General features: G+C 67.8%; 72 protein-coding genes and 6 pseudogenes. 43 read left to right on the forward strand and 35 right to left on the reverse strand.

From position 1 onward, the window contains the following. Positions 1-355: 355 nt before the first annotated feature. From BUR28_RS20260 to BUR28_RS18445, 4 genes and pseudogenes are all read left to right on the forward strand, one after another. Positions 356-529: a hypothetical protein gene (locus BUR28_RS20260; RefSeq protein ID WP_175566989.1), complete on the forward strand. Its 174-nt coding sequence runs from the start codon at positions 356-358 to the stop codon at positions 527-529. Positions 530-1,068: 539 nt separating this feature from the next. Further along, positions 1,069-2,002, forward strand: a pseudogene (locus tag BUR28_RS18435) (IS5 family transposase). 285 nt (positions 2,003-2,287) lie between these two features. After that, positions 2,288-3,946 (forward strand): annotated as a pseudogene (locus BUR28_RS18440) (type I secretion system permease/ATPase); the annotation flags it as partial. 106 nt (positions 3,947-4,052) lie between these two features. Further along, positions 4,053-5,354, forward strand: coding sequence for an HlyD family type I secretion periplasmic adaptor subunit (locus BUR28_RS18445; protein WP_074221733.1), 1,302 nt, complete (start codon positions 4,053-4,055; stop codon positions 5,352-5,354). 244 nt (positions 5,355-5,598) lie between these two features. Here the strand turns inward: BUR28_RS18445 and BUR28_RS20725 are convergent, their stop codons facing one another. Beyond that, a complete protein-coding gene (locus tag BUR28_RS20725; RefSeq protein ID WP_074221734.1) occupies positions 5,599-5,721 on the reverse strand; it encodes an integrase in 123 nt (40 codons plus the stop codon). A gap of 182 nt (positions 5,722-5,903) precedes the next feature. Between BUR28_RS20725 and BUR28_RS18455 the strand changes: the two genes are divergently transcribed. Beyond that, a complete protein-coding gene (locus BUR28_RS18455) occupies positions 5,904-6,950 on the forward strand; it encodes an IS110 family RNA-guided transposase (RefSeq protein WP_074221735.1) in 1,047 nt (348 codons plus the stop codon). A 322-nt stretch (positions 6,951-7,272) separates the two neighbouring features. On the opposite strand, the pseudogene BUR28_RS18460 reads toward BUR28_RS18455, so the two are convergent. Continuing rightward, positions 7,273-7,497: pseudogene (locus BUR28_RS18460) on the reverse strand (IS5/IS1182 family transposase); the annotation flags it as partial. 719 nt (positions 7,498-8,216) lie between these two features. Here BUR28_RS18460 and BUR28_RS18465 point away from each other — a divergent pair. After that, positions 8,217-12,854 carry a hypothetical protein gene (locus BUR28_RS18465; RefSeq protein WP_074221736.1) on the forward strand — a complete coding sequence of 1,546 codons (4,638 nt, stop codon included), beginning with the start codon at positions 8,217-8,219 and terminating at the stop codon, positions 12,852-12,854. 60 nt (positions 12,855-12,914) lie between these two features. Here the strand turns inward: BUR28_RS18465 and xrtE (BUR28_RS18470) are convergent, their stop codons facing one another. Further along, the gene (xrtE, locus tag BUR28_RS18470; protein ID WP_083626854.1) at positions 12,915-13,706 is read right to left on the reverse strand and encodes an exosortase E/protease, VPEID-CTERM system; all 792 of its coding nucleotides are present in this window, start codon (positions 13,704-13,706) and stop codon (positions 12,915-12,917) included. 178 nt (positions 13,707-13,884) lie between these two features. Between xrtE (BUR28_RS18470) and BUR28_RS18475 the strand changes: the two genes are divergently transcribed. The 3 genes from BUR28_RS18475 to epsE all read left to right on the forward strand — a co-directional run bounded on the left by BUR28_RS18475 (position 13,885) and on the right by epsE (position 17,444). Then, entirely contained in the window at positions 13,885-15,303 is a 1,419-nt protein-coding gene (locus BUR28_RS18475; protein ID WP_074221738.1) for a mannose-1-phosphate guanylyltransferase/mannose-6-phosphate isomerase, read from the forward strand. A 130-nt stretch (positions 15,304-15,433) separates the two neighbouring features. Beyond that, positions 15,434-16,114 (forward strand): hypothetical protein, encoded by a 681-nt coding sequence (locus BUR28_RS18480; RefSeq protein ID WP_074221739.1) that lies wholly within the window; start codon positions 15,434-15,436, stop codon positions 16,112-16,114. A 97-nt stretch (positions 16,115-16,211) separates the two neighbouring features. Continuing rightward, positions 16,212-17,444 (forward strand): exopolysaccharide biosynthesis GT4 family glycosyltransferase EpsE, encoded by a 1,233-nt coding sequence (gene epsE / locus BUR28_RS18485; protein ID WP_074221740.1) that lies wholly within the window; start codon positions 16,212-16,214, stop codon positions 17,442-17,444. 23 nt (positions 17,445-17,467) lie between these two features. Here the strand turns inward: epsE and BUR28_RS18490 are convergent, their stop codons facing one another. Then, positions 17,468-18,406 carry a glycosyltransferase family 2 protein gene (locus tag BUR28_RS18490; RefSeq protein ID WP_074221741.1) on the reverse strand — a complete coding sequence of 313 codons (939 nt, stop codon included), beginning with the start codon at positions 18,404-18,406 and terminating at the stop codon, positions 17,468-17,470. A gap of 502 nt (positions 18,407-18,908) precedes the next feature. Between BUR28_RS18490 and BUR28_RS18495 the strand changes: the two genes are divergently transcribed. After that, the gene (locus BUR28_RS18495) at positions 18,909-19,532 is read left to right on the forward strand and encodes a VPLPA-CTERM sorting domain-containing protein (protein WP_083626856.1); all 624 of its coding nucleotides are present in this window, start codon (positions 18,909-18,911) and stop codon (positions 19,530-19,532) included. 69 nt (positions 19,533-19,601) lie between these two features. Here the strand turns inward: BUR28_RS18495 and BUR28_RS18500 are convergent, their stop codons facing one another. Then, on the reverse strand, positions 19,602-20,903 hold the full coding sequence (locus BUR28_RS18500) for a glycosyltransferase family 4 protein (protein WP_074221743.1): 1,302 nt from the start codon (positions 20,901-20,903) through the stop codon (positions 19,602-19,604). A 201-nt stretch (positions 20,904-21,104) separates the two neighbouring features. On the opposite strand from BUR28_RS18500, the gene BUR28_RS18505 reads away from it, so the two are divergent. Further along, positions 21,105-23,318 carry a formylglycine-generating enzyme family protein gene (locus tag BUR28_RS18505; protein ID WP_074221744.1) on the forward strand — a complete coding sequence of 738 codons (2,214 nt, stop codon included), beginning with the start codon at positions 21,105-21,107 and terminating at the stop codon, positions 23,316-23,318. A 96-nt stretch (positions 23,319-23,414) separates the two neighbouring features. Here BUR28_RS18505 and BUR28_RS18510 read toward each other — a convergent pair whose 3' ends face one another. The 5 genes from BUR28_RS18510 to BUR28_RS18530 all read right to left on the reverse strand — a co-directional run bounded on the left by BUR28_RS18510 (position 23,415) and on the right by BUR28_RS18530 (position 31,294). Further along, positions 23,415-23,600 carry a VPEID-CTERM sorting domain-containing protein gene (locus tag BUR28_RS18510; protein WP_074221745.1) on the reverse strand — a complete coding sequence of 62 codons (186 nt, stop codon included), beginning with the start codon at positions 23,598-23,600 and terminating at the stop codon, positions 23,415-23,417. Positions 23,601-23,755: 155 nt separating this feature from the next. Then, positions 23,756-27,418: an SdrD B-like domain-containing protein gene (locus BUR28_RS20760; protein ID WP_074221746.1), complete on the reverse strand. Its 3,663-nt coding sequence runs from the start codon at positions 27,416-27,418 to the stop codon at positions 23,756-23,758. 605 nt (positions 27,419-28,023) lie between these two features. After that, positions 28,024-28,839 carry a CpsD/CapB family tyrosine-protein kinase gene (locus BUR28_RS18520; protein WP_074221747.1) on the reverse strand — a complete coding sequence of 272 codons (816 nt, stop codon included), beginning with the start codon at positions 28,837-28,839 and terminating at the stop codon, positions 28,024-28,026. Positions 28,840-28,865: 26 nt separating this feature from the next. Further along, positions 28,866-30,416: a GumC family protein gene (locus BUR28_RS18525; protein WP_074221748.1), complete on the reverse strand. Its 1,551-nt coding sequence runs from the start codon at positions 30,414-30,416 to the stop codon at positions 28,866-28,868. Continuing rightward, positions 30,413-31,294, reverse strand: a complete 882-nt coding sequence (locus BUR28_RS18530) for an ExeA family protein (protein ID WP_074221749.1) — start codon at positions 31,292-31,294, stop codon at positions 30,413-30,415. The genes BUR28_RS18525 and BUR28_RS18530 overlap by 4 nt, the downstream gene beginning before the upstream one ends. A gap of 779 nt (positions 31,295-32,073) precedes the next feature. Here BUR28_RS18530 and BUR28_RS20860 point away from each other — a divergent pair. From BUR28_RS20860 to BUR28_RS18555, 5 genes are all read left to right on the forward strand, one after another. Continuing rightward, positions 32,074-32,493 (forward strand): sugar transferase, encoded by a 420-nt coding sequence (locus tag BUR28_RS20860; protein WP_371441623.1) that lies wholly within the window; start codon positions 32,074-32,076, stop codon positions 32,491-32,493. 115 nt (positions 32,494-32,608) lie between these two features. Continuing rightward, positions 32,609-35,062, forward strand: a complete 2,454-nt coding sequence (locus tag BUR28_RS18540) for a tetratricopeptide repeat protein (RefSeq protein WP_254813819.1) — start codon at positions 32,609-32,611, stop codon at positions 35,060-35,062. 137 nt (positions 35,063-35,199) lie between these two features. Next, positions 35,200-35,814 carry a polysaccharide biosynthesis/export family protein gene (locus BUR28_RS18545; RefSeq protein WP_074221750.1) on the forward strand — a complete coding sequence of 205 codons (615 nt, stop codon included), beginning with the start codon at positions 35,200-35,202 and terminating at the stop codon, positions 35,812-35,814. 3 nt (positions 35,815-35,817) lie between these two features. After that, complete coding sequence (locus BUR28_RS18550; RefSeq protein WP_074221751.1) at positions 35,818-37,167, forward strand: hypothetical protein; 1,350 nt, start codon at positions 35,818-35,820, stop codon at positions 37,165-37,167. A gap of 140 nt (positions 37,168-37,307) precedes the next feature. Then, positions 37,308-37,796 (forward strand): rhomboid family intramembrane serine protease, encoded by a 489-nt coding sequence (locus BUR28_RS18555; protein ID WP_254813820.1) that lies wholly within the window; start codon positions 37,308-37,310, stop codon positions 37,794-37,796. Positions 37,797-37,805: 9 nt separating this feature from the next. Here the strand turns inward: BUR28_RS18555 and rfbA are convergent, their stop codons facing one another. The 4 genes from rfbA to rfbC are packed head-to-tail and all read right to left on the reverse strand — an operon-like array spanning position 37,806 to position 41,123. Beyond that, complete coding sequence (gene rfbA, locus BUR28_RS18560; protein ID WP_074221753.1) at positions 37,806-38,687, reverse strand: glucose-1-phosphate thymidylyltransferase RfbA; 882 nt, start codon at positions 38,685-38,687, stop codon at positions 37,806-37,808. After that, a complete protein-coding gene (gene rfbD, locus BUR28_RS18565; RefSeq protein WP_074221754.1) occupies positions 38,684-39,532 on the reverse strand; it encodes a dTDP-4-dehydrorhamnose reductase in 849 nt (282 codons plus the stop codon). Before rfbD ends, rfbA begins: the two co-directional genes overlap by 4 nt. Next, positions 39,529-40,569 (reverse strand): dTDP-glucose 4,6-dehydratase, encoded by a 1,041-nt coding sequence (rfbB, locus tag BUR28_RS18570; RefSeq protein WP_074221755.1) that lies wholly within the window; start codon positions 40,567-40,569, stop codon positions 39,529-39,531. Before rfbB ends, rfbD begins: the two co-directional genes overlap by 4 nt. After that, positions 40,566-41,123, reverse strand: a complete 558-nt coding sequence (rfbC, locus tag BUR28_RS18575) for a dTDP-4-dehydrorhamnose 3,5-epimerase (RefSeq protein WP_074221756.1) — start codon at positions 41,121-41,123, stop codon at positions 40,566-40,568. The genes rfbB and rfbC overlap by 4 nt, the downstream gene beginning before the upstream one ends. 189 nt (positions 41,124-41,312) lie before the next feature. Here rfbC and BUR28_RS18580 point away from each other — a divergent pair, with 189 nt between their 5' ends. The 8 genes from BUR28_RS18580 (at position 41,313) to BUR28_RS18615 (ending at position 52,537) form a co-directional block, all read left to right on the forward strand. Further along, on the forward strand, positions 41,313-42,257 hold the full coding sequence (locus tag BUR28_RS18580; protein ID WP_074221757.1) for a sulfotransferase family protein: 945 nt from the start codon (positions 41,313-41,315) through the stop codon (positions 42,255-42,257). Positions 42,258-42,456: 199 nt separating this feature from the next. Continuing rightward, positions 42,457-44,061: a VPLPA-CTERM-specific exosortase XrtD gene (gene xrtD, locus BUR28_RS18585; protein WP_074221758.1), complete on the forward strand. Its 1,605-nt coding sequence runs from the start codon at positions 42,457-42,459 to the stop codon at positions 44,059-44,061. Positions 44,062-44,065: 4 nt separating this feature from the next. After that, positions 44,066-45,202: a glycosyltransferase family 2 protein gene (locus BUR28_RS18590; protein ID WP_083626862.1), complete on the forward strand. Its 1,137-nt coding sequence runs from the start codon at positions 44,066-44,068 to the stop codon at positions 45,200-45,202. Between the two features lie 81 nt (positions 45,203-45,283). Beyond that, entirely contained in the window at positions 45,284-46,081 is a 798-nt protein-coding gene (locus tag BUR28_RS18595; RefSeq protein WP_254813821.1) for a WecB/TagA/CpsF family glycosyltransferase, read from the forward strand. Then, positions 46,078-47,604, forward strand: a complete 1,527-nt coding sequence (locus BUR28_RS18600; RefSeq protein WP_074221759.1) for an O-antigen ligase family protein — start codon at positions 46,078-46,080, stop codon at positions 47,602-47,604. The genes BUR28_RS18595 and BUR28_RS18600 overlap by 4 nt, the downstream gene beginning before the upstream one ends. Continuing rightward, positions 47,594-48,601, forward strand: coding sequence for a glycosyltransferase (locus BUR28_RS20680; RefSeq protein ID WP_074221760.1), 1,008 nt, complete (start codon positions 47,594-47,596; stop codon positions 48,599-48,601). The genes BUR28_RS18600 and BUR28_RS20680 overlap by 11 nt, the downstream gene beginning before the upstream one ends. Then, positions 48,598-49,584 carry a glycosyltransferase gene (locus tag BUR28_RS18610; RefSeq protein ID WP_074221761.1) on the forward strand — a complete coding sequence of 329 codons (987 nt, stop codon included), beginning with the start codon at positions 48,598-48,600 and terminating at the stop codon, positions 49,582-49,584. Before BUR28_RS20680 ends, BUR28_RS18610 begins: the two co-directional genes overlap by 4 nt. Before the next feature lie 187 nt (positions 49,585-49,771). Then, complete coding sequence (locus tag BUR28_RS18615) at positions 49,772-52,537, forward strand: hypothetical protein (RefSeq protein ID WP_074221762.1); 2,766 nt, start codon at positions 49,772-49,774, stop codon at positions 52,535-52,537. A gap of 40 nt (positions 52,538-52,577) precedes the next feature. Here the strand turns inward: BUR28_RS18615 and BUR28_RS18620 are convergent, their stop codons facing one another. After that, a complete protein-coding gene (locus BUR28_RS18620; protein ID WP_074221763.1) occupies positions 52,578-53,582 on the reverse strand; it encodes a replication initiator protein A in 1,005 nt (334 codons plus the stop codon). A gap of 337 nt (positions 53,583-53,919) precedes the next feature. On the opposite strand from BUR28_RS18620, the gene BUR28_RS18625 reads away from it, so the two are divergent. The 3 genes from BUR28_RS18625 (at position 53,920) to xrtE (BUR28_RS18635) (ending at position 58,144) form a co-directional block, all read left to right on the forward strand. Then, on the forward strand, positions 53,920-55,335 hold the full coding sequence (locus BUR28_RS18625) for an AAA family ATPase (RefSeq protein WP_074221764.1): 1,416 nt from the start codon (positions 53,920-53,922) through the stop codon (positions 55,333-55,335). Positions 55,336-55,381: 46 nt separating this feature from the next. After that, positions 55,382-56,365 carry a ParB/RepB/Spo0J family partition protein gene (locus BUR28_RS18630; protein WP_074221765.1) on the forward strand — a complete coding sequence of 328 codons (984 nt, stop codon included), beginning with the start codon at positions 55,382-55,384 and terminating at the stop codon, positions 56,363-56,365. Positions 56,366-56,533: 168 nt separating this feature from the next. After that, complete coding sequence (gene xrtE / locus BUR28_RS18635; protein ID WP_074221766.1) at positions 56,534-58,144, forward strand: exosortase E/protease, VPEID-CTERM system; 1,611 nt, start codon at positions 56,534-56,536, stop codon at positions 58,142-58,144. A 60-nt stretch (positions 58,145-58,204) separates the two neighbouring features. Here the strand turns inward: xrtE (BUR28_RS18635) and BUR28_RS18640 are convergent, their stop codons facing one another. The 6 genes from BUR28_RS18640 to BUR28_RS18665 form a co-directional block, all read right to left on the reverse strand. Then, positions 58,205-62,608 (reverse strand): right-handed parallel beta-helix repeat-containing protein, encoded by a 4,404-nt coding sequence (locus BUR28_RS18640; protein ID WP_074221767.1) that lies wholly within the window; start codon positions 62,606-62,608, stop codon positions 58,205-58,207. A 400-nt stretch (positions 62,609-63,008) separates the two neighbouring features. Continuing rightward, positions 63,009-64,370, reverse strand: coding sequence for an oligosaccharide flippase family protein (locus BUR28_RS19715; RefSeq protein ID WP_074221768.1), 1,362 nt, complete (start codon positions 64,368-64,370; stop codon positions 63,009-63,011). Further along, positions 64,367-65,218: a sulfotransferase family 2 domain-containing protein gene (locus tag BUR28_RS18650; RefSeq protein ID WP_074221769.1), complete on the reverse strand. Its 852-nt coding sequence runs from the start codon at positions 65,216-65,218 to the stop codon at positions 64,367-64,369. The genes BUR28_RS19715 and BUR28_RS18650 overlap by 4 nt, the downstream gene beginning before the upstream one ends. Next, positions 65,215-66,462 carry a glycosyltransferase gene (locus BUR28_RS18655; RefSeq protein WP_074221770.1) on the reverse strand — a complete coding sequence of 416 codons (1,248 nt, stop codon included), beginning with the start codon at positions 66,460-66,462 and terminating at the stop codon, positions 65,215-65,217. Before BUR28_RS18655 ends, BUR28_RS18650 begins: the two co-directional genes overlap by 4 nt. Position 66,463: 1 nt before the next feature. Further along, positions 66,464-67,594, reverse strand: coding sequence for a polysaccharide pyruvyl transferase family protein (locus tag BUR28_RS18660; protein ID WP_074221771.1), 1,131 nt, complete (start codon positions 67,592-67,594; stop codon positions 66,464-66,466). A gap of 30 nt (positions 67,595-67,624) precedes the next feature. Further along, positions 67,625-68,203 (reverse strand): SIS domain-containing protein, encoded by a 579-nt coding sequence (locus BUR28_RS18665; RefSeq protein WP_074221772.1) that lies wholly within the window; start codon positions 68,201-68,203, stop codon positions 67,625-67,627. 234 nt (positions 68,204-68,437) lie between these two features. On the opposite strand from BUR28_RS18665, the gene BUR28_RS18670 reads away from it, so the two are divergent. From BUR28_RS18670 to BUR28_RS18705, 8 genes and pseudogenes are all read left to right on the forward strand, one after another. Continuing rightward, positions 68,438-69,646 (forward strand): glycosyltransferase family 4 protein, encoded by a 1,209-nt coding sequence (locus BUR28_RS18670; protein ID WP_254813822.1) that lies wholly within the window; start codon positions 68,438-68,440, stop codon positions 69,644-69,646. Then, a complete protein-coding gene (locus BUR28_RS18675) occupies positions 69,643-70,629 on the forward strand; it encodes a GHMP family kinase ATP-binding protein (protein ID WP_074221774.1) in 987 nt (328 codons plus the stop codon). The genes BUR28_RS18670 and BUR28_RS18675 overlap by 4 nt, the downstream gene beginning before the upstream one ends. Continuing rightward, positions 70,629-71,342 (forward strand): nucleotidyltransferase family protein, encoded by a 714-nt coding sequence (locus tag BUR28_RS18680; RefSeq protein WP_074221775.1) that lies wholly within the window; start codon positions 70,629-70,631, stop codon positions 71,340-71,342. The genes BUR28_RS18675 and BUR28_RS18680 overlap by 1 nt, the downstream gene beginning before the upstream one ends. Further along, positions 71,339-71,905 carry a D-glycero-alpha-D-manno-heptose-1,7-bisphosphate 7-phosphatase gene (locus BUR28_RS18685; RefSeq protein ID WP_074221776.1) on the forward strand — a complete coding sequence of 189 codons (567 nt, stop codon included), beginning with the start codon at positions 71,339-71,341 and terminating at the stop codon, positions 71,903-71,905. The genes BUR28_RS18680 and BUR28_RS18685 overlap by 4 nt, the downstream gene beginning before the upstream one ends. Beyond that, positions 71,893-72,879 (forward strand): UDP-glucose 4-epimerase GalE, encoded by a 987-nt coding sequence (gene galE / locus BUR28_RS18690; protein ID WP_074221777.1) that lies wholly within the window; start codon positions 71,893-71,895, stop codon positions 72,877-72,879. Before BUR28_RS18685 ends, galE begins: the two co-directional genes overlap by 13 nt. 189 nt (positions 72,880-73,068) lie before the next feature. Continuing rightward, positions 73,069-73,269, forward strand: a pseudogene (locus BUR28_RS19145) (IS5/IS1182 family transposase); the annotation flags it as partial. Positions 73,270-73,941: 672 nt separating this feature from the next. After that, the gene (locus tag BUR28_RS19720; protein ID WP_139307658.1) at positions 73,942-74,205 is read left to right on the forward strand and encodes a hypothetical protein; all 264 of its coding nucleotides are present in this window, start codon (positions 73,942-73,944) and stop codon (positions 74,203-74,205) included. Then, entirely contained in the window at positions 74,192-74,491 is a 300-nt protein-coding gene (locus BUR28_RS18705) for a CcdB family protein (RefSeq protein ID WP_074221778.1), read from the forward strand. The genes BUR28_RS19720 and BUR28_RS18705 overlap by 14 nt, the downstream gene beginning before the upstream one ends. A gap of 133 nt (positions 74,492-74,624) precedes the next feature. Here the strand turns inward: BUR28_RS18705 and BUR28_RS18710 are convergent, their stop codons facing one another. From BUR28_RS18710 to BUR28_RS18745, 8 genes are all read right to left on the reverse strand, one after another. Then, entirely contained in the window at positions 74,625-75,062 is a 438-nt protein-coding gene (locus tag BUR28_RS18710; RefSeq protein ID WP_074221779.1) for a hypothetical protein, read from the reverse strand. Between the two features lie 83 nt (positions 75,063-75,145). After that, complete coding sequence (locus BUR28_RS18715; RefSeq protein ID WP_074221780.1) at positions 75,146-75,505, reverse strand: hypothetical protein; 360 nt, start codon at positions 75,503-75,505, stop codon at positions 75,146-75,148. A 280-nt stretch (positions 75,506-75,785) separates the two neighbouring features. Then, entirely contained in the window at positions 75,786-77,135 is a 1,350-nt protein-coding gene (locus BUR28_RS18720) for a hypothetical protein (RefSeq protein WP_074221781.1), read from the reverse strand. Continuing rightward, positions 77,132-79,090 (reverse strand): site-specific integrase, encoded by a 1,959-nt coding sequence (locus BUR28_RS18725; protein WP_074221782.1) that lies wholly within the window; start codon positions 79,088-79,090, stop codon positions 77,132-77,134. The genes BUR28_RS18720 and BUR28_RS18725 overlap by 4 nt, the downstream gene beginning before the upstream one ends. Positions 79,091-79,331: 241 nt before the next feature. After that, positions 79,332-79,775, reverse strand: a complete 444-nt coding sequence (locus BUR28_RS18730) for a helix-turn-helix domain-containing protein (protein ID WP_074221783.1) — start codon at positions 79,773-79,775, stop codon at positions 79,332-79,334. A gap of 225 nt (positions 79,776-80,000) precedes the next feature. Beyond that, positions 80,001-81,190, reverse strand: a protein-coding gene (locus tag BUR28_RS18735) for an IS3 family transposase (RefSeq protein WP_139307446.1) whose coding sequence is annotated in 2 segments (ribosomal slippage) — positions 80,001-80,938 and positions 80,938-81,190 — 1,191 coding nt in all. Because the reading frame shifts where the segments join, the coding sequence is not laid out codon by codon here. Between the two features lie 203 nt (positions 81,191-81,393). Beyond that, positions 81,394-81,597: a hypothetical protein gene (locus BUR28_RS19725; RefSeq protein WP_139307659.1), complete on the reverse strand. Its 204-nt coding sequence runs from the start codon at positions 81,595-81,597 to the stop codon at positions 81,394-81,396. Positions 81,598-81,820: 223 nt separating this feature from the next. After that, positions 81,821-82,465 (reverse strand): acyl-homoserine-lactone synthase, encoded by a 645-nt coding sequence (locus BUR28_RS18745; RefSeq protein WP_074221784.1) that lies wholly within the window; start codon positions 82,463-82,465, stop codon positions 81,821-81,823. Between the two features lie 280 nt (positions 82,466-82,745). Between BUR28_RS18745 and BUR28_RS20265 the strand changes: the two genes are divergently transcribed. The 4 genes from BUR28_RS20265 (at position 82,746) to BUR28_RS18760 (ending at position 87,744) form a co-directional block, all read left to right on the forward strand. Continuing rightward, entirely contained in the window at positions 82,746-82,919 is a 174-nt protein-coding gene (locus BUR28_RS20265) for a hypothetical protein (protein WP_175566989.1), read from the forward strand. A 539-nt stretch (positions 82,920-83,458) separates the two neighbouring features. Then, positions 83,459-84,391, forward strand: coding sequence for an IS5 family transposase (locus tag BUR28_RS18750; RefSeq protein WP_074221785.1), 933 nt, complete (start codon positions 83,459-83,461; stop codon positions 84,389-84,391). A gap of 285 nt (positions 84,392-84,676) precedes the next feature. After that, on the forward strand, positions 84,677-86,446 hold the full coding sequence (locus BUR28_RS18755; RefSeq protein ID WP_074221786.1) for a type I secretion system permease/ATPase: 1,770 nt from the start codon (positions 84,677-84,679) through the stop codon (positions 86,444-86,446). After that, on the forward strand, positions 86,443-87,744 hold the full coding sequence (locus BUR28_RS18760) for an HlyD family type I secretion periplasmic adaptor subunit (protein ID WP_074221733.1): 1,302 nt from the start codon (positions 86,443-86,445) through the stop codon (positions 87,742-87,744). The genes BUR28_RS18755 and BUR28_RS18760 overlap by 4 nt, the downstream gene beginning before the upstream one ends. Positions 87,745-87,988: 244 nt before the next feature. Here the strand turns inward: BUR28_RS18760 and BUR28_RS20730 are convergent, their stop codons facing one another. Next, entirely contained in the window at positions 87,989-88,111 is a 123-nt protein-coding gene (locus BUR28_RS20730; RefSeq protein ID WP_074221734.1) for an integrase, read from the reverse strand. Positions 88,112-88,293: 182 nt separating this feature from the next. Between BUR28_RS20730 and BUR28_RS18770 the strand changes: the two genes are divergently transcribed. Continuing rightward, positions 88,294-89,340, forward strand: coding sequence for an IS110 family RNA-guided transposase (locus BUR28_RS18770; protein WP_074221735.1), 1,047 nt, complete (start codon positions 88,294-88,296; stop codon positions 89,338-89,340). A 322-nt stretch (positions 89,341-89,662) separates the two neighbouring features. Here the strand turns inward: BUR28_RS18770 and BUR28_RS18775 are convergent. Beyond that, positions 89,663-89,887: pseudogene (locus BUR28_RS18775) on the reverse strand (IS5/IS1182 family transposase); the annotation flags it as partial. Between the two features lie 719 nt (positions 89,888-90,606). Between BUR28_RS18775 and BUR28_RS18780 the strand changes: the two are divergent. The 3 genes from BUR28_RS18780 (at position 90,607) to BUR28_RS20275 (ending at position 95,236) form a co-directional block, all read left to right on the forward strand. Beyond that, positions 90,607-92,634 carry a hypothetical protein gene (locus BUR28_RS18780; RefSeq protein ID WP_074221787.1) on the forward strand — a complete coding sequence of 676 codons (2,028 nt, stop codon included), beginning with the start codon at positions 90,607-90,609 and terminating at the stop codon, positions 92,632-92,634. A gap of 29 nt (positions 92,635-92,663) precedes the next feature. Then, the gene (locus tag BUR28_RS20270) at positions 92,664-93,995 is read left to right on the forward strand and encodes a hypothetical protein (RefSeq protein ID WP_175566991.1); all 1,332 of its coding nucleotides are present in this window, start codon (positions 92,664-92,666) and stop codon (positions 93,993-93,995) included. A 758-nt stretch (positions 93,996-94,753) separates the two neighbouring features. Further along, complete coding sequence (locus BUR28_RS20275; protein ID WP_074221789.1) at positions 94,754-95,236, forward strand: hypothetical protein; 483 nt, start codon at positions 94,754-94,756, stop codon at positions 95,234-95,236. Positions 95,237-95,296: 60 nt separating this feature from the next. Here the strand turns inward: BUR28_RS20275 and BUR28_RS20280 are convergent, their stop codons facing one another. The 4 genes and pseudogenes from BUR28_RS20280 to BUR28_RS18810 all read right to left on the reverse strand — a co-directional run. Beyond that, the gene (locus BUR28_RS20280) at positions 95,297-95,614 is read right to left on the reverse strand and encodes a CPBP family glutamic-type intramembrane protease (RefSeq protein WP_074221790.1); all 318 of its coding nucleotides are present in this window, start codon (positions 95,612-95,614) and stop codon (positions 95,297-95,299) included. A 238-nt stretch (positions 95,615-95,852) separates the two neighbouring features. Next, on the reverse strand, positions 95,853-96,902 hold the full coding sequence (locus BUR28_RS18800; protein WP_074221791.1) for an archaeosortase/exosortase family protein: 1,050 nt from the start codon (positions 96,900-96,902) through the stop codon (positions 95,853-95,855). A gap of 317 nt (positions 96,903-97,219) precedes the next feature. Next, entirely contained in the window at positions 97,220-97,723 is a 504-nt protein-coding gene (locus tag BUR28_RS19740) for a hypothetical protein (RefSeq protein WP_074221792.1), read from the reverse strand. A 377-nt stretch (positions 97,724-98,100) separates the two neighbouring features. After that, positions 98,101-99,435: pseudogene (locus BUR28_RS18810) on the reverse strand (AAA family ATPase); the annotation flags it as partial.

The raw sequence follows: 99,435 nt of genomic DNA on the forward strand, positions 1-99,435 counted from the left end.
TCGCGCGGTCACGAAACATCGTGTCGCGCAGGAGCGGAAATTTGTGCAGGCTGTCGGCATAGATGTAACGCAGCATATCGGGGTATCCCTCTCACGTTCTGTGCTGAGGGAAAGCTACCTTACTCTGGTTACCAGCCTGCTAACCGACCGTGCGATACGCCGGTTAACGCCTTGGAAAGATGTTTTTATAACAATACGTTAATTTCTGGGAAGCTATCGGATCCGTTCTCAGAGTCTATGGCTAGGGCACACAATTTCGCGACACGACCCTCCCCATATCTGGTGAATTCTGAAAAGACTGTACTTCTTTTAGTATGTCTTGGTTCTTCAATTGTCACAGAAAACTCTGTACCTCATGAAGAAGCTAGGTCAAGGCCACGAACTCGACGCTTCCGCGCTTCTGTTAGAGGTCTGCGAGGAGGTATTGGCCAATGTCGACATGATCGGCGACGATCGACTGCGGCTTGCCTGTCTTGGCTTGATTGGTGCCTTACAGAAGGACTCAGAACAACCCGGTCATGATACTTGACCTGGTCGTGTCGCGAGTGTTGTGGAAATTCCCGAGCGGCGTCTCCGGTATGTCGCGGATCAGGCGGCTGCGTCAAGGACGGCAGGTTCGAGCGGTTGGTGATGCGCGTGTACATTATGTGGCGACGCTACCAGGTGAAACACCATCGCTTCAATGCGCCATTCGCCGGCCGCGTGTGATGACAGAGGCCGCAGAATTCACTAACCTGCAGGCATCTAACCCATTGAAATCACGAAAATCGCCAGATGCAATCGCCGAAAATCAGGGCCCGAACTGTCGAGCTTGGGGGTCGCGGCTGGGTGAAAGATCAGTGGCAGTCACCGAGCTATGCCGAGAAATGGGTGATGGAGCCTGAGAAGGCGGCGTATCGTGGCGGGTGCTGAAGCCTGCCAGAACCTCCCGAAGGAGCGATACGCCATGAACGACGATACCACGATCAGCCCGCTTCACCAGCCCGAATCCGTCGAGGATCCGCTGGCGTTGTTGCACAAAGAAGCTCCGGGATTCACTTCGTGAATCCAATGTAGTAGCGGGCTTGCATGAGCAGACCGCCGAAGCCGACCTACAAGACCACCAACTGGCCCGCATATAACCAGGCGCTGAAGCAGCGTGGATCGCTGACGGTCTGGTTCGACCCCTCGATGCAATGGGACGCGTTGCCGTCCGGGGCGTCGCGGCCGGCAACGGGCCTATAGCGACGCAGCGATCCAGGCTTGCCTGACCCTCAAGGTCCTGCTCGGGCTACCGCTCCGCCAGGCCACCGGCTTCATGGCGAGCCTGCTGGAACTGTCCGGGCTGGGGTGGTCCGTGCCGGACTTCAGCACGCTGTCACGCCGCCAGAAGACATTGGACGTGACCATTCCGTTTCGCGGTTCGAAAGGTGCCTTGCACCTGCTCATCGACAGCACCGGCATCAAGGTGGAAGGCGAAGGCGAGTGGCACACGCGCAAGCATGGCGGGTCGAAACGGCGCGTGTGGCGCAAGATACACCTCGGGATCGACGAGCAAACATTGGAGATCCGGGCTGTCGAGGTCACGTCCAGCAATGTCGGCGATGCGCCGATGCTGCCGGACCTGCTCGCCCAGATCCCGACGGACGAGGAGATCGCCACCGTCACGGCCGACGGCGCCTACGACACGCGCGCCTGCCATGATGCCATCGCGGCCCGCGGAGCAGCAGCGATCATTCCGCCCCGCCGAAATGCCCGGCCCTGGAAGCCGGACACGACAGGAGCTCGCGCACGCAACGAGATTCTGCGGGCATCGAAGCACCTGGGCCGAGCGCTCTGGCGGAACTGGAGCGGGTATCACCGCCGCAGCAGGGTGGAAACGAAAGTGAACTGCGTGAAGTTGCTCGGCCAGCGGCTGATGTCGCGGGATTTCGACCGCCAGGTGGCCGAGGTCCAGATCCGCGTGGCGGTCCTGAACCGCTTCACTGCCCTCGGCATCCCGACGACCGTGGCAATAGGATAAGTGTGTCCGGGGAAAGCGGAACTGCGGTCATCAGTTGATTTGTGCAACAGCGCCGCTCCAGGTCGCTCCAAATAAACTCCAGTTTTGAGGTTGGCGGTTACGCGACATTAACCAAAAGACTGTATCCTTTCATCCGCCGCCGACTAGGTGCACAGACCCTACGCAAATGACTTCTCTCTGAAGTCCTTTGAGATGAAGCGAAGCGACCTACTATGCTACCAGCGCTACACATGTCCCTTCTTCCTGCGAATAGCAGGAGCTTTTCGAGTCAAATTATCTGAATTGATGGATATTTTTTCTTCTGGAGCAAACCTGAGCCTGGCCCGCGCCCGAAGCCGCGGCCTTTTCCTTGCGGTGCTGGTGTTCAGCGTGTTCACCAACCTGCTGATGCTGACCGGCCCGCTTTTCATGCTGCAAGTCTACGATCGGGTTCTGGGATCGCGGTCCGAGGAGACGCTGGTCGCGCTCTTCATCCTGGTCGCGGCGCTCTACTTCTTTTACTGGCTGCTCGATTTCGCGCGCGGCCGGGTGATGGCGCGGATCGGTGCGCGGCTTCAGGCGGTATTCGGGCGGCGCGTGTTCGCGGCGGTGATCGAGCGGGCGGCGATCCGCGGCGGGCAGGGGCCAGGCGCGACAGCCCTTTACGACCTCGACGCGGTGCGTAACATCTTCGGCTCGCCCGTGCTTATGGCGCTGTTCGACCTGCCTTGGACGCCGATCTTCCTGGCCGCGATCTTCATCTTTCATCCGTTGCTCGGCTGGCTCGCCATTGCCGGTGGGGGGTTACTGATCGCCGTGACGCTGATCAACCGCCTGGTCACCCGCAAGGCGCTTGAGAAGTCGCAGGGCATATCCCACCAGGCACAGCGGATCGCCCGCCAGTCGGAAGAGGGCGGCGCGCTGGTCTGGTCGCAGGGAATGGCGCCGGTGATGGCGGAACGCTGGGCGCGGCTGCAGGACGAGGCCGGTACCAAGGGGCTGGGTGCCAACGACCTCACCGGCACGTTCTCGTCCTTTTCGCGCGCTTTCCGCTTCTTCCTGCAGTCGGCAATGCTGGCGCTTGGCGCGTGGCTCGTGCTGGAGCAGCAGTTGACGCCGGGTGCGATGATCGCGGCCTCGATCCTCCTGGGGCGCGCGCTGGCGCCAGTCGACCAGGTGCTCGGCCAGTGGCCGGCGATCCAGCGGGCGCGCAGCGGCTGGACCAGCCTCGCGGACTTCCTGAAGGGCATTCCCGCGCGCCGCGCCCCGACCGAGCTGCCCGCGCCGGAGGCGCGCCTGTCGCTGAGCAATGTGGCGCTGAGAAGCTCCGCCAGCACGCCGCCGATCCTCTACGGCATCAGTTTCGAACTCGAGCCGGGCGAGGCGCTTGGCGTGATCGGCAAGAGCGGGGCGGGCAAGACCAGTCTTGCGCGCGTTATACAGGGGCTGGTAACGCCCACCGCGGGCGAGGTCCGGCTCGCGGGCGCCACGCTCGACCAGTACGGGCCCGAGCGGCTGGGCCGTCATATTGGCTGCCTGCCGCAGGACGTGCGCTTTTTCGATGGCACGGTCGCCGAGAACATCGCCCACATGGCGCTGGAGCCCGATGCCGGGCGCGTTGTTGAAGCCGCCAAGCTGGCCCGAGTGCACGAGATCGTGCTGCGCCTTCCCAATGGGTACGATACGCCCCTTGTGGAGGGCAGTGTGCTGTTGTCGGGCGGCCAACGCCAGCGCCTGGCCCTTGCGCGTGCGCTCTATCACGACCCCGTGCTTCTGGTGCTGGACGAGCCGAACTCGGCCCTCGACGCCGAAGGCTCCGAGGCCCTCAATGCCGTGGTCAGCGACATGAAGAAGGCCGGGAAATCGGTGCTCATCATGACCCATCGGCCCTCGGCCATCGCGGTCTGCGACCGGCTGCTCGTGATCGATGGCGGCATGCAGAAGGCCCTTGGCCCGCGCGACGAGATCGTGCGCTCGCTGATGAAGAACGCCGGCAACGTGCAGCGCGCGATGGACGGCGCTCGGGGGCTGGGGCCGCGGCTCCGGCCGCAGCGCGACAGGAGGTTGGCGAATGAGCCGTCCGACGCTTCCTTCAGCGCGCCTGCCGCTCGTTGTCGGCGCGGTCGCGATCCTGCTGCTGGTCGGCGGGCTCGGCGTCTGGAGCATCGCGACCAACATCGCCGGCGCCGTCGTCGCAACCGGGACTGTCAAGGTCGAGAGCGAGCGTCAGGTGGTCCAGCATCCCGACGGCGGCGTGGTGGGCGAGATCCTGGCCAAGGATGGCGACGAGGTGAAGGCGGGCGACGTGCTGCTGCGCCTCGACGGTACCTTTCTGCGCTCGGAATTGGCCATCGTCGAGAGACAGCTTTTCGAGATTGAGGTGCGCAAGGCGCGGCTGATGGCCGAGCGCGACGGGGTCGAGACGCTGGATATCGGCGAGGTGTCGGGCTTCGACAATCTCGACCCGGACTGGATACGCGGCCAGATCGAGGGGCAGAAAAGCCTGTTCGTGGCGCGCCGCGCCGCGCTTGCCCAGGAACTGGAGCAAATCGACGAGCAGAAGACCCAGATCGAGAACCAGATCGAGGGGTCCAAGGCCCAGATCGCGGCGCTGGAAAGACAGCTCGGCCTTGTGGAACGCGAACTGACCGACAAGGAGACGCTCTTCGCCCAGAACCTCGTACCCGTGGGCCAGGTTCTGGCGCTGCAGCGCGACGAGGCGGGGCTCGAGGGCGATATCGGGCGGCTGACCTCGCAGGTGGCCGAGAGCCGGGCGCGCATTTCGGAACTGTCCGTGCAGGCGCTGCGCCTGGCGGAAAGCCGGCGCGAAGAGGCGATCACCCAGTTGCGCGACCTGCAATACAGCGAGATCGAATTGGAGGAGCGCCGCCTCAGCCTGATCGAGCAGCTGTCGCGGCTGGACGTGCGCAGCCCTACCGATGGCGTGGTGTTCGGCTCGTCGATTTTCGCGGTGCGCGCGGTGGTCCAACCGGCCGAGCCGATGATGTACGTGGTCCCCGGCGGGCAGGCGCTGCTGGTCTCGGCGCGCATTGAGACGACCGATATCGACCAGGTCTTCCCGGGGCAGCCGGTCTTCCTGCGGCTGACAACGTTCGACGCGCGCACGACCCCGGAAGTGCCGGGCGAGGTGCTGCGCATCTCGGCCGACGCGCTCACCGACGAGGCGACCAAGCAGACCTATTACGAGGCCGTGATCCTGCCCGACACCTCGGTGCTGGAGGACATGCCCGGAGTTGAACTGTTGCCCGGCATGCCGGCGGAGGCGTTCCTGCGCACCCGCGACCGCACCCCGCTCTCTTACCTCCTTCGCCCCATCGCGGTATATTTCGAACGCGCCTTCCGCGAGGAGTAGTTCACAATAGCGTATCCGCGCGAGACCCAGGAGATGGTGTTCGACGCGCATGACAGGGCCTTCGCGTTCTTCGGCGGCGCCTGTGCTCGCGGAATCTATGATGTCAATCGGCATCCATGTTTGGATGCCCCCTTCGACGCAAGGATTTTCTGACCTTCTGAGCATGTGATCGGGTGGCCGCTCCCCCACAAGACACGTCGCTAACGACGTCGTTATGCACGTGTCTTAGCTCGCGACCCCGCCGTCAGGCAGGCGGCTTCAATCGGGCGGATACCGACAACCGCAGCTTACGGCAGATCTGCTTGATCGACTTGCCGTCGACGAAATGCGCACGCCTGATCTTCGCGATCGTCTCCACAACCAACATCCCCTGACTGCTCCCTCATGCCTTTGAGAAAGCTTCTGATCAGAAGTATCAGGGGGGTCACTTTGGGACGCCGATCACCCCAAGATGGGGGTCAATTTTGATGGGGTGGATGCCCCCGCCCGACGGCATCGCGATTTGCCAGGATGGTGATGCTGAAGTCACCATAGAAAGAGGAGGCATCCATGAATGAGGTTAGCATCGTCGGCGTCGACCTGGCAAAGCAGGTCTTTCAGGTTCACGGCGCTGCGGCGGACGGGCGGGTGCTGTTCCGCAAGAAATTGTCACGCCCGCAGTTCGCGAAGTTCATGGCGGCCCTGCCTCGGTGCGTCGTGGCGATGGAGGCCTGCGGCACCGCGCATTACTGGGGCCGGGAGTTGGCCGGGCACGGGCATGACGTCCGGCTCATCCCGCCGGTCTATGTGAAGCCGTTCGTGAAGCGGCAGAAGAACGATGCGGCCGATGCGGAAGCCGTCGCCGAGGCGGCCCTGCGCCCGACGATGCGCAGCGTGGCTGTGAAGACGGCCGGACAACAGGCGCGGGCGATGCTTTTCCGGACCCGCGATCTGCTCGTCGGACAGCGCACCCAGTTGATCAATGCACTCCGCGGCCATCTTGCCGAGCATGGCATCGTTCTGGCCAGGGGCATCGGCAATATCGACCGTCTCGCCACGCGCCTCGAAGAAGAAGGCCTTCCCGATCTGGTCCGGGACCTGGGGCGGCTCTACCTCCACCGGATCGCCGGTCTCAGCGACGAAATCGACAAGCTGGACGGGCGCATCGCGGCCGCCGCGAAGGAAAGCGATGTCGCGCGCAGACTTCAGACGATGCCGGGGATCGGTCCGGTCTGTGCCATGGCGATCGCCACCTTCGCGCCCGACATGCGGGAATTCCGCCGGGCGCGCGATTTCTCGGCCTGGCTCGGGCTCGTTCCCCGGCAACATTCCAGCGGCGGCAAGCAGAAGCTCGGCCGCACCTCCAAGATGGGCCAACGCGACATCCGGCGCCTGCTGATCGTGGGGGCGATGTCCGTCGTGCATTGGCGAGGGCGCGATGGCGGCAGGCCCGGGTCGTGGCTCTCCCGCATGCTGGCCCGGAAACCGCGCATGCTGGTCGCGATCGCCCTGGCCAACAAGATGGCCCGGATGGTCTGGGCCATGCTCTCGCGCAACGAGGACTACCGGGGTCCGGTCGGCGATGTGAGGAGGACGACGACCAGCATGGGCAAATGATCGACAAGATCCGGAACGGGAAACCCAGTGGCGTCCAACGAGCCCGAACTCGCAATTTTGATCTGGACCCCGGTCCGCGCATCACCATACCGGCCCGCGGCATGTCACGGCCGCACCTCAGAGGCCTGAAACATGACCGCATCCGATCACATGCTCAGAAGGTCAGAAAGTCCTTGCATCGAAGGGGGCATCCAAACATGCATGCCGCTCCACACGCTGTTCCGATGGGGAGAAACCCTCCCTTACGGTTCTTCGTGCCGCGGCCGAAGTTCAGATCCTATGCCGAACTGAACGCCTGGCTCGAGGACCGATGCATCGCCTACGCCAAAGCGTACCAGTTCTGAAGGAAGTAGACCCTCAGCATCGTCTCCAGCGGCATCGGCGGGCTCCCGCCCTTCGGCTCCGCCTTCGGATAGTGCGGCGCGATCAACGCCAGGACTCGGTCCCACGGAGCCACCGCATCCATCTCCGCTAAGAACTGCCCGCGCCGCGTCACCTTCTTCTTCATCGCATCACGCAGACCGGGAATGGCGGGCTGTTTCGGCATCAGGAGGCTCCTCGTTACATTGCCGGAGTCTACCAGATCAGGCGGCCACAGCGAGATTCTTCAGACGTTCCTCGACTTGCGCTTGGTGATCATCGCCTTCTCCTCTCGCCGGACGGTCGCGAATATTGGCCGATCGAGGCCGGCAAGAAGCGAGATCACGGGAAGGGGCGTAAAATCAGGCAGAATCGAGGAAATTCCGCGGGTCCTCAGGAGGTTGCGGCACTGCCTGATTTTTATCGTGTATAAGCGGGTAAAATTTTTTAGAGAAATTTTCTGATTCATGGCGCATGCGCTACGAATGGCGCTAAAGTTTGGCGTTTCGAAAAGATATTAAAATTCCCTCTGGAGCGGCATCATAATCATGTGATATTTGGATTTGGGTAGTTATATCAATATGTTAAAATATATAAATTGCTTTATGGATTTGTGCTGAGGTGAAAATATGTGAAATTTTATATTTTGCTTTGTGGCAAAAGATATGACGGCAAGAGCTGATTAATCTCTCGGGGTGAAAAGAGCGGAAGATTTGCCGCGCAAGGTCACCCACTGAGAGAGAGAGAACGATGCTTCCGCTCAAGCCAAAGACGGGCCTCCCCATATCCGAATATGACTCTTTGACAAGTGGAGAAACCACACTCCAGTCGAGCGAGGTATCTTATTTAGGCTCTCTTGATTTCGGGGCACTGGATATCGCGGGATTCCAGCCCGGCTCCCAGGACATGGGCGCCCACGCGGCCTCGGCCGATGGCCTGACGCTGACGCAGTCGAGCCAGAGCTGGGAACAGATCACCGGCGCGTTCACCGTCACCGAGGACACCCGCCTGTCCTTCGACTTCGCCGCCTCCAAGGCCGGCGAAATCCACGCCATCATGTTCGCCAACGGCGAAACCCTGTCGGAAGCGACCACGATCCAGCTGCTCGGCTCCCAGGCCTTCGGCATGCAGGACTACGCCGATTACGAGGCCGGGTCGGGGCTGCGCCATTACGACATCGCCCTGGGCGACCACTTCACCGGCAGCTTCGACCGCATCGTCTTCCTCACCGACGACGATGCCGGCCTGGGCGCCGACAGCACCTGGGCAAACGTCACCCTGCAGACCGGGACGGACGGCGCCGAGGCGGGCTCGGCCCTCGATTTCGGGGCACTGGATATCGCGGGATTCCAGCCCGGCTCCCAGGACATGGGCGCCCACGCGGCCTCGGCCGATGGCCTGACGCTGACGCAGTCGAGCCAGAGCTGGGAACAGATCACCGGCGCGTTCACCGTCACCGAGGACACCCGCCTGTCCTTCGACTTCGCCGCCTCCAAGGCCGGCGAAATCCACGCCATCATGTTCGCCAACGGCGAAACCCTGTCGGAAGCGACCACGATCCAGCTGCTCGGCTCCCAGGCCTTCGGCATGCAGGACTACGCCGATTACGAGGCCGGGTCGGGGCTGCGCCATTACGACATCGCCCTGGGCGACCACTTCACCGGCAGCTTCGACCGCATCGTCTTCCTCACCGACGACGATGCCGGCCTGGGCGCCGACAGCACCTGGGCAAACGTCACCCTGCAGACCGGGACGGACGGCGCCGAGGCGGGCTCGGCCCTCGATTTCGGGGCACTGGATATCGCGGGATTCCAGCCCGGCTCCCAGGACATGGGCGCCCACGCGGCCTCGGCCGATGGCCTGACGCTGACGCAGTCGAGCCAGAGCTGGGAACAGATCACCGGCGCGTTCACCGTCACCGAGGACACCCGCCTGTCCTTCGACTTCGCCGCCTCCAAGGCCGGCGAAATCCACGCCATCATGTTCGCCAACGGCGAAACCCTGTCGGAAGCGACCACGATCCAGCTGCTCGGCTCCCAGGCCTTCGGCATGCAGGACTACGCCGATTACGAGGCCGGGTCGGGGCTGCGCCATTACGACATCGCCCTGGGCGACCACTTCACCGGCAGCTTCGACCGCATCGTCTTCCTCACCGACGACGATGCCGGCCTGGGCGCCGACAGCACCTGGGCAAACGTCACCCTGCAGACCGGGACGGACGGCGCCGAGGCGGGCTCGGCCCTCGATTTCGGGGCACTGGATATCGCGGGATTCCAGCCCGGCTCCCAGGACATGGGCGCCCACGCGGCCTCGGCCGATGGCCTGACGCTGACGCAGTCGAGCCAGAGCTGGGAACAGATCACCGGCGCGTTCACCGTCACCGAGGACACCCGCCTGTCCTTCGACTTCGCCGCCTCCAAGGCCGGCGAAATCCACGCCATCATGTTCGCCAACGGCGAAACCCTGTCGGAAGCGACCACGATCCAGCTGCTCGGCTCCCAGGCCTTCGGCATGCAGGACTACGCCGATTACGAGGCCGGGTCGGGGCTGCGCCATTACGACATCGCCCTGGGCGACCACTTCACCGGCAGCTTCGACCGCATCGTCTTCCTCACCGACGACGATGCCGGCCTGGGCGCCGACAGCACCTGGGCAAACGTCACCCTGCAGACCGGGACGGACGGCGGCACACCCCAGCAGCCGGGCGGCCAGGAGCCCGACCCGGACCCGGTCGAACCGCCCGAGGACCCGGCTTCCCCGGTCGAGGACCCCGTCCAGCCCGGGACGCCCTCGGGCGACGGTGCCGGGACGGACGGCGGCATCCAGATCGACGGCACCGCGGTGGAGGTGATTTCCGGGCGGGTGACGACGCTGCGGCCCGAGGGCGACGCCATCGCCGGGATCCGCATCCTGGACGGTCCGGCGCATGGCAACCTGACCGTCAATCCCGACAACAGCCTGGCACTGGTGCTGACCGAGACCGACTATACCGGCCGGCTCGACATCCGCTACGAGGTGACCCACGCCGACCGGTCGACCGAGGTCGTGGAAACCCGGCTGGAGGCGGTCGCCGGCCCGGTCGAGGGCGGCTGGGGGCTCGGCGATCACTACATGCTGGCGACCGACGCGAACGACGAGGTGATCGTCGAATGGGGCGACAACCACCGCGACGTCTACGTCTCGGGCAGCGACGCCGCGCTGAGCCTGGAGGAGATCGCCGAGATCGAGGGGCTGAAGCCCGGCCAGATCAATGGCCGCTGGCTGGCGGACCACCCCGAATACGGGTCGTCCGAGGACACCGCCCTCGATTCCGGGGCGGGCTACATGCTGTGGCGGACCTTGGTGAGCGACTCCTACGAGGCGCCGGCCTCGCACTGGCTGCGCCTGGAGGCGGGCTACGAATACGACATGCGCATCCCCCTGATCGGAATGCGCGGCGAATCCGAGCTGCACCCGTTCCACATCACCTCCTATGGCGCGGGCGAGAAACCGGTCCTCTCGAACATGCTGCAGACCTTCGGCGAGGGCTCCCGCAACCTGGTCATCAGCGACGTGGAACTGGGCGACGGCCTGCGCTTCATCGCCAGCGGCGAGAACTACATTCTCGAGAACATCACCTCGCGCGGCGACATCATGACGATCCAGAAAGTCGGCGATTTCACGCTGCGCAATTCCGAGGTGTTCGACGTGGCACTCGAAACCTCGCTGACGGAGGGCCGCTGGGAGCCGGCGCCGAACCGGATCTCGGGGATCTACACCAGCGCCGTCGACGGGCTGCTGATGGAGAACACCTTCTTCGACCACAACGGCTGGGCCGACGGCTACGACCCGGATCTTTCGCTGGACGGCAACCAGCCGCCCAGCATCTACAACCACAACGTCTACATCGCCGTCGACAACCTGGACCTGACCTTCCGCGACAACATCTCGATGCGCGCCGCCTCCTTCGGGGCGCAGATCCGCTCGGGCGGGTATGTCGAGGACAATGTTTTTCTCCACAACAACGGCGCGGTCTATGTGGCCGGCGGCCCCACCAAGGGATCGAGTTCCGTCTACGCGGGCAACTACTCGCTCTATGCCGACAACGTGATCACCTCGGGCCAGAACCTGATCTACGGCGACATCAACGGCCAGGTCACCGGCGGCATGGGCGACTACGCGCCGCTGACCTCCCACGTGGACAACATCGTCGCCCATCTCGCCAATCCCGACGACCCCGAGGAACTGGCCAGCAAGACCATAACCCAGCCCGCCATCTACGGCGCTACCAAGGCCTATTACAACGACACGATCGTCTATAACTGGGCCGGGGCCGGCAAGGACAAGCACTTCCAGGACGTCAACACCGAGGGGCTGGACCGGGACGTGCTCGATGCCACCACGATCCAGAATTTCGCCGCCACGCTTCTGGGCAAGGCCGACGCTACGATCGCCGACCTGGCCGCGCACCTGCGCGCCTCGGCGATCGAGGACGCGTTCGCGGGCAAGACCGACGCCGTGCTGATCACCGAGTTCTTCCAGGCCGGCTTCGGGCTCACCCCCGAAGGCCGGCTCGCGGCGGAAGACCTGCGCTTCGTGCCCAGCGATCTTTCCGGCGGGGTCCGCTGGGACAACCGGCTGAACTGGTCGACCGAGGATCTGCCCGGCACCGTCGCCGGCGACAGCGTCGACCTGGCCGGCAACTGGGTGCGCTATGCCGGCACGACCGCGATCGAGGATCTCGATTTCGGCGCGGGGGGCCGGCTGACCGTGACCCAGGGCAAGCTGGAGATCGCCGGCGACGTCGAGACCGAGGCCGCGGGCGGCACGCTCGCGATCGCCGAGGCCGGCCAGGTCTGGATGAACGGCTATGGCGACAGCGACCGGCTGGAGATCGCGGTGGAGGGCGGCCGCTTCGCCAATACCGGGGCCGTGGACGGGCGGATCGACCTGTCGATCTCCGGCGGCCAGGCGCTGCTGGCCACCGAGGGCGCCCGGCTCGACCTCTCCGGCGACAGCGCGATCGAGATCCGGGGCGACGCGGCGCAGGTCGGGTTCGAGGGCACCGCCGGCGGCCCCGGCGTGCTGCGGCTCGAGGCGGGCAGCACGCTGCGCTTCGAAGCCGCCGATGGCGGAATCGGCAGCATCGGCGAATTCCGTTCCGGCGCCCAGGGCGAGGCGCCGGTCGACGTCGCCTCGGGCGTGAATTTCGGCGAGGCGCAGCTTCAGATCGACCTCTCGGGGCTCGACGCCGGGGCCGGCCGCCACGCGCTGATCTCGGTCGACGAGATGGTCGGCGCCTTCGACAGCATCGATGTCACCGGCCTGTCGGATGCGCGCGACGCCAAGATCGTCGTCGACTACACCAACGACGTGTTGATGCTCGAGGTCTCGGACGAGGGCGCGGGCGCGGGCCGGCTGGACCTCTCGGTGCGCGGCGATGCCGAGGACGCCCGGGCCGATGCCCGTCTCTGGGAGGCGCTGACCGCGGACTTCGCCCCGCTCGGCGACGACCAGATGCCCGACGAGGTGGCGCTCAACGACGTGCTGCTGATGGAGTTCTGAGCACCGGCCGGGCGGGGAGCCCCCTGCCCGGCCGCGGCCGCGCGGCCGCGCGGCCGCGGCCTAGATGATCTGCAGGTTGCCCGTGGTCACCGCCACCCCGTAGACCACCGCGTTGGCCACGGCATGGGCGAGCACCGCATCGCCGATCCGCCCGCGCCGGCGGCAGACCCAGGAAAACACCAGCCCGGCCACCAGCGCCTCGGCCCAGCGGTCGTGCAGCGCGGCGAAGGCCGAGGCCGAGACCAGCGCCGCGGCGACGGCCCAGGCCCGCCCCTGCCCCAGCCTGAGCTTGCCCTCCAGGTAGTCGCGGAAGAACAGCTCCTCGACGAGCGGCACCAGAAGCACCGTGCCGAGGCCGCGGGCCAGGTACCACCCCACCAGCGCCGCCCCGGCGAGCGTGCCATAGGGCGGCGCGGCATCGCCCGCCGGCACCGGGATCACGCACCACATCGCGCCGATCGCCGCCCCCGCCCCGAGGGCCACCGGGTCGAGCCGCCAGTCCAGCGCGCGGTAGATCGGCCAGAACAGCGCCACCACCGCCCCCAGGAGCGCGGTGCGCAGCGGGTAGAGCGCCCCCGGCGCGGTCGACAGCGTCGAGACCACCAGCGCCGAGAGCATCAACACCGCGAAGGGCAGGATCCGGGCGGCCATCGGATCGCGCCACAGCGGGGGCAGGGGCGTGGGGGTATACACTTGCTGCTGCAGCGAGAGGGCTCGGAGGGGGACTGGAAAAAGCTCTACTAGTTCTATCGTGAAGAGCGGTTGATAGTTTGCAAGCGTCGTAGCCGACCCTGATGATGTGACCGCCCACCGATGGCAACGATGTGCCAAGGTTTCTCTAAGATCATCCATAATGGAGAACGGATATGTCGTTGATTTCCAAGGTCGGTCTCGATCTTTTTTGAAAGACCTTTTCTAGATGCCTCCACGGCGCCAGAGACACCGGAGCGCCTGGGAAATCCTATAGATTTGTATTGCCCCCGCCATGCTCGGCGTGTTCATTGAATTCCAACAGCAGTCAGGGCTATCGATGACGCGCATTCACCCAGTCATTCTGTGCGGCGGGTCCGGGACGCGGCTCTGGCCCGCCTCCCGCAAGAGCTACCCCAAGCAGTTCGCCCCGCTGATCGGGCGCGAAAGTCTTTACCAGACCACGCTGCGCCGCTTCGCCGGGGGGGAATTCGCCGCGCCGCTGGTGATGACGGGCGACGAGTTCCGCTTCATGGCGACCGAGCAGGCGGCGGCGATCGGGCTGAGCGATGCCCGCGTGGTGGTCGAGCCCTGCCCGCGGGATTCCGCCCCCGCGATCCTGGCCGCGGCCCTGATGCTGGCGGAGCGGGGGGAGGATCTCATGCTGATCGCGCCCTCCGATCACGTGATCGCCGATCCCGCGGCCTTCCTCGCGGCGGTGCGGGCGGGCGCCGCCCCGGCCACGGACGGGGCGCTGGTCACCTTCGGCGTGACCCCCGACCGGCCCGAGACGGGCTATGGCTATCTCGAACTCGCCGAAAGACCGGCCGGCGGCGCGCCGGTCGCCGTCTCGCGCTTCTGCGAAAAGCCGGATGCCGCCACCGCCGAGGGGTTCCTCGCCGCGGGCACCTACCTGTGGAACGGCGGCATCTTCCTCGGCCGGGTGCGCGACGTGATCGCCGCCTTCGAGACCCACGCGCCCGACATGATCGCCCCGGTCCGCGCGGCGCTCCGCGAGGGCGCCGAGGACCTGGGATTCTTCCGCCTCGCCGAGGCGCCTTTCGCCGGGATAGAGCCGATTTCGTTCGATTACGCGGTCATGGAGAAGGCCGCGAAGGTCGCCGCGGTGCCGATCGATTGCGGCTGGTCGGATCTCGGCAGCTGGGAGGCGCTTTGGCAAGCTGCCGGCCCCGACGCGGACGGCGTCGCGCTGTCGGGCGAGGTGACCGCGATCGACTGCGCCGACAGTTATCTCCGGTCGGAGGAGGAATCGGTCGCACTGGTGGGGTTGGGGCTGCGCGACATCGTGGCGGTGGCGATGCGCGATGCGGTGCTCGTCGCCGACAAGTCCCGCGCGCAGGAGGTCAAGACCGTGGTCGAGACCCTGCGCCGGGCCGGGCGCGCGCAGGCCGACGCCTACCCGCGCCATCACCGCCCCTGGGGCTGGTACGAAACACTCTGCCTCGACGCGCGCTTCCAGGTGAAGCGGATCATGGTAAAGCCGGGCGGGGTGCTCAGTCTGCAATCGCATCACCACCGCTCGGAACACTGGATCGTGGTCGCCGGCACCGCCGAGGTCACCATCGGCGAGGAGGTGCGGCTGGTGACCGAGAACCAGAGCGTCTACATCCCGCTCGGCACGGTGCACCGCATGGCCAATCCGGGCAAGCTGCCGATGTATCTCATCGAGGTGCAGACCGGGGCCTATCTGGGCGAGGACGACATCGTCCGTTACGAGGACCTGTACAACCGCGGTTGACGTCGCCCCCGCCGTTCGGCGGCACGTTGTCTTTGCATTACCCTTTTGTTAGCGTTGGTTTTGTGGGTGCGTGGCGCCCGATGTATATTTTCAGGTGAGCCGGCGTGTCTGACGCCGGAGAGGAAAAGACATGTTTCATGCATTTTTTCGCGCCCTGCGCGCGATCGGGCTCCCGGCCCTCCTGGCGCTGCCCGCAAGTCCGGCCGCCGCCACTGTTTTACATTTCGAGGTCGAGGCGGTGCTCGACCGGATCGAGTACAGTTTCGGTGGCTTCTACGACGACACCTACGACCCGGAGACCGGCGCCGAGGTCGGCTGGATCGGGCCCGGGACCCTCACGCCGGAGAACGACACATGGGGGCTGTTGCCCGAGATCGCGTCCGGCACGACGCGGGTGTTCTCCTTCAGCCTTCACCTGGACCAGACCAGCCCTGCGCATCACCCCTTCGGCAGCGGGTACCTGCTCTCCGATTGCGCGCCGCACTGTCGATACCAGTTCCTGGACTGGTATGCCCCGAACCCGCTCGTGAATGGCGGGGATTTCAGTTGGTATTCCGGTCCTGATCCGGACATCATAAGAGGCAATATAAACCCCGGCGAGACGCTCACGGTTTTCGATCTGTATTCGCACAACAGCGGCTACGTCCCCGGCTCGCATCTCTGGTACGATTTCACCGATACCGATTACTACTACACCGTCACGGATACCCGGGTTTCGGAGATCGTGCCGGCGCCGCTGCCCCTGGGCGCGGCGCTGCTGCCCGGGGCGTTCGGCGTTCTCGCGCTGCTGGGGCGCCGGCGGGCCGCCTGAGGCCCGCGCCGCCGCGTCCGGCATCGGGGAAATCGGGCTTGGGAAACGGCCGGCGCGGCGTATGCCTGCGCCCAGGTCGAGGCGAGGCAGGACGGCGATGGGCGAGACAGCGCGGATCGGGGTGATCGTGCCGGAATTTCCGGGCCAGACCCATACCTTCTTCTGGCGCGAGATGCAGGCGATGGACCGGTTGGGGGTGGACCTGTCCCTGATCAGCACGCGCCGCCCCGCGGCCCGGCTGGTCTCGCATGACTGGGCCGGGGAGGCCATCGCGCGGACGACCTACCTGGCGCCGCTCGGCCCCGGGCCGCTGGCCGCAAGCCTGCCGGCCGCCGCACTTGCGCTGCGCGACGGGATCGGGGCGCGCGCCATCGCCGCGGAGCGGGCCTGGTTCCTCAGGTCCGCGGCGCTGCACGTCCCCTTCGCCCGTCATCTCAACCGCCTCGCCCGGGCGCGCGGCTTCGGCCATGTCCACGTCCATTCCTGCGGCCGGTCGGCGCTGATCGCGATGCTGGCCCGCCGGATGGGCGGCCCGTCCTACAGCCTCACCCTGCACGGGCCGCTGTGCGACTACGGGCCGGGGCAGCGCTACAAGTGGCGCGACGCCGCTTTCGCGACCGTGGTCACCGAAACGCTGAAACGCGAGGTGGAGCGGACGGTCGCCGGGATCGGCCTGCCGCCGATCCTGGTCCAGCCGATGGGGGTCGATACCGACCGGTTCCGCCGCGACGCGCCCTATGTCCCGGCGGACCCGAAGGCGCCGGTGCGCATCTTTTCCTGCGGCCGGCTCAACCGCGTGAAAGGGCACGATCACCTGATCCGCGCCGTCGGGCGCCTGGCGCAGCAGGGGGTGGATGCGCGGCTCGAGATCGCCGGGGAGGACGACGCGGGCGGGACCGGCTACCGCAAGACGCTCGAGACGCAGATCGCCGAGGAGGGGCTGGGGGATCGCGTGACCCTGCTCGGCGCGATCGGCCAGGGCGCCCTGCGCGACCGGCTCCTCGCGGCGCATCTCTTCGTCCTCGCGAGCCGCAGAGAGGCGCTTGGCGTCGCCTACATGGAGGCGATGGCCTGCGAATTGCCGGTGGTCGGCACGAATGCGGGCGGGGTGCCCGAGCTGATCGACCACGGGCGCAACGGGGTGCTGGTGCCCCCCGAGGACGTCGACGCCTTGGTGGCCGCGATCTCCGGGCTGCTCGCCGATCCCGACCGGGCGCGGGCGATGGGGCGGGCGGGCCGCCGGACCGTCGTCGACCGGTTCGCCGCGGCCCGCAGCGCGCAGACCCTGGTCGACGCCATCGCCGCCCATGGCGCCCCCCCGCCCCGCTAGCCCGGGGGCGCGGGCCGGGCCGCTCAGGCGGCCGGCGCCGCGCGGTCGCGCTCGACCGCGGCGGTGGCCCGGGCCTTGCCGCGGATCAGGGCCCGGCGCTGCCAGGCGCGGATGAAGCGGATCAGTTCGGCATCCTGCTGGCGGGGGGCGCCGCGCAGCCAGGCCCCCAGGTAGCCCTGCAGCATCGCCAGCCCGCCGAGGATGTAGGGCGGTTCGGTCATGCGAAAGACGCAGGTCGCCGCGAAGAACAGCGGGTCGGACCCCATGTAATACTGTCCGTAGCCGTGGCGGCGCTTCCCGGTCCAGATCGAGGTCTGGCTCGACCCCATCGGGCGCAGATGCTCGAAATTGAGATCCGGGTGATCCCAGCTGACCGCGCGCCAGCCCAGTTGCCGCGCCTTGTGGCAGTCGATCGCGTCCCACATCACCTCGCGGACGAAGCCGCCGATCGCCTCGAAACAGGCGCGCCGGTAGAACTTGGTCATCCCCACCGACATCTCGTCGCCGCGCCGCTCCGAGACCAGCGCGCGGCCGCGCCGGATATAGGGCTTGCCCGAGCAGGTGCCGATGCGGGGGTCGGCCTCCATCCGCTCGACCAGCGTCTCGAAATAGCGCGGCGGCAGGTCCAGGTCGAGATCGAGCTTGCAGAGATAGGGAAAGGCGGCGGCCTCCACGCTGTCATGGCCGGCATAGAACGCCTCGATCACGCCGGGGCCCACCGCGCGATGGCCGCGGTCGGGTTTCGGCACCACCCGGATCCAGTCGTGCCGGGCGGCGTACTCGGCCAGGATCGCCGGCGTCCCGTCGGTGGAGCCGTCGTCGACGATCACCCAGAGCGCCGGGCGCAGCGTCTGGGCCACCACGCTGTCCAGCGTGCGCCGCATATGGGCCGCCTCGTTCCGGCAGGGGGAGATCAGGAGACAGGCCCGCTCGGGCGGCGGGGGGGCGGAGGGCTCGGCCATGGGGTATCTTCCGGTCGCTGCTGTGCGGAGGCGATTCGCCTACACCGGATTCATGGCCGAAATCGGCCGGCCGCGGAAAGAAAAGCATCGCCGCGGTGCCCGCGGTCCGGGGCACGGGCGACCCGAAACGCGAAACGGTCCGGCGCCTGTATGTGCATCGTTTCGTTCCGGGCAACAGTCGGGGCGACCGGTTCCGCCGCGCGGGGCTGCGGATCGCCCCCCGGCCGGTCCTTAACCCCTTGCGGTGCGTGCGTTTCGACGGGACCGCCGCGGGTATGGTGCCGCGGCCTGCATCTGCGCAATGCCCAAGAATCGCTCAAACCGGCGCTGCCTGCGTGCAACGCGGCCCCAGGCCGCGGCAAAGGTTACGATAAGGTTGTTTGAAGAGCCAAAATCTAATATAAATTGGAGTGTGCGATAGTGCAAAAGGGGGTCCGCCCCCAATTTGAACTTCATATTCACATCGGGGGGGGGCCCCCGACTGGAAGGGTGGGAGAGAGTAATGACGTCTCTTAAATATCTTGTCGCAGGTGCGGTTTTCGCCGCCTCTGCCGGTGTCGCATCTGCGGCGCCCGTCCTGTACGCGGACGCGGTACTCGACGTGAACAAGGGCACCTGTGTGGCTCAAGCTGGTATTGGGCCGCTCGATGGCGACAACTGTGCGGTGAACCGTGATGATCCGCTTGCGGCGCTTGGTGCACCCGATGGCGACTTCTACGCGCTCGGGTTCGGCGGCGATATCACGCTGGGCTTCTCGGGGTCCCCGTTCCCCGGCGGCGAAACGACCGTTTACGAGGTAACCTTCGATCGGACCGTCGACCATGACGAAGCGGTTGATTTGTACTCGGTTCTAGGCGGTGTCGCAACCTACGTGGCTACGATATTCAACTCGCCAACCGGAACCGGCACGGCGCTTATCTCGGGCGACTTTGACTCGATCAAGCTGGTCGATGTGACCGCGGACTATTTCGCAATCGAGAATGATGGTGATCCGGCCACCAATCTCAGCTTCGATGGATTCGATGTCGCCGCGGTCGGCCTAGCGCCGATCCCGCTGCCGGCCGCCGGCCTGATGCTGCTGGCCGGTCTGGGTGGCTTGGGTGCCCTGCGCCGCAAGTCGTCCTGATCCCAGGATCGTTCGTAACACCCGGGGAACCCGCCGCGAGGCGGGTTTTCCTTTTTTGCCGGCGGCCTTTCAGGGCAGGCCGAACGGGGCGGGCCTGGCGCCGCGGCCGAGCACCCAGTCATAGACCTGCGCGATCTGCCGCGCCTTGGCTTCCCAAGTGAACAGCGTCAGCGCCCGGTCCCGCGCGGCCCCGGCCAGGACGGGCAGCGCCGAAGGATCGTCAGCCAGCGCGGCCAGGTCCGCCGCCAGCCGCGCCACGATCTCCGCCCGGGTCCCGATCGGCACGGCGCGCCCGGTGTCGGGCGTCACCAGCTCGCCCGGTCCCGCGTAATCGACGATCACCGGCACCACCCCCAGCGACATCGCCTCGAGCACGACGCCGCCGCCGAATTCCCGGATCGAGGGGAAAAGCAGGATGTTGGCCGCGGCGAGCACGTCCTGCACCGCCGCGTGCGGCAGATGCCCGTGGAAGGTCACCGCCGCCCCGACCCCCAGCCGCGCCACCAGCGCCTCCAGTTCGGTGCGCATCGGCCCGTCGCCCACGATGTCGTAGCGCATCCGGCCCGCCCGCAGCAGCGGAGCGGCGGCCTCGAGCGCCATGTCGGCCCCCTTGTAGGGCACCAGCCGGCCGACGAAGGCCGCCCGCAACGGCCCCGACACGTCCTGCGCGGCAACCCGGTTAAAGCGCGCGGGATCGATGGCGTTCTCGGGGATGTAGACCCGCTTGCCGGCGCAGCGCGCGGGGATCTCGCCGGCGGTATGGCGCGAGCCCACCACGATCGCGGCGGCGGCGTCCAGCATCGCGCCGCGCCCGGGCAACGCCTTGTAGGCGCCGCGCACATAGGACAGCCATTCCCGTTCGCGCCGGCGTTCGGCGTCGAATCCCGCGGGCCAGGGCACGCCCCCGTTGAGCGGCCCCAGGACGAAGGGCACGCCGGCGCGGGCGCATTTCCGGGCGATCGGCGAGACCGTGGTGGGCGTCAGCGGGGTGATCCGGTGGACGATGTCGTAGCGGCCGGCGCGGATGTCGTCGCCGAAGCGGCGCCAGACCAGGTGTTCGAACCAGGGATAGGACAGCGCGTTGATCGCGGTGGTCATGGTCCAGCCGCGGCCCTGTCCCATGCGCAGGAGGCTGGCCACCCGCCAGAGCGGGCGCGCCACCGCCTCGGACTCGATCGCGGTGAACGCCCTGCCCTCCTCCAGCCCGCGGGCCAGGATCGCGTCGCGGTTGCGGACCTGGGTGACCAGGTGGGTGTCGGCGACCGCGCCAAGGGCCTGCGACAGCGACCAGCCGATCAGCGGCACGCTGACCCAGTCGGGATTGGCGGCCTCGGCGATCACTAGAACGGAAGGGGTCGACGATGGACGCATCGGCGGTTCCTACATCTGGTTCGGGGCGGCCGGCCCAGGCGCCACTGCTCTTCTCTATTCCACGAAGGACTCAAACGGTAAGGCGATCCACCTTCCCGACGGAGATGGCCACGGAACTCTTGCGCGTGTACAAACCACTCAATATCAAATCTGCAGATTTTTGGTATGTTCGGGCACGCATTCTCGGGAGGTCATATTCGGATGCGGTTTCTTTTGGGCTTCTACCTGCTCCGTGCCTTGATTCAAAACTTTTCGCGTACGATTATGGTTCTTGTGCTTGTCGGTGGGGGGGTCGCTTGGGCGGAGAACGCGTCCCTGCAGATGGAAGGGCTGGATTTCGTCACGGTTGGCTCGCCCAACAACCCCGTGGATCCAGCTACCGGCACCGGGTCCGTCTCCTACCCCTACATGATCGGCCGGTTCGAAATCACCAACTCCGATTACGCCGCCTTTCTCAATGCGGTCGAGGACCCTAGCAACCAGATAGGACTCTTCAACCCGCTGATGCAGAGCCATTTCTGGGGCGGCATTGCGCGCGGGGAAAATCCCGAAGCGCCCTTCCGTCCGAAGCCAGGCTATTCCAATTTACCGGTTACCTTCGTGTCTTGGTTCGACGCAGTGCGTTTTGTCAACTGGCTGCATTACGGTCGTCCGGAGGGCCGCGCCGGCACGCTCGGTGTTACGGAGGGCACGCTATCGGAGGGTGCATATGACACGACCTTTTCGGCCTTTGAGGGGATCAGCCGCAATGACGGGGCACGGTTCTGGCTGCCCTCGCTAGACGAATGGCGCAAAGCGGCATTCTACGATGGCTCCCGACATGTCTGGAACAGGTTCGCGACTGGTGCGGCCCCCTCCAACATCCCCGGGCCGGATCGGAAGAGTGCCACATTCTTCTCCGCCGGACGGTGGACGGCCCCGTTCCCGCATCTGACGCCAGCGGGATTTCACGCCAATTCGAAGAGCCCTTGGGGCACCTTTGACCAAGCGGGCAACGTGGCGGAATGGATCGAACATGCCCGCCGTTCGCAAGGAACCGCCCTCGGTGGGTCGCTCTTCATGGACAGCACGGCACTGGAATCCGATTATATCGACGGAGAGAACCCGATGAAGGAACTTTCCACCTTCGGGTTCCGCGTGGCGACCGCACGCCGCCCGTGGAGCGTGCCGGACAAGCCGGTCGTGCCACCCTCCGCCGACAGGGAGGCTCCGGTGAACCGTGCCGCCTTCTTGGGGGCCGATTACCTGCCCGTCCCGGCGAACCGGACGACCTACGATCCCGTGACGGGCCGTGGTCTGGTCTTCGACGATTTTCTAATTTCGCGTACCGAACTAACCAATACGCAATGGATAACCTTCCTGAACGAAATGGGCCCCAAGGTAGCGGAGCGGTTCTGCCTGTTCGCACCCGCCATGGAAGGCGGGCTGGTTTCTGGCTTGGAGCGGCGCCCCGAAGGAAGCAAGCCCGCCTTTCGCGTCAAGCCCGGCTGGGAGGACCGCCCAGTTACCTATGTCTCCTGGTATGCGGCAGCCCGGTTTGCCAACTGGGCGCATTACCGGCTGACGCCCGATCCGGCCGATGATGGCCAGATCGAGGGAACCGATAAAACCGGCGCCTACGACACGCGCAACTTCCCTAAGCAATGCGGACAGGCCGGACGTCCGGAGCAGCAACCTGAATCTCGGAATCCAGGTGCTCTAGCCTTCCTTCCTACCGTGGACGAATGGTATCTTGCAGCATTTGCCGACCGCTCGGGTGGGAGCGTGACGCGGTTCTGGACCTATCCGACCCGGTCGGATCAGCCGCCCGACAACCTCGACAAGGAGATCGGCGCCAATTACCAGATCGGCCAAACCTTGGGCGAGGGTCCCCCCTACTACGTGGCTCGCGTGGATTCCTATGCCGGCTCGCCCTCGCCCTCGGGCACGTTGCAGCAGGGTGGAAATGTGTGGGAATGGGCCGAGGACTGGAAGAACCGCGGCAATGGCAGGGGCTGGCGAGGCGACGAATGGACCCGGGGCATCTTGGGCGGTAGCTTCAACTATATCGACCTCGGTCTCAATCGGCGGAACGTCGATCCCGGCGCTCCCTATCAGATCTACCCGTTCTACGGGGTCAGGCTGGCCATGTCGCCCGATGCCCCGCCCGCGAGGAGCCTCACCTTTCCCGAGGCGCAGCCGGACGGATGGATTGCTCTGCCCCGCTACGTCTATGCCGGTTTGGAAGGGCGGCTGGCCATCCTGTTCCGCAAGGTTGCGGTCACCATGCCCTACCAAGTGCTGGCCATCCGCGCGCTTCTGATCGCGTTCGGCGTTGTAGCGACCGTTCTTGTTCTGGGCATTTTTTGGTTTGTCGGGACGCGGCTAGTGTCGCGAAGACGCAAGTCTGCAACGGGGTGCACCGACCGGCCCTGAAGCGATACCCCTCTGGTGCATGTGCACATAGTCCACACAAAATAATACCCGCCCCGGCAAGCCGGGACGGGATACATGTTCCGGACCCTACCGGCCTCAGGCGGCGCGGCGGCGGCGTTCCCAGGCCAGCAGGACGATGGCGGCCACGGCGGCAACCGCCGCGGTGCCTTCCAGCGCGCTGATTTCCGGCACCGAGCAGGGCTTGGACGGGTCGCAGGCCTGCGCGAGGCTCGCGCCGGCCATGGCCAGCCAGGTGCCGCCGGCGATGACGAGAGTACGCATGAACTGTGTCTCCTTGGTTGCAAAGTTGCGGGTGTCCCCCCGCCCGGTCTGTCCGAACGCAAGGCCCCCATGGGGTGCCGGCCGGTTCGCGGGGAACCGCCCGGCGCGACCGGGACGGGCCGAAGCCCGCCCCGGAAGCGGTGTCCGCCCGCCGATCACAGGCAGAAGCAATCCTCGGCAAGAAGGTCGAACCCGATGCCGATGATGAAGGGCTGCACATGCCCGGTATCCGACGGGATGACCGGATCGAGCACGAGGCCGACGATATCGCCCTCGCCCGCGGTGAAGCCCTCGCCGTTGGCCTCTGCCAGGGCGATGATTTCCTGGGCGTTGGCCTGGGTGCCGGTGCCCGCGGGGATGAAGGTGGTCTGGTCGGTGAAGTGCCAGATCGCGGCCTGGATCTCGGTCTCGGTATAGGTTTCGCCGGTGCCGTCGCCATTGTCCTGCGCGCCGAAATCCTGGTTCAGGATCCAGGTGATCAGGTCCAGATCCTCGAGCGCGTCGGTATCGAGGCTCGATCCGGCTGCCAGCGCCTCGGTCGCGACATAGACATTCGCCGCGACATCCACGTCGCGCACGATCGCATCGTCGCTGGCCAGGCAGTAGGCCTCGGCGAAGGTGTTGCCGTCGAGGCGGGCATCGCCCGAGCCCGAGAGGGTCACGGTGTAGCCCTCGATCAGCGGGGTTTCCGCCAGCGTGTCGATGCGGAAGTCGATCGCGCCCGGCAGGCTGGCCGAGATCGTCTCGAGGGTGTTCTTCGCCCCGCAGATCGTCACGTCGACCGTGGCCGTGGCGGTGCCGTCCAGCCCGTCGCCGATCGAGTAGGTGAAGCTGTCGGATGCTGTCGTGCGGATCAGCAGGTCCGCCGCCGCGATGCCGCCATAGGTGGCGCCGGCGCTGTCATAGCTCAGCGTGCCGTCGGCGTTCAGCGTCACCGTGGCGCCCGAGGCCAGCGTCACGCTGTCGCCCGCGGCGACCTCGACCCCCGCGACATGGGCCACCGAGAGCGTTGCCCCCGGGGTGGGCGAACTGTCGCCGTCGAGCACGTCGATCACGGTCGCCTCGGTCGCGCAGACCTTGCCCGCATCGTCGTCGGCGATCGGGTTCTCGCTGATCACGCCGGCATCGACGGTGAGGTTCTCCTCGCCGATCCCGAGCACGATCGGCCCGGTGAGGCCGGTCGCGTCGACATCGCTGTCCAGCGCGTCGTCGCCCGAGTCCTGCGCGGTGAAGTCGAACCCGTCGGCCGCGGCGAAGTCCACGAGGTAGGTTCCGGCCGCGAGCCCGGCGAACAGGTACTTGCCCGCCCCGTCGGTGACCGCGGTGCGGCCCGTCGCCGTGCCGTCGCCGTTCAGCAGCGTCACGGCGACCCCCGCAAGCCCTGCCTCGCCGGCATCCTGCAGGCCGTTGCGGTTGGCGTCGATCCACACCGTGTCGCCGAGGCTCGCGGTTTCCGGATCGGTCACGCCGGCGTCGTTGTCGGGCGTGTCGGCGCCCGCGGTCACCACGATGCCGGTGATCTGGCTCATGCCCGCGCCCAGGTCGGTGGCATCGGAGTCGATCGTGTCGTCCTCGCCCACGTTCGGCGCGGTCAGCGCAAGGCCGGTGACGGTGTCGGTGAACTTGACGCCGTAGGTCCCCGGGGCGAGGCCGGTGAAGCTGTAGCCACCGGTCGCGCCGGTGGTGGTGGTGATGCCGGTCGGCCCCCCGGCGGCGTCCAGCAGCTCGACGGTGACGCCCTCAACGCCGTTCACGCCGTCATCGTCCAGCCCGTTGCCGTCCGCGTCGATGAAGTAGCGCCCCGAGAGAGAGCCGGGCAGGTCCACGATCCCGGCATCGACGGTGAGGTTCACCTCGCCCTCGGCCAGGGAGAACACGCCGGTCGCACCGGAGGCGTCGGCGTCGGAATCGCCGGCATCCCCGTCCGGCCCGGTCTCGTTGTCAGGCGCGGTGAAGGCGAAGCCGCCCGCGGGCAGCTCGAACACCACCTGGTAGTCGCCGGCCGCGAGATCCTCGAACAGGTAATTGCCGTTGCCGTCGGTGGTCTGGGTGGCGACCACCGTGCCGGAACCGTCGAGCAGGCTGACGGTGACGTTCGCCACGCCGGCCTCGCCCGCGTCCTGGAGGCCGTCGCCATCGGCGTCGAACCAGACGGTGTCGCCGATCGCGCCGAGCTTGGGCTCTTCGTCGCGGCACAGCTCGATCTTGTCGATCCGGACATATTCGCCGCCGTCGCTGTGGGCATAGAGCGCGATCTCGTCGCCGGCGTTGATCTCGACATTTTCCAGCGTGAACTCGGAGAAGCCGCCATTGTCGTTGCCCGAGCCGTCGTCGTCCTCGTTCAGCAGGATCGTGCCGACCTCGACGCCGTTCACCTTGACCACGACGGTCGACTGGCCGTCATCCTCGTCCTGGGCGAAGATCTTCAGGTCGTAGGTGCCGTCGCAGCCCTTGAAGACGGTCTTGAGCTTGCCGTCCTCGATGCCGCACCAGCCGCTCTTCAGCCGGACCAGCTCGTTGCCCGAGGCCTGCACGCCGCACACCGTCTTGTAGTTGTAGGCGTACATGTCCTCGGCCTCGATCGTGACGCAGGGCGCGCAGGCCGGTTCGCAGATCTCGATCTTGTCGATGCGGGCGTATTCGGCGCAGTCGCCGTAGCCCTTGAGCGTGATCCTGTCCCCATGCGCGAGGGAGACGTCCTCGAGGCTGACGGTGGTCCAGGTCGAACTGCCGTCGAGCCCGTTGCCGCCATCGTCCCTGTTCAGCCAGATCGTCTCGATCTTGCAGCCGTTCACGTAGACCTGGATCGCGCCCTTGCCGTCGCTCTCGTCGATGAGACGCAGGTTGAGATCATAGGTCCCGCTCTCGCCCGTGAAGCTGGTCGAGGCGTAGCCCTTGGACGTGCACAGCGCGATCCCCGCCCCGTCGGAGGCGTCGCCGCGATGCTCGACCTCGTAGCCCCACAGACGCATGTCCTCGGCTTCGATCACCGTGCAGGTGCCACCCGGGCCGCCTTCGTCGACATCGTCGACGCAGACCTTCAAGAGCTTGACCTCCTCGCCGCCCCTGCCGTCGGAGACCTTGACCTTGACCTCGTAGACGTTGTCGGCGCCGTGGTCGGCCGGGGCCTCGTAATCCGGGGCGGCCTTGAAGCGCAGCTCGCCGCTATGGGCGTCGATCTCGAACAGCCCGCCATCGGCGCCGCCGGCGATCGAATAGGTCAGACTGTCGCCGTCGGAATCGCTCGCGTCGAGATCGATCACGGCGGCGGTGTTCTCGTCGATGCAGATCTCGCCGCTGTCGGGGACGTTGTCGAAGCCGGGCGCGGTGTTCGGATCTTCCTTCGGACCGGCGTCGAGGCAGGCGTAGTCCACCCAGTTGCCGCTGACGTCGCATTCGCTGCGGATGGTCAGCTCGGCGCCCGCCGGGGGCATGCCGTAGCCGGAATGGAAGGTGAAGTAGTCGCCCGAGGTGCCTTCCTGCTCGATCTCGATCATCAGGTACCAGTTGCCGTGCTGGTCCGTCACCCAGTAATAGCTCTCGGCGTAGATCTGGCCGCCGCTGCCCGCCGCGGCGCCGCCCTTGGTGATCGTGGCGGTCTGGCCGTAACGGTCGGTGGCATGGTCGCACCAGTCGCCCGAAAGATACCGGTCGTTGTCGGTGACCTCGATGCAGGTATCGGCATGGGCCGGCATCGTGAAGCTGTCACCGCAGCCCACATCGGAGCCGAGCCCGCCCTGCGACAGCAGCTGGTGCTCGCTGAACGCGGTGAATTCGTAAGTCTTGTCGTAACTGTACCCACCGTAATAATAGGTCATCCCGTCTGTCCCTTTCAACCTGCACAGGCCGATTTCCGGCTCTGTCATCGCGATGGACCGCCGTCATAGCGGACCAACCAGCACATGCGTGTCGTGGTCGTGACTGCAGGTCGTCCGGCACGGTCGCGAAGAAGACTGGAAAGGAACGCCGTCACCCGGATCGCCCCGTTCGCACGAGTGACGTTCCGGTCCGGCCCCGGCCATATGAAATTCCCCCCGGCCGGCCTTGCGCAAAAAACTCCCGAAGGCTTTCTGTGAAAAACCCATCTTCCCCCGGCCACAATGCCGAGCCAACCACCCCCGTCATCACTCACGGCATGATAATATCCCGAAATGCCAAGTTTTTGACAAGCTAATTGTCGAAATCCGCCGCATTTTCCGGATGCCGCCGCCTGGCCGCGCCCCGCGTTCTCTATGGGATGACAATAGCTTGTTCCGGTCGGGGCGGGATATCCCGGATGGCGCACCGCGGCGGCCGGGACAACGGGAGCGCAACCGAGGCGAGACGGGTGTTCCCGCGGCTGCCGCGGCGGTGGTGCCCGTGATTCCGTCTGCGTCTGCGGCGACACTTGCCGCAGGGGGGCGCGCCCGGCGCCGGGGCCGCCTCAGGGCTTGCCGTGATCCGAATACCGGTAGGCATTGAGCAGGACCCCGAGCACGTTGGTATGCTCGGCGATCTCGCGCTCGCAGGTGTCGAACTGGCTGTGGCGCGTGGTCTCGGCGCGGATCACGATCAGCGCGCAATCGACATTCTTGAGGAAGGCGCGGGTGTCGTCGTTGACCAGGACCGAGGGCAGATCGAAGATCATGAGGTCGGGCTTGTAGGCGGCCTCGATCTCGTCGAGCATGTCGGCGGTTTCCTCGGCGAGCAGGAGCCGGGTGGGGTCGGTCTCGGAGCGGTTCGCCGCCGAGAAGGCGACGTTGTCGCCGAAGCGCAGCGCCTGCTCGGCGAAGCTGACCTTGCCGGTGAGCACGTCCCCGATGCTGTGACGCGGTGCGATCTGCAGGAACTCGTGCACGGAGGGGTCGCGCAAATCGAGATCGAACAGCATCGAGCGCAGGTCGCGCTGGCGCCCCAGGCCGAGGGCGAGGTTGCAGGCCACCGTCGTCTTGCCCGAGCCCGGCATGGGCGAGGTGATGGCCAGCCGCTTCCAGCCGTGGTGCCGCATCTGCAGCACCGCCTTGGTGCGCAGGATGTCGAACGGGGTGGCGGCCTCGCTGACCTCGCGCGCGACCACGAGATGGTCGACGAGTTGCCGGTCGTCGAGATCGAAGGGCGCGAGCGCCTCCCACATCTCGTCGAGCGCGGAGGCCGCATCGGCGGCGAGCCGCGGCTTGGGGGGACGCCGCGCCGGGGGCGCGGAGGGCTGGCCGGTCCGTGTCTTGCGGGCCTTGTCGAGGGCGGCCTGTAGCTTTTCCATGGCGGGTTTCCGTTCCGGCGCAGGGATCAGTGCATGGCCCGCGCGGCGACCGTCCCGGGGGGCGGGTCGGCCGGGCGGGCCTCCGGTGCGCCGGCCATCCACAGCCCCGGCACCAGCGCGATCATGAGGGTGAAGCTCGCCCCGAGGAAGCGGCGCCGGCGCAGCAGCCTGCCGTTCCGGCTCTTCATGTAGGGGATCGTCGCGAGCGGCGTGATGTCGAACCGGGCGGTCAGCTCGGCGGGGGAGCGGATCGTGCGGTTGAGAAGTTCGAGGACGGCGAAATAGGCCGCGGCCAGGGCGAGGCCCGCGGCCATCCCCATCGCCGCCACCTTCGGACGGTCGGGCCCGGTCGGGACCTGGGGCACGCTGGCGCTTTCGAGGACGTTGATGCGCTGGCCCTGGGCGGTGCTTTCGACCCGCTCGCTCATCCGCGCCTCGTTGAGATTGGCGACCGCGCCGTTGTAGCGGGTCTGGATGATCTCGTAGTCGCGTTCCAGCGCCGCGAGCTGGATGCCGTTCACCGCGCTTTTCGAGATCGTCTGCTGCAGCTCGTCAAGCTCTTCGTGCGTGTCGTCGATATCGGTCTGGAGCGTCGCGAGCTGGTTGTCGATCTGCGCGAGGGTGGCGTCGAGGAGCGCCTGCTCGGGCGAGGACTCGCCGGTCCCGCCGGTGGAGGTGCCCGCCTCGGTCTGGGCCGCGACCACCGCTTCCAGCCGGTCGATGATCGCCTGCAGGCGGATCACCCGGGGGCTTTCCTCGGTATAGATGGCCTTGGCGTTCTCCAGCTCGGCCCGGGCCACGATCAGCCGTTCCTCCTCGGGGGTGCGGCGGCGGCTCTGGCCGGCGCTGACCCGCCCGGTGGTCTCGAAGATGCGGATGATCTCCCCGCGCTGCGCCTGGCCGGCCTTGAGGTCGCGCTCCAGCCGGGCGAGGCGTTCCTGCAGCAGCGTCTGGCGCCCGAGCCGGTAACCCTGGTCCTCGGGCAGCGCCTCGGCGTTCTCGGACTTGAAGGTCGCGATCGCGGCGCTCTGGCGGTCGAGCTCCTGGCCCAGCCGGTCGACCTCCTGCTCGAAGAAGCTCAGCGTGTTCTCGGCGCGCGAGGTCCGGAACTCGGCATTCTCCTCAAGCACCAGGGTGACGTATTCATTGACGACATTGGCCGCGATCCGCGGGGAATGGGAGGTGAACCCGATCGTCATCAGCGTCGCCTGCTCGCGCCCGGCGGTGCGCCGGATCGACGTGGCCGCCCGCATCCTGGCCACGACGCGGTCCGGCTCCATCCGGCGGATCTCGGGGAACACGTCGAAGCGGTTGGCGATGTCGATCAGGTTCGCCCGGGTCAGCAGCTTCTGCTCGATGATGTCGAGCTGTTCGACCGCGCCGGTCTGCACCGTCGAGGCGACCATGCTGTCGGGGATCTGCGGCGCCTCGACCAGCAGGCGGGCCGAGGTCGAGAAGGTCTCGGGCAGTTTCAGGGCCGCCACCACCCCGCCGGCGGTGGCGACGATCACGAACAGCGCCATCACCGGCAGGCGGCGCAGGAACAGCGCCCAGTAGAGTTGCAGGTCGAAATTCATTCGGCGGCCTTCCCGAAGCTGTCGAGCGGATCAGTAAGAAAGAGCGCTTCGCTCATCGGCTTGAGGATCAGCCCGTCGCGCACCAGTTCGCGGATCGCGGCGATGCCCACCTTGTCGTGGCCCGCGCTCGCCGCGTAGACCAGCGCCAGGTCGCAGAGCTTGTTGACCATCCGCGGGATGCCGCCCGACTCCCCGAAGATCGCGCGGGTCGCCTCGGCGGTGATTTCCTTGCCCGAGCCGCCCGCATGCCGCAACCGGTGGGCGATGTAGTCCCGCGTGGTGGCGAGATCCATCGGCTCGAGGTGGTAGACCGCCGTCACCCGTTGCGCGAACTGCCGCAATTCGGGACGGCGCACGAGGTCGCGCAGTTCCGGCTGGCCGACCAGGATGATCTGCAAGAGTTCATCCTTGCCCGAGTTGATGTTGGTGAGCATCCGAAGCTCTTCCAGCGTCTCGGCGCCCAGGTTCTGCGCCTCGTCCACGATCAGCGCGACATGGCGCCCGGCGGCGTATTCGTCGAGCACGAAGAGCTGGAACCGCTGGAACAGGGCCACGTAGTCGGCCCCGGCCGGCACCTCGACATCGAGCGCGTTCAGCACCCAGCGCAAGAGGTCGCCGCGGCCGCCCTGCGCGTTCGAGATCAGGCCCACCGTCACCTCGTCCTCGACCCCGGCGAGCAGCGCCTGGATCAGGGTGGTCTTGCCGGTGCCCACCTCGCCGGTCACGACCGTCAGCGGGGCGCAGGTCACCAGCCCGTATTCGAGCACCGCGAAGGCCCGGGTATGTGCCTGCGACCAGAACAGGAAGTCGGGGTCGGGCGACAGCGAGAAGGGCCGCTCGCGAAAGCCGAAATGATCGTTGTAAAGGGCGGCGCTCATGACCTGCTCTTATACTCGTTCGGCCCCGGCTGCGACAGCGCGGACCACAACAGACAAAACAAAGGACTTGTATGTCAGGCCGTAGTCTGAAGCCGTGTCTTTTTCAAGGCATTCCCGGGGCCGCCGCGGCGGCCGGCCGGGTCCCCCCTGCAGTCTACCCCAAGGGCGGGTGATTCGCCGCTGCGGTGCGAAAAATGCCCGCAGTGCCGCAATTTCGTTTCCCGGTGCGTCACAATTGCCGCCATGTCGGGGCAGTGTCGCCGCGCTGCCGCCCGCTCCGGTAGAGTGCCGCCGGGCCGATTGCCCGAATTCGCGGCCCTCGGGGCGAATTTGACCGGAAAATCAAGGGCGGTCCATTCAGACCTTTGATTAAATTCGGCCACAATGTTACCACATTGTCGTGTGGGCCGGTCATCATCCGGTCTGGGGGATAACGCGGCGGCCCCGCGTCGCCGTGGTCAGGGTGACATATTCTTGAAGGGTCGGCATCCGCCGGCAGCTGCTTATGACATTGTATTTGACGGACTTGAACGGGAACGTGCAAGCCGAGCCGGCTGTCGGCCCGGTCGTTCCTCCCCGCCGGGGCCGGAGCGGCGTCTACCGCGCCATACTCAAGCGCACGCTCGACCTCGCGCTCGTGCTGGTCACGGCGCCGATCACCGTGCCGCTCATCTTGCTTCTCGCGCTTCTCGTGGCGACCGACGGCCACCGGCCGTTCTACACCCAGATGCGCGTGGGCCGGAACGGCCCACGCCTTCCGCCTGTGGAAGCTGCGCACCATGGTGCCGGACGCCGAGCGCATCCTCGAGGATTACCTCGCGCGCAACCCGGCCGCGCGGCTGGAATGGAACGCCACGCAGAAGCTCAAGCACGACCCGCGCATCACCCGGGTCGGCCGCTTCCTGCGCAAGACCTCGCTCGACGAGTTGCCGCAGCTGATCAACGTGCTGAACGGGACGATGTCGCTCGTCGGTCCGCGTCCGATGCTGATCGAGCAGCAGGCCTTCTACCCGGGCCGCGCCTATTACAACCTGCGCCCCGGGATCACCGGCCTGTGGCAAATCTCGGACCGCAACGCCTGCGACTTCGTCGGCCGCGCGCCCTATGACGAACAATACGACCGGATCCTGTCCTTCTGGATCGATCTCGGCGTGCTTTTCCGCACCGTGTTCGTCGTGCTGCGCGGAACCGGCTACTGAAACCGGATTACCGGTTGCGCGCGTCTCGGGCCGTCCCGTAAGAGGTTAAAGACAGGCCTTTCATGGCCTGCCGCCTGGCCGTTCCGTCGGCGGTCCGACGAAAGGAGTGCATCCTGTGCGTGTCCTCAGAGGCCTTCTGCCCGCCGCCCTGCTGGGCTTCGTCATGACCCTGTCGGCCTGCCAGTCCAAGGAGGAGAAGGCGGAAGGCCACTACCAGGCGGCGCTGGCCCTGATCGAGCAGGGCGATGTCGACCGGGCCATCGTCGAGTTGCGCAACGTGTTCCAGAACGATGGCCGGCATCGCGAGGCGCGGCTTGCCATGGCCCGGATCCTGCGCGCGGAAAAGAACAACCCGCAGGGCGCCTATGCCCAGTACCTGCGCCTCGCCGAACAGTATCCCGACGACCTGGAGGCCCGGATCGCGCTGGCCGAGATCGCCTTTTCGGGGGGGAACTGGGAGGAGTTCGAGCGCCACGGCCGACGCGCCGGGGAACTTGCCCCGGAGGCGCCGCGCGTCGAGGCGATCGCCATCGCCCGCGCCTATCGCGAGGCCGCGATGGAGGAGGACGCGGCGGCGCGCCGGGAGGTGGCGCGGCAGGCCGATACGCTGATGGCGGACCTGCCCGACAACCCGCTGCTCCACACCATCGCGATCGACGACGCCCTGCGCGACCAGGATTTCCAGAAGGCGCTGGCGGGGCTCGACTGGATGATCGAGCGCGAGCCCACCAACCTGCGCCACTACCGGCAGCGGCTGCAGGTGCTCGCCCGGCTGGGCGACATGGAGGCCGTCGAGGCGCAGCTGCGCACCATGGTCGAACGCTTTCCGGAGGACGACACCCACAAGGCGACGCTGGTCCGTTTCTTGCTGTCGCAACAGGATATCGACGCGGCCGAGGCGTTCCTGCGCGAACTCGCCGCCGCTTCGGCCCCGGACGAGCCCGGCCCGACCGTCGACCTGATCCGGTTCCTCGCCGAGACCCGCGGCGCCGAGGCGGCGCGCGCCGAGATCGAGACGGCGATCGCCGAACGCCCCGACCCGGTGCCCTTCCAGGTTCTGGGGGCAGGGCTCGACTTCGCCGCCGGGCGGCGCGACGCGGCGATCGCGACGATGGAATCGGTGCTTGCGGAGGCCGAGCCCTCGGGCCAGACCCGCTCGATCAAGGTCTCGCTCGCGCGGATGCTGCTGGCGACCGGCAACGAGGTCGGCGCGCGCACGCAGATCGAGGAGGTGCTGGCCGAGGACCCGGCCCAGCCCGAGGCGCTCAAGATGCAGGCGGCCTGGCTGATCGAGGCCGACGACACCGACGCGGCGCTCGCCGCGCTGCGCACCGCGCTCGACGCCGCCTCGGACGACCCCCGGACGATGACGCTGATGGCCGAGGCCTATGCCCGTTCGGGGCGGCGGCAACTGGCCAACGAATACCTGGCGCTCGCCGTCGAGGCCTCGGGGAACGCGCCCGAGGAAACCGTGCGCTACGCCCGCGTCCTGATCGCGGAGGAACGCCACCGCCCCGCCGAGGACATCCTCCTTGCGGCGTTGCGGCTGGCCCCGGAGAACCCGGAGCTTCTGGAACTGCTGGGCCGTCTCTACCTCCGGATGGACGATTACGGCCGCGCGCAGCACGTCGCCGATACCCTGCGCCGGGTCGGCGGCGAGGCCGGGGCCCAGGTGGCGAACGCGCTCGAGGCGGAACGGCTCAACCGCCAGAACGGCTCCGACGAGGCCATGGCCTTTCTCGAGAACCTGGCCTCCGGCGCCGAGGCGAGCCTCGCCTCGAAGATCTCGCTGATCCGGGCCCGGATGAGCACCGGCGACACCGAGGGCGCGCTGGCACAGGCGCAGGCGCTGAAGGCGGAGACCCCCGACAACGACCTGGTCGATGTCGTGCTGGCCACGGCGCGGGCGCTGAACGGCGACCTGGCCGGTGCCGAGACGATCTACCGGGACCTGCTCGAGGCCGACCCGGCCCGGCCCGGGATCTGGCTGGAGCTGGTCACGCTCGCCCAGAGACAGGGCGAGCGCGAGGCGGCCAAGGCGGCCTTGTCCGAGGCGTTGACCCATGCGCCGGAGAACCCGCGCCTGCTCTGGGCGATGGCGTCCTTCATGGAACAGGACGGCGATATCGACGGGGCGCTGGAGATCTACGAGGGGCTCTATGCGCGCGACTCCGGCTCGGCCATCGTGGCCAACAACCTCGCGAGCCTGCTGGCCACCTATCGCGACGACGCGCAAAGCCTCGACCGGGCCTGGACCATCGCCCGGCGCCTGCGCGACACCGAGGTGCCGGCGATGCAGGACACCTATGGCTGGATCGCCCACCGCCGCGGCGACAGCGCGGAGGCCCTGCCCTACCTCGAGGCCGCGGTGCAGGGGCTGCCGAACGACCCGCTGGTCAGGTATCACCTCGGCCAGGTCTATCTCGCGCTGGACCGCCCGCAGGACGCGCTGGAACAGTTCCGCGGCGCGATCGCGATCGCCGGGGCCGGCGACCGGCGGCCCCAGATCGAGACCGCCCGGCGCCTGGCGCAGGAGTTGCAGGCCGCGCCGGATCCGGCCGAAAACTGACCGCGCCGCTCCCGGCCAGACCGTGACAGGGCTACTACAGGTCGGGTCCAGATCGCCGCGATGGTGCACTGGGCTCTATCTTTCGGGCGTCCGCCGCGCCAAGAATGACGCGGTTTCTGGCAGGAAGGCGACACATCATGACGCACTTGAAACGTATCCTGGCCGGGCTGCTTCTCGCCCTGGTGGCCACGGTGGCCGCGGCGCAGCAGGAATACACGGTCCGGCCCGGCGATACCCTGACCATCGAGGTGCTCGAGGATACCGCCCTCAACCGCTCGGTGGTCGTTCTGCCCGACGGCCGGTTCAGCTTCCCCTTCGCCGGGTCGCTGCGGGCCGCGGGGCTCACCGTCGGCCAGATCGAGGACAACATCACCGCGGCGATCCAGCCGAACTTCGCCGTCGCGCCCAATGTCTTCGTCACGGCCCGGCCCGGAGCGAGCGAGGCCTTCGCGGCGGAGCAGAGCACGGGGCCGACCATCGAGATCTATTTCCTGGGCGAGGTGGCCGCGCCCGGCCTGGTCGAGGTGCCCCCGGGCACGACCTTCCTCCAGGCGCTGGCGCAAAGCGGCGGGCCCACCGCCTTCGCCGCGACCAAGCGCATCCAGCTGCGCCGCACCGATCCGGGCACGAATGTACAGAGGGTCTACAGCATCAACTACAGGGCGCTCAGCCAGGGCGCGGCGCTGAAGAACGACATCCGGCTGCGGGACGGCGATGTCATCCTGGTCCCGGAACGCCGCCTGTTCGAGTGATCCATGACCGGGCGCGGGGCATATAAACGGGCAGGAGGGCTCGCCGCGGCGGGCCTTCTGTGTGCCTGGCCGCTCGCCGGCCCGGCGCAGGAGGCCGGCGCGGGCAGGCCCTCGCTCGCCTTCACGCTCTCCGAACGGATCCAGTGGGAAGACGGGGACGAGGAGGACGAGGGGTGGACGGCCACCACCGGCCTGGCGCTTTCGATCAACAGCGCAACCCCGGTCTCGGCGCTGCGCTTCGACGCCTCCGCCGGGCTGGAGAAGCGCCTCGAAGGCGACTCCGATCTCGACCTCAGCGATCCGCGCCTGCGCCTGACCTACGAGCGCGAGAACCGCTCGAGCGCGTTCGATCTCGACCTGCGCTACCGCCAGACCGATGTCGACGCGCTGGACCCGGACGACACTCTCGAAGAGGTCGTGCGGTTCGGCCGCGGGACGCGGGAGAACGCGTCGGTCGATATCGGCTTCGTCTTCGGGCGCACCGCCCCTGTCGGCGGCAGCCTCGACCTGGGCTACGCGGTGACCGAGTATTCCGACACCGACGATCCCAGCCTGGTGGACGGCGAGACGGTCGACGTGACGGGGACCCTCGACTTCGTGCTCGATCCCCGGATCACCGCCCTGCTCCGGGCCACCTATTCCGACACGGACGAGGATGACGGCGGGCGCGACGTCCTTTACGAGAACCTGTCGGTGGGCGCGAATGCCGAGGTGACCCCGACCCTGACGGCCGGCCTCTTCGTCGGCTACACACGCACCACCGAAACCGTGGGCGGGGTCGAGGACCGGCAGGACGGCGCGAGCCTGGAGCTGTCCTTCACCGAGGACCGTCCCAACGGCGCCTGGACCGGCAGCTTCGTCTCCGATCTCAGCGACGACGGCAACCGCCGCACCACCGCCCGGATCAACCGCAGCCTGGACCTGCCCCGCGGCGCGATCAGCGCGGGCGTCGGCCTCAGCCAGGGCGATGACGGCGACCTGCGGCCGCTCTACAGCCTCGCCTATCTCCACGAACGCCCGCGAAGCCGGCTGAACCTGTCGCTCGACCAGGAATTCACCACCGACGACGGCGACGAGGCGCTGAACAGCCGCCTGAACGTGTCCTACAGTCAGGAGTTGACCGCCCTGTCCAGCCTGGAGGCCGGGATGTTCCTGCGGTCGACCGACTATCTGGGCGGGCCAGAGGATGCGGACCGCCAGATCGACCTCAACCTCACCTACCGCCGCAGCCTGGCCGAGGACTGGAGCCTGGTGACCGGTTATACCCACCGGATCGACCGGGAGAACGACGCGACCGAGCGGAGCAACGAGATCTTCCTGTCCGTGGAAAAGAGTTTCTGGAGGCGGTTCTGAGGCAGGGTCGTCTGCTTCTTTACGGGCTCATCCTCGTTTGCGGCGCGATCGAACTGACGCTTTCGCTGGCCGATGCCGGCGCCGTCCTGCCGCCGCGCCTGCGCACCGTCGCCTACGATTACGGCGGGTTCTGGCCCGGCTTGCTGGACGACTGGAAGCCGAACTACTCGGCCCAACCCTACGCGATGTTCTTCACCTACGGCTTCCTCCATGGCGGGCTCGCGCATCTGGGGGTGAACATGGTCACGCTGTGGTCGCTCGGCCGCGCGGTGCTGGACCGGGTCGGTGCGGGGGGGTTCGCGTTGCTCTATGGCGGGTCGATCCTCGGCGGCGCGGCGGGCTTCGCCCTGCTCGCCCCGGACCTGCGGCCGATGGTGGGGGCCTCCGGGGCGCTGTTCGGGCTGGCCGGGGGGATCCTGGCCTGGCTCTACGTGGACCGCTACACCTATCGCGAGGGGCTGTGGCCGGTCATCCGCGCGGTGCTGCTGCTGGCGGCGCTGAACGTGGTGCTCTGGTGGGCGATGGACGGCCAGCTCGCCTGGCAGACCCATCTCGGCGGCTTCGTCGCCGGATGGGTGCTGGCGCTTCTGATCGACCCGAGGCCGGAGCCGCCGGCCGCGCCGGGGTGACGGCGCGGCTCAGGGCGTGTCGGCGAGCCGGGCGAGGAACCCGCCATAGCGGCTCTTGCCGAAGGTCCGCGCATGTTCGAGCAGCGCCGCGCGGTCGATCCAGCCCTGGCGGAAGGCGATCTCTTCGGGCGCGCCGATCTGCAGCCCCTGCCGGTCCTGCAGGGTGCGCACGAAATTGCCCGCATCCAGAAGGCTCGCATGGGTGCCGGTGTCGAGCCAGGCATAACCGCGGCCCATCTTCTCCACCGTCAGGCGGCCCTCGGAGAGATAGCTTTCCAGAAGCGAAGTGATCTCCAGCTCGCCCCGCGCCGAGGGCCTGATGTCCTTCGCCCGCGCCGGCGCCGTGCCGTCCAGGAAATAGAGCCCGGTCACCGCATAGTCCGAGGCCGGGCGTTCGGGCTTTTCCACGATCTCCAGCGCGCGGGTCCCGGTCGCGTCGAAACTGACGACGCCATAACGCTCGGGGTCGGCCACCTGGTAGCCGAAGACCGTGCCCCCCTGCCCTTGCGCGTCGGCGCGGGCCAGGATCTCGGGCAGGCCGTGGCCGAAGAAGATGTTGTCGCCCAGCACCATCGCCGAGGGAGCGCCGGCCAGGAAGTCCTCGGCCAGCAGGTAGGCCTGGGCCAGCCCGTCGGGCGAGGGCTGCTCGATCCAGGTGAAGGACAGCCCCCATTTCGCGCCGTCCCCCATCAACCGCCGGAACTGGGCCTGGTCCTCGGGGGTGGTGATCACCGCGATCTCGCGGATGCCGCCCAGCATCAGCACGCTGAGCGGGTAGTAGATCATCGGCTTGTCGTAGAGCGGCAACAGCTGCTTCGAGACGCCCATGGTGATCGGGTAGAGCCGGGTTCCCGAGCCCCCGGCCAGGATGATGCCCTTGCGTGCGGTCATGGTGCCAGCTCCTTCAGGACGTCGCGCAGCGCCGCCCGCCAGTCGGGGCGGGCGATGCCGAACCGCGCCTCGAGCGCGGTGCAGTCGAGACGGGAATCGAGCGGCCGGCGCGCGGGCGTCGGGTAGTCCGCCGTGGCGATATCCTCGACCGCCACCGCCAGCCCCGCCTGCGCGAAAATTTCGCGTGCGAAATCCGCCCAGCTGGTGTCCGGCGCGCCGGAATAATGGTAAGTGCCTGAAAAATTTTTATTTTCTTCAATGCCTTCAAGAATCCGAAGGCAGGTTGCCGCGATCGCCGCGGCCGGGGTGGGCCCGCCGGTCTGGTCGGCGACGATGCGCAGGCTGTCGCGTTCCGCCCCGAGCCGCAGCATGGTCTTCACGAAATTCGACCCGTGCGCGGAGAACACCCAGGAGGTGCGCAGGATCGCGTGCCCCCCGCCGGCCGCACGCACCGCCTGCTCGCCGGCCAGCTTGCTGCGGCCATAGGCGCCGAGCGGCGCGGCGGGGTCGTCCGGCCGCCGGGGCGTTTGCCCCGCGCCGTCGAAGACGTAATCGGTGGAGATGTGCACGAAGGGGATGCCGCGCGCCGCGCAGGCCCGCGCCATCGCGCCGGGCGCCGCGCCGTTGACCGCGGTGGCCAGCGCCTCTTCCTGTTCGGCGCGGTCCACGGCGGTATAGGCGGCGGCGTTGATGACGCCGGTCGGCGCCTGTTCGGCGATCGCCGCGGCGCAGGTCTCGGGCGCGGCCAGATCGACCCTGTCCCGGCCCAGGAAGGTCGCCCCGGGCGCGGCCCTCGCCAGTTCGCGCGCCACCTGCCCGGTGCGGCCGAAGACGAGAAGGGTCATGCCTTGACCCCCAGCCGCCGCCCCACGCCCTCGCGCGATTGCAGCGGGCGCCACCAGGCCTCGTTGTCGAGATACCACCGCACGGTGCGCCGAAGCCCCTCCTCCAGCGTCACCGAGGGCCGCCAGCCCAGTTCCGCGCGGATGCGCGCGGGATCGATGGCATAGCGCAGGTCGTGGCCGGGCCGGTCGGCGACGAAGTCGATCAGCCGGTCATGCGGCGCCCCCTCGGGGCGCATCTCGTCGAGGATCGCGCAGATCATCCGCACAAGGTCGATGTTGCGGGCCTCGTTCTCGCCCCCGATATTGTAGGACCGCCCCACCCTGCCCTTTTCCAGCACCAGCAGCAGCGCCTCGGCATGATCCTCCACGTACAGCCAGTCGCGCACGTTCTCGCCCGCGCCGTAGACCGGGATCGGCTGGCCGGCCAACGCGTTCAGGATCACCACCGGCACCAGCTTCTCGGGGAAGTGGTAGGGGCCGTAATTGTTGGAACAATTGGTCAGCACCACCGGCAGCCCGTAGGTCTCGTGCCAGGCCCGCACCAGGTGGTCGGAGGCGGCTTTCGAGGCGGAATAGGGACTGTTGGGCGCGTAGGGCGTGGTCTCGGTGAACGTGCCGGTCGCGCCCAGCGAGCCGAACACCTCGTCGGTGGAAATGTGGTGGAAGCGGAATGTTTCAGGCCGCCCCCGGCCCTCCCAGTCGCCGCGCGCCGCCTGCAAGAGCGTGTAGGTGCCCATCACGTTCGTCTCGATGAACGCCCCGGGCCCATCGATCGAGCGGTCGACATGGGATTCGGCGGCCAGATGCATCACCGCGTCCGGTTGATGCGCGGCGAAGACCCGCGCCAGCAGGTCGGGGTCGCGGATGTCGCCCTCGACGAAGGCATAGGCGGGGTGGTCGGCGACGGGGGCCACGTTTTCCAGGCAGGCGGCATAGGTCAGCGCGTCGAGATTCACCACCGAATGACCGTCGGCAATGGCGCGCCGCACCACGGCCGAGCCGATGAAGCCCGCCCCCCCGGTCACCAGCAGCTTCATGGCCCCTCCCAGTCGAACGGGCTGTCGAACCCGGACAGCGGCCCCGCGGCGGCGTCCCTGGCCGACAGCACCGGCGCACCCTCCAGCGGCCAGTCGATGCCGCAGCTCGACCACAGCACCGCGCCGTCGCAATCGGGCGCGTAGTAGTCCGAGCATTTGTAGAGGATCTCGGTGTCCTCGGTGAGCGTGACGAATCCGTGCAGGAAGCCCTCGGGCACCAGAAGCTGCCGGCCGTTCTCGAAGCTCAGCTCCACCCCGACCCACTGCCCGTAGGTCGGCGCGCCCTTGCGCACATCCACCGCCACATCATAGAGCGCGCCGCGCCCGCAGCGCACCAGCTTGGCCTGGGCATGCGGCGGGGCCTGGTAATGCAGCCCCCTCAGCGTGCCTTTCGCATGCGAAAACGAATGGTTGTCCTGCACGAAATCGATGTCGATCCCGTGGCTTTCCAGCCGCGCCCGGTTCCAGCTTTCCGAAAAGAACCCGCGTGCATCGCCGTGGCGGACGGGCGTCAGGATCAGGACGCCGGGCAGCGCGGTTCGCTCTATCTCCATCGGCCGACATCCGTCGTGAAAGCCCGGTTCCGGTATCGGCCAGCCCCGGCCGGATTGCAACCGGCTTGCCGGAGGGGCGGCCGGGCTGGGAGCGGTCGGGGCTTCGTGCTACCGTTCGCCCTGCTCGCCCGGATGCCGTGACCAGGCCGAACGGGGTCCGGCGGCAAGAGACCGTTCGAAAGGCTCGCCATGACCCGTTCCGACCTGTCCGACACCGTCTTCGTCTACGGCGCGCTCCGGTCGGGAACCACGCTGCTGAACCTGATGCTGAATGGCCACCCGGCGATCCACAATCCCGGCGAGGTCGACCCGCTGCTCGATTTCATCGCCCCCGACCCGGACCATCCGACCGGATGGCGCTACGATCGGGCACGGATGGAAGGGCACCGGCTGTTCCGGGCCCTCGGCATCGCGCTGCCCGACGGGGCCGACGGGCTGGACCTGTTCGAGGCGATGATCGGGGCGCTGCGGGCGAAGAGCGACAAGCCGGTGCTGTCGCTGACGGTCCACCGCAATGCCGGCCGGCTGAAGCGGATCCTGCCCGAGGCGCGGATCCTGCACCTGCTGCGCGATCCGCGCGATGTCGCCCGCTCGGCCGTGGGCATGGGCTGGGCCGGCAACAGTTATGTCGCCGTGGGCGGCTGGATCGAAACCGAAACGGAGTGGGACCGCGCCGGGTTCGACGCGGACCGCGTCATGACCCTGAAATTCGAGGACCTGCTGGCCGATCCCGAAGCATCGCTCGACCGGGTCGCCCGGTTTCACGGCATGGCCTACGATCCGGCGATGCTGGACTATCCCCGGACCAGCACCTACGGCCCGCCCGACCCGAAGACCGCGCAACAGTGGCGCCGCAAGGCGCGCCCGCGCGAGATCGGCCTGATCGAGGCGCGGATCGGTCCGATGATGACGGCCCGCGGCTATCCGCCCGAGCACCCGCGCCCATTGCCCGGGCCAGCCGAGGAGACGCTGCTCCGGGCCCAGCACCGGATCGCGCGCTGGGGCTACAATATCCGCCGCTTCGGCCTGCCGCTGTTCCTGGGCCGCCACCTCGCCCGGCGGACGGGGCTGGGTGCGCTGGAGCGGCGCCTGGCGGCCCGGCAGGACGAGATCATCATCCGGAACCAGAAATAGACCGCACCGCGGCGGCGCGTTCCCGGCCCGATCGTTTCGCGATACGGCAACAATCCGGCCCCAGGCGCCGATCTGACGCAGCCTCGCAACAAAGCGGAATGTGAACACCCCGGGACTGGCCGTGCCGGGCGAAAACGGCCATAGTCGGGTCGCGAAATTCACGTAATGCATTTGGTGAGCGGTTTTCGGGATCCGGGGGATGTCTTTGACGGGTGAGACAAGAGCGGGGACTCGGTGGCCGGGCACGCTGGTCGGCGGCGGCGTCTTCTGGTTCGTCGTCGCGCTGCTGGGCGCGGCGGTCTTCTTCTCCGACGGGCTGGATGCACTCCTGGGGGCCTGGCAACTGCCCGAATACAGCCATGGGCCGCTGATCCCGATCCTGTCGGGGCTGCTGTTCCTGCGCCAGCTGAAGGAGGTGCCGGTAGAGCCCGGCCCCAAGCGCGACCGCTGGATCGGGGTGACGGTGGTGCTGGCCGCGATCGCCATCGGCGCGCTGGGAAAGCTCGCCAACATCGCCGACATCGTCGCCTATGCGACGATCGTCTGGGTCTACGGCATCCTGCTGACCAGCTTCGGCTGGAAGACGGGCTGGCATTTCTGGCCGCCGGTGCTGCACCTGGTCTACATGCTGCCGCTGCCCGACACGCTGTACTACAAGCTGTCGACCTGGCTGCAGTTCATTTCGTCCGAGCTCGGCGTGTGGTTCCTCAGGCTGCTGTCGGTGCCGGTCTTCCTGGAAGGCAACATCATCGATCTCGGGGTCTACAAGCTGCACGTCGCCGAGGCCTGCTCGGGGCTGCGCTACCTGTTCCCGATCCTGTCGTTCAGCTACATCTTCGCGGTGCTCTACCGCGGACCGATATGGCACAAGGCGGTGCTGCTGCTCTCGGCGGCTCCGATCACGGTGCTGATGAACGCGGTGCGGATCGGGGTCGCGGGCTGGGTGGTCAACCAGTACGGCGTCGACTGGGTCGAGGGGTTCACCCATTTCTTCGAGGGATGGGTGATCTTCATCATCTGCGTGCTGATCCTGTTCGCGCTGGCCCGGGTCATGCTGATCTTCCAGCCGGTGAAGATGAGCCTGCCCGAGGCGCTCGATCTGGACACCACCGGCCTGGGCGCGCAGGCCGCGCGGCTCCGGTTCCTTTACCCGTCGGCCGCGATGATCACCGTGGCGGCGCTGATGGCGGGCGCGGCGCTGGCCTGGCAGGCGGTTCCCGAGCGCGGAACCGCCGAGATCGGCCGCGAGAGCTTCGTGGTGTTCCCGCGCGAACTGGGAACCTGGCGCCAGGCCGGGCCGGCACGCACCCTCGAGGCCAGCGTCGCCCGCGCGCTCAAGGCCGACGATTACCGCTCGGTCAGCCTGACTGCCCCGGACCAGGCCGCGCCGGTCGACCTGTTCATGGCCTGGTATGCCGACCAGAGCCAGGGCGGCGTGCATTCGCCGGAGGTCTGCCTGCCCGGCTCGGGCTGGGAGATCGCCTGGCTCGAACGCGCCGACATGTCCGGCACGCTCGGCACCGACCAGCCGTTCATGGCCAACCGGGCGATCATCCAGAAGGGCCAGTCGCGGATGGTGGTCCTGTACTGGTTCCAGCAGCGCGAGCGGCGCCTCGCCTGGGACCTGGCGGCCAAGTTCTGGCTGATGGTCGACGGCATCACCACCGGGCGCACCGACGGGGCGATCGTGCGCCTGACCACGCCGGTGCGGCCGAACGAGACCGATGCCGAGGCCGAGGCCCGGCTGATCGACGCCACGCGCGCGCTTCTGCCGCCGCTGCCCCGCTTCATCCCAGAGGGCTGAGCCGATGGTGCCATCCGAGCCGCCCGCCACGGGCGCCGCGCCCGGTGGCACGGACGGGCCGCGGCTGAACTGGAGCGCCTGCATCGCCACGCTGAACCGGCACGACGTGCTGATGGTGGCGCTCGCCCATCTGCTGCGCCAGTCCCGGCCGCCGGCCGAGATCGTCGTCGTCGATGCCTCCGACGACTGGGAGGCGGGCCGCGCGCGGGCCGAGGCGCTGATGCGGGACCGGCCCGGGATCCGGCTCGACTACATCACCAGCCCGGTCCGGTCCTCGGCGACTCAGCGCAACCTGGCGATCGGCCGGGCGGCGTCGGACGTGGTGCTGATGATGGACGACGATTCCTTCCTGCATGACGATTGCGCCGAGCGGCTGATGGAGATCTACGAGGCCGACGCCGCGGGCGAGGTCGCGGGCATCGGGGCGACGCTGGTGGAAGACAACCCTGCCGCCGCCGCGTCCGGCGAGGCCCCGGCGCTGGGGCGCAAGGACACCGGCCGGGTCGCGCTCGACAGGCTGGCGCGGCGGGCGCTGGAGACGCGGCTCGGCCGCTGGGCCAATCGCGAACTGCTCTACCAGCGCGCCGACAAGCTGTTCATGTGCTACGACGAACCCCGAACGCGCCGCGTGCCCGCCGCCGTCGCGCATCTGGACGTGGCCCCGGCCGCGTTCATGCCCGGCTCGGGGATGAGCATGCGGCGCGCGATCGCCCTGAAGGAGCCGTTCGATTCGGCGTTGCGCTACTACGCCGCCTTCGAGGACCTGGACGTGGCCTACCGGGTTGCGAAACACGGCAGCGTGCTGTCCGCCCGCGCCGCACGGCTGCACCATTTCGAGGCCGCCTCGGGCCGGATCAAGCGCCAGAAGGTGATCACCTTCCAGCTTCTGAACATGGCGGTGTTCCTCAAGCGCAACGCCGCCACGCCCGATGCATTCCTGTCCGCCTACCGGGTGATGCTCTGGCGGCGCCTGCTCGCGGAGGTCCTCAAGGACGGGCTGTCGCGGCGCTGGCGGTTCCCGCAGGTCGCGGGCGTGCTGACCGCGATGCGCCACTGGCGCGAGGTCTGGGCCCGGGATGCCGCCCAGATCGACGCCTGGTATCCGGACTTCCAGAAACGCATTCTCGACGACATAAGGTAGAGACCCGAATATCGACCCGGATATCTCATTCGTTCGACACGATTACGGGGCAAAAGGGCCCCGATCCGGAAGGAGTCCACGGTGACGATCGACTGGCAGAGCCTGACCTGGAGCGAGACGGATACCGACGCGACGATCCGCGTGAACGTCGCGTCGCCAGAGGCGCTGCTCGCCGATCTCGGCGCGCGGATCGCGGCCGGCCGGGGGTTCTCGGTGGCCACGCTGAACCTCGACCACGTCGTCAAGCTGCGCCGGCTGCCAAGGTTCCGGGCCGCCTATGCCGCCCACAGCCACGTGACGGCCGACGGCAACCCGATCGTCTGGATCCTGCGGCTGGCCGGTGACCGGGTGCGGCTGACGCCGGGATCGGAACTGGTCGGGCCGGTGGCCGCCCTGGCCGCCCGGGCCGGCGTACCGGTGGGCCTGTTCGGCGCGACCGGCGAGTCGCTCCGGGGCGCGGCCGCGGCGCTGGAGGCACGCCATCCGGGGCTGAGGGTCGCCGCGCGGATCGCCCCGCCGATGGGGTTCGATCCCGAGGAGGCCGAGGCCGACCGGCTGATCGCCGAACTCGCCGCCAGCGGCGCCCGGGTCGTGTTCCTCGCGCTCGGCGCGCCCAAGCAGGAGATCCTGGCGGCCCGGATCGCGCGCGCCCATCCCGGCATGGGGATCTTGTCGATCGGGGCCGGGCTCGATTTCCTGTCCGGCGCGCAGAACCGGGCCCCGGCCCCGGTTCGGGCGCTGGCGCTGGAATGGGTCTGGCGGCTGGCGCAGGACCCCGGGCGGCTTTGGCGCCGGTACAGGGACTGTTTCGCGATCCTGCCGGGGCTGACCGTGGCGGCGCTCCGGCTGCGCGGCGCAGGCCGGGCGGGGCCGCGATGATCCCGCCGCTTTTCGTCCTGGCCCTGTGGCCGCCGGTGGTGGCCGTGCTGTTCGCCCGGCTGAAACCGGCGCAGGCGGTCGTCTGGTCGATCCTGGCGGGTTACCTGCTCCTGCCCGAGAAGGAAGGCTTCAACTTTCCGCTGTTTCCGCTGATCGACAAGCATGTCATCCCCTCGCTCGCGGCCCTGACCTGCGCGGCGGCGGTGGCCGGGACCGCGATGCGCGACCCCCGGCAGGGCGTGCGGCCGGGCTGGCTGCCCCGGTCGCCCCTGGCGCTGTTGTGCATCACCGGCCTGGTGGCGGGCACCCTGGCCACGGTGCTCACGAATGGCGATGCGCTCGTCTACGGCGGAAGGGTCGTCGTGGGGCTGCACCCCACGAAGGCGCCCTCCATGCTCGTGGAAGCGATGCTGGCGCTGATCCCCTTCTTCCTGGCCCGGCGGTTCCTGGGCCGGCCCGAGGCGCATCGCTTCCTGCTGGTGGCGCTGGCGACGGCTGCGCTCGGCTATTCGCTGCTCGCGCTCTACGAGGTGCGGATGTCGCCGCAGCTCAATGTCAAGATCTACGGCTATTTCCAGCACATATGGAACCAGCATGTGCGCGGCGACGGGTTCCGGCCGCTCGTTTTCCTGGAACACGGGCTCTGGCTGTCGCTGTTCTTCTCGGGCGCGGTGCTGGCCGCCCTGGGGCTCTACCGCGCCGGCAGCGGCCGCGGGCGGTTCCTCTGGCTCGCCGCGGCGGGCTGGCTGTTCATGACCCTGGTGCTGAGCAAGTCGCTGGGCGCCCTGGCGGTGACGGTGGTCCTTGCCCCGGTGATCCTGTTCCTGGGCATGCGCACGCAGTTGCTGGCGGCCTCGGTCATCGCCGCAATCGTGATCACCTATCCGATGCTTCGCGGGGCGGGGCTGGTCCCGATCGGCCCGGTGGTGAGCCTGGCCGAACAGATCGATCCCGGCCGGGCGGCGTCGCTGGAGACCCGGCTGCAGAACGAGGAGGCGCTGCTTGCGAAGGCGAACCAGCGGCCGGTCTTCGGCTGGGGCAGATGGGGGGGGCGCAACCGGGTCTACGACGAGTCCGGGCACGATATCACCGTCACCGACGGGCACTGGGTCATCACCATCGGCGCTTCGGGCTGGATCGGCTATCTGTGCAAGTTCGGATTGCTGGCCGGGGCGATCATCGTGCTGTGGCTCCGGTCGCGCCGCTACGAGATCGATCCCGTCACCGCGGCGCTGGCGGTGGTGCTGGCGGGCAACCTGATCGACCTGCTTCCCAATGCCGGCCTGACCCCGCTGACCTGGCTGATGGCCGGCGCCCTTTACGGCAGGGTCGAATACGGCCGTATCGGCAAGACGGCGGAGGCCCCCGCCGAGGCCGGCCGCCAGGGCCCGCGGCTCAGCCGGTTCGGCCCCGGAACGCAGCCCGACGCGGCGCCCCCGGCCCTGCCGCAGCGCGCCCCGGGGCCGGTCTATGCGCGCCACCGGCACGGGCCGCGGCAACGGAGGGTCTCTCATGTCAAGTGACACGGCGTTCGCGGCGCCGCCCGCCGAGGTCGCGGTGATCGTGGTGAACCACGGCACCGCCGAGCTGGCCATCGCCGCGGTGGAAAGCGTGCTGGCGCGCGACCATGGCGGGCGCGCGGTCGAGCTGCACCTGGTCGACAACGCCTCGCCGGACGACGATGCGGACAGGCTGGCCGCCGCCCATGCGGAACGCGGCTGGGGCGCGCGGGTCGTGCTGCATCTCGAATCCGAGAATCACGGCTTCGGCCGGGGCAACAACCTGGTGCTGGAGCAGCTCGCGGCCCGCCGGACCCCGCCCGACAAGGTGTTTCTGCTGAACCCCGATGCGCGGCTCGAGAACGAGGCGCTGGACCTTCTCGCCGGGGTGCTCGACGCCCGTCCAAAGGCCGCCTTCGCCGGGTCCGCGATCGTGACCCCGGGGGGCGACCGGGTCGCCGCGGCGTTCCGGTTTCCAAGCCCCCTGGGCGAATTCGTCCGCCAGGTCAATTTCGGCCCGGTCGCCCGGCTGATGGCGAACCGCGTCGCCTCGCTGCCGCCCGACCTGCCCGAAAGCCGGGTCGACTGGGTGTCGGGCGCGGCGGTGATGGCGCGGTTCGAGGCGCTCCGCGCGCTGGATTTCTTCGAGCCGGCCTATTTCCTGTATTACGAAGAGGTCGACCTGATGCACCGCGCCGCCCGCGCGGGCTGGGAAAGTTGGTATGTGCCCGAAGCGCTGGTGGTCCATGCCGAGGGCGTGTCGACGGGGATGAAGCGGGGGCTATGCAACCGGCCGCGCCGGCCGGCCTACTGGTATCGGTCCTGGCGCACCTATTTCCGGGGCAATTACGGCGCGGCCGGTGTGCGACTGGCGGCTCTTGCCTGGCTTTCGGGAGCGCTGGCCGATCACGGCCTGTCGCGCTTGCGGGGGCGCCAGCCCTCGGTGCCGCGCCACTTCTTCGGCGATTTCTGGGCGCTGATCGGCCGGCCGCTCCTGGGGCTGAGAGAGGGACGGACGTGACCGGCGCCCCGGCGGACGCGACCCTGGCCCGAGATGACACCGCGGCGGTGATCATCGGGCGGAACGAGGGAGCGCGGCTGATCGCCTGTCTCGCCTCGGTCGCCGGCCGGGCGCGCCGGCTGGTCTATGTCGATTCCGGCTCGACCGATGGCAGCGTCGCCGCCGCCCGTGCGGCGGGCGCAGAGGTGGTCGAACTGGACATGTCGGTGCCGTTCACGGCGGCGCGGGCGCGCAATGCCGGCGTCGCCGCCCTCGGCGCGGCACCGGCGCTGGCCTATGTGCAATTCGTCGACGGCGACTGCGAGGTGACAGCCGGCTGGATCGCGGCCGCGCAACGGTTTCTCGACAGCCACCCGGAGGTCGCCGCGGTGACGGGCCAGATACGCGAGCGCCACCCCGAGGCGACCTTCTGGAACCGGCTGATCGTCGAGGAATGGAAGGGCGAGCCGGGCCCGGTGAAGGCCTGCGGCGGCAACGCGATGATGCGCCTGGCCGCCTTCCGCGCGGCGGGCGGGTTCGATCCCGGCATCATCGCCGGCGAAGAGCCCGAGCTGTGCGTGCGGCTGCGCATGGCGGGCTGGAAGATCTGGCGGCTCGCCGACGAGATGGTGCTGCACGACGTGGCGATGACCCGGTTCGGGCAATGGTGGCAGCGCTGCCGGCGGGCGGGCTATACCTATGCGGAAGGGGTCGCCATGCACGGGCGCCCGCCGGAACGGCTGCACGTGGCACGGCTGCGCCGCACGCTGCTCTGGGGCCTGGCGCTGCCGCTGGCGGCGCTCGCCGGGCTGGCGGTCACGCCCTGGGCGGCGCTGCTGCTCGCCGCCTGGCCGCTGCAGATCGCGCGGCTGGCGGCGCGCGGCATGTGGCCTCCGGCGGCGGCCTTCCTGATGCTGGCCAAGTTCGCCGAACTGCACGGCGCCGCGACCTGGGCCTGGCGGCGGCTGCGCCGCGGCCCGGCCCGCCTGCTCGAGTACAAGTGAGCGCGGCGCGGGGGCGGACCGGCCCCTGCGCGGCCCGCACCGGCGGGCGTCGCCCCCCACCGCACGGTGGGGTCAGCCATCCTACATCAATTCCGGCAATGCTCGGCTCCCGTGTCGTTCCGGACCCCGGCCAGGGGCCGGAAGGATGCCGACAGCCCATTCCGAGCAATGCAGGACACCGCGCCCCATGTCTGACCGTTTCAAAGAATTCCAGCCCGGGCTCGAAAGCCCCGCCGGGGACGAGGCGACGCTGCGGATCGAGTCGAACGGATCTGACGTCGTCGTGACACTGAACGGCACCGAAATCTTCAACCTGGCCGATACCGGCCTGACCGGTGGCAAGCCCGGATTCCGCGCCTATGGTGATGATTCCGGCAGCCAGTTCATGCAAATCATCACGTTCACAGGGGGGGAGCATCTGATGGCCATTCGTTCAATCATTCCAAGCGACACGCAGGCAAGCCTGGGGGTACAGATGGGCAGCGCCTCCGCGATCACCATTTCCGTGGCGGCCTGGGGCCGCGGCGCCCCGCGGCACATGGGCCACGGGCTGCTGGGCGGCGATGCGTCCCTGCCCCTGCCCGCCGGCTTCGGGCCCGGCAACCACCACATGCTGGCCACGGATGCGAACGGGCGCGTGGACATCCGCCCCGGCCCGAACCACCGCTCGATCTATTTCGGGAAGGCCGGGGGCGCGACCACCCATACCCGCGCGCAGATCGCGGCGGCCACGGGCATTGCCGACTCCCAGGTGCCCGCCCAGATCAGGATCGGGCTGCCGGTTTCGGGGACCAAGCATTTCTGGGGCCAGCACCCGGATTACGCGCTGGAACCCGGCCTGGTCTGGAACGTGACGGAACAGTTCTTTGCGCTGGAGACCACCCAGCCGATCTCGATCTGGTTCCATTTCGAGCGCGGCGGCACCTTTGCCAGCCTCGGGAAATGGGCGGGCAAATCGGGCTATCTGCGCCACCCCATCGTCTACAAGGCCTATGGCAGCGGCCCCCTGCCGGTCATTTCCCGGCCGCTGGCTTTCATCGGGGCCCCGGAAAACAACATCGTCCTCGAGGAACTGGACAACGGGCAGATCGCCGAACCCCCGATCAACCCGGACGATGAGAACGGCGGCCGGATCAAGGAAGGTTTCCTCTTCAACCAGCCCAGCCGGAACTGGCTCATCAACCTGTGCGACCTGTCGGGCAAGGAACGCGCGTTCCAGGGCGTGTCCCGGTTCACGCTGACCCGGAACCGGATCAACGATTCCCGCTATCTCCGCCCGAGGGACGGGATCACATGGGCCACGGCGGCCCTGTCCCGCGACGACCGGATCATGGGCTTCTACGCCTACGATGCCGACGGCTTCGCGCTGTTTCGGAACACGGTGGTCGAGGCCGGGTTCCACCGGGATTTCGACCCCGACGCCAACCCGCCGACCGCCGAGGACCCGCTGTCCCCGTCGCAATTCAACCACGGCGGCTACATCAAGGAGGTGGGGAGCGACCATACCGCCATCGAGAACGTCTTCGCCTTCAACTCGTCGCACGGCGTCAAGTGGGGGTCGGGCGTCTTCCAGGTTCACAACCTCTATTTCGAGAACCCGGCCCACTACCTGATCCTGGGGCCCTACACCTACAACCAGGACCCCGCCAAGAACGCCGGGATGAACATCTCGGTCTGCTACCAGAACGTGATGCTCGGCACGCGCTGGCCGCCCGCTTTCGGCGGCATAGACAGCATCGCCTATTTCCGCGGCCAGATCGGCACCGGCGGCGCCGCCTACCCCTGGCAATGGGAGCAGGTGCTGCTGCACGCGGCCAACCCCAACGACCCCGCCGAGGTCGAGGCGAAACCCGACAGCTTCGCGGAATATTCCGAGGCCGTCTCGACGACGCATGGCGAAAACGCGGACACGCCCTGGCCGATCCGGAACTTCGTGGGCAACTGGCTGGAATACGAGGACGTGAACATCACGCTCGATCAGGCCGGGCTCAACGACCTGACGCTGCATCACTGGGTCGACGACGAACTGGGCCAGCCGCGGGGAAGTTCGGACACGCTGAACGTGGTGGACTATCTCAAGGCGGTCGATTTCGATACGATCCCGCAGATCGTCGCGCACTTCCTGACCACGCTGGGCGCGGATTACGGCGTCTATTCGGGCGCTGATACCCTGACCTTCACCCCCGAGCCCCGTTCCGAGGGCTGGCGCTGGGACGGGCCCTACAACTGGTCGCTTGGCCGCGTGCCGCAGGGCGGCGACAGCGTGGCGCTGAACGGCGCGGACCCGGTGGCGGGCTGGCAGAACATCCATCTCGCCGCGCTCGACTTGGGGGCGAACGCCAACCTGATCCGCTTCGGCGGGCGGATGGTGCTGGACGCGCTCAGCGGGTCGGGCACGATTACGGTCAGGGACAGCGCGGAAATCTACCTCGGCGCGGTTTCAAGCAGCGGGATCGCGATGACGCTGGAGGATGGCGGCCTGCTGCTGACCGGCAGCGTCGCCGACAACCTGTCGCTGACCTGCGAGGGGCTATGCGAGGCGATCATCCAGCCCGGCGCGGCCCTGACCATCGCCCCCGGCCAGACGCTCACCATCGACGGCGACGCCGGCAAGGTCGGCTTCGACGGCGCGGGCGGCGGCACGGCGACCCTGACGCTGGCCGGCAGCTTGCAGTTCGTGGCCGGCCCGACGGCGTTTTCCGTGATCCGGGAATGGGACACCGGGCTGCCCGGGCTCGACGCCTACAACCGGCCGGTCCCCCGCTCGGTGGCCTCGACTGTCGTTCTCGGCGGCGACCTGATCGTGGACGTGACGGGGCTGGCCCCGAACGTCTACACCCTGATTGCCGCGGACAGCCTGTCGGGCGACTTCGCCAGCACGCAAGTCACCGGCGGGACCGGCACCGTGAGCATCGATCGGGCGGCGGGCGCGGTCACGATCAAGGTCGACTGACCGCCCTGCCCCGCCGGGCAGCCGGTCCGCGGACCTGCGATCAGGTCTCCCGGCGCTTGGCGAGCCAGCCCAGAAAGGCCCGGTCGGGCGCCCGCAGCGGCGTCCGACCGGTCCGCGCCCAGAAAGCCCGCCATTCCGCCTCCAGCGCGTAGACATCGGCACCGGGGGCAAGGCGCCGGGCCTCCTCGAGCACCTCGGGCGACAGCACGGGCGCCTGTCCGGGCTCGACCACCGCATCGCGCAGGGAGACGCGGATCAGGTCGCCCGGCTCCTCGACCAGGTGGTACTCGGGCAGCGGATCGCGGCCGATGATCTCGCGCAGCATCGCGCGGAACACGCGTTTCGGGCTTGCCGAGCCGGTCTTGAGCGCCAGCGTGGTCACCGACACACGCCATTCGGGCTGGCGCCCGCAATGCTTGCGGCACAGTTCGTAAAGGCGCCGCTCCAGCGGTTTTCTCAGGCGGAAATATCCCCTGTCGAGGGTCAGCACGCTGCGCGACAGCACCGCGCGGTACAGCCATTCCGACAGCGTAACCCGTACGCTGACCATGCGTCCGGCGCGGGTCCGGCGCACGATCTGCCAGCTCTCGATCAGCCCGAAGCCCGTCGTGGTCTCGACATCGCCGGTCACGATATTGGTGGTGATCCGGGTGCCGGCCAGCCGCTCGAAGGCATCGCGCAACCGCCGGTAGCCGTCGCCGCTGGTTTCGCGGTTGGTCGCGGTCAGGAGGTCGTAGGCGGTCAGCGTCAGGTGGCGCGAAGTCTCGCGCCCGGCGTTCAGCGCCGCCATAAGCTGGCTGATGCAGAAGATCAGGATATCGGCGTCGAAGGTCGTCGCTCGGCCCTTGACGCTGGGCGTGACGGTGACGCGGATGCCGTTGTGGTCGTAATCCAGAACGCGGCGGTCCGGCCGGGTCGAGAGCGAGAACAGCGGATGTTCCATCGCCGCGATGTCATGCTTGGGACTGGGCGCAAGAAAGTCGCAGACGAAGAAGTCGCCCAACGCGGCGGGTGTCCCGCCCGATCGTACCTGCCCGTCCCGCATCGCCTCACCGATCCCCGTATTCCGGGATTCGTCGTTTCATTGACGGGTACAGTAGTTATCCACATCCCGGCCGTAAAGCGGCGGATCGGGGGATCGGAGTCGGTTCCTCGTGGCTTCGGAATCGCCCGATCGTGGGATCGGAATCGCCTTGGCTCGCAGAACGGCGAAAAAATCCTTTCAGAAAAAATGCTTAGAAAAAGCGCGGACTCTCCGTAACGATACATATAACATCAAGATAACTGGGCTGCCCGGCCTATGCCTTGCGCAAAGGTCCGGCATCACCGCCAAAAGCTCCCAAGAAGAGACGTGTCCCTTGGCATGTGACACGTTTTGCGGCATGCTTAAAAAAAAGCGTGACATGGAGGATCGAGCGGTGACACAGGACCTGCCTCCCTATTTCAACATTGCTCCGGACGGGGCCATGACGACGCTCGGGGCCCCCGTGGGCACGGCACAATTCGCCAGCGTGGCGGAATCCTGTCGCCGGGGGCGGGCGGATCTCGCGGCGCGGGGGCTGGACGCAACCGGGGAACGGCGGTTGCGCCTGTTCTCCACCTGGGAGATCACCCGCTACCTGATCCCGGTGGCGCCGGCCCATTTCCGCCGGGTGCTGCGGCAGAACCCGGACCTGCCCCAGGGACGCTCCGAAACAGAGGGCGGCGCGAAGTGGTTCTCGCTGGACGAAGTGCTGCGGCTGCGGGCGCATTTCGGGGCGGAAGGTTCCAAGGCCAAGGGCTACCTGCCCTACCGGCCCGAGGGCCTGCCTGCCAAGATCGTCGCGGTGGCGAATTTCAAGGGCGGGGTCGGCAAGACCTCGACGGCGGCGCACCTGGCGATGTCCGCCGCGCTCGACGGCTACCGGGTGCTGGTGATCGACCTCGACAGCCAAGGGTCGATGACCTCGATCTTCGGCGGGCAGATCGCCGACGAATGGGACACCGCCTTCCCGCTGCTTGCGCGCCACTACGCCACCACGCTCCGGGCCGACAACCAGCGGCGCCTCGACCGGGGCGAGGCGCCGCTGCCGCTGGACGACACCCTGGGCGAGGCACTGAAGGTCACGGCACAGGACGTGATCGGCCGCACCCATTGGCCGAATATCGACCTGATCGGGGCGCAGCTGAACCTCTACTGGGCGGAATTCCAGATTCCGGTCTGGCGGATGCAGTCGCGCGGCTGGCGGCTGTGGGACGCGCTGACCGACATCCTGGCCGAGGACGGGGTGCTGGACGCCTACGACCTCGTCTTCCTCGATACCCCCCCGGCGCTCGGCTATCTCACGATCAACGGGCTGGCGGCGGCCGACATCCTGCTGGTGCCCTTCGGCGCGTCGTTCCTGGAATTCGACTCCACGGGGCGGTTCTTCGACATGCTGCACGCCACCTTCGCCTCGATCGAGGAGGGCGAGAACGTCGCCGCCCGCGCGCTGGGGCGCGAGGAGCTGCAGTTCGAATGGGACGCAGTGCGCGCGGTGATGACCCGCTACGACGCCGCCCAGCAGGCCGAGATGGCGGGGCTGATCCAGGCCTATATGGGCCCGGTGCTCTCGCCCCACAGGCAGGATTTCACCGCGCTGATCGGCCAGGCGGGGGAGCAGGTGAACGGCATCTACGAGGCCGATTACCGCGATTTCAACCGCGAGACCTATGCCCGCGGCCGCGCCGCCTTCGACGCGACCTACGCCGCGTTCAAGACCCTGCTCTACGGCATCTGGCGGCGCGAGGAACTGGCCCGGGCGGAAGCCGCCGAATGACCTGCGCCCGGTCGTTTCACCCCATCTTAGCCAAGGAGCCCGTCTGATGGCGCGCAGAAAACGCCTCTCCCCGATGCCGGACCTGCCCGATGCCGAGGACCCCATGACCCAGCGTTACCCCCAGGGTGTCGCGCCGACCGCGACCCGCCGGCCGCCGGTGGCCGAGGTCGCCGCCGATGCCGCCACCCGCGCCGCGCTGGACCGGCTGTCCGGCGAGATCGCCGCGGCCCGGGAGAGCGGGCGGATGGTGGTTTCGGTGCCGCTCGCGGCGGTCGAGGCGGGCCACCTGATGCGCGACCGGCTGCACCACGACGCCGAGGAGATGGCGGCGCTGAAGGCGAGCCTGGCCGCGCGCGGCCAGCAGACCCCGGTCGAGGTGGTCGACCTGGGCGGCGGGCGTTACGGGCTGATCTCGGGGGCACGGCGCCTGGCGGCGCTGTCGGACTTGCATGCCGAGACGGGCGAGTCCCGCTTTGCCGAGATCCAGTGCCTGATCCGCAGCCCCGAAGGCGCGGCCGGGGCCTATCTGGCGATGGTCGAGGAAAACGAGATCCGTGCCGACCTGTCGTTCTACGAGCGCGGGCGGCTGGTCGCCGAGGCGGCCCGGATGGGGCTGTTCGAGGACCCGGCCGCCGCGGCGCGCGGGCTGTTCGCCAACGCCCCGGCCGCGCGGCGCTCGAAGATCCTGACCTTCGCCGGGCTGCACGAGACGCTGGGCGCGGTGCTGCGGTTTCCCGCCGCGATCCCGGAACGGCTGGGGCTGGCGCTGGCCGCGGCGCTCAAATCCGATCCCGGCCTGGCCGGCCGGCTGGCCGAGGCGCTGCGCAAAAGCCCCCCCGCCGATGCCGCGGCCGAACGCCGGACCCTGGAACGGGCGCTGAAGAAGGCCGCGCCCGCCCGGGCGGAGACCGCGCGCGAGGTCGCGCCGGGGATCCGGCTTGCGGCGAAGAAGGGCCGCATCGTGCTGTCGGGGGGCGCCGTCGACGACGGCCTGGCCGAGGCGATCGCCGGCTTTCTCGCCCGCCGGTGACGGCCGGGGCACGAGATTTCCGGCGCTTGCCAGAAAAAATCCCGCGTTTCCAAGGTTCTGGCGTTTCGGTTTTCGCATGCGAAACCGCGCCTTTCGCGCAACGTCCTTGAGCGGTGTCCCGGGCTGGGCTATCCCGCAAGGACGGGGTGGGGAATTCGGAGCGCGAGAATGGAACGCATGCCTGCAGCACGGGCCGGTGCGGCCGGGGGAGGGCTGTGGATCGTCCTGGGGCTGCTGGCGGCCGAATTTGCCGCGATCAGCCTGATCTACAAGCACGGGATCGATTTCGACTGCCAGGCGAACTGGGGCTGGCGCATCTGCGGCGCGGCCAGCGGCGTGATGGTCAGCGCGCTGACCTTGGCCGGCGCGCTCGCGCTGTTCGCGATGCTCGCGCGCGGGGCGATGGCGCGGTTCCTGGCCGAGGCCGGGCCGCGCCCCCTGCCCCTCGGCCTCAACCTCGCCGGGGTGGCGGTGATGTTCCTGCCGCTGCTGTTTCTCGAGAACGGCACCGGGCGCATGTTCGTGGCGCCGGCCGCGGCGGTCTGGGGGCTGGGCATGCTGCTGGGCGGGGCCGGCGCGGCGCTGATGCTGGCGCCGCCGGCGCGCTGGCGGACCCTGCTGGCCGAGGCCGGCCGGCCGCTGGCGCTGAGCGCCGTGGCGGGGCTGGCCGCGCCCTATCTCGCGATCAAGATCCGCCCGCTCTGGCAGGTCGACACGATCACCGAGGCCACCTTCGCCGCGGTGGTCTGGGGGACGCGGGTCTTGGGCTACAGCATCGAGACCGACCCTGCGCGCAAGATCATCGGCGCCGAGGGGTTCCGGATCGACATCGCCCCGGTCTGCTCGGGGGTCGAGGGGATGGCCCTGGTCACGATCTTCGTGACGGTGTTCCTGATCCTGTTCCGCCACGAGCTTCGCTTTCCCCTGGCGCTGGTGCTGCTGCCGCTCGGCATCGCCGTCAGCGCGTTGTTGAACGTGGTGCGGATCGTGGCCCTGCTGGCGCTGGGGCTGAGCGGCCATCCCGAACTGGCCGTGGGCGGCTTTCACAGCCATGCGGGCTGGCTGATGTTCACCCTGATCGCCTTGGGGGTGGTGGCGCTCGCGCGGGGCGTCCCCGCGCTCTATCGCGGGGCGGCGGGCGCGGGGCCGGCCGCGGCGGCGCCCCTGCCCCCGCTGTGGCGCGATCCGATGGCCGCCCGGATCCTGCCCTTCGCGGTGTTGATGCTCTCGGCGCTGGTGGTCTCGACGCTGTCGACCGCGCCGGGGGCGCTCTACCCGCTGCGCACCGCGCTCCTGGGGGCGGTGGTGGCGCTGTTCTGGCCGATCTACCGCGCGCTGGACTGGCGGCTCGACCCGGTGGCCCTCGGGGCGGGGGCGGCGATCGGCGCGATGTGGTGCGTGATCCCGGTGCCGGCGGGCGATGCCGCGCCGCCCTATGGCACGCTCGCCGGGGCGGCGCTGGTGGGGTGGTACCTGGCCCGCGGCCTCGGCACGGTGCTTCTGGTGCCGCTCGTCGAGGAGCTGTTCTTCCGCGACTACCTGGAGGGCAAGCTCAGGCTGGGGCAGGGGCGGGCCTGGGCCGTCGCCGCGGCGCTGGTCTCGGCCTCGGCCTTCGCCGCGCTGCACGACCGCTGGGCCGAGGCGCTGGTGGCCGGGCTGGTGTTTTCCTGGGTCTGCCGCCGGCGCGGGCGGATCGGCGATGCGGTGCTCGCCCATGCCGTGGCCAACGCGGTGGTCTACGGGGTGGCGGTGACCACGGGCAACCTGCAGATCATCTAGGCCGCGGCCGCGCGGCCGCGCGGCCGCGGCCGGGCAGGGGGCTCCCCGCCCGGCCGGTGCTCAGAACTCCATCAGCAGCACGTCGTTGAGCGCCACCTCGTCGGGCATCTGGTCGTCGCCGAGCGGGGCGAAGTCCGCGGTCAGCGCCTCCCAGAGACGGGCATCGGCCCGGGCGTCCTCGGCATCGCCGCGCACCGAGAGGTCCAGCCGGCCCGCGCCCGCGCCCTCGTCCGAGACCTCGAGCATCAACACGTCGTTGGTGTAGTCGACGACGATCTTGGCGTCGCGCGCATCCGACAGGCCGGTGACATCGATGCTGTCGAAGGCGCCGACCATCTCGTCGACCGAGATCAGCGCGTGGCGGCCGGCCCCGGCGTCGAGCCCCGAGAGGTCGATCTGAAGCTGCGCCTCGCCGAAATTCACGCCCGAGGCGACGTCGACCGGCGCCTCGCCCTGGGCGCCGGAACGGAATTCGCCGATGCTGCCGATTCCGCCATCGGCGGCTTCGAAGCGCAGCGTGCTGCCCGCCTCGAGCCGCAGCACGCCGGGGCCGCCGGCGGTGCCCTCGAACCCGACCTGCGCCGCGTCGCCCCGGATCTCGATCGCGCTGTCGCCGGAGAGGTCGAGCCGGGCGCCCTCGGTGGCCAGCAGCGCCTGGCCGCCGGAGATCGACAGGTCGATCCGCCCGTCCACGGCCCCGGTATTGGCGAAGCGGCCGCCCTCCACCGCGATCTCCAGCCGGTCGCTGTCGCCATAGCCGTTCATCCAGACCTGGCCGGCCTCGGCGATCGCGAGCGTGCCGCCCGCGGCCTCGGTCTCGACGTCGCCGGCGATCTCCAGCTTGCCCTGGGTCACGGTCAGCCGGCCCCCCGCGCCGAAATCGAGATCCTCGATCGCGGTCGTGCCGGCATAGCGCACCCAGTTGCCGGCCAGGTCGACGCTGTCGCCGGCGACGGTGCCGGGCAGATCCTCGGTCGACCAGTTCAGCCGGTTGTCCCAGCGGACCCCGCCGGAAAGATCGCTGGGCACGAAGCGCAGGTCTTCCGCCGCGAGCCGGCCTTCGGGGGTGAGCCCGAAGCCGGCCTGGAAGAACTCGGTGATCAGCACGGCGTCGGTCTTGCCCGCGAACGCGTCCTCGATCGCCGAGGCGCGCAGGTGCGCGGCCAGGTCGGCGATCGTAGCGTCGGCCTTGCCCAGAAGCGTGGCGGCGAAATTCTGGATCGTGGTGGCATCGAGCACGTCCCGGTCCAGCCCCTCGGTGTTGACGTCCTGGAAGTGCTTGTCCTTGCCGGCCCCGGCCCAGTTATAGACGATCGTGTCGTTGTAATAGGCCTTGGTAGCGCCGTAGATGGCGGGCTGGGTTATGGTCTTGCTGGCCAGTTCCTCGGGGTCGTCGGGATTGGCGAGATGGGCGACGATGTTGTCCACGTGGGAGGTCAGCGGCGCGTAGTCGCCCATGCCGCCGGTGACCTGGCCGTTGATGTCGCCGTAGATCAGGTTCTGGCCCGAGGTGATCACGTTGTCGGCATAGAGCGAGTAGTTGCCCGCGTAGACGGAACTCGATCCCTTGGTGGGGCCGCCGGCCACATAGACCGCGCCGTTGTTGTGGAGAAAAACATTGTCCTCGACATACCCGCCCGAGCGGATCTGCGCCCCGAAGGAGGCGGCGCGCATCGAGATGTTGTCGCGGAAGGTCAGGTCCAGGTTGTCGACGGCGATGTAGACGTTGTGGTTGTAGATGCTGGGCGGCTGGTTGCCGTCCAGCGAAAGATCCGGGTCGTAGCCGTCGGCCCAGCCGTTGTGGTCGAAGAAGGTGTTCTCCATCAGCAGCCCGTCGACGGCGCTGGTGTAGATCCCCGAGATCCGGTTCGGCGCCGGCTCCCAGCGGCCCTCCGTCAGCGAGGTTTCGAGTGCCACGTCGAACACCTCGGAATTGCGCAGCGTGAAATCGCCGACTTTCTGGATCGTCATGATGTCGCCGCGCGAGGTGATGTTCTCGAGAATGTAGTTCTCGCCGCTGGCGATGAAGCGCAGGCCGTCGCCCAGTTCCACGTCGCTGATGACCAGGTTGCGGGAGCCCTCGCCGAAGGTCTGCAGCATGTTCGAGAGGACCGGTTTCTCGCCCGCGCCATAGGAGGTGATGTGGAACGGGTGCAGCTCGGATTCGCCGCGCATTCCGATCAGGGGGATGCGCATGTCGTATTCGTAGCCCGCCTCCAGGCGCAGCCAGTGCGAGGCCGGCGCCTCGTAGGAGTCGCTCACCAAGGTCCGCCACAGCATGTAGCCCGCCCCGGAATCGAGGGCGGTGTCCTCGGACGACCCGTATTCGGGGTGGTCCGCCAGCCAGCGGCCATTGATCTGGCCGGGCTTCAGCCCCTCGATCTCGGCGATCTCCTCCAGGCTCAGCGCGGCGTCGCTGCCCGAGACGTAGACGTCGCGGTGGTTGTCGCCCCATTCGACGATCACCTCGTCGTTCGCGTCGGTCGCCAGCATGTAGTGATCGCCGAGCCCCCAGCCGCCCTCGACCGGGCCGGCGACCGCCTCCAGCCGGGTTTCCACGACCTCGGTCGACCGGTCGGCGTGGGTCACCTCGTAGCGGATGTCGAGCCGGCCGGTATAGTCGGTCTCGGTCAGCACCAGTGCCAGGCTGTTGTCGGGATTGACGGTCAGGTTGCCATGCGCCGGACCGTCCAGGATGCGGATCCCGGCGATGGCGTCGCCCTCGGGCCGCAGCGTCGTCACCCGCCCGGAAATCACCTCCACCGCGGTGCCGTCGATCTGGATGCCGCCGTCCGTCCCGGCACCGTCGCCCGAGGGCGTCCCGGGCTGGACGGGGTCCTCGACCGGGGAAGCCGGGTCCTCGGGCGGTTCGACCGGGTCCGGGTCGGGCTCCTGGCCGCCCGGCTGCTGGGGTGTGCCGCCGTCCGTCCCGGTCTGCAGGGTGACGTTTGCCCAGGTGCTGTCGGCGCCCAGGCCGGCATCGTCGTCGGTGAGGAAGACGATGCGGTCGAAGCTGCCGGTGAAGTGGTCGCCCAGGGCGATGTCGTAATGGCGCAGCCCCGACCCGGCCTCGTAATCGGCGTAGTCCTGCATGCCGAAGGCCTGGGAGCCGAGCAGCTGGATCGTGGTCGCTTCCGACAGGGTTTCGCCGTTGGCGAACATGATGGCGTGGATTTCGCCGGCCTTGGAGGCGGCGAAGTCGAAGGACAGGCGGGTGTCCTCGGTGACGGTGAACGCGCCGGTGATCTGTTCCCAGCTCTGGCTCGACTGCGTCAGCGTCAGGCCATCGGCCGAGGCCGCGTGGGCGCCCATGTCCTGGGAGCCGGGCTGGAATCCCGCGATATCCAGTGCCCCGAAATCGAGGGCCGAGCCCGCCTCGGCGCCGTCCGTCCCGGTCTGCAGGGTGACGTTTGCCCAGGTGCTGTCGGCGCCCAGGCCGGCATCGTCGTCGGTGAGGAAGACGATGCGGTCGAAGCTGCCGGTGAAGTGGTCGCCCAGGGCGATGTCGTAATGGCGCAGCCCCGACCCGGCCTCGTAATCGGCGTAGTCCTGCACGCCGAAGGCCTGGGAGCCGAGCAGCTGGATCGCCGTGGCGCCGGAGAGGGTTTCGCCGTTGGCGAACATGATGGCGTGGATTTCGCCGGCCTTGGAGGCGGCGAAGTCGAAGGACAGGCGGGTGTCCTCGGTGACGGTGAACGCGCCGGTGATCTGTTCCCAGCTCTGGCTCGACTGCGTCAGCGTCAGGCCGTCAGTCGAGACGAAGGCCGGGCCCAGGTCCTGGGCGCCGGGCTGGAACCCCGTCGACCGGGCCGCGCCGAAGGCCAGCGGCGTACCATCCGGGCCGCTGTCGTCCTGGACGGGGGCCACGAGCGACACCGGGCCGCCCGGCTGCCGGGCCGAGCCCGCCTCGGCGGCGTCCGCCCCGGTCTGCAGGGTGACGTTTGCCCAGACGCTGTCGGCGCCCAGGCCGGCGTCGTCGTCGGTGAGGAAGACGATGCGGTCGAAGCTGCCGGTGAAGTGGTCGCCCAGGGCGATGTCGTAATGGCGCAGCCCCGACCCGGCCTCGTAATCGGCGTAGTCCTGCACGCCGAAGGCCTGGGAGCCGAGCAGCTGGATCGCCGTGGCGCCGGAGAGGGTTTCGCCGTTGGCGAACATGATGGCGTGGATTTCGCCGGCCTTGGAGGCGGCGAAGTCGAAGGACAGGCGAGTGTCCTCGGTGACGGTGAACGCGCCGGTGATCTGTTCCCAGCTCTGGCTGGCCTGCGCCAGCGTCAGGCCGTCAGTCGAGACGAAGGCCGGGCCCAGGTCCTGGGCGCCGGGCTGGAACCCCGTCGACCGGGCCGCGCCGAAGGCCAGCGGCGTGCCATCCGGGCCGTCCGTGCCGGGTGTTCCCGTGGACGGGGTTTGCGTCGGTTTGTCGGCCGAGATTCCGAAAAGCTCGAAGAGCGTGAAAAGCGGATTCATTCGTTTTCCTTCCAGGGGCGCCATGGGGCCTGCGCTGCCAGTCGCGTTCGATCTTTCGAGAGCCGGGGGGGGGGGGAGCGGAGTCGAACGGAACGAACTTGGTTTGCGCGGCGAAACCAGGGCGTCACTTGTGGCTATGCTGAGCCCATCGAGAGGGGGGCGGTTCGGTGGGAGTTGTCCATATTCGCGGCGGAATACTTGCGGCGTCCCATGGATTGTTATTCCGAGAACGACAATGGGCCTGCGACAGCCGGGGGCTGGCGGGCGGGATATCGCCGATCGCCTCCGTCGGGATGGTGGAATCCCGCCTCACACCGACCTTCGGCCAGGCGGCCGGAGGTTGCGGCCGGCGGGGCGGGCCGCTAACGTCGGGGGATTGCGGAGCGCGCGTCCTGGCGGGTCAGTTCGGCACAAGCGTGCTCAGCACGTCGCCGTAAAGCCACCATCCCAGCCCGGCGATCACCACGGACAGGACGGCGAACAGGAGGTCGTGCTTCGGGTCCCAGACCTGGTAGCGCCGGGTCATCGCGATCAGGATCGGGTAGTGGAGCAGGGTCGAGACGGCCGGAGCCAAGGCGGCGCCGACGACCCCGAAGGACCGGATTGCCAGAAACAGGACCCCGATCTTGAGGACCGCATCGCAGACCACCACCAGCGCATGGAGATCGGATCGGTTGTTGGCCAGCAGGATCGCGTTGTAGGTGGAGACGATCACGAAGGGCAGGAACCCGATCACGATCAGGACCGTGATGCCGCCCGCCGTCGCGTAGCGCGCATCGTAGAGGAACCGGACCAGCGGATCGCCCAGGAGGACCAGCAGCAGGCTGCCGAACACGGCCACCCCGGTCAGCGCGTAGCGGGCGCGGAAGATCTTGCGCCGGTTGGCGGCGTTCTCGTGCGGCTTGCGCCGGCTGTAGAGCGGGAAGACGATCTTCGAGGTCAGCGCGCCGATCAGCATCATCGGCACCGAGGCCAGCGTCAGCGCGATGTTGTAGAGGCCCAGAAGGTCCAGCGCGATGAGCTTGCCCAGGATCGCCCGGTCGCCGTTGCGCACGAAAAAGGTCGCGATCGTGCTGAGGAAGACGAACTTGCCGAAGCCGATCAGGTCGCGCGCCGCCTCCCGGTTCCAGGTGAAGCGGTTGGGCGTGCCGGGCATGAACAGCCGCGCCGAGATGTTGCGCTGGATGCCGCCCAGGAGAATCCCGAAGACCAGCCCCCAGACCGATTGCAGCCACCAGGCCAGCAGCGCGGTCAGCGCCAGGGTGACCACCTGGTTGGCGAGGTTGAGGACGGTCAGCCGGCCCAGCGTCAGGTGGCGCGCGGCGGTCATCACCCGGGTCGGCGTGAACCCGTCGATCAGCGCCGAGAGCCCCGCCACCGGCAGCAGCTGGGCGAGCCGGGGTTCGTCGTAGAAATCGGCCGCGAACGGCGCGAGAAGCGCGATCATCGCGCTCAGGAAGACGCCCCGGATCACCTGAAGCGTCCAGGCGGTGTTGAAGTATTCGGGGTCGTCGCCGCGTTCGTGGCGGATGATCGACGCCCGGATGCCGATATCGGAAAACATCGCCACGCCGCCCGTGACGACCGCGATCAGCGCCATCAGGCCGAAGGCGTCGGGGAACAGGATCCGGGTCAGGATCAGGCTCGAGACGAGCCGCAGCACGTTCGCGCCGCCGAACTCGACGACGGTCAGCACCGAGCCCCGCCGGGCGCGCGCCGCCAGGCCGTCTCCGCCGACATAGCCCTGCAGTTTCGCGATCATCCGGCCGTCACCGTCTTCGGTCCGAGCGGCAGGCTGGCATCGGCGAAGCGTGCCAGCAGCGCCGGCGCCTCGGCCCGGGCCTGGGCGTAGAGCGCCGCATCCCCGGCATAGGCTTCGGCCACGAAGGCGCGCAGTTCCGGCATGTCGAGCAGCCCGCTGCTCTCGGCCGCGCTGGTCTTCCTGGCCAGCAGGCCGAGTGCGGCGTCCTTGATCCGCGCGTGCAGGCCCAGCGGCAGGCGCCGGCGCAGGATGTCGTTCATCCGGTAGGCGGCCGGTCCCAGCCACTTGAGACGCAGGTCGACGTTCTGGTTGCTGCGGCGGTCGCTGTCCATCGGCGTGCCGGTCTTTTGCGACAGGAAGGCGAGGAAGGCGCCGACATGCTCGATCGGCACCAGGTGGTCGATCAGCCGCCGCCCCTCGTCGAAGACGAAATCCGTCTGCCGGGCGAAGAAGATCGTCTGCGGGCCCGGCGCATCGATCTCGGCGCGCACCCGTTCGATGATCTCGAGGGTGCGGGCCCGGAGCGTGTCGGGCGGGATCAGGGTCATCGGCGTCTTCTCGTAGCGCCAGAGCATCTGCCTGAGCGACGATCCGAAGCGGGGCAGGGGGTCGCGGATCACCGCGAAGCTGGTCAGCGTCTGGAGCTGGGCATATTCGGCCGGGAAATGCCGCCGCAGCTGCGACAGCGGCACATGGCCGTAGTCGATCGGGCCCAGGACCGGGTGGTCGCCCGGTTCGGCCATGGCGACATGGTCCGGATCGCAGGCGGTGATCTGGGTGCGCACCGAGGTGCCCGCGCATTTCGGGACATGGACGAAGACGAAGCCGTGACGGGGGCTGATGATCATCGGGGCGGTTCCGGTGGTGTGCGGGCGGGCGTGACATCCTGCGCCTCGCCGGCGAGTGCAAGGGTGATGTCGCCGCGGATCGCGTCGATGGCCGCCGCGCGGGAATGGGCGGCCTGCTGCACCGCGTGCAGGGCCCGGCCGTCGGCCTCGGCGCGGCGCGCATCCCGGAGATAGCCGATACAGGCCGCGACCTGCGCCGCCGGGCTGTCGGAGCCCACCGCATGGGCGGTCAGCCGGGGGTCGAACCCGCGGAGCGCGTGGGAGGAGCCGACGACGGGCCGGGCGAAGGCCGCGGCCTCGATCACCTTGATCTTCGAGCCGCCCCCCTCCCGGACCGGGCAGATGCAGACCCGCGCGGCGGCATATTCCGCCTCCAGGTCCGCGACCCGTCCCACGTAATCGACCCCGTCGAGCCGGGGGAAATCGGCCGCGAGTCTCGGCCAGTCGCCGGAGCCGACGATGCGGAACCGCGCCGCGGGGCAGGCGGCGCGGATATCCGCCCAGCAATGCTCGAGAAACCAGCGTACCCCGTCCTGGTTCGGCCGGTGCGCGAAGGAGCCCACGAACAGCACCGCGCGGGTCTCCGGGTCGAGGGGCGGGGGGGTGTCGGGCGCGGCGTGGGGCGCGTTGGACAGGACCCGCGTTTCCACCCCGCCCAGCGGCCAGACATCGTCCGGCGCGGCGAACCAGACGAGCCCGGCGCGGGCAAGCTTGCGGCGCAACACGGCCCGCAGCCGGGACAGGAACGGCGCGGCGGGGCCGAACCGGGTGAAGGCGGTTCCGAAGCGGCGCGCCAGCCGCGAGGCGTATTTCTGGTCGTCCCGGTCGTCGACATCGACCATGACCCGGAGCCCGGGGCGGTCGTCGAGCCCCGCCGCGCAATGCGGCGCGGTGTAGCGGAAGATCACCGCCCGGGCGCCCGTCGTCCCGGCCAGTGCCGTCAGCGCGCCGCGCAGCGCCGGATCGGGGCGGTAGGCGAGATCCGGCACGATCAGCCGCGTCGCCCCCACCGTCGCCCGGCCCAGCCGGCCAGCCGGCGTGATCCGCGGGCTGGCCAGGGCCGAGACCGAGCCGACCCCGGGGCGCGCGCGCAGTTGCTCGAGCGGGCCGGACCCGTCCGTCAGGACGACATGCACCGGACCCAGCCGCGCGGCGGCGTCCAAAAACAGCAGGCTGCGCTGGCCGGTGCCGCTTTCGGGATGGGGATAGCGCGGCAGGACGAGCAGGGTCGGGACCGGCGCCATCTCAGAAACCTTCGAAATTCGATCGCGCCAGCGCGACGACACGGGGCAGGGCGGTTTCGATCCGGCGGCGCAGGTCGGCCGCCCGCGCGGTGGCCGCCTCCAGCGCCGCGCTGCCCGGCGCGCCGGTGCCGTCCGCGTCAGAGGCGAGCATCAGCCCCTCGGACTCGAGCCCGAAATGCTGCATCAGCCCTTCGAACTTGCCCTGGTAGACGAACGAGACGGGCGGCGTGCCCTGGCCGAGCGCGGCGATCGCGAAATGCATCCGGCCGGTCAGCACCAGGTCGACCGCCCCGGCGATGGCCTTGGCGTCCCAGGCGTCGAGCGGGCCCAGGGGAACGTGGAGGCGGTCGGCGAACCGGTCTTTCAGCGCCGCGGCGAGATCGGCGCAGACGCCCAGGTCGCCCCCCAGGCCGGGGCGCGTGTCATGGGGCACGATCACCACGCCCCGGGCCGGGTCGGCCTCCAGCCATCGCGCGATCAGGCCGGCGAAGGGGGCGACGGAGGCGCCCGGCAGGGTCCGGATCGTGTGGCCCGACAGGTTCGCGGCCAGGACCGTGGCGCCGGCCGTCTTGCGGGCCGCCGCCCAGCCGGTTGCGGCCTGGGCGGCGGGGCTCTTCGCCTCGGGCCGCAGCAAGAATCCCAGATCGGCCGCCAGCCGGACCTCGCGGCCCAGGTCCGCTTCCATCCGGCCCCGGCTGACCGGATCGCGGGCCAGGATCTCGAGCCACGACGCGGCCTTGAGGAAGGCGATGACCTCGGGGGCGGGCGTCGTCGACCAGCTCGACCCCATGACCCGCGTGCGGCGGCCCAGGAGATGCGCGGCGCGCAGCGTGTTCAGCCGTTTCAGGGACGATTTCGCGTAATACACCCCGTCCAGCACGTCGGCCCCGATATAGACCGCATGCGAGGCGGCCCAGAGCCCCCTGGCCGTCGCCGCCGCCACCCCGAGCCGGCCCCGGCCGTGGAAGACCCGCGCCCCCGAGCGCAGCGCCGGCGCGTGGGGAAAGACCGCCGCGCGGTGGCCGGCCGCGATCGCATGGGCGGTGGCCGCGTCCAGCATCGCCTGGTCGCCCAGGCTGCCGGGCCCGGTCGGCGAGACGAATCCGAAAGAGCCGCTGGGCTGTGCTGTCATGGCCGGTGCGCCTTTCAACGGGTCGGGGGGTCAGCCCGTCTTGCGGGTCCTCATGTACTGGGTCAGCGCGTGGATCAGGCTCTGGTGGGCGTCTTCGACAATCCCGTAATTGTCGACCGCGATATGCACGACATGCCGCGCGATCTCGGACAGCCGGCCGCCGCCGAAGCCGACGAAGGCGATGGTCGGCACGTCCCGGTCGTTGGCGTATTCGCAGGCCCTTACCACGTTCGGCGAATTGCCCGAGGAGCTGACCAGCAGCACCGCGTCCCGGTCGGTCAGGTAGTATTTCAGCTGTTCGGAGAACACCGCGTCGTAGGAAAGATCGTTGGCCAGCGCCGTCAGCATGGGCGTGTTCGATACCAGCGAGACCGTCCGGAGCGGCGGGTGACCGTCCACATGGGTGCCCTTGGAGCAGTCGCAGACCGTGTGATCGGCGATCGCCGCGCTGCCGCCGTTTCCCGCGACCCAGACCGTGCCGCCCCGCGCCGTCACCCCGTCGAAGGCCGCCAGCACGTCCGCGAGCGGCCCCTTGTCGAAATCGAGCAGCGCCTGGGCGAAGCGCTGGTAGTAGGAGGTCAGGAACCGGTCGAGGTCGTCATCCGCCATGAAAATGCCTTCGAAATGCCAACCCCCACAGATCTGTGAAGCAAGACGGCCCGGCTTGTCAACGCAGGGAGCCGTGAGCGTCCGGGGACCGTGCCGACTGTGGCGGCGGCGGCCCACAATCGGGCGGCCCGCAGGGGACTGTCCTCCGATCCGGTGTGCGCCCTTGTCCGGTTCGGGGCGGGCCAGTAAGAGGAACCTGCATTGCGCTGCGGTATGGGTCGCATGATTCATTACATGAGCACACAGGGGGTGGGCGACGCCTGGGTCGGCAACGAGCTGCGCGTCGTGGCCCGGGCGGGCATTCCGTTTCGCCTCCATGCGCTCACCCGGCCCGCCGCGACCTATTTCTCCTCCGCCGACATCGCCGAGATGGAGCGCGGGACACGCTATCTCTACCCGGTTTCCGGCTGGCGGGTGGCGCGCGACGTGCTGGCCGCGCCCGGCCGCTTCGGCCGTCGGTTCTTCGCCGCGCTCGGCAACGCGCTGACCGGCGAGCGGGAGTCGCTGCGCAACCGGCTTGTGGGGATCTGGCACCTGGCGGTGGCCTGCCACTGGGCCGCGACGCTGCGCGACGAGGAGGTCAGCCAGATCCATTCGCAATGGATCCATTCGGGCGGCACGGTGGCGATGTACGGGGCCTGGCTTCTGGGCGTGCCCTTCAGCTTCACCGGCCATGCCGCCGACCTGTTCCGCAACCGCTCGGCGCTGGCCGACAAGATCCGCCGGGCGGCGTTCATCATCTGCATCTCGGAGTTTCACCGCGACTTCTTCCTGCGCAACGGCGCCCGGCCCGAGCAGCTGCACATCGCCTATTGCGGCCTCGACACCTCGCATTTCTCGCCCCGCCGACGGGTCCGGCCCGAGGGCGCGCCCTGGCATATCCTGTCCGCCGGCCGGCTGGTCGAGAAGAAGGGGTTTCCCGTGCTGATCCGGGCCTGTGAGATCCTGAAGGGCAGGGGGGTCGATTTCACCTGCACCATCGGCGGCTCCGGCCCGGACGAGGCGGCGCTGCGCGCGCAGATCGCGGCGGCGGGGCTCGGGGACCGGATCACCCTGACCGGGACGGCGCTGAAGCAGGAGGACATTCCCGCCTTCATGGAAACGGGCGACGTGTTCTGCCTGCCCTGCGTCTGGGCCTCGGACAACGATGTCGACGGGCTGCCGCAGATGCTGATGGAGGCGATGGCCTGCGGCCTGCCGGCGGTCTCGACCCGGCTGGTGGGCATCCCCGACCTGGTGCGCCACGAGGAAACCGGCCTGCTGGTCGAGAGCGGCGACGCCGAAGGGCTGGCCGAGGCGCTGATGCGGCTGGAACGCGACCCGGCGCTGGCCGACCGCCTGGCCGAGGCGAGCCACGCCCACCTGCTGGAGACCTTCGATCTCAGAACCTGCCTGGAGCCGCTTCTGAGCCTGTACAGAGCCGCATTGGAGGCCAGGACGTGATCATCACCCAGACCCCCTACCGGGTCAGTTTCGCCGGCGGCGGCACCGACCTTCCGGCCTTCTACCGGCACGAGCCCGGCGCGGTGCTGTCGGTGGGCGTGAACCACCACATGTACGTCACCGTCAGCCCGCGCTTCGAACGGACCACGCGCGTCGCCTACAAGCGGGTCGAGATCACCGAGGCGATCGACGAGATCGAGCACACCATCGCCCGCGAGGCGCTGCGGCTGACCGGGCTGGGGCCGCATCTGGAGATCACCACGGTGGGCGACGTGCCCGCCGGCACCGGCATGGGGTCGTCCTCGTCGCTGGCGGTGGGGCTTCTGAACGCGCTTTATGCCTATCGCGGGCAGGTGGCGAGCCCGCACCGCCTGGCGCGGGAGGCCTGCGACATCGAGATCGACATCCTGCAAAAGCCGATCGGCCGGCAGGACCAGTACGCCGCCGCCCATGGCGGGGTGAACTACATCCGCTTCAACCCCGATCACAGCGTCGATGTCGAACCGGTGCCGGCCGATCCCGAGTTCCTGCACGAGCTCGAGCGCCATATCCTGTTGCTTTACACCGACCGGCAGCGCGATGCCGACGTGATCCTGCAGAAACAGTCCGAGGGCAGCGCCGACAAGATGACCGTGCTGCGCCAGATGCGCGACCTGGCCGGCGAGATGCGGCAGACCATGGGCGGCGGCGGGGACCTGGCCGAGTTCGGGCGGTTGCTGCACGAGGGCTGGGAGCTGAAACGCTCGCTCGGCTTCGGGATCTCGAACCAGGGGGTGGACGAGTGGTACCGGGCCGCGCGCGCGGCCGGCGCGATGGGGGGCAAGCTGCTCGGGGCGGGGGGCGGCGGGTTCCTCCTGGTGATGGCGCCGCCCGAGACCCACGAGGCGATCCGCGCGGCGGTGGGCCGCCCGCGCGAGCTGCCGTTCTCGATCGACCGGCGCGGCTCGCGCGTGATCTTCATCTCGGACCGCTACGCCTTCTGATGCGGACCAAGGCCCTCCTCCTGGCCGGCGGGCTTGGAACGCGGCTGCGCCCGCTCACCGAGACGGTGCCGAAATGCCTGGTCCCGATCGCCGGCAAGCCGATGCTGTCCTACTGGCTGGACGCGCTGGAACGGGCCGGGATCGGCACGGCGCTGGTCAACACCCATCACCTGAGGGACACGGTCCGGGCCTATATCGAGACCGAGAACGCGCGCCGGGCGGTGACCCTGCGCGAAGCGTGGGAGCCCGACCTTCTCGGCTCGGCCGGGACGGTGCGGGCCAATCGCGGCTTCGCCGACGATGCCGACGCGGTGGTGGTGATCTATGCCGACAACCTGTCGGCGATCGACCTGGCCGACCTGGCCGCCTTTCACGCGGGCCACGACGATCCGATGACCATGGCGCTGTTCCGCACGCCCGCGCCGCGGAACTGCGGGATCGCGACGCTGGACGGGGCGGGCAGGGTGGTCGATTTCGTCGAGAAGCCCGGCGAGCCGGCCAGTGACCTTGCCAATGCCGGACTCTACGTTCTGGACGCGGAGGCCTGGCGCGAGATCGCGGACATGGGGGCGTTCGATTTCGGCTTCGACGTGCTGCCGCGCTTCGTGGGGCGGATGCGGGGCTATGCCTTCGACGGCTATCACCGCGACATCGGCACCCCCGAGGCGCTGGCGCAGGCCGAGGCCGACATGGCGGCGGGGCGGGTCCGATGAGGCCGGCGGTGTTCCTCGACCGCGACGGCACGCTGATCGAGCTGGTGCATCACCTGACCGATCCGGCCGATGTCGCGCTGATCCCCGGCGCGGCGGGGGCGGTGCGGCGGCTGCGGGCGGCCGGGTTCCCGGTGGCGGTCGTCACCAACCAGTCGGTGATCGGCCGCGGCCGGCTCGACGCGGCGGGGCTCGCCCGGGTCCATGACGAGATGAACCGCCAGCTCGCCGCCGAGGGGGCGGCGATCGACGCGCTCTATTTCTGCCCGCGGGTGCCCACCCAGAAGGATCCGACCGTGATCGAGGACCCGATGCGCAAGCCGGGGCCGGGGATGCTGTTGCAGGCCGCGCGCGAACTGGGGCTCGACCTCGCCCGCTCCTTCATGGTGGGCGACACCGTGTCCGACATGCTGGCCGGCCGCAATGCGGGGACCCGGACGATCCTCGTGCGGACGGGCTACGGGGCCGGGTTCGGCCATGACAGGGACTGTTTCGACCATGACGCGGCGGACCTGGCCGAGGCCGCGCGCACCATTCTGAACGGGAGAGAACCATGCGCATCCTGATCACCGGCGGCGCCGGTTACGTGGGCAGCGCCTGCCTGCGCTATGTCGCGGAGCGGGGCCACGAGGTGCTGGCCTATGACAACCTGGTCCAGGGCCACGCGGCGGCGGTGGCGGACCATCCGCTGGTCGTGGGCGACATCGCCGATACCGACAAGCTGACCGCCACGCTGACGGAGTTCGGCGCCGACGCGGTCATGCATTTCGCCGCCGCCACCGATGTCGGCGAATCGGTCAAGGACCCCGAGTATCACTACCGCAACAATGTCGGCGGCACGCTGTCGCTGCTGAACGCGATGCGGGCGGCCGGGGTGCGGCGGATGCTGTTCTCCTCGACCTCCTCGGCCTACGGGCTGACCGACGAGGTGCCGATGACCGAAAAGACGCGGCTGCAGCCGATGAACCCCTATGCCGCCTCGAAGACCGCGGTGGAATGGATGGTCCGCGATTTCGCCCATGCCTATGGCTTCGGCTACATGTTCCTGCGCTATTTCAACGCCTGCGGGGCCGATCCCGACGGCGCCCATGGCGAGGATCACCGGCCGGAGAACCACCTGATCCCGCGGGTGCTGCAGGCCGCCCTGGGGCAGCGCGAGAAGATCATGATCTTCGGCACCGATTACCCCACGCCCGACGGCAGCTGCATCCGCGACTACGTCCACACCCGTGACCTGGCCGATGCGCATCTGCGCGCGATCGAGGCGACGACCCCCGAGACGGCCGAGGTGTTCAATATCGGCACCGGCCAGGGCCATTCGGTCAAGGAGATCATCGCCGCCTGCGAAAAGATCACGGGCCGCGCGATCCCGCAGGAGGTGGCGCCCCGCCGGCCCGGCGATCCCACCGCGCTGGTGGCCGACCCGACCAAGCTGAAGACGGTGCTCGGCTGGGAGCCGCGCTACACCGCGATCGAGGACACGATCACCACCGCCTGGGCCTGGCATCAAGGCCACCCGGACGGCTATGGCGACCGGTGAGCGCCGGCGTCTCTCGATGCCAGTCTTGCCGAAAATCTAATAGCGCTCATACCATCATAGAAGGTGGTCGCGATTCTTTGCGAACATGGTCGGGATCCAGACCGCGTCATCCATCTCTAGGGGCAGGCCCATTAACCGGCTTGAATCACGCAGTCCGCGCAGCCTCAAGCGGATTTATGGGTCCTGATCGTACAGTGGGAGAACGCGCCCGCCGTGTATGGGCTGCCCAAGACGCTCTACAACCGGTTCGTCCGCTGGTCGCGCATGGGCGTGTTCGCCAGGATCTTCGTGGAGTTCGCTCGACCGGGACCGGATGGCCAGACCATCATGACCGACAGCACGTATCTCAAGGCACACCGCACAGCGGGAAGCCTCTCAAAAGGGGGACGCGCCCACGGGCCATCTGAACTGATGCGGTGGATGCCCCCACCCAGCGGCATCTCGTATGCCATGATGGTTCCATTGGAACCGAACGGAGGGCACATCGATGACGACGACGATCAGCATGCTGGCGATCGACCTGGCGAAGGGCAGACTTCCAAGTCTGCGCAATCGGAGCGGATGGGGCGGTTCTATACAACCGCTTATTATCGCGGATCCGCCTGATGACACTTTTGGCAGAGCAGCCGGCATGCGTAGTTGCGATGGAAGCTTGCGCCACGTCGCATCACTGGGGCCGGGTGGCGCAGTCCCATGGCCATGACCCGAGCGTTTGTCCGAGAACCGGCCCGTGGTGGAAAAGACCATGGTTTGAGGCGTTTGGCGACGCAAATGACTTGACATAACAAACCTTATGCGGCTTGCGCCTGTAGGCGCAAAGCTAAAATGTCACCCCTAAGCAAAGCAGGAATGTCACTCTCGCCGCTGGACAGAATTAGGCAGCCCGAGCGACATTTCTGGATGGTTGCAACAGAGCCCGCACGCAAATGGAGCACTGCCCTCTCAGAAGGACGCGTCAGGTTGCGTGTCTCTCAAACACCTTTGTCGCCATGCTTGCCAAGCCTTGTGATGCACCAACGAATTCCTATAATTGTTAGTGCGAACGCGTAGACGGAGGAGTTCATGACCAATCTCACGATAAGAATGGACCCACAGGAAAAAGACAGATTGATGGCGTGGGCTGCGGTCAGGGGGAAGAGCGCCACCGACTACATAAAGGGACTTGTGGCTGCCGACATGGCGACTGGGAGCCCGCAGGAGCGCGCCGCTGCCTGGTTCCGCGAAAACGAAGCCGCGCTGTCTGTAGAAGCGGCTTATATTGAAAACAAGGGTATCCCGGGATCGCATCTGGCCCTGAATCATCCTTGGCCCGATGCAGAAATTTGATGTCTTCAAGATCGGTGCCGACCTGTATCTGGTTGTCCAGGCCCAACACTTACTGGACCTCAACACGGTCGTTCTGGTGCCTATCTTGCCGTCAGATGCACTTCCTCCCCTGCGGCCGCTTACCATCGACATCCAGATCGAAGGCGATCCGTACCGCATTCGGGCGCACATGCCGCTCACCGTCGATGCACAGCTCTTGCGGCACCTGAAACCCGTCCATCAACTGTCTCCGGAGGAAGGCCAGAACGTGATGGACGGTCTCAACACGATCTTGTGGGGCCTTTAGGCGGCATTCTTGCCTGCGCGGAACACTGATTTCAACATTCATGGTAAGGGGCTTGATGCCGGTGGCCCCGCCTTCGACCGGGCTATGCCTTCCTCCACCCGGGGCCACCGACCAACTAACTTGGTGTCGCTGATCAGTTCAATCCGAGGACGAACCGTTCCGCCTTAATGCGGTCGAACACGTCCTGACGGAAGGCCAGGAACGCCTCGAAACGGTCAACGAGCCCCGCGAGCGCCCGCCCACGGTCGCTGTACTCGACGACTTCCTGGATGACGCCGACCGCATCGCCCTCCGGATCATCGAAGCCGATGAATTCGCGGCGCCGACCCAGTTCCTCGGCATCGCGCAAGACCCGCAGCCGTGCGACCGCCGCTTCGAATCCGCCCTCGTGGAGACGGTCGAAGACGCGCCCGTCGCGCAGCGGTGCGAGGCAGCGCTCGAGGAATTCGACCTCCCGCGCATCGCAGCCCGGGCGCAGGGTCCGGGCAAGCAGTGCCACCTCGCGCCCGAGGCGGATCGCGTCCGCCGCGGTTTCTTCCAGTGTTTTCGATGGAGCCCGTTCGTTCTTCATGGGTTTTCCCCTCTCGTGTGACCGCGCACCATGCGTGGTCGTCAAGGTCCCGGCCCAAGGTGGGCCGGGAGGGTTGGAGAGGGTCAGGCTGCCAATGCACCGGCTGCGGGCAGATCGTCCTGCTTGGTGCCCCGTGCGATCTCGCCCAACAGGTCGTGGAGCGAAGCCGCGAGGCAGCAGATGTCTTCCACCACCGGGTCGGCCGGGTCGATTTCGGCGAAACATGCCGTTTCGATCCGGTCGGGATCTCCCACATGCTGCAGGGTCAGCAGTGCGTGGAGATCGACTAGGCCCTGGCGCATCCGGCGTGTCAGCTTGGTGCCGTCCCGGATCTCGCCGATCAGCGCCTCGTACCGCCGTCGTGCCGGCGTGCCGCCCAGAAGGTGGCTGGCATTGAGCAAGGCGTCTGCATGCGCGGCGATGAAGGCACGCACGACTGCCATATGCGTGCCACCGTTCGCCGTGGTGGCTGTTGTCTTTTGTCGGTGTGACATGTTCGGCTCCTCGGCCATACCGTCGCCCCGTGCGACGGCGTCAATCAGACCCCGGGCACCTCCTTTCTCGGGGAAGTCTCAAATCCGGTGCCTTCGATGGCAGCAGTCGGGGGGTTGATGTTGCACCGGATGGGTTTCAGGGAACGCGATGCCCTGCATCGCGCGGTCTCACCGAAGAGGCCGCGCGGGCAGGGCAGCGCGATATATCGGCATCGTTTCGGCCGCACCTTTACAGGCCGGGCCGCTTCCCGTTCGAGCGCGCGATGCCACGTCGCATTCGGACCCAGTCCCGGGCGGCGGCCTCGCCTTCGGTCATCGCGCGGTAGCTGTCCCCGGCCCTTCGGGTGCGGTGGCCGAGCAGGGCCTGCACCGTGGCGGCGGCGGTCTCGGGATCGTGCCAGCGCAGGTAGTCCGCAGCGATGGTTCTGACATCCTGGAGTGGGATGCCGATCACGGTCTTCACCTGTTCGCTCGGCCAGCGCGACGCGAAGCCTTCCTCGCGCAGCGTCAGCCAGTTCATGCCGACGAGCTCTTCGTAGCGCAGGAAAATGAGCCGGTCTGGCCGACCGGCGAGGATCAGGTCATCGAGAATGGCGGCGATTTCCGGCCAGAGGAGACCGAAATCCGCGTCGTTTCCGGTCTTTTCCTGCGTCCAGACCAGTTCCCAGTCGCCGCCCGGGTGGCGCCGCAGGTCATGGCCGAGCCGCCAGGCGGCGACATCCCCGGTGCGCGCCGGGGCGTTCATCGCAACGGCCAGAACCGCCGCGGTCTGCCGGGCCCGTTCTGCCGTCGCCGTCCAGCCGGGGGCGGCATCAGCGACATCGCGCAAACCGGCAATCGCCTGGGCGATCGTCTCGAAGCCACCACGCTCGACGAAGGTCCGGATGCGGTTCACCTTTTCCTTCTCTTCGAGATTTGCGAGCCGGCCGACATATGTCCGGACGCGGATCAGCCCGGCGCGGGCCGGCTTGTCGCGTCCGCCATGCTTGGCCAGAGCGTTCAGCGCATCGAGATACCCGCCGATGGTGCGCGCCGTGATGCCCTGTCCGGCGAGATCCTCGTAACAGCACCATGCCGCATAGAACCCCGGCTCTGGCGGGGCGTCCGTTCCCGCCAGGGCGTCGGCCAGCCGGTTCAGGGACGCGATGTAGCGCCGTTTCGAACTCGTCTTGATCGGCGCCGCGCGCAGGCCGGGATAGAGCCCCCGCCAGACCTCCGGCCATCCTTGCGGGGCCTCTTTCGGCAGGGGGGACGGCCCCCTCCGGCGCGGCGCGCCTTTCCCCGGACGCCGTTCATACCACGCGCGCCGGGTCTCGCGCCCGGGGCCGAGCGCGACCCCGGGGGCGTGCTCGGTCAGGGTCGTGAGCAAGCCATGCAGCGTCGATTCCGATGTTGCCGCGGCGTCGAAGCTTGCGCGGGACGGCGCGGTCCAGTGCTCGCCCCGCTCGGCAACCATGCGGAAGAAGCGGGCGACCACGGCAGCCGCCCCCGGGCGCAGGTCGTCGCGGGCGGCCAGCATCGAGGCGCGGACAGCGGGCGGGACAGACACCAGATGGGTCTCCAGCGGAACACGGCTCATGTCTGATGCCTCCGCTGGAGTGTCTTGAACAGCCCGGGATGCCGGGCCTGAAGCACCTTGCGCACCTGGCAGGCCGCCGCGGCACCGCTATCCCGGCCATAATGCTTGCGGACCGTCTCTTCGGTATCCCCGAGGATGCTCGCGCATTTCGCATAATTTCCGGGCTCGATGGCCAGCCACAGGGTGGCCACGCTGTGGCGCGCCATGTGCGGCGTGAGCCGCACCCCGATCACGTCCGCCCCCTCGTCCCAGATCGCGTCCGCCGAACTCGGCGCGAGACAACCGCGCGGCAGGTTCACGCCGCGCTTCGTCAGACGAGGCCTGGCCTCGCCCGGGAAGATGTAGACGCTGTCGTCGATCCCGCGCAGCTCGATATAGCGGGCGCGCAGCTCGGTCATCCAGCGCCAGAGCACGGCCGCATCCTCGTCGACGACGTGAACGGTGACGGTCGCGTTGTTCTTGATCTCGCCGGGCGGGAAGCGGAGTTCCGCATGTTCCCGTTTCGCGATCCAGGTCAGGTTGCCCTTCGCGGTTTCACAGGACCGATGGCGCACCCGGATCAGGTTCGAGGTCCGCATCGGGCGGGACATCTGGATCGCGAACATCACCGCGGCCATGTAGAGCCGCAGCGCGCTGAGCTCGCGCGCTGCGTGCCCCGCGGCCCTGGCCGTCTCGAGCTCCGCCTCCGCCTTCCGCGCGATCGTTGCCGGCGCGTTCACGAGCGCGGTTGCCATCGACGGGCTGTGCTGCAACTGGCGGCAATACTCATCTATCTCTTTGACAAGACCGTCCCGCCCCGGCTCGACGATGCAGGGTTTGTGAAGTTTCTGGACAAGCTTGATTGCCTTCACCAACTTCTTTGACCGCAGCCCGTGCCGCGCGATGATCCGCAGCGGGAGCAAGCGGTTATGAAGCGTCTGGGATGTCTCCGGATCCTTCAGGTCGTCGGCGGACCGTGATCGTGCGATCTGGTCCTGCGCGGCGGCGTCGATGATGTCGAACGTCATCACGTCGGTGATTGCGCCGAGCGTCACGCGCGGGGTCCCGCGGGCCTCCGCGGCGCGCACCAGCCAGGTGACCGCGCGGCGATACTGCTCGCGCGCAACTTCGTCGTTGCCGGGGCCCTTGCCACGCTTCCGGTTTCGTTTCTCGAGCTCGCGATGGACCGCCAGCGGATCCTCTCCGGCCGCGATCCGCGCGCGGGCCTCCGCCACCATGTCTGCGGGATTGGCGATGGCGCGGCGAAAGACGGTCTCGCAGGAGTCGCGGAACGCGGCCGGAAGGCTGTCCCATGCGATGGGTGCCGCCCGGCTCGATCCCGCCGGGATGGACATCTGCGCCACGGGAAGAAACTGCGCGATGTCCGGGTGGGCATCGCGGCTCGCGACGAGATCATTCAGGAAGCGGAGCCCGACGCCGATCGACCGGCGCTTGCCGGCCCCCGCGTCCTTCATCATCCGGTCCACGACGGCCTGAACGAGCCCCTGCGGCGGAACGGGCGAGCGCGCGCGAAGGGTCTCGAGCGCGCGCACGGCGCTGACATTCCAGGTGCCGCCCTTGCCCGGGGGCGAGGCGTTGTCGGCGACATGGCCGAGCAGCCGGTCCCAGGCCGCGCGGCCCGTCACCTGCCGCGCAGGTTCGCGCGCCATGAGAAACCGCTTCAGCGCGCTCCGGACCCGGGCGTTCGACCGGTCCCGCGCCGCCAAGAGGTCCTTCGTTTTCGACACGGCGGCGAAGCTCGAGGGCGCGATCGTGCGCTCGAAATACCCGAGATCGGCCGGGATCAGCCCGGCATCCGCGTCGATCATGCCGAGACGCGCCGGCACTTTCCGGATCTCGCACAGGGTCGCGTAGGCTTCGCCGCTCGTCTCGGCCCAGGCCAGGAACTCGGACCAGTAGGGCTTGCTGTCCGCCACCGGTGTGCCGGATGTGCTGTCCAGGGGATCGTGTTTCATGAGGCTGTACTCCTGAAGGTCGGGGGAAGGAAAGGGCAGCGCCGGGACCGTCCGCGGCCCCCGGCAAAGGGGCGCGGACGGACCGGGCGCGATGTCGGGTATTTGCACATCCTGTCGGCGATCTTCCGCGATTTGCAGGAACGGGCCGGAACAGAACGCCGATGCGTGTTCGGGGCTGTTCGTGCAAATGTCGGGAGTTTTCCGCCCCTGTCGGCGATCTGCCTGTGCAAGCTGTGCAAGATCATGCCCTGCCCCCCTTGCAGCGGCCCGCCCGCGGACGTCGGCGTGGCTCTTCCGGGGCCTCGAAGGGCGGGAGGGTCAGGCCCTTGTGGGCCAGTATCCAGGCCCGAGCGCTGTCCTCGTCGATGCGGACATTCGTGCCGACATTGCGGGTCGGCAGCCCCTCGCCGAGCCAGCGCTCGACCGTGCGGATATCGACGCGCACCAGCGCCGCGATATCGCAGACGGTCATCAGCGGCGCGAGGGCGCGGGCCTGTGCGGCCCCTCTAGGAAAGGGCCCCCGTTCGCAGGACCACATATCGGCGGCCCGAATCCGGTGCTCCCGGTTCAGGCGCCCCGCCGGCAGCGTTCCGTCCCTGAGCATATTGCGCACGGTCCGGGCCCCGAGTTGCCAGCGGCCGGCGACATCCGCGACGGTGAGATACTGTTCGGCAAGCCTCTGCATGCCGGGGAAATGCGTTCCGACCCCGCCCGCCGGAAACGTCCGGAAAGCGCCGAATCGGAAACAGAGTGTTCCCAGGCTCTAGGAAGGGTCGTGTCGCGGAGTTGGTGGAAATTTGAGGGCGGCGTAATCTCCGGGTGAACTGACACCCACCCAACTGAACCTCTCCGAGTTTGCCGGAGGCTGGTTACGGTTAGTTACGCGGCCATGTGACCTGCCACTGATCTTTCATCCAGCCGCGACCGGAGCCCGGTTGGTGTTTACGCCAAATGGCGCGGGTTGAGCAATCGCCCGACGCGCGGAGCTCTCATCTCGCGCAGCGGGTCGGGCGATTGCGGTGGTCAGGGTCTGCGCGTAGTCAGCCGGGGTCTGATAGCCCAAGGCCGAATGGGGGCGCTCGGTGTTGTAGTCGGCGACCCAGGCGGCGATCAGGTCGCGGGCATGGGCGAGGTTACGAAACAGCGTCTCGTTCAAGAACTCGTCCCGCATCCGGCCGTTGAAGCTCTCGACAAAGCCATTCTGCATCGGCTTGCCCGGCGCGATGTAGTGCCATTCGATCCGGTTCTCGGCGCACCACTTCAGGATCGCGTTCGAGGTCAGTTCCGTCCCGTTGTCCGACACGATCATTCCCGGCTTGCCGCGACGTTCGATCAGCGCCGTCAGCTCCCGCGCGACGCGCCGGCCGGAGATCGACGTGTCCGGGATCGCGGCGAGGCATTCGCGCGTGACGTCATCGACGATGTTCAGCACCCGGAACCGCCGCCCGCACGCGAACTGGTCATGGACGAAATCCAGTGACCAACGGGCATTTGCGCGCGCCTCGACCAGGATCGGGGCGCGGGTGCCGATGGCCTTGCGCCGCGCGCGCCGCTTGCGGACGGTCAGCCCTTCCTCGCGGTAAAGCCGGTAGATACGGTTGATCCCCGAGGGCTCGCCCTCCCGCCGGAGCAGGACGAAGAGCCGCCGGTAGCCGAACCGCCGACGCTCGTTGGCAAGCTCCCGCAATCGGCCGCGCAGTTCCGTGTCGGGTGCGCGTTGCGACCGGTAGCGGATCGTCTTCCGATCCGCGCCGGCAATCTGGCACGCCCGTCGTTCCGACAGCCCGAACCGGGCCTTCAGATGCGCGACCGCCTCGCGCTTCACGACGGGCGTCACCACTTTTTTGAAACCAGCTCGCGCATCGCGGCCAGATCCAGCATCTGCTCCGCCAGCAGCTTCTTCAACTTGGCGTTCTCGTCCTCGAGCGCCTTCAGCCGTTTGGCCTCTGACACCGTCATGCCGCCGTATTTGGCTTTCCAGTTGTAGAACGTCCCCTCCGACATGCCGTGCTTGCGGCACAGATCGGCACACTTCGCCCCGGCCTCATGCTCGGCCAGGATGCCGATAATCTGCTCTTCGCTGTATCTCGTTCGCTTCATTGTCCGTCCCCTCCTTGGGTCGGACTCTAATCGCAGGTGGAGGAAAAATCCCGTGGCAGGTCACCGGCCCTAATCGCGGGGGAAGGTCAATCCTGATGGACCAAAGGTTGCCCATGCGCTAACACTCAAAGCGGACTACTCAGGTGGGGCTGATCACTACGCGTGGAAGAGCAAACTGGGAGAAGAGAAGTCGAAGAGATAAATCAGTTAATTTGCTTTTTATGAGAATTATAAATACATACGATTCTATCGTCTTCGTTTTTCGTTTCATTTTCCGATATCTCTATAGCCGCAAGCGCTTCACAGGCGGCTAGCTCTTCCGCAAGCTTTGGTAGTCCATTTTTTTTAGAATACTTCTTGATATCTCCAAGGATGTCTAGTAACCACGCATGCTTCATATAGGCCATCTCCACCTTTTGCGCCAAGAATCGACGCTTTAGTCCATGTCAACTCCCCTACCCCGTGGCTATCCACAGGAGCATCACTCACCACCAGCATACCACTGAAAAAAACACATAAACCATCAAAACACAATCTTAAGTTGCATTCGCGTCGCTGTTCCTCTGCTGCTTTGGCGCGTGATCGCCGTATGAGTGATACACCTTTGCCGTTGAAGAGCCGACAATGCGATCAGGCGGCCTCGAGCATCCGCTTCTTTTCGGGCGCGGCGTCCGAAAAGGACTGGTGGAACCACTTCAACGAGGTCTCGCGCGTGATGCCAAGCCGGGCCAGCGCGCCGGGGAAGAACTCCTCGCGCATCTGCCACAGGCCGACGCCGATCATCTCCTTGCCTTCGCCGGTCGAGCCGATCACCTCGGGCGCGATGTCCAGCATCCGGTAGATCCGCACCATGCGCCGGTCGAAGACCCCGATGAAATGCTCCACCGCGAAATTGGCCATCACCTCGGCGCCGCCGAGGGCCAGCGCCTGGGAGGTTTCGCGCCCGGCATCGGGGGCGAGGCAGAACCGGGTGCATTCCCAGATCAGCGGGCTTTCGACCCGCACGCCATCGGTCAGGTGCAGGAAGTGTTCGTTGATCATCGTGCGCCCCGTGGTCGGCAGGAACCGCATCGAGCCGCCGTGGCGGCCGTCGGCCTGCTCCCAGATCACGTAGAGCGGGTTTAGCGCGTCATACTGGTCGCGCTCCTCGCCGCGGTCGTTCACCGAGACGTCCCATCCGAGCCGTTCTTTGAACTGGATCGCGCGGTCACGAAACATCGTGTCGCGCAGGAGCGGAAATTTGTGCAGGCTGTCGGCATAGATGTAACGCAGCATATCGGGGGTATCCCTCTCACGTTCTGTGCTGAGGGAAAGCTACCCTTACTCTGGTTACCAGCCTGCTAACCGACCGTGCGATACGCCGGTTAACGCCTTGGAAAGATGTTTTATAACAATACGTTAATTTCTGGGAAGCTATCGGATCCGTTCTCAGAGTCTATGGCTAGGGCACACAATTTCGCGACACGACCCTCCCCATATCTGGTGAATTCTGAAAAGACTGTACTTCTTTTAGTATGTCTTGGTTCTTCAATTGTCACAGAAAACTCTGTACCTCATGAAGAAGCTAGGTCAAGGCCACGAACTCGACGCTTCCGCGCTTCTGTTAGAGGTCTGCGAGGAGGTATTGGCCAATGTCGACATGATCGGCGACGATCGACTGCGGCTTGCCTGTCTTGGCTTGATTGGTGCCTTACAGAAGGACTCAGAACAACCCGGTCATGATACTTGACCTGGTCGTGTCGCGAGTGTTGTGGAAATTCCCGAGCGGCGTCTCCGGTATGTCGCGGATCAGGCGGCTGCGTCAAGGACGGCAGGTTCGAGCGGTTGGTGATGCGCGTGTACATTATGTGGCGACGCTACCAGGTGAAACACCATCGCTTCAATGCGCCATTCGCCGGCCGCGTGTGATGACAGAGGCCGCAGAATTCACTAACCTGCAGGCATCTAACCCATTGAAATCACGAAAATCGCCAGATGCAATCGCCGAAAATCAGGGCCCGAACTGTCGAGCTTGGGGGTCGCGGCTGGGTGAAAGATCAGTGGCAGTCACCGAGCTATGCCGAGAAATGGGTGATGGAGCCTGAGAAGGCGGCGTATCGTGGCGGGTGCTGAAGCCTGCCAGAACCTCCCGAAGGAGCGATACGCCATGAACGACGATACCACGATCAGCCCGCTTCACCAGCCCGAATCCGTCGAGGATCCGCTGGCGTTGTTGCACAAAGAAGCTCCGGGATTCACTTCGTGAATCCAATGTAGTAGCGGGCTTGCATGAGCAGACCGCCGAAGCCGACCTACAAGACCACCAACTGGCCCGCATATAACCAGGCGCTGAAGCAGCGTGGATCGCTGACGGTCTGGTTCGACCCCTCGATGCAATGGGACGCGTTGCCGTCCGGGCGTCGCGGCCGGCAACGGGCCTATAGCGACGCAGCGATCCAGGCTTGCCTGACCCTCAAGGTCCTGCTCGGGCTACCGCTCCGCCAGGCCACCGGCTTCATGGCGAGCCTGCTGGAACTGTCCGGGCTGGGGTGGTCCGTGCCGGACTTCAGCACGCTGTCACGCCGCCAGAAGACATTGGACGTGACCATTCCGTTTCGCGGTTCGAAAGGTGCCTTGCACCTGCTCATCGACAGCACCGGCATCAAGGTGGAAGGCGAAGGCGAGTGGCACACGCGCAAGCATGGCGGGTCGAAACGGCGCGTGTGGCGCAAGATACACCTCGGGATCGACGAGCAAACATTGGAGATCCGGGCTGTCGAGGTCACGTCCAGCAATGTCGGCGATGCGCCGATGCTGCCGGACCTGCTCGCCCAGATCCCGACGGACGAGGAGATCGCCACCGTCACGGCCGACGGCGCCTACGACACGCGCGCCTGCCATGATGCCATCGCGGCCCGCGGAGCAGCAGCGATCATTCCGCCCCGCCGAAATGCCCGGCCCTGGAAGCCGGACACGACAGGAGCTCGCGCACGCAACGAGATTCTGCGGGCATCGAAGCACCTGGGCCGAGCGCTCTGGCGGAACTGGAGCGGGTATCACCGCCGCAGCAGGGTGGAAACGAAAGTGAACTGCGTGAAGTTGCTCGGCCAGCGGCTGATGTCGCGGGATTTCGACCGCCAGGTGGCCGAGGTCCAGATCCGCGTGGCGGTCCTGAACCGCTTCACTGCCCTCGGCATCCCGACGACCGTGGCAATAGGATAAGTGTGTCCGGGGAAAGCGGAACTGCGGTCATCAGTTGATTTGTGCAACAGCGCCGCTCCAGGTCGCTCCAAATAAACTCCAGTTTTGAGGTTGGCGGTTACGCGACATTAACCAAAAGACTGTATCCTTTCATCCGCCGCCGACTAGGTGCACAGACCCTACGCAAATGACTTCTCTCTGAAGTCCTTTGAGATGAAGCGAAGCGACCTACTATGCTACCAGCGCTACACATGTCCCTTCTTCCTGCGAATAGCAGGAGCTTTTCGAGTCAAATTATCTGAATTGATGGATATTTTTTCTTCTGGAGCAAACCTGAGCCTGGCCCGCGCCCGAAGCCGCGGCCTTTTCCTTGCGGTGCTGGTGTTCAGCGTGTTCACCAACCTGCTGATGCTGACCGGCCCGCTTTTCATGCTGCAAGTCTACGATCGGGTTCTGGGATCGCGGTCCGAGGAGACGCTGGTCGCGCTCTTCATCCTGGTCGCGGCGCTCTACTTCTTTTACTGGCTGCTCGATTTCGCGCGCGGCCGGGTGATGGCGCGGATCGGTGCGCGGCTTCAGGCGGTATTCGGGCGGCGCGTGTTCGCGGCGGTGATCGAGCGGGCGGCGATCCGCGGCGGGCAGGGGCCAGGCGCGACAGCCCTTTACGACCTCGACGCGGTGCGTAACATCTTCGGCTCGCCCGTGCTTATGGCGCTGTTCGACCTGCCTTGGACGCCGATCTTCCTGGCCGCGATCTTCATCTTTCATCCGTTGCTCGGCTGGCTCGCCATTGCCGGTGGGGGGTTACTGATCGCCGTGACGCTGATCAACCGCCTGGTCACCCGCAAGGCGCTTGAGAAGTCGCAGGGCATATCCCACCAGGCACAGCGGATCGCCCGCCAGTCGGAAGAGGGCGGCGCGCTGGTCTGGTCGCAGGGAATGGCGCCGGTGATGGCGGAACGCTGGGCGCGGCTGCAGGACGAGGCCGGTACCAAGGGGCTGGGTGCCAACGACCTCACCGGCACGTTCTCGTCCTTTTCGCGCGCTTTCCGCTTCTTCCTGCAGTCGGCAATGCTGGCGCTTGGCGCGTGGCTCGTGCTGGAGCAGCAGTTGACGCCGGGTGCGATGATCGCGGCCTCGATCCTCCTGGGGCGCGCGCTGGCGCCAGTCGACCAGGTGCTCGGCCAGTGGCCGGCGATCCAGCGGGCGCGCAGCGGCTGGACCAGCCTCGCGGACTTCCTGAAGGGCATTCCCGCGCGCCGCGCCCCGACCGAGCTGCCCGCGCCGGAGGCGCGCCTGTCGCTGAGCAATGTGGCGCTGAGAAGCTCCGCCAGCACGCCGCCGATCCTCTACGGCATCAGTTTCGAACTCGAGCCGGGCGAGGCGCTTGGCGTGATCGGCAAGAGCGGGGCGGGCAAGACCAGTCTTGCGCGCGTTATACAGGGGCTGGTAACGCCCACCGCGGGCGAGGTCCGGCTCGCGGGCGCCACGCTCGACCAGTACGGGCCCGAGCGGCTGGGCCGTCATATTGGCTGCCTGCCGCAGGACGTGCGCTTTTTCGATGGCACGGTCGCCGAGAACATCGCCCACATGGCGCTGGAGCCCGATGCCGGGCGCGTTGTTGAAGCCGCCAAGCTGGCCCGAGTGCACGAGATCGTGCTGCGCCTTCCCAATGGGTACGATACGCCCCTTGTGGAGGGCAGTGTGCTGTTGTCGGGCGGCCAACGCCAGCGCCTGGCCCTTGCGCGTGCGCTCTATCACGACCCCGTGCTTCTGGTGCTGGACGAGCCGAACTCGGCCCTCGACGCCGAAGGCTCCGAGGCCCTCAATGCCGTGGTCAGCGACATGAAGAAGGCCGGGAAATCGGTGCTCATCATGACCCATCGGCCCTCGGCCATCGCGGTCTGCGACCGGCTGCTCGTGATCGATGGCGGCATGCAGAAGGCCCTTGGCCCGCGCGACGAGATCGTGCGCTCGCTGATGAAGAACGCCGGCAACGTGCAGCGCGCGATGGACGGCGCTCGGGGGGCTGGGGCCGCGGCTCCGGCCGCAGCGCGACAGGAGGTTGGCGAATGAGCCGTCCGACGCTTCCTTCAGCGCGCCTGCCGCTCGTTGTCGGCGCGGTCGCGATCCTGCTGCTGGTCGGCGGGCTCGGCGTCTGGAGCATCGCGACCAACATCGCCGGCGCCGTCGTCGCAACCGGGACTGTCAAGGTCGAGAGCGAGCGTCAGGTGGTCCAGCATCCCGACGGCGGCGTGGTGGGCGAGATCCTGGCCAAGGATGGCGACGAGGTGAAGGCGGGCGACGTGCTGCTGCGCCTCGACGGTACCTTTCTGCGCTCGGAATTGGCCATCGTCGAGAGACAGCTTTTCGAGATTGAGGTGCGCAAGGCGCGGCTGATGGCCGAGCGCGACGGGGTCGAGACGCTGGATATCGGCGAGGTGTCGGGCTTCGACAATCTCGACCCGGACTGGATACGCGGCCAGATCGAGGGGCAGAAAAGCCTGTTCGTGGCGCGCCGCGCCGCGCTTGCCCAGGAACTGGAGCAAATCGACGAGCAGAAGACCCAGATCGAGAACCAGATCGAGGGGTCCAAGGCCCAGATCGCGGCGCTGGAAAGACAGCTCGGCCTTGTGGAACGCGAACTGACCGACAAGGAGACGCTCTTCGCCCAGAACCTCGTACCCGTGGGCCAGGTTCTGGCGCTGCAGCGCGACGAGGCGGGGCTCGAGGGCGATATCGGGCGGCTGACCTCGCAGGTGGCCGAGAGCCGGGCGCGCATTTCGGAACTGTCCGTGCAGGCGCTGCGCCTGGCGGAAAGCCGGCGCGAAGAGGCGATCACCCAGTTGCGCGACCTGCAATACAGCGAGATCGAATTGGAGGAGCGCCGCCTCAGCCTGATCGAGCAGCTGTCGCGGCTGGACGTGCGCAGCCCTACCGATGGCGTGGTGTTCGGCTCGTCGATTTTCGCGGTGCGCGCGGTGGTCCAACCGGCCGAGCCGATGATGTACGTGGTCCCCGGCGGGCAGGCGCTGCTGGTCTCGGCGCGCATTGAGACGACCGATATCGACCAGGTCTTCCCGGGGCAGCCGGTCTTCCTGCGGCTGACAACGTTCGACGCGCGCACGACCCCGGAAGTGCCGGGCGAGGTGCTGCGCATCTCGGCCGACGCGCTCACCGACGAGGCGACCAAGCAGACCTATTACGAGGCCGTGATCCTGCCCGACACCTCGGTGCTGGAGGACATGCCCGGAGTTGAACTGTTGCCCGGCATGCCGGCGGAGGCGTTCCTGCGCACCCGCGACCGCACCCCGCTCTCTTACCTCCTTCGCCCCATCGCGGTATATTTCGAACGCGCCTTCCGCGAGGAGTAGTTCACAATAGCGTATCCGCGCGAGACCCAGGAGATGGTGTTCGACGCGCATGACAGGGCCTTCGCGTTCTTCGGCGGCGCCTGTGCTCGCGGAATCTATGATGTCAATCGGCATCCATGTTTGGATGCCCCCTTCGACGCAAGGATTTTCTGACCTTCTGAGCATGTGATCGGGTGGCCGCTCCCCCACAAGACACGTCGCTAACGACGTCGTTATGCACGTGTCTTAGCTCGCGACCCCGCCGTCAGGCAGGCGGCTTCAATCGGGCGGATACCGACAACCGCAGCTTACGGCAGATCTGCTTGATCGACTTGCCGTCGACGAAATGCGCACGCCTGATCTTCGCGATCGTCTCCACAACCAACATCCCCTGACTGCTCCCTCATGCCTTTGAGAAAGCTTCTGATCAGAAGTATCAGGGGGGTCACTTTGGGACGCCGATCACCCCAAGATGGGGGTCAATTTTGATGGGGTGGATGCCCCCGCCCGACGGCATCGCGATTTGCCAGGATGGTGATGCTGAAGTCACCATAGAAAGAGGAGGCATCCATGAATGAGGTTAGCATCGTCGGCGTCGACCTGGCAAAGCAGGTCTTTCAGGTTCACGGCGCTGCGGCGGACGGGCGGGTGCTGTTCCGCAAGAAATTGTCACGCCCGCAGTTCGCGAAGTTCATGGCGGCCCTGCCTCGGTGCGTCGTGGCGATGGAGGCCTGCGGCACCGCGCATTACTGGGGCCGGGAGTTGGCCGGGCACGGGCATGACGTCCGGCTCATCCCGCCGGTCTATGTGAAGCCGTTCGTGAAGCGGCAGAAGAACGATGCGGCCGATGCGGAAGCCGTCGCCGAGGCGGCCCTGCGCCCGACGATGCGCAGCGTGGCTGTGAAGACGGCCGGACAACAGGCGCGGGCGATGCTTTTCCGGACCCGCGATCTGCTCGTCGGACAGCGCACCCAGTTGATCAATGCACTCCGCGGCCATCTTGCCGAGCATGGCATCGTTCTGGCCAGGGGCATCGGCAATATCGACCGTCTCGCCACGCGCCTCGAAGAAGAAGGCCTTCCCGATCTGGTCCGGGACCTGGGGCGGCTCTACCTCCACCGGATCGCCGGTCTCAGCGACGAAATCGACAAGCTGGACGGGCGCATCGCGGCCGCCGCGAAGGAAAGCGATGTCGCGCGCAGACTTCAGACGATGCCGGGGATCGGTCCGGTCTGTGCCATGGCGATCGCCACCTTCGCGCCCGACATGCGGGAATTCCGCCGGGCGCGCGATTTCTCGGCCTGGCTCGGGCTCGTTCCCCGGCAACATTCCAGCGGCGGCAAGCAGAAGCTCGGCCGCACCTCCAAGATGGGCCAACGCGACATCCGGCGCCTGCTGATCGTGGGGGCGATGTCCGTCGTGCATTGGCGAGGGCGCGATGGCGGCAGGCCCGGGTCGTGGCTCTCCCGCATGCTGGCCCGGAAACCGCGCATGCTGGTCGCGATCGCCCTGGCCAACAAGATGGCCCGGATGGTCTGGGCCATGCTCTCGCGCAACGAGGACTACCGGGGTCCGGTCGGCGATGTGAGGAGGACGACGACCAGCATGGGCAAATGATCGACAAGATCCGGAACGGGAAACCCAGTGGCGTCCAACGAGCCCGAACTCGCAATTTTGATCTGGACCCCGGTCCGCGCATCACCATACCGGCCCGCGGCATGTCACGGCCGCACCTCAGAGGCCTGAAACATGACCGCATCCGATCACATGCTCAGAAGGTCAGAAAGTCCTTGCATCGAAGGGGGCATCCAAACATGCATGCCGCTCCACACGCTGTTCCGATGGGGAGAAACCCTCCCTTACGGTTCTTCGTGCCGCGGCCGAAGTTCAGATCCTATGCCGAACTGAACGCCTGGCTCGAGGACCGATGCATCGCCTACGCCAAAGCGTACCAGTTCTGAAGGAAGTAGACCCTCAGCATCGTCTCCAGCGGCATCGGCGGGCTCCCGCCCTTCGGCTCCGCCTTCGGATAGTGCGGCGCGATCAACGCCAGGACTCGGTCCCACGGAGCCACCGCATCCATCTCCGCTAAGAACTGCCCGCGCCGCGTCACCTTCTTCTTCATCGCATCACGCAGACCGGGAATGGCGGGCTGTTTCGGCATCAGGAGGCTCCTCGTTACATTGCCGGAGTCTACCAGATCAGGCGGCCACAGCGAGATTCTTCAGACGTTCCTCGACTTGCGCTTGGTGATCATCGCCTTCTCCTCTCGCCGGACGGTCGCGAATATTGGCCGATCGAGGCCGGCAAGAAGCGAGATCACGGGAAGGGGCGTAAAATCAGGCAGAATCGAGGAAATTCCGCGGGTCCTCAGGAGGTTGCGGCACTGCCTGATTTTTATCGTGTATAAGCGGGTAAAATTTTTTAGAGAAATTTTCTGATTCATGGCGCATGCGCTACGAATGGCGCTAAAGTTTGGCGTTTCGAAAAGATATTAAAATTCCCTCTGGAGCGGCATCATAATCATGTGATATTTGGATTTGGGTAGTTATATCAATATGTTAAAATATATAAATTGCTTTATGGATTTGTGCTGAGGTGAAAATATGTGAAATTTTATATTTTGCTTTGTGGCAAAAGATATGACGGCAAGAGCTGATTAATCTCTCGGGGTGAAAAGAGCGGAAGATTTGCCGCGCAAGGTCACCCACTGAGAGAGAGAGAACGATGCTTCCGCTCAAGCCAAAGACGGGCCTCCCCATATCCGAATATGACTCTTTGACAAGTGGAGAAACCACACTCCAGTCGAGCGAGGTATCTTATTTAGGCTCTCTTGATTTCGGGGCACTGGATATCGCGGGATTCCAGCCCGGCTCCCAGGACATGGGCGCCCACGCGGCCTCGGCCGATGGCCTGACGCTGACGCAGTCGAGCCAGAGCTGGGAACAGATCACCGGCGCGTTCACCGTCACCGAGGACACCCGCCTGTCCTTCGACTTCGCCGCCTCCAAGGCCGGCGAAATCCACGCCATCATGTTCGCCAACGGCGAAACCCTGTCGGAAGCGACCACGATCCAGCTGCTCGGCTCCCAGGCCTTCGGCATGCAGGACTACGCCGATTACGAGGCCGGGTCGGGGCTGCGCCATTACGACATCGCCCTGGGCGACCACTTCACCGGCAGCTTCGACCGCATCGTCTTCCTCACCGACGACGATGCCGGCCTGGGCGCCGACAGCACCTGGGCAAACGTCACCCTGCAGACCGGGACGGACGGCGCCGAGGCGGGCTCGGCCCTCGATTTCGGGGCACTGGATATCGCGGGATTCCAGCCCGGCTCCCAGGACATGGGCGCCCACGCGGCCTCGGCCGATGGCCTGACGCTGACGCAGTCGAGCCAGAGCTGGGAACAGATCACCGGCGCGTTCACCGTCACCGAGGACACCCGCCTGTCCTTCGACTTCGCCGCCTCCAAGGCCGGCGAAATCCACGCCATCATGTTCGCCAACGGCGAAACCCTGTCGGAAGCGACCACGATCCAGCTGCTCGGCTCCCAGGCCTTCGGCATGCAGGACTACGCCGATTACGAGGCCGGGTCGGGGCTGCGCCATTACGACATCGCCCTGGGCGACCACTTCACCGGCAGCTTCGACCGCATCGTCTTCCTCACCGACGACGATGCCGGCCTGGGCGCCGACAGCACCTGGGCAAACGTCACCCTGCAGACCGGGACGGACGGCGCCGAGGCGGGCTCGGCCCTCGATTTCGGGGCACTGGATATCGCGGGATTCCAGCCCGGCTCCCAGGACATGGGCGCCCACGCGGCCTCGGCCGATGGCCTGACGCTGACGCAGTCGAGCCAGAGCTGGGAACAGATCACCGGCGCGTTCACCGTCACCGAGGACACCCGCCTGTCCTTCGACTTCGCCGCCTCCAAGGCCGGCGAAATCCACGCCATCATGTTCGCCAACGGCGAAACCCTGTCGGAAGCGACCACGATCCAGCTGCTCGGCTCCCAGGCCTTCGGCATGCAGGACTACGCCGATTACGAGGCCGGGTCGGGGCTGCGCCATTACGACATCGCCCTGGGCGACCACTTCACCGGCAGCTTCGACCGCATCGTCTTCCTCACCGACGACGATGCCGGCCTGGGCGCCGACAGCACCTGGGCAAACGTCACCCTGCAGACCGGGACGGACGGCGCCGAGGCGGGCTCGGCCCTCGATTTCGGGGCACTGGATATCGCGGGATTCCAGCCCGGCTCCCAGGACATGGGCGCCCACGCGGCCTCGGCCGATGGCCTGACGCTGACGCAGTCGAGCCAGAGCTGGGAACAGATCACCGGCGCGTTCACCGTCACCGAGGACACCCGCCTGTCCTTCGACTTCGCCGCCTCCAAGGCCGGCGAAATCCACGCCATCATGTTCGCCAACGGCGAAACCCTGTCGGAAGCGACCACGATCCAGCTGCTCGGCTCCCAGGCCTTCGGCATGCAGGACTACGCCGATTACGAGGCCGGGTCGGGGCTGCGCCATTACGACATCGCCCTGGGCGACCACTTCACCGGCAGCTTCGACCGCATCGTCTTCCTCACCGACGACGATGCCGGCCTGGGCGCCGACAGCACCTGGGCAAACGTCACCCTGCAGACCGGGACGGACGGCGGCACACCCCAGCAGCCGGGCGGCCAGGAGCCCGACCCGGACCCGGTCGAACCGCCCGAGGACCCGGCTTCCCCGGTCGAGGACCCGTCAGCCCGGGACGCCCTCGGGCGACGGTGCCGGGACGGACGGCGGCATCCAGATCGACCGCACCGCGGTGGAGGTGAATTTCCGGGCGGTGACGACGCTGCGGCCGAGGGCGACGCCATCGCGGGATCCGCATCCTGGACGGTCCGGCGCATGGCAACCTGACCGTCAATCCCGACAACAGCCTGGCACTGGTGCTGACCGAGACCGACTATACCGGCCGGCTCGACATCCGCTACGAGGTGACCCACGCCGACCGGTCGACCGAGGTCGTGGAAACCCGGCTGGAGGCGGTCGCCGGCCCGGTCGAGGGCGGCTGGGGGCTCGGCGATCACTACATGCTGGCGACCGACGCGAACGACGAGGTGATCGTCGAATGGGGCGACAACCACCGCGACGTCTACGTCTCGGGCAGCGACGCCGCGCTGAGCCTGGAGGAGATCGCCGAGATCGAGGGGCTGAAGCCCGGCCAGATCAATGGCCGCTGGCTGGCGGACCACCCCGAATACGGGTCGTCCGAGGACACCGCCCTCGATTCCGGGGCGGGCTACATGCTGTGGCGGACCTTGGTGAGCGACTCCTACGAGGCGCCGGCCTCGCACTGGCTGCGCCTGGAGGCGGGCTACGAATACGACATGCGCATCCCCCTGATCGGAATGCGCGGCGAATCCGAGCTGCACCCGTTCCACATCACCTCCTATGGCGCGGGCGAGAAACCGGTCCTCTCGAACATGCTGCAGACCTTCGGCGAGGGCTCCCGCAACCTGGTCATCAGCGACGTGGAACTGGGCGACGGCCTGCGCTTCATCGCCAGCGGCGAGAACTACATTCTCGAGAACATCACCTCGCGCGGCGACATCATGACGATCCAGAAAGTCGGCGATTTCACGCTGCGCAATTCCGAGGTTCGACGTGGCACTCGAAACCTCGCTGACGGAGGGCCGCTGGGAGCCGGCGCCGAACCGGATCTCGGGGATCTACACCAGCGCCGTCGACGGGCTGCTGATGGAGAACACCTTCTTCGACCACAACGGCTGGGCCGACGGCTACGACCCGGATCTTTCGCTGGACGGCAACCAGCCGCCCAGCATCTACAACCACAACGTCTACATCGCCGTCGACAACCTGGACCTGACCTTCCGCGACAACATCTCGATGCGCGCCGCCTCCTTCGGGGCGCAGATCCGCTCGGGCGGGTATGTCGAGGACAATGTTTTTCTCCACAACAACGGCGCGGTCTATGTGGCCGGCGGCCCCACCAAGGGATCGAGTTCCGTCTACGCGGGCAACTACTCGCTCTATGCCGACAACGTGATCACCTCGGGCCAGAACCTGATCTACGGCGACATCAACGGCCAGGTCACCGGCGGCATGGGCGACTACGCGCCGCTGACCTCCCACGTGGACAACATCGTCGCCCATCTCGCCAATCCCGACGACCCCGAGGAACTGGCCAGCAAGACCATAACCCAGCCCGCCATCTACGGCGCTACCAAGGCCTATTACAACGACACGATCGTCTATAACTGGGCCGGGGCCGGCAAGGACAAGCACTTCCAGGACGTCAACACCGAGGGGCTGGACCGGGACGTGCTCGATGCCACCACGATCCAGAATTTCGCCGCCACGCTTCTGGGCAAGGCCGACGCTACGATCGCCGACCTGGCCGCGCACCTGCGCGCCTCGGCGATCGAGGACGCGTTCGCGGGCAAGACCGACGCCGTGCTGATCACCGAGTTCTTCCAGGCCGGCTTCGGGCTCACCCCCGAAGGCCGGCTCGCGGCGGAAGACCTGCGCTTCGTGCCCAGCGATCTTTCCGGCGGGGTCCGCTGGGACAACCGGCTGAACTGGTCGACCGAGGATCTGCCCGGCACCGTCGCCGGCGACAGCGTCGACCTGGCCGGCAACTGGGTGCGCTATGCCGGCACGACCGCGATCGAGGATCTCGATTTCGGCGCGGGGGGCCGGCTGACCGTGACCCAGGGCAAGCTGGAGATCGCCGGCGACGTCGAGACCGAGGCCGCGGGCGGCACGCTCGCGATCGCCGAGGCCGGCCAGGTCTGGATGAACGGCTATGGCGACAGCGACCGGCTGGAGATCGCGGTGGAGGGCGGCCGCTTCGCCAATACCGGGGCCGTGGACGGGCGGATCGACCTGTCGATCTCCGGCGGCCAGGCGCTGCTGGCCACCGAGGGCGCCCGGGCTCGACCTCTCCGGCGACAGCGCGATCGAGATCCGGGGCGACGCGGCGCAGGTCGGGTTCGGGCCCGCCGGCGGCCCCGGCGTGCTGCGGCTCGAGGCGGGCAGCACGCTGCGCTTCGAAGCCGCCGATGGCGGAATCGGCAGCATCGGCGAATTCCGTTCCGGCGCCCAGGGCGAGGCGCCGGTCGACGTCGCCTCGGGCGTGAATTTCGGCGAGGCGCAGCTTCAGATCGACCTCTCGGGGCTCGACGCCGGGGCCGGCCGCCACGCGCTGATCTCGGTCGACGAGATGGTCGGCGCCTTCGACAGCATCGATGTCACCGGCCTGTCGGATGCGCGCGACGCCAAGATCGTCGTCGACTACACCAACGACGTGTTGATGCTCGAGGTCTCGGACGAGGGCGCGGGCGCGGGCCGGCTGGACCTCTCGGTGCGCGGCGATGCCGAGGACGCCCGGGCCGATGCCCGTCTCTGGGAGGCGCTGACCGCGGACTTCGCCCCGCTCGGCGACGACCAGATGCCCGACGAGGTGGCGCTCAACGACGTGCTGCTGATGGAGTTCTGAGCACCGGCCGGGCGGGGAGCCCCCTGCCCGGCCGCGGCCGCGCGGCCGCGCGGCCGCGGCCTAGATGATCTGCAGGTTGCCCGTGGTCACCGCCACCCCGTAGACCACCGCGTTGGCCACGGCATGGGCGAGCACCGCATCGCCGATCCGCCCGCGCCGGCGGCAGACCCAGGAAAACACCAGCCCGGCCACCAGCGCCTCGGCCCAGCGGTCGTGCAGCGCGGCGAAGGCCGAGGCCGAGACCAGCGCCGCGGCGACGGCCCAGGCCCGCCCCTGCCCCAGCCTGAGCTTGCCCTCCAGGTAGTCGCGGAAGAACAGCTCCTCGACGAGCGGCACCAGAAGCACCGTGCCGAGGCCGCGGGCCAGGTACCACCCCACCAGCGCGCCCCGGCGAGCGTGCCATAGGGCGGCGCGGCATCGCCCGCCGGCACCGGGATCACGCACCACATCGCGCCGATCGCCGCCCCCGCCCCGAGGGCCACCGGGTCGAGCCGCCAGTCCAGCGCGCGGTAGATCGGCCAGAACAGCGCCACCACCGCCCCCAGGAGCGCGGTGCGCAGCGGGTAGAGCGCCCCCGGCGCGGTCGACAGCGTCGAGACCACCAGCGCCGAGAGCATCAACACCGCGAAGGGCAGGATCCGGGCGGCCATCGGATCGCGCCACAGCGGGGGCAGGGGCGCCGCCGCGGCCGGCCCCGCGCCCGCCGCCCGCGATAGAGCGCGGGGACGCCCCGCGCGAGCGCCACCACCCCCAAGGCGATCAGGGTGAACATCAGCCAGCCCGCATGGCTGTGAAAGCCGCCCACGGCCAGTTCGGGATGGCCGCTCAGCCCCAGCGCCAGCAGGGCCACGATCCGCACCACGTTCAACAACGCGCTGACGGCGATGCCGAGCGGCAGCAGCACCAGCGCCAGGGGAAAGCGAAGCTCGTGGCGGAACAGGATCAGGAACACGTCACGAAGATCGTGACCAGGGCCATCCCCTCGACCCCGAGCAGACCGGGGCGATGTCGATCCGGAACCCCTCGGCGCCGATGATCTTGCGCGCAGGGTCGGTCTCGATGCTGTAGCCCAAGACCCGCGTCCCCCAGACCACCGCGGCGAAGGTGGCCTCGTGATCGTGTCGACCTGCCAGAGCGGGCGGATCTTGATCGCGAGATAGGGCGCGGCCAGCCCCGCCACGGCGCTCAGCGCCAGCGGCCGGCCGGCCTCGGCCAGCAGGGTCCGCCAGCGCGCCGGCGGCGCCAGCATCAGCGCCGCGCCGGCCCCGCCCAGCAGCATGCCCAGCCCCCAGACCGCCGCGGCCGGCGCCACGAACATGCGCCCGGTGCCGTTCTCGAGAAACAGCAGCGGCAGGAACATCACCGCCACCCCGGCGAGGTTTGAGGCCGAGGGGCAGGGGGCGCGGCCCGGCCTCGGCAGGAACCGCGCCATCGCCCCGCGCGCGAGCATCGCGAACAGCGCGAGCGCGCCGGCCAAGGTCAGCGCGCTGACCATCACGCCGCTGGCCGCGCCGCAGATGCGCCAGCCCCAGTTCGCCTGGCAGTCGAAATCGATCCCGTGCTTGTAGATCAGGCTGATCGCGGCAAATTCGGCCGCCAGCAGCCCCAGGACGATCCACAGCCCTCCCCCGGCCGCACCGGCCCGTGCTGCAGGCATGCGTTCCATTCTCGCGCTCCGAATTCCCCACCCCGTCCTTGCGGGATAGCCCAGCCCGGGACACCGCTCAAGGACGTTGCGCGAAAGGCGCGGTTTCGCATGCGAAAACCGAAACGCCAGAACCTTGGAAACGCGGGATTTTTTCTGGCAAGCGCCGGAAATCTCGTGCCCCGGCCGTCACCGGCGGGCGAGAAAGCCGGCGATCGCCTCGGCCAGGCCGTCGTCGACGGCGCCCCCCGACAGCACGATGCGGCCCTTCTTCGCCGCAAGCCGGATCCCCGGCGCGACCTCGCGCGCGGTCTCCGCCCGGGCGGGCGCGGCCTTCTTCAGCGCCCGTTCCAGGGTCCGGCGTTCGGCCGCGGCATCGGCGGGGGGGCTTTTGCGCAGCGCTCGGCCAGCCGGCCGGCCAGGCCGGGATCGGATTTGAGCGCCGCGGCCAGCGCCAGCCCCAGCCGTTCCGGGATCGCGGCGGGAAACCGCAGCACCGCGCCCAGCGTCTCGTGCAGCCCGGCGAAGGTCAGGATCTTCGAGCGCCGCGCGGCCGGGGCGTTGGCGAACAGCCCGCGCGCCGCGGCGGCCGGGTCCTCGAACAGCCCCATCCGGGCCGCCTCGGCGACCAGCCGCCCGCGCTCGTAGAACGACAGGTCGGCACGGATCTCGTTTTCCTCGACCATCGCCAGATAGGCCCCGGCCGCGCCTTCGGGGCTGCGGATCAGGCACTGGATCTCGGCAAAGCGGGACTCGCCCGTCTCGGCATGCAAGTCCGACAGCGCCGCCAGGCGCCGTGCCCCCGAGATCAGCCCGTAACGCCCGCCGCCCAGGTCGACCACCTCGACCGGGGGTCTGCTGGCCGCGCGCGGCCAGGCTCGCCTTCAGCGCCGCCATCTCCTCGGCGTCGTGGTGCAGCCGGTCGCGCATCAGGTGGCCCGCCTCGACCGCCGCGAGCGGCACCGAAACCACCATCCGCCCGCTCTCCCGGGCCGCGGCGATCTCGCCGGACAGCCGGTCCAGCGCGGCGCGGGTGGCGGCATCGGCGGCGACCTCGGCCACCGGCGGCCGGCGGGTCGCGGTCGGCGCGACACCCTGGGGGTAACGCTGGGTCATGGGGTCCTCGGCATCGGGCAGGTCCGGCATCGGGGAGAGGCGTTTTCTGCGCGCCATCAGACGGGCTCCTTGGCTAAGATGGGGTGAAACGACCGGGCGCAGGTCATTCGGCGGCTTCCGCCCGGGCCAGTTCCTCGCGCCGCCAGATGCCGTAGAGCAGGGTCTTGAACGCGGCGTAGGTCGCGTCGAAGGCGGCGCGGCCGCGGGCATAGGTCTCGCGGTTGAAATCGCGGTAATCGGCCTCGTAGATGCCGTTCACCTGCTCCCCCCTGGCCGATCAGCGCGGTGAAATCCTGCCTGTGGGGCGAGAGCACCGGGCCCATATAGGCCTGGATCAGCCCCGCCATCTCGGCCTGCTGGGCGGCGTCGTAGCGGGTCATCACCGCGCGCACTGCGTCCCATTCGAACTGCAGCTCCTCGCGCCCCAGCGCGCGGGCGGCGACGTTCTCGCCCTCCTCGATCGAGGCGAAGGTGGCGTGCAGCATGTCGAAGAACCGCCCCGTGGAGTCGAATTCCAGGAACGACGCGCCGAAGGGCACCAGCAGGATGTCGGCCGCCGCCAGCCCGTTGATCGTGAGATAGCCGAGCGCCGGGGGGGTATCGAGGAAGACGAGGTCGTAGGCGTCCAGCACCCCGTCCTCGGCCAGGATGTCGGTCAGCGCGTCCCACAGCCGCCAGCCGCGCGACTGCATCCGCCAGACCGGAATCTGGAATTCCGCCCAGTAGAGGTTCAGCTGCGCCCCGATCAGGTCGATATTCGGCCAATGGGTGCGGCCGATCACGTCCTGTGCCGTGACCTTCAGTGCCTCGCCCAGGGTGTCGTCCAGCGGCAGCGGCGCCTCGCCCCGGTCGAGGCGCCGCTGGTTGTCGGCCCGGAGCGTGGTGGCGTAGTGGCGCGCAAGCAGCGGGAAGGCGGTGTCCCATTCGTCGGCGATCTGCCCGCCGAAGATCGAGGTCATCGACCCTTGGCTGTCGAGGTCGATCACCAGCACCCGGTAGCCGTCGAGCGCGGCGGACATCGCCAGGTGCGCCGCCGTCGAGGTCTTGCCGACCCCGCCCTTGAAATTCGCCACCGCGACGATCTTGGCAGGCAGGCCCTCGGGCCGGTAGGGCAGGTAGCCCTTGGCCTTGGAACCTTCCGCCCCGAAATGCGCCCGCAGCCGCAGCACTTCGTCCAGCGAGAACCACTTCGCGCCGCCCTCTGTTTCGGAGCGTCCCTGGGGCAGGTCCGGGTTCTGCCGCAGCACCCGGCGGAAATGGGCCGGCGCCACCGGGATCAGGTAGCGGGTGATCTCCCAGGTGGAGAACAGGCGCAACCGCCGTTCCCCGGTTGCGTCCAGCCCCCGCGCCGCGAGATCCGCCCGCCCCGGCGACAGGATTCCGCCACGCTGGCGAATTGTGCCGTGCCCACGGGGCCCCGAGCGTCGTCATGGCCCCG

Source organism: Rhodovulum sp. ES.010, from assembly GCF_900142935.1.
GTDB lineage: Bacteria > Pseudomonadota > Alphaproteobacteria > Rhodobacterales > Rhodobacteraceae > Rhodovulum.

Excerpts from the sequence above, each read along its gene's own strand:
- BUR28_RS18580 (WP_074221757.1), top strand. The coding sequence starts at position 41,313 with ATGACCCGTTCCGACCTGTCCGACACCGTCTTCGTCTACGGCGCGCTC.
- BUR28_RS18710 (WP_074221779.1), bottom strand. The coding sequence starts at position 75,062 with ATGAAGAACGAACGGGCTCCATCGAAAACACTGGAAGAAACCGCGGCG.
- BUR28_RS18615 (WP_074221762.1), top strand. The coding sequence starts at position 49,772 with ATGTCTGACCGTTTCAAAGAATTCCAGCCCGGGCTCGAAAGCCCCGCC.
- BUR28_RS18655 (WP_074221770.1), bottom strand. The coding sequence starts at position 66,462 with ATGGCGCCGGTCCCGACCCTGCTCGTCCTGCCGCGCTATCCCCATCCC.
- BUR28_RS18520 (WP_074221747.1), bottom strand. The coding sequence starts at position 28,839 with ATGGAAAAGCTACAGGCCGCCCTCGACAAGGCCCGCAAGACACGGACC.
- BUR28_RS18670 (WP_254813822.1), top strand. The coding sequence starts at position 68,438 with ATGAGCACACAGGGGGTGGGCGACGCCTGGGTCGGCAACGAGCTGCGC.
- BUR28_RS18725 (WP_074221782.1), bottom strand. The coding sequence starts at position 79,090 with ATGAAACACGATCCCCTGGACAGCACATCCGGCACACCGGTGGCGGAC.
- rfbC (WP_074221756.1), bottom strand. The coding sequence starts at position 41,123 with ATGGAGATAGAGCGAACCGCGCTGCCCGGCGTCCTGATCCTGACGCCC.
- BUR28_RS19715 (WP_074221768.1), bottom strand. The coding sequence starts at position 64,370 with ATGATCGCGAAACTGCAGGGCTATGTCGGCGGAGACGGCCTGGCGGCG.
- BUR28_RS18750 (WP_074221785.1), top strand. The coding sequence starts at position 83,459 with ATGAGCAGACCGCCGAAGCCGACCTACAAGACCACCAACTGGCCCGCA.
- BUR28_RS18495 (WP_083626856.1), top strand. The coding sequence starts at position 18,909 with ATGACGTCTCTTAAATATCTTGTCGCAGGTGCGGTTTTCGCCGCCTCT.
- xrtE (WP_083626854.1), bottom strand. The coding sequence starts at position 13,706 with ATGGATGATCTTAGAGAAACCTTGGCACATCGTTGCCATCGGTGGGCG.
- BUR28_RS18530 (WP_074221749.1), bottom strand. The coding sequence starts at position 31,294 with ATGAGCGCCGCCCTTTACAACGATCATTTCGGCTTTCGCGAGCGGCCC.
- BUR28_RS18720 (WP_074221781.1), bottom strand. The coding sequence starts at position 77,135 with ATGAGCCGTGTTCCGCTGGAGACCCATCTGGTGTCTGTCCCGCCCGCT.
- rfbA (WP_074221753.1), bottom strand. The coding sequence starts at position 38,687 with ATGACCGCACGCAAGGGCATCATCCTGGCCGGGGGCTCGGGAACCCGG.
- BUR28_RS18500 (WP_074221743.1), bottom strand. The coding sequence starts at position 20,903 with ATGCGTCCATCGTCGACCCCTTCCGTTCTAGTGATCGCCGAGGCCGCC.
- xrtD (WP_074221758.1), top strand. The coding sequence starts at position 42,457 with ATGTCTTTGACGGGTGAGACAAGAGCGGGGACTCGGTGGCCGGGCACG.
- BUR28_RS18465 (WP_074221736.1), top strand. The coding sequence starts at position 8,217 with ATGGGCGCCCACGCGGCCTCGGCCGATGGCCTGACGCTGACGCAGTCG.
- BUR28_RS18445 (WP_074221733.1), top strand. The coding sequence starts at position 4,053 with ATGAGCCGTCCGACGCTTCCTTCAGCGCGCCTGCCGCTCGTTGTCGGC.
- BUR28_RS18745 (WP_074221784.1), bottom strand. The coding sequence starts at position 82,465 with ATGCTGCGTTACATCTATGCCGACAGCCTGCACAAATTTCCGCTCCTG.
- BUR28_RS18505 (WP_074221744.1), top strand. The coding sequence starts at position 21,105 with ATGCGGTTTCTTTTGGGCTTCTACCTGCTCCGTGCCTTGATTCAAAAC.
- BUR28_RS18455 (WP_074221735.1), top strand. The coding sequence starts at position 5,904 with ATGAATGAGGTTAGCATCGTCGGCGTCGACCTGGCAAAGCAGGTCTTT.
- rfbD (WP_074221754.1), bottom strand. The coding sequence starts at position 39,532 with ATGACCCTTCTCGTCTTCGGCCGCACCGGGCAGGTGGCGCGCGAACTG.
- BUR28_RS20725 (WP_074221734.1), bottom strand. The coding sequence starts at position 5,721 with ATGTTGGTTGTGGAGACGATCGCGAAGATCAGGCGTGCGCATTTCGTC.
- BUR28_RS20860 (WP_371441623.1), top strand. The coding sequence starts at position 32,074 with ATGGTGCCGGACGCCGAGCGCATCCTCGAGGATTACCTCGCGCGCAAC.
- BUR28_RS18490 (WP_074221741.1), bottom strand. The coding sequence starts at position 18,406 with ATGGCCGAGCCCTCCGCCCCCCCGCCGCCCGAGCGGGCCTGTCTCCTG.
- BUR28_RS18705 (WP_074221778.1), top strand. The coding sequence starts at position 74,192 with ATGCAGAAATTTGATGTCTTCAAGATCGGTGCCGACCTGTATCTGGTT.
- BUR28_RS18480 (WP_074221739.1), top strand. The coding sequence starts at position 15,434 with ATGTTTCATGCATTTTTTCGCGCCCTGCGCGCGATCGGGCTCCCGGCC.
- BUR28_RS18760 (WP_074221733.1), top strand. The coding sequence starts at position 86,443 with ATGAGCCGTCCGACGCTTCCTTCAGCGCGCCTGCCGCTCGTTGTCGGC.
- BUR28_RS18730 (WP_074221783.1), bottom strand. The coding sequence starts at position 79,775 with ATGCAGAGGCTTGCCGAACAGTATCTCACCGTCGCGGATGTCGCCGGC.
- BUR28_RS20730 (WP_074221734.1), bottom strand. The coding sequence starts at position 88,111 with ATGTTGGTTGTGGAGACGATCGCGAAGATCAGGCGTGCGCATTTCGTC.
- BUR28_RS20265 (WP_175566989.1), top strand. The coding sequence starts at position 82,746 with ATGAAGAAGCTAGGTCAAGGCCACGAACTCGACGCTTCCGCGCTTCTG.
- BUR28_RS18545 (WP_074221750.1), top strand. The coding sequence starts at position 35,200 with ATGACGCACTTGAAACGTATCCTGGCCGGGCTGCTTCTCGCCCTGGTG.
- BUR28_RS18650 (WP_074221769.1), bottom strand. The coding sequence starts at position 65,218 with ATGATCATCAGCCCCCGTCACGGCTTCGTCTTCGTCCATGTCCCGAAA.
- BUR28_RS18640 (WP_074221767.1), bottom strand. The coding sequence starts at position 62,608 with ATGAATCCGCTTTTCACGCTCTTCGAGCTTTTCGGAATCTCGGCCGAC.
- epsE (WP_074221740.1), top strand. The coding sequence starts at position 16,212 with ATGGGCGAGACAGCGCGGATCGGGGTGATCGTGCCGGAATTTCCGGGC.
- BUR28_RS20260 (WP_175566989.1), top strand. The coding sequence starts at position 356 with ATGAAGAAGCTAGGTCAAGGCCACGAACTCGACGCTTCCGCGCTTCTG.
- BUR28_RS18660 (WP_074221771.1), bottom strand. The coding sequence starts at position 67,594 with ATGACAGCACAGCCCAGCGGCTCTTTCGGATTCGTCTCGCCGACCGGG.
- BUR28_RS18715 (WP_074221780.1), bottom strand. The coding sequence starts at position 75,505 with ATGGCAGTCGTGCGTGCCTTCATCGCCGCGCATGCAGACGCCTTGCTC.
- BUR28_RS18590 (WP_083626862.1), top strand. The coding sequence starts at position 44,066 with ATGGTGCCATCCGAGCCGCCCGCCACGGGCGCCGCGCCCGGTGGCACG.
- BUR28_RS18630 (WP_074221765.1), top strand. The coding sequence starts at position 55,382 with ATGGCGCGCAGAAAACGCCTCTCCCCGATGCCGGACCTGCCCGATGCC.
- BUR28_RS18600 (WP_074221759.1), top strand. The coding sequence starts at position 46,078 with ATGATCCCGCCGCTTTTCGTCCTGGCCCTGTGGCCGCCGGTGGTGGCC.
- BUR28_RS18685 (WP_074221776.1), top strand. The coding sequence starts at position 71,339 with ATGAGGCCGGCGGTGTTCCTCGACCGCGACGGCACGCTGATCGAGCTG.
- BUR28_RS18680 (WP_074221775.1), top strand. The coding sequence starts at position 70,629 with ATGCGGACCAAGGCCCTCCTCCTGGCCGGCGGGCTTGGAACGCGGCTG.
- BUR28_RS20680 (WP_074221760.1), top strand. The coding sequence starts at position 47,594 with ATGTCAAGTGACACGGCGTTCGCGGCGCCGCCCGCCGAGGTCGCGGTG.
- BUR28_RS18625 (WP_074221764.1), top strand. The coding sequence starts at position 53,920 with ATGCTTAAAAAAAAGCGTGACATGGAGGATCGAGCGGTGACACAGGAC.
- BUR28_RS19720 (WP_139307658.1), top strand. The coding sequence starts at position 73,942 with ATGACCAATCTCACGATAAGAATGGACCCACAGGAAAAAGACAGATTG.
- BUR28_RS18475 (WP_074221738.1), top strand. The coding sequence starts at position 13,885 with ATGACGCGCATTCACCCAGTCATTCTGTGCGGCGGGTCCGGGACGCGG.
- BUR28_RS18780 (WP_074221787.1), top strand. The coding sequence starts at position 90,607 with ATGGGCGCCCACGCGGCCTCGGCCGATGGCCTGACGCTGACGCAGTCG.
- BUR28_RS18550 (WP_074221751.1), top strand. The coding sequence starts at position 35,818 with ATGACCGGGCGCGGGGCATATAAACGGGCAGGAGGGCTCGCCGCGGCG.
- BUR28_RS20760 (WP_074221746.1), bottom strand. The coding sequence starts at position 27,418 with ATGACCTATTATTACGGTGGGTACAGTTACGACAAGACTTACGAATTC.
- xrtE (WP_074221766.1), top strand. The coding sequence starts at position 56,534 with ATGGAACGCATGCCTGCAGCACGGGCCGGTGCGGCCGGGGGAGGGCTG.
- BUR28_RS18770 (WP_074221735.1), top strand. The coding sequence starts at position 88,294 with ATGAATGAGGTTAGCATCGTCGGCGTCGACCTGGCAAAGCAGGTCTTT.
- galE (WP_074221777.1), top strand. The coding sequence starts at position 71,893 with ATGCGCATCCTGATCACCGGCGGCGCCGGTTACGTGGGCAGCGCCTGC.
- rfbB (WP_074221755.1), bottom strand. The coding sequence starts at position 40,569 with ATGAAGCTGCTGGTGACCGGGGGGGCGGGCTTCATCGGCTCGGCCGTG.
- BUR28_RS19725 (WP_139307659.1), bottom strand. The coding sequence starts at position 81,597 with ATGGCCTATATGAAGCATGCGTGGTTACTAGACATCCTTGGAGATATC.
- BUR28_RS18665 (WP_074221772.1), bottom strand. The coding sequence starts at position 68,203 with ATGGCGGATGACGACCTCGACCGGTTCCTGACCTCCTACTACCAGCGC.
- BUR28_RS18525 (WP_074221748.1), bottom strand. The coding sequence starts at position 30,416 with ATGAATTTCGACCTGCAACTCTACTGGGCGCTGTTCCTGCGCCGCCTG.
- BUR28_RS18800 (WP_074221791.1), bottom strand. The coding sequence starts at position 96,902 with ATGGAACGCATGCCTGCAGCACGGGCCGGTGCGGCCGGGGGAGGGCTG.
- BUR28_RS18755 (WP_074221786.1), top strand. The coding sequence starts at position 84,677 with ATGGATATTTTTTCTTCTGGAGCAAACCTGAGCCTGGCCCGCGCCCGA.
- BUR28_RS18620 (WP_074221763.1), bottom strand. The coding sequence starts at position 53,582 with ATGCGGGACGGGCAGGTACGATCGGGCGGGACACCCGCCGCGTTGGGC.
- BUR28_RS18510 (WP_074221745.1), bottom strand. The coding sequence starts at position 23,600 with ATGCGTACTCTCGTCATCGCCGGCGGCACCTGGCTGGCCATGGCCGGC.